We start from the raw sequence: 112,764 nt of genomic DNA, 5'->3' as shown, positions 1-112,764 counted from the left end.
GACCCTGATGCAGGGCGACCTGCGCTTCCTCATCGGCCCCAACGGCGCGGGCAAGACCACCCTGGTCGACGCGATCACCGGCCTGGTGCCCGCGACCGGCTCGGTCGCCAAGTCGGGCGTGGAACTGATCGGCAAGAAGGTACACAAGATCGCTCGGCTCGGCGTCGGCCGAACCTTCCAGACGGCAAGCGTTTTCGAGCAGCTCAGCGTCCTGCAGAACCTCGACATCGCGGCCGGTGCGGGTCGCTCCGCGCTGACGCTGCTCCGTCGCCGCGGCTCCGTCAGCCCGCAGATCGAGGAGGCGCTCGAGATCACCGGCCTCGGCCACCTGCGCGACAAGCCGGCAGGCATCCTCGCGCACGGGCAGAAGCAGTGGCTCGAGATCGGCATGCTCCTGGTGCAGAACGCCGACGTGCTGCTGCTCGACGAACCGGTCGCGGGCATGAGTCACGACGAACGCGAAGAGACCGGAAACCTTTTGCGGCGCATCGGTGGTGAGCGAACGGTCGTCGTCGTCGAGCACGACATGGACTTCATGCGCGCGTTCGCCACCTCCGTCACCGTGCTGCACGCGGGCAAGGTCCTCGCCGAGGGCACGGTGGAGGAGGTCCAGGCCGACCCGAAGGTCCAGCAGGTCTACCTCGGCACCGCCTCCGCCGCCGAGCCCGAGCCCACCGCCACGAAGGAGACCGAGAATGCTTGAGCTGAGGGACGTTCGCGCCGGCTACGGGCGCACCGAGGTGATCCACGGCGTGACCGTCGAGGTGCCTGCAGACGGGGTGGCCGCGGTGATGGGACACAACGGGGCAGGCAAGACCACCCTGCTCCGGGCCGCGGTCGGGCTGCTGAAGATCAACTCGGGCCAGGTGCTGTTCGACGGCGAGGACGTCAGCAAGCTGCGCCCCAGCGCAAGGGTGGCCCGCGGCCTGGCCTATGTGCCGCAGGGACAGCAGTCCTTCGGGCAGCTCACCACGGCGGAGAACCTGCAGGTCGTGGCCGACGGGCGCAAGCGGGGACGGTCGCTGATCGACGAGTCGCTCGACCTGTTCCCCGCCCTCAAGGGGCTGCTCACCCGGCGGGCCGGGCTGCTCTCCGGCGGCCAGCGCCAGCAGCTCGCGATCGCCCGCGCCCTGATCACCGAGCCCCGGATGCTCATCCTGGACGAGCCGACCGAGGGCATCCAGCCGTCGGTGGTCGCCGAGATCGAGAGCACCATCGTCGAACTCACCGGCCGCGGCGGTCTCGGCGTGCTGCTGGTGGAACAGCACATCGGCTTCGCCCTGCAGGCGGCGCAGAGCTACTACGTGCTCGAATCCGGACGGATCACCTCGACCGGCGAAGGCGGCCGCGGCGTTCGTTCGCCCGGCGCGGAGTCCGCTGTCCGCGCGGCGATGGCCATCTGACCATGGCCGCGAGATCGCGGGCGCGTCAGGAACATTCACACCTGGGAGAGCAGGTGTACCGGGCGCTCCGCGATGACCTGGTCTGTGGGCGGTTCAGCCCGCTCGACCGCCTGGGCGAGGAGCGCCTCGCCGAGCTGTACGGCGTCTCCCGCACCCCCGTGCGGGAGGCCCTGGCCCGGTTGCTCTCGGAGGAGCTCGTCGCCCGCGAGGACGGCGGGCTGTTCCCGTACCGGCCGAGGTTCGAGGACCTGCACGGCCTGTACGAGCTCCGGATGACCGTCGAGCTGAGGGGCATCGACCGGGTCATCGAGGATCGCAGGCTCGAACACGCGCAGGACATACTGCGCGCCGAGCTCGAGCGCTGGATCCGGATGCGGGCGGAGCCACCGACGCCCGGCCCGGACTTCATCGCGAGCGACGAGGCCTTCCACACCGCGCTGCTGCGAGCCTCGGGCAATCACGCGCTGAGCGAGGCGCTCGACTCCGTGCACAGCAAGCTGCGCCCGGTGCGCCGGCTGGACCCGTGGACCCCGGAACGCGTCCGCGCCACCATCGACTCGCACCTGAAGATCGTGCGCGGCCTGCTCGCCGGGGACCTGGGGCCCGCGGCCGGGGAGCTGCACCTGCACCTGCTCCGGTCCAGGGACCTGGTCGTCGAGCGCACCGGCCAGGCGGTGGCCAGCTCCGCGATGGCGCGCGCGATCCGCGAGTAGCCGTCCGCCGAGTGTGCACCCACCGTCGCCCGCTCCCGGGCGATGCCCCGATAACTGCACACTCGCGGGGCCGGCCGGACCGCGAATGTCCGCCGCTCGCGGGGACGTCCGGTGTAGCGTTTTTACTACCGTTGAGTAAGGACACAGAGGGTGTGGAACGCGATGGCAAGAAGTCTCGAGGAGGGGCTGGCTGGGCGCCGCGTCCTGATCACCGGCGCGGCCAGGAGCATCGGGGCCGCCCTCGCCAAGCGGCTGCACGCCCACGGCGCGAAGGTCGGCTTGCTGGGACTCGAGCGTGAACTGCTCGAGCAGGTGGCGACGGCGTGCGGGAACGCGCCATGGCGCTACTGCGACGTGCGCGACCACACCCAGGTCGACGCGGCCGTCGCCGGGATCGTCGACGAACTGGGCGGGCTCGACGTGGTGATCGCCAACGCCGGTGTCGGGGCGCAGCTGCCGATGCTCGGCGGCGACCCGGCCGTCATGCAGCGCATCGTCGACGTCAACCTGATGGGCACCTACTACACCCTGCGCGCGGCGGGCGAACACATCGGACACCGCGACGGGTACGCGCTGATCATCACCTCCGGAGCCGTCGGGGCGCAGCTCCCCCTGCTCGGTGCGTACAGCGCGACGGCGGCCGCGGCGGAGGCGCTCGGCAACACCCTGCGGGTGGAGATGCGTCACCTCGGCACCCGAGTCGGCGTCGGGTACCTGGGTGAGATCGACACCGACATGATCTCGATCGGCTTCGACACGGCGGCCGCGGACAAGATCAAGTGGTCGGGCATGTTCACCGCGATGTCCCCGCTCGAGGTCGCGATCACCGCCTTCGAGAAGGGAATCGCGCGGCGCCGCAAGCGGATCTACGCACCGGGCTGGGTCGGCGGGCTGCTGCATTGCCGGATGGCGGCGCAGCGGATCGTCGAGCTCCGGCCGCAGCCGCACATGGCGCAGGCGCTGGCCATCGCGCGGACCGAGCACACCAGGTACACCACCGCGCAGCCCGAACTGCCGCTCCGTCTCTCGGACAGCGCCCGGTGAGCGCGCGGACCACCCCGGGCCGGCTGCGCGAGCTGGGCCCGATCAACTGGGTGCTGTGGCGCGGGCTGTCGGTCGGCGGGGGCACAAGGGACGCGCAGCTGTTCAGCACCCTCGGGCGCACCAAGGGGACCTTCCGCGGCTGGCTGCACTTCTACTCCGGGCTGTTGCCCGGCGGCCGGATCTCCCGGCACGAGACCGAGCTGATCATCCTGCGGGTCGCGCACCTGCGGGAGTCCGAGTACGAGATGGACCACCACATCAGGCTCGGACGCCGGGCCGGGGTGACCCCCGAGTTGCTCGAGCGGGTGCTGGCCGGACCGTCGGCCCCGGGCTGGAGCGAGCGGCACCGGGCGATCCTGACCGCGGTGGACGCGCTGATCGAGACCAAGGACCTCGACGACGACACCTGGTCCGCGCTGGCCGAGCACTTCGACGAGCGCGGAATGATCGAGTTCGTGCTGCTGGTCGAGCGGTACGACATGCTGGCCACCGTCATCAGCACCCTGCGAGTCGACCGGGACACTTTCCGGCGGTAGGCCCGCAGTGTTCACACGCGCGCGCCCAGGGCAAGCCGGGACGGCCCCGATGTGACGATGCCAACCCGACCAGCCGTTTTGATTGACCGTCGGTTGCGCCCGTCGGTAGCGTCCGGCCTCTTGGGCCGTGACGCGAGTCCGCGCCTCCTGACGGCAGGAATTCAGCATGTCCACTGGCACACGGGACCTCAGCGACGAGGTCGCGGGATCCGCGATCAGCGAGAACCCGAACCACGAACGGCGCTGGCTGGTGCTGTGCATCGTCGCTCTCGCGCAGCTCACCGTGGTCCTCGACGGCACCATCGTCTCGATCGCGCTGCCCGACGCCCAGGTCGAGCTGGGCATCAGCGACTCCGACCGCCAGTGGGTGGTCACGGCGTACGCACTCGCGTTCGGCGCGCTGCTGCTGCTCGGCGGCCGCGTCGCCGACTACTGGGGGCGCAAGCGCTCGTTCATGGTCGGCATGGCCGGCTTCGCGATCGCGTCCGCGATCGGCGGCTTCGCCCAGAACGGCATGCAGCTGTTCACCGCCCGCGCCCTGCAGGGCGTGTTCGCGGCGCTGCTCGCCCCGGCCGCGCTTGCCATCCTCACCACCACCTTCGTCGGAGAGAAGGAACGCGCCAAGGCCTTCGCCGTGTTCGGTGCGATCTCCGGCGGCGGCGCCGCCATCGGCCTGCTGCTCGGCGGCTTCCTCACCCAGTACGTCGACTGGCGCTGGTGCCTGCTGGTGAACATCCCCGTCGCGATCTTCGCGATCGCCGTCACCGCGCCGATCGTCCGGGAGACCAAGGCACACGGCGACACCAGCTACGACATCCCCGGCACCGTGCTCATCGCGATCGGCCTCGGCTCCCTGGTCTACGGCTTCACCCAGGCGGAGAAGCACGGCTGGGCCTCCACCCAGACCGTCGGGTTCATCGGGCTCGGGTTGGCCGCGCTTGCGGCCTTCGTGCTGGTCGAGAAGCGCTCGAAGAACCCGTTGCTGCCGCTGTCGGTGCCGTGGCACCGCGACCGCGGCGCCGCGTTCATCGGCTCGATGCTGGTGGGCTCCGCGCTGCTCGGCGGCACCCTGTACCTGACCTTCTACCTGCAGATCGTGCTCGGCTTCAGCCCGGTGGCCGCCGGCTTCGGCTCGCTGCCGATGGCGATCTTCATCGTGATGGCCGCGGGCATCTCGGCCAACCTGAGCACCAAGATCGGGCCGAAGCCGCTGATGATCGCCGGGCCGCTGATCGCGGCGATCGGGCTGACGCTGCTGACGCAGATCGGGGTGGAGACCTCCTACTGGACGCACGTCTTCCCTGGCCTGGCGACCTTCGGGTTCGGCCTGGGCCTGCTGATGGTGCCGATGCAGAACCTGTCGCTGATCGGCGTCAAGGATCACGATGCCGGGGCGGCGAGCGCGCTGGCCAACGCCACCATCCAGATCGGCGGGGCGCTCGGCACCGCGCTGTTCACCACGATCTACGTCTCCGCGAAGTCCGCGTGGAGTGCCGCCAATGCCGCCCCGACCGCGCCCGCGGGCGTCCCCGCGAGCGCGATCCCGGCGGACCTGGCCACGGCCGTGCCGCCGACCGCGGAGGAACTGGCGGCGCTGCCGGCCCCGGTGCAGGAGTTCATCGGCTCGCTCAAGGAGTACGCGTTCACCGCGGAGGTCTCCGGCTACGCGCACGTCTTCGGCTGGGCCGCCGCGCTGATCGCGGTGATCACGCCGCTGGTGGTCGTGCTGGTCCGCGCGAAGAAGGGTGATCTGCCCGACGAGGCACCGGTCGGGATGCACTAGGCGGCTGCGCCGCCTGTGCGCGGTTGACGAGTCCAGGGACTCGTCAACCGCGCACGGGCGCGGAGCGCCTCAGCACCTCGGCGACCGGGGTGGACGAGCGGCCGATCAGCATCTGCAGGTCGCCGCTGGTGGTGTCCAACGCGCCGACCTTGATGCCTGCGTCCGAGTTCGCGAGCATCCCCGCGTAGACCGCGGGCAGGCCCGCGCTCTCGAGGGCGGCACCGAACTGGTCCTCCGAGAGATCCTGGTAGACAACGGTCTTGCCTGCCGCGTCGGAGATCTTCGCGGCCAGCTCGGCGAGGGTCAGGCGCTCGTCGCCGCCGAGCTCGTACACCTTGCCTGCCTGGCCGTCCGAGAGCAGCACGACGGCCGCGGCCTCGGCGTAGTCGGCCCTGGCGGCGGCCGCGACCCGGCCGTCGCCCGCGGCTCCGGCCAGCATCCCGCGCTCGATCGTGCCCGCGAGGTCGGTGGTGTAGTTCTCCCAGTACCAGCCGTTGCGGAGGAGGGCGTGCTCGATGCCCGAGGCGGCCAGGACCTCCTCGGTGGCCTTGTGCTCCTGCGCCAGGGTCAGCACGCTGTTCGCGGCGTCGAGCACGGAGGTGTAGGCGATGAACGCCACGCCCGCGGTCGTGGCCGCCTCGATGACGTTGGTGTGCTGCGGTAGCCGCTGACCGACCTCGCTGCTCGAGATCAGCAGCAGCTTGGCGGCACCGGTAAGAGCGCTCTCGAGTGCCTCCCGGTCCGTGTAGTCGGCCGCGCGGACCTGCACACCCTTCGCCGCGAGGTCGGCGGCCTTGGCCGGGTCGCGGACCACTGCGACCAGGTCGCCCGCGTCGGCTCCGCGCGCCAGCAGGGATTCGACGACGAGGCGGCCGAGGTGTCCGGTGGCACCGGTGATGGCGATGGTCATGTGCACTCCTGGGTGTCGCGAGTCAGTTGAGTTGACGCTTCAAACAAACCGTCTGCGTCCATCATGCACTTATTTTTCGTAAGTGCAACCATTGGCGTTAGTGCTGCGGTATCGGCGGGTAGTAACCTGGCGTCCATGACCGCCCCCGACCTGCCGCGCCCGGCCGATGCGGACCCGAGCCTGGAATCCGACGTGTTCGCCCGTGGCTGCACCTCGCGCCCGGTTCTCCAGGACATCACCGGACGGTGGGGAACGCTCGCCCTGGCGGCCCTGGCCGAGGGCCCGTTCCGCTTCAGCGCGTTGCGGCGACGCGTGGACGGGGTCAGCGAGCGGATGCTCTCCCAGACGCTGCAGGCGCTCGAGCGGGACGGCCTGGTGCTCCGTGACGTCCTCGGGACCATCCCCCCGAAGGTCGAGTACAGCCTCACCGACCTCGGCGCCGAGGTCGCGGCGCAGCTGACCAGCCTGATCCACCTTGTCGAAACCCGGATGCCGACGATCACCGAGGCACAGGCGCACTACGACTCCCGCTGACGCGGCTCCGGTCGAAACGACAAAGGGGGCGTCCGGCACACGGCCGGACGCCCCCTTTGGGTCGGAGCTGGGGTCAGAAGTTGATCATGTGTCCCGCGAGGCCGTGGATGGCCTCCTGCAGGGCCTCGCTCAGCGTCGGGTGCGTGTGCACGTTGCGCGCGAGCTCGTTGACCGTCAGGTCCCACTTCTGGGCGAGGGTCAGCTCGGGCAGCAGCTCGGACACGTCCGGACCGATCAGGTGGCCGCCGAGCAGCTCGCCGTACTTGGTGTCCGCGATGAGCTTGACGAAGCCGTTCGGGTCGGCCAGGCCGTGGGCCTTGCCGTTGGCGGTGAACGGGAAGGTCGCGACCTTGATGTCGTACCCCTCCGCCTTGGCCTGCTCCTCGGTGAGCCCGAAGCTGGCCACCTGCGGCTGGCAGAACGTGGCGCGCGGCATCATCCGGTAGTCGCCCAGCTCGAGGGTCTCGGCGTTGCCGATCGTCTCGGCCGCGACCACACCCTGCGCCTCGGCGACGTGGGCGAGCTGCAGCTTCGCGGTGACGTCACCGATGGCGTAGATGCCGGGCACGTTGGTGCGCATCCGCTCGTCGATGGCGATGGCGCCGCGGTCGGTGAGCGCCACACCGGTGCTCTCGAGGCCGTAGCCGGTGACGTTCGGCGCGAAGCCGATCGCCTGCAGTACCTTGTCCACGACGACGGTCTCGACCTCGTCGCTGCCGTTCTTGGCCATGGTGACGGTGACGCCCGCCGCGCCGTTGTCGGTGACCGACTGCACGCCGGTCGAGGTCTTGATCTCGATGCCGTACTTCTTGTAGCGCTTCGCGATCTCCTTGGAGACGTCCGCGTCCTCCATCGGCAGTGCGCGGTCGAGGAACTCGACGATCGTCACCTTCACGCCGTAGTTGTGCAGGACGTAGGCGAACTCCATGCCGATCGCGCCCGCGCCGACGATGAGGATCGAGCCGGGCAGCTCGCTGGTGAGGATCTGCTCCTCGTAGGTCACCACGTTCGCGCTGACTGCGGTGCCGGGCAGCATCCGGGTGGTGGTGCCGGTCGCGATGATGACGTTGTCGAACGTGACGGTCTCGGCGGTCCCGTCGGACTTGGCCACCGAGATGGTCTTGGCGTCGGTGAAGGTGCCGCGACCGTCGTACTCGGTGATCTTGTTCTTCTTCATCAGGAAGTGCACGCCCTTGACGCGGCCGTCCGCGACCGAGCGGCTCCGCGTGAAGGCGGCCCCGAAGTCGAAGCTCACATCTCCAGAGATGCCAAAGGTCTTGGCCTCGTTGTGGAAGATGTGGGCGAGTTCCGCGTTGCGGAGCAGCGCCTTGGAGGGGATGCAGCCCACATTCAGGCAGACACCGCCCCAGTACTTCTCTTCGATGATGGCGGTTTTCAGTCCGAGTTGTGCCGCGCGGATAGCAGCGACGTACCCACCGGGACCGGCCCCGAGAACAACGACGTCATAGTGTGAGGTCACGATTGCCCAGGGTAGACCCGCGGCGATTCGCTGTCCCGCCATGGTCTGGTTACCCATCGGTAGCCGGCCGAGAATCACCCCGAGATCCGCCCTACCTGGGGATTCACTCGGCGCGGTGGCTGGCGACCTGACCCCTCGGGTAAAAATGAAGATGGCCCCGTCCGACGTGGCCAGATGAACGACGTCCGATTTACCCGAATCGCGTAACGACCGGGTTCGGTGAACCGACGAATCAACAGTGAAGGTTTCTCGCATGCGTCCTCAGACATCCCGCCGCGGCCGCCTCGTCGCGGCGGCGATCGCGCTCACCGTGTTGCCGATGCTGGTGAGCCCCGCCCTCGCGCCCGCGGCGCCGGCCACCGCGCAGTCGGAGTCCGGATCGAAGCTCGAGCGGATCGAGAAGAACTCCGACCGCAAGGTGACCGCGTACGTGTACTCGGCGGCGATGGACGAGGTGATCCCGGTCGAGGTGATCACCCCCGCCGACACCAGCGCGCCCCGCCCGACCCTGTACCTGCTCAACGGCGCGGGCGGCGGCGAGGACCGCGCCACCTGGCAGAAGCAGACCGACGTGATGAGCTTCTTCGCCGACAAGAACGTCAACGTGGTCACCCCGATCGGCGGTGCCTTCAGCTACTACACCGACTGGCAGCAGGACGACCCGACGCTGGGTCGCAACAAGTGGCAGACCTTCCTGACCAAGGAACTGCCGCCGATCATCGACACCGCTTTCGGCACGACCGGCGTCAACTCCATCGCAGGCATCTCGATGGCGGGTACCTCGGTGCTCAACCTCGCGATCGCGGCCCCGCAGCTGTACAAGAGCGTCGGTGCCTACAGCGGCTGCGCGGAGACCAGCACCGACGCGGGCAAGTTCTACGTCCGCACGGTCGTCGAGTCCCGCGGCGGCGCCGAGGCCACCAACATGTGGGGCCCGTACGACGGCCCCGGCTGGGCCGAGAACGACCCGGTCGTCAACGCCGAGAAGCTGCGCGGGATCAAGCTGTTCGTCTCCTCGTCGAGCGGCCTGCCCGGCGACCACGACAACCTGGCGAACCCCGCCGTCAACGGCAGGGTCGACACGCTGGCCAACCAGGTGATCGTCGGCGGCATGATCGAGGCCGCGGTCAACCAGTGCACCCACAACCTCCAGGGCAGGCTTGGCCAGCTGGACATCCCGGCGACCTTCGACTTCCGCCCCGCGGGCACCCACTCCTGGGGCTACTGGCAGGACGACCTGCACGAGTCGTGGCCGATGCTCGCCGAGTCCATCGGCCTGTGACGCCCCTCGCCTGACCGAGAAGGGCCCCGCACCGTGTGGTGCGGGGCCCTTTTCACGCGCTGGGCGGCGCGCAGCTGTGGGCTACGCGGGGGTGGGGACGACGCGCTCGATGATCGGCGCGAGGTCGAGGCCGGTGGGCAGGGTGCCGTAGACCGTGCCCCAGTCGCCGGCGAGGCGGGTGGCGAGGAAGGCATCGGCGACCGCCGGATTGCCCGACCGCACCAGCAGCGAGCCCTGCAGCGCCAGCGCCAGCCGGCCGACCACGACGCGGGAGCGGTACTCGAGGTCGTCGAGATCGGTGAACTGCGCCTTCAGCGCGGCGACGTAGGCGTCGTATCGGGGGTCCGCACCGGCCGCGGCGTCGAGCTCGTCGAAGAACACCCTGAGGACCTCGGGCTGCTTGGCCAGGGCGCGCAGGGTGTCCAGGGCGGCGACATTGCCGCTGCCCTCCCAGATCGACCCGAGCGGGGCCTCGCGGTAGAGCCGCGGCATCCCGGACTCCTCGATGAAACCGTTGCCGCCCAGGCATTCCAACGCCTCCGCGGCGTGGCCCGGCCCGCGCTTGCAGACGTAGTACTTCGACACCGCCAGGCCGAGGCGGCGCAGCAGTGCGGCACGCTCGTCGCCCCGGAGTGCGGCATCGGTCTGCGTGGCCAGCCACAGCGCGACCGTGGTGGACGCCTCCGCCTCGACGGCGAGGTCGGCGATCACGTTGCGCATCAACGGCTTGTCGATCAGCAGGCCGCCGAACGCGCTGCGATGCGCGGCGTGGTGGGCGGCCTGCCCCACCGCCTCACGCATCAGCGCCGCGGCGCCGAGCGTGCAGTCCAGGCGGGTCATGTTGACCATCTCGATGATGGTCCGGACCCCACGCCCCTCCTCGCCGAGCCGCCACCCGATCGCGTTGTCGTACTCGACCTCGCTGCTGGCGTTGGACCTGTTGCCCAGCTTGTCCTTGAGTCGTTGCAGCGCAATGGTGTTCATGCTGCCGTCCGGCAGCACCCGCGGCAGCACGAAGCAGGTCAGCCCGCCCGGCGCCTGCGCGAGGGTGAGCAGGATGTCCGACATCGGCGCCGAGGTGAACCACTTGTGCCCGACGATCCGGTAGCTGCCGTCCCGGTGCGGGGTGGCGGTGGTGGTGTTGGCCCGCACGTCCGAGCCGCCCTGCTTCTCGGTCATCGACATGCCGGCGATCAGGCCGCGCTTGAGCGCGGTCGGGGCGACGGACGGGTCGTACTGATCGTTGGCGAGCAGCGGCTCGAACTCGGATGACAGCTTCTCGTCCGCCCGCAGCGCCGGGACGGCGGCGTAGGTCATCGAGATGGGACAGCCGTGTCCGGCGTCGGTCACCTGCCAGGCGGTGAACTTCGCGGCCCGGATCAGGTGTGCGTTGTCGCGCTTGTCGCGCCACGGTGCGCCGTGCAGACCGAACCCGATCGCGTGCCGCATCAGGTCGTGATAGGCCGGGTCGTAGTCGACCCGATCGACCCGGTTTCCGTAGCGGTCGTGCGTGCGCAGGATCGGCGGGTGCGCCTCGGCGCGCTCCCCCAGTTCCTTGGCGTACGCGCTGCCGGCCAGCGTGCCGACCTCGTGGACCTCGGCAAGAGCGTCGGCGGCGCCCGCGGCGGTCAGGATCTCGTCGAACAGCGGGTGCCCGGCGGTGTCGTAATCCACCAGCGGCGGAACCTGGTTGGTCACCTCGTGTGTCTTCACGGCTTGCCCCTCACTTCCTCGCGCATGGCCAGCTCGGCGAACTGAGCGCGGTAATCGTCGTAGGCCCAACGCAATTCGTCGGCGGGCCAGTTCTCGGGGAGCAGTTCATCGGGCAGCGCCGGGTCGGTGCGCAGGTGCCGCACGGCCGCGGCCGCGGCCATGAACCGCTCCTGGGACTGCTCCGGCACCCTCAGGGCGCCGAGGATGAGCCCGGCCTCGACGGACCAGGCGTCGAGGTCCCACAGTTGCGCGACCAGGGCGCCGGGATCCTCGGGGACCGCGGCGAACCGGTGCACCTCGTCGAGCCGCGGCAGGTCGTGCCCGGTCAGGTTGGCCGGACGCATCCACACCCCTTCCCGCAGTTCGGCGTACCGATGGTCGGCGAGGGTGGTGCGCAGCACGCCGCGCGCCCCGGCATCGCGGCCGGACACCACGACGACCACCTGGTCCCAGCGGCCGTCGAACGGGACCCGCCGCGGGTTGACCAGCGCCTCCTGCAGGGCCTGCCGCTCCAGGTGCCTGGCCCCGAGCAGGTACATCGAGTCCTTCGTGACCAGGTCGCCCGCCGCCACCATCCGCGACAGCGCGGCGCGCATGGTCGACGGCGCGACGCCGAACAGCTCCCCGGTGCGGGTGATCTCGCGCGCCGACATCCGGGCCGGGCGCATGCCGAGGAGCAGGCTCAGCGCCACCGACCGTGCGGTCATCGGCGGCGTGAGCTCGGCGAGCGTGCGAACCGGCATGGGACCTCCTCGCTGCTGTTGCAAAATCACAACAGCTGTCTCAAATGTGTAGCACTCCGAGCGGCGGTTGGGAACCCCCTGCCGACGCGCGGTCCCCTCCTGCGCGCGGATCCGCACGTCAGGGGTATCAATGAACAATGGCTTCCGACCTGCACGACCCCTACCTCTGGCTCGAAGACGTCACCGCCGAGCCCGCGCTGGACTGGGTGCGCGAACGCAACGGCCGCACCACCGGCGAGTTCACCGAGAACGCCGGGTTCGAGGACCTGCAGACGCGGATCCGGGCGGTGTTCGACACCGATGCCCGCATCCCGTACGTCCGGCTCCGCGGCGAATACCTCTACAACTTCTGGCGCGACTCCGAGCACGTCCGCGGCCTCTGGCGACGGACGACGATGGACGAGTACCGCACCGACGCCCCGAAGTGGGACGTGCTGGTCGACGTCGACGAGCTCGCCGAACGCGACGGCGAGAACTGGGTGTGGTCCGGCGCGCAGGTGCTGCGCCCCGGCCAGGGGCGCGCACTGGTCAGCCTGTCGCGGGGCGGCGCCGACGCCACGGTGACCCGCGAGTTCGATCTGGAGCGACGCTGCTTCGTCGAACCGTCCGACGGTGGCTTCTTCCTGCCGGAGGCCAAGACCGACATCGGCTGGATCGATGTGGACACGGTGTACGTCGGCACCGACCTCGGGCCGGGCACGCTCACCGATTCCGGCTACCCGCGGATCACCAAGCGCTGGACCCGCGGCACCGACATCGCCGAGGCCGTCACCGTGTTCGAGGGCGAGCAGACCGACGTCGCGGTGTCCGCCTGGTACGACCGCACCCCCGGGTTCGAGCGCAGCTTCGTCGAGCAGTCCATCGACTTCTACAACTCCCGGCGCTTCCAGCTGCGCGGCGACGGCTCCCTGGTGCGGATCGAGACGCCAGAGGATGCGGGCCTCTCCGTGCATCGGGAATGGCTGCTGATCCGCACCAGGTCCGCCTGGTCCGTCGCCGGGCACGAGCACCCGGCCGGCACCCTGCTGGCCGCCCGGTATGGGGACTATCTCGCCGGATCTCGTGACCTGACGGTGCTTTTCGCGCCCGACGCCCACACCTCGCTCGAGCAGTACGTGTGGACCCGCAACCACCTGCTGCTGGTGACGCTGTGCGACGTGCAGACCCGGCTGCGGGTGCGGACACCGGGACCGGGCGGCTGGACGGACGTGCCGCTCGAGGGGGTCTCCGAGCTCACCACCACCGACGTCCTGGACGTGGATCCGGTCGAGGGCGACGAGTTCTTCCTCAACTCGAGCGGGTACCTCACGCCCGCGACGCTGCTGCACGGCACGGTCGGCGAGCAGATCGAGGTGCTCAAGCAGTCGCCCTCGTTCTTCGACGCGGATTCGCTCGCGGTCGCCCAGCACTTCGCGGTGTCCGAGGACGGCACCCGGATCCCCTACTTCGTGGTGCGCGGGAAGGACGCCGAACCCGGACCGACGCTGCTGTACGGCTACGGCGGTTTCGAGAACTCGATGACCCCGGCGTACAGCGGCTCGACCGGCCTGGCCTGGCTGGAGCGGGGCGGCACCTATGTGGTCGCCAACATCCGCGGCGGCGGCGAGTACGGGCCCGAGTGGCACACGCAGGCACTGAAGGCCGGACGGCACAAGGTGTTCGAGGACTTCGCCGCCGTCGCGCGGGACCTCGTCGAACGCGGGATCACCACGCCCGCCCAGCTGGGCGCCCAGGGCGGCAGCAACGGCGGGCTGCTGATGGGCGTGATGCTCACCCGGTACCCGGAACTGTTCGGTGCCATCGTCTGCCAGGTTCCGTTGCTGGACATGCGCCGCTATCACCTGCTGCTGGCGGGCGCGTCCTGGATGGCCGAATACGGCGACCCCGACGACCCCGCCGAATGGGAGTACATCTCCCGGTACTCGCCGTACCAGAACACCGACCCGGAGGCGGCGTATCCGCCGGTCCTGATCGCGACGTCGACGCGTGACGACCGGGTGCATCCCGGCCACGCCAGGAAGATGGCCGCGCGACTCGAGGAGCAAGGGCACCGCACCTGGTACTACGAGAACATCGAGGGCGGGCACGGCGGCGCCTCCGACAACGCCCAGCTGGCGTTCAAGACGGCGCTGACGTTCACGTTCCTCTGGTCACAACTGGCGCCCTGATCGTGCGCTCGTGTCGGGGCGTCTGGACGGACTCAGGGGCCTCGATCTCGGCGGCGTAGCCGCGGGTGCCTCCCAGCGACACCACCCGCGTCAGGGCCCGCAGGTCGCCCTCGACCCACCGGAACAGTTGGTACACACCGATGAACGCGATGATGCCGCCGATGCACAGCGCGCGGACGGTGGCGTTGACCGTGTTGCCGGGCTCGGCCCCGACGAAGCTGAGCCCGGCGACGCCCACCAGAGGGACCGACGCGGCCACCGCGACGTAGCGGGTGGTGCTCCGGCCGAGCGCCCGCAGGTCGCGACCGTCGGCGCTGCCGATCTCCCCGTGCGACAACAGGATCGGGTACACACAGCGCACCGCGTAGAACGTGAGGATGAAGAACGGGTACGCAACGGCCACAGCCCCGCAGACCGCGAGCGAGGCGATCAGGTGCGAATAGGCCTGCGACGGAATGCCACCCGCCGCGGCCTGCAAGACGATCGGGTAGCCGACCCCGGCGACCACCCAGAGCACGAAGGCGACCACGACGGCGCGGTGACCCAGGTTCAGGGTCGCGGTGCGCGCCCGTGCCAGGATCTCGGGGGCGTACCGCTGCCCCCGCCGTAGACCGCGCGGGACGATCAGCGCGAGCCGGCACCAGTAGAGGATGAGGAACGCGCCGAGGGGGAACGCCAGCCCGCCCACGATCAGGTGAACCTGTTCGAGATGGTCCTGGGCCTCCGGCGAGAGCTCGGAGATGATCAGCGCCTTGTTGTAGTAGTAGTTGTAGCCCGCGGCCAGCAGGTTCGGGATGCCGATCGCGGCCAGCAGGATCGGGAGCGACCACCGCGACAGCGTCGACCGCCAACTCCCGGGACGCGGATCGACGAGGTCGCGGGCGTGTGGATCCAGGCACAGCGCGAACTGGCGTGCCAGCTTGCGGCCGCTCGACCAGCGGTCCGCGGGGTCGAAGGCGAGGGACGTCATCAGCACGCGGCGCAAGGCGGCCGGGCAGTCGGCCGGGAGCCGGGCCCTGGCGTCGGGATCGACCCCGCGGCGCCGGATCGCGAGCACCTCGCCCGGCGAGGCCTGCGATCCGCCCGCGGGGGCGTCCGCGAACGGGCGGACCCCGGTCAGCAGCTCCCACAGCATCACCCCGAGCGCGTAGATGTCGCTGCGGGTGTCGATCGGCGGCGCGCTCGCGGCCGATTCCGGGGACACGGCGGCCAGCTGTTCGGGCGCCATGTACGCGACCGACCCGCCGACGAAGCCGGACCGGCCGGCCGGGTCGACGCTGTCGCTGGAGCTGACGTTGAAGTCGGCGAGCTTCGGGACGCCCTCGACGCTCAGCAGCACGTTGGCCGGCTTGATGTCGCGGTGCAGCACGCCGTGGGCGCACGCGTACTCGAGCGCGTCGGCCAGTCGCAGCCCGATCCACGCCACCGTCTCCGGCCACGAGAGCTCCGCGATCTCGGCGCGCACGCTCGACTCGCTCGGCCCGATCTCCCCCTTGCGCGCGAGGATCTGGTCGATCGAATCGAGCAGGAGCTGACCGCTCCGCCGCTCCGGCGGGGTCGCGCGGACGAGCTTGACCACGTCGAGCAGCGTGCCGCCGGACACGTACTCCATGACCAGCACCCGCACCTGCCGGTCCTCGAACAGCCTCTGGTCGAAGACCCGGACGATGTACGGGTGGTCGAGCTGGGCGAGGGTCTGCGGCTCGCTGCCGACGTTGCGGGAGATCTTCAGCGCCGCGGGGCGCAGCATCGACAGCTGCCTGGCCAGGAACACCCGGGCGAACGCACCGTGCCCGAGCTCCGCGATCAGTTCGAAGTCGTCCAGCTGCTGCCCGACCGCGAACTCGGCGTTCTCGGGCAGGTCGATCGGGCCGGGCGCACCGTGGCGTCCCGGCAGATCGTGCTCGCGCAGCCATTCGAACCGGTCGGCCTGCTGCGGGAAGCCGCGCAGGTACTCCTCCGGCTCGACGCTCGCCCCGCTGGCGCGGCGCACCCGGTACTCCTCGTACACGAGCTCGGGCGGCAGCGGCTCCGCGAGCAGTTCGGGGAACTCCCGGCAGTAGTCGGCGATTCGTTTCGGCTGGCCACCGCGCAGCCACCGGTACTCGAGATCGACCATGATCAGGTCGATCAGTGCCGCACGCCGGATCGCGGCCGCGTCCGGCAGATAGTCCGACAGGTCGGACGGCGACCGGGTCGCCTCCCAGTCGGCGACCAGGCGCCGTACGCCGGTGTCGACGACGAGCCCCGCTTCCGGGCGCGTGCCGGTCGAGTCGGAGACGGACGAACTCACGTGCACGGCGGTACGGGGGGCCACCTCGGTCAGCGGCCCGCTTGCGATCGTCGCGTCACTCGGGCGAACGGGTTCATCCATGGCGGATCGGTTCCGAGCCGACCGCACGGTGCGGGCGGGTCGTGGTGATCACATCCAGGGTATCCCCGCCGAGTGTGCAGCTACGGGTACATCGCCCGAGTGGGACGGACCGTAGGTGCACACTCGGCGGGTCAGGCACGGTCGTGCAGCCACTCCACGATGCGGCCGACGGTGCTGTCCGGGCTGCGGATCCAGCCGTTGTGGCCCAGCGGCTCCGGCTGATGCCAGGTGGTCAGGTCCGCTTTCGGCATCTTCGCTACCAGGTTCTTGATCGCCTGACGCGGCGCCAGGTCGTCGTCCTCCATGGAGATCGACAGCACCGGCAGGGTCAGCCTGCCGATCCGCTCCTCGTAGTCGATGTCGGCTCCGGTCGGCTCGATGGCGCCGGTGCGCGCGAACCTGGACCAGTCCCCGATCAGCACCTTCGACTGCCTGCCGAACCCGCCGACGTCCAACCGGTCCCCCGGCCAGAACCCGGCGACGTTCGCCGTCACCGACATCGCCGCCGACCCGGCCAGCAGCGCCGCGCCGCGTACCACCCCGTGGCCGCGGTGGTACGGCGAACCCGACGCCACCAGGATCAGCCCGCCGAGCTTTCCCCTGGCCCTGGCCGCGTACATCACCCCCAGCTGCCCGCCCATGCTGTGACCGAGCAGGTACGGGGTGCTGTCCGGGAACCGCTCCCGCACGACCTCGAAGGTGGCCGGATAGTCGACGGACGCCAGTTCCTGATACCCGTAGCTGCTGTCCACGCCGGGCCGGGGCCTGCTGTCGCCCTGCCCGCGGAGTTCACCGACCGCCGCATTGAATCCGTGTGCGACCAGCGCCTCGGCGACCGGATCGTAGAATCCGCCCGGCACGCCGAGCCCCGGGAAGATCACCACCACCGGCGCCGCCTCCCGGCCTGCGAACAGCCGTACCGCGATGGTGGTGCCGTCGGGCATCTGAATCGGAATGGTGGCCACGGTCCCATACTCTCTCGCCGCGGCGCCTGCCGATAGGGTTCGGACATGGCAACCGCTGATCCGCTGTTCCTGCCCGCAGGCACCGTGTTCGCGCCTGACGACCTGATCTTCTACGCGGACCGCGGCCACCGCAGCCTCGACCAGGCGCTCGCCGACGCCGATCTGCTTGTCAGTTGCCCACATTCGGGGTCCGCCATCCCCGAGGAGCTCGGCGAGTTCCTCGCGCCCGAGTTCACCCGCCGGTTGCAGTTCGACTTCACCGACTGCTCCACCAGCCCGGTGGTACGCCGCTGGGCGGAGATCGACCCCCGCATCGTCTACGTGGAGAACCCCCATCCCCGGATGGTGCGGGACCCGAACCGTGCACGCCCCGAGGACCTGTACGCCACCCTGCGTGAGGCGTTCGCACGGGTCCGCGCCGCGGGTCCGGGGAACAAGGCCGACCTGAGCGGGGTCGATGCCATCCGCCCGGTGACGTTCTCCTTCTACCCGCTGCTGCGCGAGCCCGCCGACGACGCGGGCCTGCACCGGCTCGCCGACACCTTCGCCGAGGTCGCCTCCCGCGGGCTCGACGTCTACGAGCGGACCCGCGACGACCTCATCGAGCGGATGGTGGCGCTCACCTTCGAGCGCGCCGAGAAGTCCACCGGGCCGGTCGAGTTCACCACGCTCTCCTTCCACGACACGATGAACCACACCACCACCAGGGACGGCGCGGTGAACGTCGAGCGCGCCGAGGCCGACCGGCTGCCCGATGTCGTGGCGCTGTCGAACCGCGGGGACGACCGCGGCGAGCCGCGCAAGGCACAGAGCGGGGAGCCGCGCGGCAACAACCCGGTGAGCATGGCCCCGCAGGCCGTCCGCGCGCTGGCCCAGTCGCACCGGGTGGGCTTCGCGGTGGCAGACCCCGGCGCCGTCATGCTGAATCAGCCGTACCTGGGCAGCCACGAGATCATCACCGCGGGTGCGCGATTCCGCGAACTCGGGCCAAAGGCCGACGCCGCTGGGGTGGCGCTCGGCGCGGTCCAGGCGGAGTTCCGGCGGGAGTTCCTGCTCGGCCCCGACCTCACCGCCGAGCTGATGCGGCCCGGCGTTGGCTGGCCGGAGCCGGACGCCGACCGGGTGGACATGCTCGCCCACGCGTGCAAGGCCAGCTGGGACGGCTACCGGTCCCGCCGATAGCCCCGACCGCGGTCAGCCCAGGAGGGCCCCGAACGCCATGCCTGCCGCGATGGTGGTGACGGCCAACACGATCGTCGGGACGAAGAACGAGTGGTCGACCAGCTTGGTGCCGAGCTTGGTGCTGCCCGACTCGTCGAAGTTGGCGGCCGCGATCTGTGATCCGTTGGTGGGCAAAAGGTAGATGCCGGCGAAGGCGCCCGCCCACATGCCGGTGAGCAGACCGGGCGCGAGTCCAGCCGCCAGGCCGATCGGCACGATGGTCCTGGTCGCCGTCGACTGGCTGGTGGTGAGCACACAGACCAGGAAGACGCCGAGGGCGAAGATCCAGGGCCAGGCGTCGACCCAGTCGCCGACGGTGCTGGTGATCAGCTCCTGGTGGGCGCTGATGAAGGTGTCGGTGAGCCAGGCCAGACCGAACAGAGCGATGGCCGAGACCATGCCTGCCTTGAACACCGTCGAGCCCGGAATCTCCGCCACGTCCGGGCGGCACACGAGCAGGATCAGCGTGCCGACCACGAACATCATCATCTCGATGATCGGGGTCATGCCCATCGGCGAGCCGTCGGCCGATTCCGGGCGAATTCCCTTGAACAGACCGAAGACCACGATGGCCGCGACACCGAGCAGGAAGATGATGGCGGCATTGCGACCCTGCGTGGTCGACTTCAGCTCGACCGCACCGGGGCCGCTCGCGGATGCGGCCGAGGGCGCGAGGAGCTCGCCGGACGCGATCCGGGCCTGGATCTCCTGATCCTCGTCGATGTCCTTGCCCAGTCGGTTCACGACGATCGAGGACAGCACGATGCCGACGATCGCGGCGGGCAGCGTGATCATGATGATGTCGATCAGCTCGAAGTTGTACGGCGCGACATCGGTGAGGGTGACCATCGCCGCCATCGCCGCCGAGACCGGGCTACAGGCCAGGGCCACACCGGTCGCCACGACGGAGAGCGAGAGCGGACGCGAGGGCCGGACACCGTTGCGGTACGACGCGTCGTAGATGACGGGCAGCAGCGGATACAGGATGTTCGACGTGCCCGCGCCCACCGCGAACAGGAACGAGACCAGCGGTGCGATCAGCGTGATCTGCTTGGGGCGCTTGGAGATCAGGTTCGCCGCGATCGTCACCATCCAGTCGATGCCGCCTGCCGCCTGCATCATCGACGACGCCAGCACCACGGACAGGATGATCAGCAGCGCGTCGACCGGCGGGCTGCCCACGTCCTCCCGGAACACGAAGACCAGCACCGCCACACCCGCGCCGCCCCACAAGCCAAGTGCCACACCGCTGGAGCGGGTGCCCATCACGATGCAGCCGAGCACGACGATCAGTTCCAGGGCGATCTTCAGCGCATCCACGCAGGTCCACCTCGTCTATCCACGGAAACGTTTGTTGTGTCAAACACTGGTTTCGGTGATGCTACGGCGTGCCCGACGGAATCGGTGAGACCTCCCGCCGAGCTCGGGCCGGTCAGTCTCCCAAGGAGTCTCGCGCCCGGCAGACGATGCGCGGATCCGGGGTTCCGACCACCTCGTCGTCCCGGTTCTCGTAGTCGAAGCGGCTGAGCACGTGCCGCATGGCGTTGATCCGGGCGCGCTTCTTGTCATTGCTCTTCACGACGGTCCACGGCGCGATGTCGGTGTCGGTGAACCTGATCATCTGCTCCTTGGCTGCCGTGTACGACTCCCACTTGTCCAGCGACGCAAGGTCCATCGGGGAGAGCTTCCACTGCCGGACCGGGTCCACCTGCCTGATCGCGAACCGGGTGCGCTGCTCGTTCCTGGACACCGAGAACCACAGCTTGATCAGGCTGATCCCCTCGTCGACGAGCATCTGCTCGAAGAGCGGGGCCTGCCGCAGGAAGCGCGCGTGCTGGTCGTCGTTGCAGAAGCCCATCACCCGCTCGACACCCGCGCGGTTGTACCAGGAGCGGTCGAAGAGGACGAGCTCCCCGGCCGCGGGCAGGTGCTCGACGTACCGCTGGAAGTACCACTGACCCTGCTCACGGGCGGAGGGCTTCTCGAGGGCCACCACCCGTGCGCCGCGCGGGTTCAGGTGCTCCGTGAACCGCTTGATGGTGCCGCCCTTGCCCGCCGCGTCCCGACCCTCGAACACGATCACGTGCCTGCGGCCGGTCGCCTTGGACCAGTTCTGCAGTTTGAGCAACTCGATCTGCAGCAGCCTCTTGGCCATCTCGTACTCGGCGCGCTCCATCCGCTCCGCGTACGGGTACCCCTCGCGCCAGGTGTCGACGGTCCGCCCATCCGCCGCGCTGACCAGGATCGGGTCGTCGTCAATCGTCGTCCCGGACCGCGAACGCGGAGGTGTCGGCGAGGTCCACTGGGTGGTCGAATTCGGTCATCCGCGGACGGTAACCGCCGTGCTCGTCGGCGCGGTGTCGCCCAGGTGAACGCTTGCACCGCACCTCGGCGCGCTCCGCGATTCCACCTGATCCAATAACGGACGCATAACGTCGATGCATCAATCAATTGAGTCGGCAACGAAAGCCCGATCGTGCCCGTCGCCGGCGCTCATCCTGGCGACATGACCACCTCGAGTCCGACCCCAACCAAGCTCTGGGTTCCCCGCATCCTGACCGCACTGGTCGCGAACGGTGTCGTGCTGTGGATCGCCGATCTGGTCCTCGGCCCGTTCCACATTTCCTATCCCCTGTGGTTCATCGTCGGCACGATCCTGTTCACCTTGGCCACGCTGTTCGTCAAGCCGATCATCACCCGCATGCTGAGCACCGTGCCGGGACTGCGCGCCTACACCTGGGTCGTCAACCTGGTCGCGACGTACCTCGTCCTGCTCATCGTGGTGCTGCTGACGAACGACTTCCAGATCCGGGGCTTCTGGACCTGGGTCTGGGCGACGCTGATCATCTGGATCGGCTCGGTGGTCTACGACGAATTCGACGACAAGCTCGAGTCGACCATGAGTTCGGGCCTACACAGGGCCTCCGGTAACCAGGCCGACTGATCGCCTCGCCGGGGGCAGACCCCGCCCCCGACGACAAGACGGCGCCGACCCCGCGTACTCCGCGGGATCGGCGCCGTCGCTGTCGCCTGAGCTGTCGGGCCTGCTACAGACCGATCGACGCGGCCAGCATCGGCCACGACTTGTGCAGGTCGTCCTGCCAGTAGCCCCACGAGTGGGTGCCGTTCGGCCGGAAGTCGACGACGGCCGGGATGCCGAGCTCACCGAGCCGCTTGGACAGGGTGTTGGTGCAGACCAGGGTCGCGCCCTCGATCAGGCCGCCGAGCAGCGCCTGGTTGGCCAGACCGGAAACGCCACCGGTCTCCTCCAGGTTGTCGTGCGCTCCGGGCAGGCCGTTGCCGGTCGAGATGTACAGCTGGGTCCCGCGCAGCTTCTCGGCGTTGATGACCGGGTCGTTCGCCACCCAGGCCGCGTCGTTCTTCGCGCCCCACATGTTCTCGACCTTGGCGCCGCCCCGCGACTCGACGACCATCTTGATGTAGGCCCGGCCCATGTCGGTACTGGTCTCGGCACAGCCGCTGTAGGAGGCGACGCTCTTGTAGAGGCCCGGGGCCGCGATCGCCAGGTTGAGCACCGAGGTGCCGGTCATGGAGAGGGCGGCGATGGAGTTCACGCCGTTGGCCTTGAACTCGGAGTCGATCAGCGGCGGCAGTTCCTTGGTCAGGAAGGTCGTCCACTTGTTGCGCCCGAGCTTCGGGTCGTCCTTCTGCCAGTCGGTGTAGTAGCTGAAGGCACCACCGATCGGGGTCACCACGTTCACATTCTTGTCCGCGAAGAACGTCGCGACATCCGTGCGGCGCTGCCAGGTGGCCGAATCCTCGCCGCCGCCCGCGCCGTTGAGCAGGTACAGGGTCGGCCGCGGCGCGCTGGTGTCCATCGGGCGCTGAACCTTGACCGGGATGGTCTTGCCCATCGACGCCGAGTACACGTACGCGGTCACCTGACGCCCGCTGCCCTCGACCCGCTCGACCTTCGAGCCGGACTGCTCGCCCGCGGGTGCGGCGGTGGCGAGTCCGCCCGCGCCGATCAGGGGAAGGATCATCAGGGCCGCAGCGGCTGCTGCCAGCCGCGCCTTGCGGGCGCCGGATCGACGAAGGTTGCTCATGTGTGCTGCACCTGACTGTCTATGGGCCGAGACCGGTGGGTGTTCGGTACTTCTCTACAGAACGGGGGTCCACGCGCAGGTACGCATGGACCCTCGGCTTGCTGCGGGTGATCTTACGCAGGCACAGCGCCTGCGTGGTCAGCGATCCCGCGCCGACAGTCTCACCCGGAAGGCGTACGACTGTCCCCGGAATCGCAAAACTGATCCCACAGCAGACGGCGGCCGGGCTCCACACGGGAGTCCGGCCGCCATCTAGGGGGATCAGCTGAACTGGCTCAGCAGCTGGTAGAGCTCGAAGAGCGAGATGATGGTGCTGATGGAACCCATGTGATCCTCCAAGAATTGACCTACCGCAGAAACTGCGTGTGACCCCTCGCCACAGGAAACGAACATAGTGGATCGAGCGTCCGTAACGGTGACCTACGTTGGTCGCTCGGGTGAACACCGTGTTTCCGTAGATGCCCGCCCACGAGCGAGGCCCGGGCCACCCTCATCGGGTGACCCGGGCCTCGCCGGGTGGAACTGGTGTGGCTGTGGACTAGAAGTCCATGCCGCCCATGCCGCCGGTCGGATCGCCAACGGGCGCTCCGGCCTTCTCCGGCTTGTCGGCGACAACGGCCTCGGTGGTGAGGAACAGAGCCGCGATCGAGGCTGCGTTCTGCAGCGCCGAGCGGGTGACCTTGACCGGGTCGTTGATGCCGGCTTCGAGCAGGTCGCCGTACTCGTTGGTCGCGGCGTTCAGGCCGTGACCGGCGGGCAGGTTGCGAACCTTCTCCGCGACGACGCCGGGCTCGAGGCCGGCGTTGAACGCGATCTGCTTGAGCGGGGCCTCGAGGGCGACGCGAACGATGTTCGCGCCGGTGGCCTCGTCGCCTTCGAGCTTCAGGTCGTCCAGCGCGGGGGCGGACTGCAGCAGGGCCACGCCACCACCGGCGACGATGCCCTCCTCGACGGCGGCCTTGGCGTTGCGCACGGCATCTTCGATGCGGTGCTTGCGCTCCTTGAGCTCGACCTCGGTCGCAGCGCCGGCCTTGATGACGGCGACGCCACCGGCCAGCTTGGCCAGGCGCTCCTGCAGCTTCTCGCGGTCGTAGTCCGAATCCGAGGACTCGATCTCGGCGCGGATCTGGTTGACGCGACCGGCGATGGCGTCGGCATCGCCTGCACCCTCGACGATGGTGGTCTCGTCCTTGCTGACGACGACCTTGCGGGCGCGGCCGAGCAGCTCGAGTCCGGCGGTCTCCAGGGAGAGGCCGACCTCTTCGCTGATGACCTCGCCACCGGTGAGGATGGCGATGTCGGCGAGCTGCGCCTTGCGACGGTCACCGAAGCCGGGGGCCTTGACGGCGACCGACTTGAAGGTGCCACGGATCTTGTTGACCACCAGGGTGGACAGGGCCTCGCCCTCGACGTCCTCGGCGATGATGACCAGCGGCTTGCCGGACTGGATGACCTTCTCCAGCAGCGGCAGCAGGTCCTTGACCGTGGAGATCTTGGAGCTCACGAGCAGGATGTAGGCGTCCTCGAGGACCGCTTCCTGACGCTCGGCGTCGGTCGCGAAGTACAGCGAGATGAAGCCCTTGTCGAAGCGCATGCCCTCGGTGAGCTCGAGCTGCAGGCCGAAGGTGTTGGACTCCTCGACCGTGATGACGCCTTCCTTGCCGACCTTGTCCATGGCCTCGGCGATGAGCTCACCGATGGACGGGTCGCCTGCCGAGATACCGGCGGTGGCAGCGATCTGCTCCTTGGTCTCGACCTCCTTGGCGGTGTCGAGCAGGCGGGCGGTGACGGCCTCGACGGCCTTCTCGATGCCGCGCTTGAGGCCGAGCGGGTTGGCGCCGGCCGCGACGTTGCGGAGGCCCTCACGAACGAGAGCCTGGGCGAGCACGGTGGCGGTGGTGGTTCCGTCGCCGGCGACGTCGTCGGTCTTCTTGGCGACCTCCTTGACCAGCTCGGCGCCGATCTTCTCGTAGGGGTCCTCGAGCTCGATCTCCTTGGCGATGGACACACCATCGTTGGTGATCGTGGGGGCGCCCCACTTCTTCTCCAGGACGACGTTGCGACCCTTGGGTCCCAGCGTCACCTTGACTGCGTCGGCGAGGCTGTTCAGGCCACGCTCGAGGCCGCGACGTGCCTCTTCGTCGAACGCGATGATCTTGGCCATTGCGAAGTGATCCTCCGGATTGGGGTGACACACCAGGCGACCGCTCGTCGGGTCGCCTCATGACGCATTTACGCCTACGGCCAGGCTCGGCGCCCGCGACGGACGACCAGGGGTGTCGATGGGATCCCGATCTCACCGTCCCGACCTGGCACTCGCATGACGCGAGTGCCAAGTGCCTTTTTAGCACTCAGGTGTGGCGAGTGCAAGGTCGGGACGGGTCGGTCAGCGCATCGCGCAGACGGCGCCGGTGTTCAGATTCACGGCGAAGGACAGCGGGCCGACACACTTGACGCCGGACGCCTCCGCGGTCGCTCCCGAGCCCCAGCCCGCCACCGAGATGGTGGTGTGGCCGTTCGAGGCGTTCGAGTGCGAGATGCCGCCGCCGATGGCGTACGCATGCGCGGCGCCCGCGTCGCGCGAGGAACTGAGCGCGACACCGAAGCCGGTCGCGACGCTGTTCGCGGATCCACCGTTGGCCACGCTCACCGCCGTCCCGCTGTCCATCGCGGTCGCCCCGGCGTTCCCGACGGTCGCGGTGGCGCCGCAGCTGGCGTCACCGACGACCCTGATGTCGTTCGCCGAGGGCGGGGAGACGCAGCCGACCTGCGCGGCGGAGGCGATGCCGGAGCCGGCGACCGCCATGCCTCCCGCGATCGCGATGCCGACCGCCAGACTCGCGCCCGCGCGGGTGATCGAAGGAATGAGGGCGTGGACGCGGGGCATGAGCTGAATCGACACGGAACTCCTCGAAAGCAGAACGAACGGATACCGACGCGACGGTACCGAAGACTTGCCCGACAACGACCGGATCGACATATCTCGATTCGGCACCGGTTTCCCGGGGCCTCGAGCCGGGTGGCGACGGCCGCGGCCCCGGCCGCCTCGATCACAACTCGGCGAGTAGCCCGGGGAGGTCCGCGACCGAGTCGAGCACATGCCCTGGAGCGGCCTCGGCCGCCTCGAGGACGGACTGGCGGAACTTGCCGGTACGGACCAGCACCCCGACGAATCCGGCGCGCTGCGCCGCCAGCACGTCGTTCTGGAGGTCGTCGCCGATCATCACCGTCCGCTCGGGCCTGCTCCCCATCAGCCCGGCGGCCGTCAGGAACCCGGTCGGAGAGGGCTTGCCGACAACGGTGATCCGCGCGTTGCCCGCCGCCTCCAGTCCCGGCAGGTAGGCCCCGGTGTCGATGCGGATGCCCTCCGCGGTGGCCCAGGTCAGTCCGCCCTGCATCGCGACCACCGGCACCCCGTCGAGCATCAGGTCCACCACCCGGCTCAGCGCGGCGTGATCGAACTCGGGCCCGGCCCCGCCGAGGACCACCACCTCCGGCCGGTCGGCGTCGAACTCGATGTCCGTCATGTCCCCGGCGATGTCGCCGTGGTTGATCAGCAGGCAGCGCTCCCCTGGATGCTCCGAGCGAAGGTGCTCGGCGGTGAGCGCGGCGGCCGTGACGATCTCGTCCGCATCCACCGCCATGCCGCAGTCACGCAGGGCCGCCGCGATCTCGGCCCGCGTCCTCGAGGTGGTGTTGGTGAGGAAGGCGCGCGCGATCCCGCGCTCGCGCACGGCGGCGAGTGCTTCCGCGGCGCCCGCGATCGGCTGCCAGGAGGTGACCAGCACCCCGTCGATGTCGAACAGCACACCCTCGACCGCGACCACGGTTCACGCCCCCGGCTTCTCCGCGACCACGAAGGTCCGGAGGAAGGGAAAGACGGTCCCGAACGGACCGCGCGGATACGCCTGCCGCAGCCGAGCCCCGTACTCCGCCTCGAAGTCCGCAGTCTCGGCGGCGGACAACCGATCGAGGACCGGCCGCAATCCGGTGCCGCGCACCCACTCCAGCACGGGATCGGGTCCCGGCAGCAGGTGCTGGTACTCGGTCCGCCAGGCCGCGACCCGCAGTCCCGCGCCCAGCAGCAACTCGAGGTACTCGGCCGGTTCGGCCACCGGGCCGTCGTGTCGCAGCACCCCACCGAGTCGGTCGCGCCACCGCGGCGACTCGGCGAGCTCGCGCATCAACCGGTGCGAGGGTGAGCCGAAGTTCGCGGGCACCTGGAAGGCGAGCCAGCCACCGGGGTCGAGTTCGGCCGCCCACCTCGCCAGCAACTCGCGGTGCGACGGCACCCACTGCAGCAGCGCGTTGCTCACCAGCACGTCGACCCCCGCGGCGGAGAAGTCCTCCGCGCCGCCCAGCGCGAACTCGACGCGTCCTTGGCGATGGGCGCCGATGGCCTCGGCGATCATCTCCGGCGACGAGTCGATGCCGAGCACCGTGGCGCCCGGCCACCGCTCGGCCAGCGTCGTGGTCAGCGTGCCCGGCCCACAGCCGAGGTCGACGACCCGGCGCGGGTCGACGGCGCCGACCTGACCGACCAGATCGAAGAACGGCCGGCGTCGCTCCGCCCCGAACAGCGAGTACTGCGCCGGATCCCACTGCACCGCACCCGCGGACCGCGGCGAGGTCCCTCGGTCCGGATCGGGTCGGCCGACGCTAATGGACGTGGTCCTGCCAGTCCGCTGGGACCCGGCCCGCCGGGCCCGGCACCGGCTGATCGACCGGGTGGTGCCGAGGCGGGGCCAACTCGGGTCCGTCGTACATCTGCTCGGTGTGGAAGTTCCAGAACCAGTCCTCGCCCGGCTCGAAGCTCTGGATGAACGGGTGCCCGGTCGCCGCCGCGTGCGCGGTCGCATGCTGCCCCGGCGAGGTGTCGCAGCACCCGACGTGCCCGCATTGGGCACATCGGCGCAGGTGCACCCACCAGCCCCCGCCAGCGTCGCAGTCGGCGCAGCCCGGCCCGCTCGGTGCGACGTCCGGATCGATCCCGGCAATCTCGGTCATCGTGATCCTCCCGTGCGTGCGACGGTTCGGTCCCTGGGGTCGAGTATGCCGCGAAGTCAGCGACGCGCGCGCCCCTTGGCGGCGAGCGCGTTGAGGACCGCCGCGGCCTGCTCGGCGCCGTCGACGGTGACGGTGAACCGCGAACCGTCACCGCGCGTGATGCGCAGCGCGGGCCCGGGCCGGACGATGAGCCCGGTGCCGTCGGGGCCCACCCGGTAGCCGAAACCACCGAACCGGTTCAGGATTCCGACAGCGGCGACGTCGGCCTCCGCGATCTCGTCCAGCGGGATGCGGGTCGGCCTGCCGGTGATCGGGGTCCGGGCCGACAGCCCGGTGGCGTCGACCGTGACCCGAACCGGCGCCAGCACCAGGGCCATCAGCGCGGCCGAGACCGCGGCGACCACCAACACCAGCACGATCGAGCTCGATCCGAACGCGACCAGCCCGAGCACCACCGCGACGGGGACCACGCCGACCACGGCGGCCAACCAGGGCGGCATCGCTGCCGACCCGGACCAGGCGACCTTCTCGCCGTCCGCAAGCGCGATGCGCGGCGCGTCCTCGCTGGGCGGCCGCTGCGCGGTGGCGGGTCCCGGCGTTGGCGACGCCGCGTACCCGATCGCGGCCGCGGCCAGGCCCGCCGCCGCGGGCAGCACCATCCACCAGCCGCTCAACGAGGCCTCGGCGGCATCCGACAGGCCGCGCTGCGGGGCGAGCAGCGCGACCGGGAGGGCCGCGACGAATGCCCCGGTGCCCGACCCCACCGCGGCGCCGACCCGAGCCGACCGCAGGTCCCGCCGGGTCAGCAGGAGCAGCAGCAGGCACAGGCCGAGCGCGAACGGGAGGCCGATCAGCGGCGACCACCGCGCGGCGCCCGGCGAGCCGAACCCGTCCGCCGCGCCACCCGGGCCGAAATGCACGGCCACCGGGTCCGGCAGCTCCGCGGACCACGCCCCGATCAGGGCAACCGCGCCCACCGCGGTGACCGCGGGCGGCAGCACGGTGGCGGCGATGGCCCGGAGCCAGCCGACCCTGGGGAATGAGTTCGAGGCGGTCATTGCATCTCCTTCGTGACGAGTGCGGTGAGTTCGGTGGCGCCCATGCCGATCCGACGGGCCTCCGCGACCAGGTCGCGGAGCGCCTCCTGCAGCCGGCCGCGGGTGGTCGCGTCGGCCGTGACCACCGCGCCGCGACCGCGCCGCAGTTCGATCAGGCCCTCGTCGCGCAGCAGCTGGTAGCCCCGCAGCACGGTGTGGACATTGAGATCGAGCGAGGCCGCCAGGTCGCGGGCAACCGGGAGTCGCTCGCCCGGTGCCGCCTCGCCGACGGCGATGGCCCTGCGCACGCTCGAGGCGACCTGTTCGTAAAGCGGTTCCGCCGCGGTCTGGTCGATTCGTATCAGCACACTTTGATTCTATTGTTCTAGTTCCAATAGAACAACTTGGTCAGGCGAGAGTGCACCTACGTGCGCGTTCCCCGGGAAGGGGCGACGGGAACTGCACGCTCGAGCCGAAGCAGTGGGTCAGAACCGACCGCGCTCGATGTCTTGGATCTCGCCGTCGGTCAGCAATCGCTCGAGCTGTTCACCCGGCCAGGACTTGGGACGACCCTTCATCCGGGCCGATTCGAGGATCGGGACGGCTTCGTGTCGCACATGCTGGAGAACGACTGGGATCTTCACGACGGATCACTCCGGTGTCTGCGTGGGTCAAGTACTGCGTGGATACCAATTTCATCGTCAATCATCCACCCGGCATTACAACGAAATCCACCCCTGAGGGGCACTCATTTGCACGCAGTGCCCCCGCAACGACCCGTGGAGCGGTTCGCCGGTGGCGATACCCTGGAAACAGCTCGTGCACCGGAAGATCCGGAGGTGGCCCGTGCGCGATCGATTTGCCGCGCTTGCCCTCGTGCTGCTCGTCGCCGGCTGCGCGACCGCCACCGACACAACCTCTCCCGAGACCACACCCGGGATCTCCGACGGGGCCACCTCCGCCGCACGCAGCGCGGTCGCGGCCGCCCCGCCCACCGTCGAGGTGACCGAGCTCCTGACCGGCCTGAACAAGCCATGGGATGTCGCGGTCGCGCCGGACGGCACCCTCCTCACCGGGCAGCGCGGCGGCGGATTCGTGGCTCGGCGGCCCGACGGCTCGGTCACCACGCCGGCCGCCGACCTGTCCGACCTCTACGTCTCCGGGGAGACCGGCCTGATGGGCATCGCGCTCGATCCCGGGTTCGCGAGCAACCGCCGGGTGTTCACCTGCCAGGGACACCGGAGCGACGGGCCGATCGACGTCCGACTGCTGTCCTGGACGGTGGACCCGGAGTGGACAGCACTGACGCGGACGGGCGTGGTGCTCTCCGGCCTGCCCAGCACGGGCGGGCGGCATGCCGGTTGCCGGATCCTCCCCGCACCCGACGGCACCCTGTTCGTCGGCACCGGCGACGCCACCATCCCCACGGCCCCGCAGGACCCGCACTCGCTGGGCGGCAAGGTGCTGCATATCGACACCGACGGGTCCCCCGCGGCCGGGAACCCCGATCCGGCCAGCCCCGTCTACACACTCGGCCACCGCAACGTGCAGGGGCTCAGCTTCCGCCCCGGCAGCGGGCAGCTGTACTCGGTGGAGCAGGGAACCCACCGCGACGACGAGGTGAACGCGCTTGTGCCCGCGGGCAACTACGGCTGGCGGCCCGACCTCGAACCCGGCCGGTACATCGAGGCCGTGCCGATGACCGACACCGACCGGGTCCCCGGCGCCCGCGAGGCGGTGTGGAGCTCGGGCACCCCCACCCTCGCCACAGCCAGCGGATCGTTTCTCCTCGGCCCCGACTGGGGCGAGTGGTCGGGCGCACTCGCCGTCGGGACGCAGCAGGGCGAGAAGGTCATGCTATTGGGTCTCACCCCGGACGGCCTCGGGGTCGAGCGGCAGGCCTCCCTGCTCGACGGTCGGTACGGCCGGATCCGCACGGTCAGCGGACAGCCCGACGGGACGCTGCTCGTCACCACCGACAACGGCGACGACGACGTCGTGCTCCGGCTGACTCCGCGCCCCTGACAAAAGAGCCGTGCCAAGATCGGGCCTTGACGAACGGCCGCGATCGGGCAAGATATCCGTAACGGTGCGTAGCACTAATCCCTCAGAACCGGAGAAGCCCAGTGACGAACACCCTCGAAGCGAGCATCGACATCGCCGCTCCCCCCGCCGCGGTGTGGGCCGTGGTCTCGGACCTCAAGCGGATGGGCGAGTGGAGCCCGCAGTGTCGGCGGATGCACGTCTTCGGCGAGGTCACCCACGGCACCAAGACGTTCAACCTGAACAAGAAGGGCCTGCTGGTCTGGCCGACCACCGCGAAGGTGGTCCGCTTCGAGCCGAACAAGGCGATCGCCTGGCGGGTCGTGGAGAACCACACCATCTGGACCTATGCGCTCGAGGCCACCGATACCGGCACCCGCCTCACCGAGCGTCGCGAGGCGCCGACCGGCACCACCAAGATCTCGTCGTTCCTCATCGACAAGATGATGGGCGGCACCGCTGACTTCGAGATCGACATGATCGCCGGCATGAACACCACCCTCGCCAAGATCAAGTCGACAGTGGAAGCGGCGGCCACCGCACGCGCCTGACCGTCAGCGCTCGTCCCCGAGCAGCGCCGCGACCGCTCGTTGGTCGCGGCGTTTCGCGTTCTCCAGTGCGGTCCGGCCGTCCGAGTCCTCGATCGCGGGGTCGGCGCCCGCCGCGAGCAGCTGCCCGATCACGTCGACATAGCGGGCCGATCCGTCGCCGTAGACGACCGCCTCCTGAAGCGCGGTCCAGCCCGGTTCATTGACGTGATTCACCGGCACGCCCGCCCCGATCAGCATCCGCACCGTCGAGACGTGCCCGTGCTCGGCCGCCGGGATCAGCGCGGTGCCGCCGAACCGGTTGGTTGCGGCCACATCCGCGCCGTGCGCCAGCGTCGACGCCAGGATCTCGTCGTACCCCTCGGCCCCGGCGTACAGGAACGCCGAGTCCTCCATCTCGTCCTTCGCGTTCACGTCGGCGCCCGCCGCCATGAGCACCCGGGCCGCGTCCACCGAGTTCGACTTCGCCGCGGCCACCAGCGGGGTCCGGCCGCCGGCCCCGCGGGCCTCCAACGCCGCGCCGCCCGCCAGCGCCGCGCGGACCGCGTCGGCATCATCGGCCCGGACCGCCGCGAACAACGACCGCTCGAGCTCCGGGGTCGAGGCGGGGACGGTCTCGGGCGACGGCGCGGGCGCGGGTTCCGACGCGGAGACCTGGGTGGTGGCAGGCGGGGCGCCGACCGCCTGCTCCTGGCCGCCGCAGGCGGCACCCGCGGCCACCGCTGCGGCCAGGACGACGACGGCCGATGCGCGCCTCAGGTTGGCGTTCACCGTTACCCCAGCGACCCGGCGATGGCCGCGAGACCGGCCGCGGCGCAGGCCTGATCGGCCATGCCGTCGGGGGCCCCGCCCACGCCGATGCCCGCGATGGACGCGTTGCCCGCCTTCACGGAGACGCCGCCCGGCAGGAACAGGGTGCCGTCCAGGTCCGCGACGGTGGCGCCGTCGCCCTTGGCGCGACCGGCCAGATCGCTGGTGTTGGCGCCGAAAGCCGCTGCCGTGTAGCCCTTCTGCCGGGCCGCCTCGACGGTGTGCTGGGCCGCGTTGTCGCCGCGCAGCATCGCCTGCACGTTGCCGTTGCGATCCACCACGGCCACGGTGACGAAGCCGAGCCCGTCGGCCTGGCACTTCGCGAGCGCGGCCTGCGCGGCCGCGCCTGCGGTCCCGACGGTCAACCGGTTCGCGGTCGCCGTGCCCTTCGCGGCCTGGTCGCCTGCGGCAGGCGCCGCGACCGCGGCGGTGGTGACCGGGGCGGCCGACGCCGCCTTCTCGTCGATCCCGCTACCGCAGGCGGCGGTGGCGAGGACCGCAGCCAGCGGGACGGTGACGGCGAGGGCCTTGGGCAGTCGGCGGGAGCGGTTCATCGTGGTTGGCCTTTCGGTGGCGAGGTGACCGACCGTGCGCGTGTCTCACCCCGATGGGGGGGGTACCGATCGCGCACAGTCGGGCTGACGGATTCCAGCCTCGCGGCCGGGTCCCCTCACCCGCATCGGGCCGATGTCTGCCTCCCGATCAGCCTTCCGGGGGCGCCGAGATCATCCGAATGGCCGATCCGGCGGCGGCGCCCGCTCCGTAGGATCGTGGCGATGTCCAGTCCCACCACTGCCCGCGGTGACCAGGTCCCGGCCGACCGGGACTCCCGCGGACCGCTCGACGTCGCGATCCACGTCTCGTTCTACGTGCTGCTGGCGACCTCGACCGCCCGATACCTGACCTATCACGGGGTCAGCGGCCGGTTCGTCATCGTCGCTGCCCTGATCGTCGCGCTGGCCGCGCTCTACGCCGTGACCGTGATCCTGTCCCGCCGGGCGAGCGCCTGGCAGCCCTGGGTGTGGCCGGTGCTCACGACCTGGGCGGTGCTGGTCTGGCTGGCGCCGAGCTTCGCGTGGTGCGCGTTCCCGATGTTCTTCCTCTGCACCCGCGCGTTCTCGAACAGGACGGCGTACCTGATCGTCGCGGGGCTCGCCGTGGTCACCAGCGTCGCCTTCTTCAACTTCAGCGGCCGCACCGAGTGGGCCGTGCTGATCGGCCCGATCTGCACAGGCGCCCTCGTGGTGATCGCGTACGGCCAGATCGAACGGGACAGCCGGGAACGGGTTCGTCTGCTCGAACAGGTCGCCGAGGCGAAGTCGCGGCTCGCCGAGACCGAGCGCGCGGCGGGCGTGCTGTCCGAGCGTGAACGGCTCGCCCGCGAGATCCACGACACCGTCACCCAGGGCCTGACCAGCAGCCTGCTGCACCTCGAGGCCGCGGACCTGGCCTGGGACCAGCCGCACTCACCCGCGCGGGAGGAGGTACGGACCGCGACCGCGTCGCTGCGCGAGAACCTCGCCGAGACCAGGAACCTGGTGCACTACCTGGCCTCCCCCAATCTCGAGACGCAGAGCCTGGACGCGGCCCTGCTCAGCGCCGCGCGCGGGCACTTCCCTGCCGCGCAGCTGCGGGTGATCGGGGCGCCGGCCGCGCTGCCTGCCGAGGTCGGCCACGCGCTGCTGCGGATCACCCAGAGCGCGGTGTCGAACGTGTCCAGGCACGCGGACGCGCAGACTCTGGGGGTGACCCTGACCTACCTGCCCGGCGCCGTCGCCCTCGATGTGTTCGACGACGGCCGCGGCTTCGAGGCCGACGCCGTCGGCGAGCATTCCCCGACCGGCGGGTTCGGGCTCCGCGCGATGCGGCAGCGGGTGCAGGCGCTCGGCGGCACGCTCACCGTCGAGAGCGCCCCCGGTGAGGGCACCGTCGTCGCCGCCCAGATCCCTTACGGAGGCGAGCGATGACCGCGACGACAGTGATGCTGGTCGACGACCACCTGGTGGTGCGGGCGGGGCTGAAGGCCCTGCTTGACTCGCAGCCCGACATCGAGGTGATCGGCGAGGCCGATTCCGGCGAGCAGGCCGTGGACATGGCCGTGGAGCTCGGCCCGCGGCTGGTGATGATGGACCTTGCGCTCGGCGCGGGCATCGACGGTGTCGAGGCGATCCGCCGGATCCGCGCCGCCTGCCCCACGCTGCCCGTGTTGGTGTTCACCACCTACGACACCGACGCCGACGTGGTCAGGGCCATCGACGCCGGCGCCATCGGCTACCTGCTCAAGGACTCGGCGCCGCAGGAGATCTTCGCCGCCATCCGTGGGGCGGTCGCGGGTCAGAGCGTGCTGTCGCCCCCGGTGGCATCGCGGTTGCTGCAGCAGATGCGACGCCCCGACGAGGCGCTCACCGCACGCGAGGCCGAACTGCTCACCCTGCTCGCCGAGGGCCTGACCAACAAGGAACTCGGCAAGCGGCTGTTCATCAGCGAGGCCACCGTCAAGACGCACCTCGCGCACATCTACGCCAAGCTCGGGGTGGACACCAGAGCAGCGGCGGTCTCGGTCGCGTTGCGCCGCGACGGGATTCGCTGACGGCCCGCTGTCGGTGGCCCGGCCTACGGTCGTGCTCCCACCCGACGGAAGGCAGACGATGAGCGAAGCGGACCCGATCATGACCGGCATCATGGCCGCGCAGGAACTGGCGAACGGCGGCGATCGGGCGGGCGCCCGAGAGGCGTTCGCGAGGTTGTGGGAACGGACCGGGCCCGACGGGGATCCGCTGCACGCCGTCACGATCGCCCACTACATGGCCGACGTGCAGGACGAGCCGGCGGACGAGCTCGACTGGGACCTGCGCGCGCTGGAGGCGGCGGACTCCCTCACCGACGAGCGCGCCCAGCGGCACCACTCGTCGCTGCAGGTGGCGGGCTTCTATCCGTCGCTGCACCTGAACCTCGCCGCCGACTACGCCAAGCTCGGCCAGGACGACCGGGCGCGGGCGCACCTCGAGCGCGCGGAGGCGTGCGTGTCCACGCTGTCGGACGACGGCTACGGCGCGACCGTCCGCGGCGGCATCGCCCGGCTGCGGGAACGGCTCTCGCAGGCCGGATGAGACAACCGGGGGCGGACCCGTTCACCCAGCTCAGCGGCGGCCGGGTCCCCCTTCCTGGCCCGTCTCGGCTAGCCTGTGGGTGCCCGAGCCCGGCCTCGAAGCCGTCCGGGCGCACGTTCTCGCCGGACAGCAAGACGAAACAGTAAGAGGAGCCCGTGGCCCGCCGCCCCATCCCGATTGGCACCCCGCAAACCACCGGTATCGCGCACGTCGCGGAACTGGTCCGCAACACGGTTCCGCCGCTGCATCCGGCGGGGATCCCCTTCGTCGTGGCGCCGCTGACGGTCGCGCTGCTCGGGCGCAACCGCAAGTGGGTCCGCCGCGCGGGCCTCGCAGCGGCGGGCGCCAGCGCCGCGTTCTTCCGCCACCCGCACCGGGTGCCGCCGAACCGCGCGAACGTCGTGGTCTCCCCCGCCGACGGCGAGGTCGCCCTCGTCGACACCGCCGTCCCGCCCGCCGAGCTGAACATGGGCGACGCCCCGGTCCCCCGGGTGAGCATCTTCCTGTCGGTGCTGGACGTGCACGTGCAGCGCAGCCCCGTCGCGGGCGAGGTGCTCGCCGTGGTCCACAAGCCCGGCAAGTTCCTCTCCGCGGACCTCGCCGAGGCCAGCGATGCCAACGAGCGCAACTCGATGTTGCTGCGCACCGAGGCCGGTCACGAGATCGCCGTCGTGCAGATCGCCGGACTGCTGGCCCGGCGCATCGTGTGCGATGCCAACGTCGGCGACCGGCTCCCGATCGGCGACACCTACGGCCTGATCCGATTCGGGTCCCGGGTGGACACCTACTTCCCTCAGGGCACCACCTTGATGGTGGAGCGGGGTCAGCGCGCCATCGGCGCCGAAACCGTCCTCGCCCAGCTCCCGTGAACACGCCGAAGCGCACCGTCGCCGCGGCGGTCACGGCCAGGAGAACGGCCGCGTCCGGGCTGTTCCTGCTGCCGAGCACCATCACGATCCTGGCGTTGTGCGGCGGCCTGTCCGCGGTCAAGTTCGCCCTCGACGGCAAGCTCGGCATCGCCCTCGCCATGATCGGTGCGGCCGCGGTGCTGGACTCGCTGGACGGCCGGATCGCGCGACTGCTCGACGCCACCAGCAAGATCGGTGCCGAGCTCGACTCGCTGTCCGACGCCATCTCGTTCGGCGTCGCCCCGGCCCTGGTGCTGTACGTGACGCTGCTCGACGCAGGCAGCGCCGGCTGGATCATCGCGCTGGTCTACGCGGTGAGCATCGTGCTGCGGCTGGCCCGCTTCAACACCCTGCTCGACGACGACTCGGCGCCCGCCTACGCGAGCGAGTTCTTCGTCGGTGTGCCCGCCCCTGCGGGCGCGCTGATCGCGCTGACCCCGCTCGCCGCCTTCGTGCAGTGGGGCGAGGGCTGGTGGTCGTCCTTCTACGTGGTCGCCATCTGGACCATCCTGTCCGCCGCGCTGATCGTCAGCCGGGTGCCCACCCTCGCGATGAAGACCTTCGCCGTGCCGAAGCGGATGGCCGCGGCGCTGCTGGTGGTCGTCGCACTGGTCGCGGCCGCCCTGGTCACCTACCCGTTCGTCCTGATGATCGTGCTGGTCTTCGCGTACCTCGTGCACATCCCGTTCGCCGTCCGCTCCAAGCGCTGGGTCGCCGCGCGCCCCGAGGTGTGGGACGTCAAACCGGCCGAGCGACGGGCGATCCGGCGGGCACCAACGGGCGACGGCGGCCGGGTCTCGGCCGCCCGTCTCGGACTGCGCCGCCCCCGGTAGCCCGGCCGCGTCGTCGGCGTCACCATCGCCGACGACGCACCCTTTTCGCCAGATCGCACAGCCGTTGTACACCCAACCGCTGTGCGATCTCGTCATTTCCGGTGCGAATCGGTCGGTACCGCGCGGAGTCCGGCAGACCCGGCCGCGCACTAGGCTGGTCCACGTGAACTCTCCGGAACTCGCGCTCACCGCCCGGTTGAACACCTCCGCCTCCGATGCCCGCCGCGGCGTGGTGCGGCTGCACCCCGAGGCGCTGGCCGCGCTGGGGCTGCGCGAGTGGGACGGCATCGCCGTGATCGGCGCCAGGCGCACCGCCGCCGTGGTCGCGCTGGCGCCCGCATCCACCCCGACGGGCACCGCGCTGTTCGACGACGTCACCCTCTCCAACGCCGGGCTCAAAGAGAATGCGCGCGTGGTGCTCTCACCCGTGACGGTGTACGGCGCCAGGTCCGTCACCGTCAACGGGTCGGCCCTCGCGGCTGCGTCGATCCCCGACACCACGCTGCGGCAGGCTCTGCTCGGCAAGGTGCTCACCGTCGGCGACACGGTCTCGCTGCTCCCCCGCGACCTCGGCCCCGGCACCAGCACCGCGGGCGCGACGCAATCGCTGGCGCGCACCTTCGGTGTCGCCTGGACCTCGGAATTGCTCACCGTGACGTCCGTCGACCCAACGGGACCGGTGAGCGTGCAACCCAATTCGGCGGTCAGCTGGGGCATCGGTGGCGCCGCACCTGGTGACGGCGCGGCGCCGTCCGTCAAGACGCCCGCCGCATTGGCCCCCGCAACAGCGCCCGCACCCGTGGCGGTGGCCGACCTGGTCGGCGTCGGTGCCCAGGCTGCCAAGCTCAGTGAGTGGCTGAAGCTGGCACTGGACGAGCCGGAGTTGCTGCACACGCTCGGGGCGTCGCCGCATCTCGGCGTGCTCATCACCGGGCCCGGCGGGGTGGGCAAGGCGACACTGGCGCGGGCGGTACTCGCCGAGCGCACCGTGGTCGCGCTGGACGGCCCCGGTATCGGCGCGCTCGATTCGGCCACCCGGCTGCAGCGGGTGTCGGACGCGGTGGCCCGCCTCATCGGCGCCGCGGCCGGGGAGCCGCACGAGCGCGGGGTGCTGCTCATCACCGACATCGACGCGCTGCTGCCCGCCGAGCCGGAACCGGTCTCCACGCTGATCCTCGACGAACTGCGGCGCGCGGTGGACACCCCGGGGTGCGCGTTCGTCGCGACCACCGCGCATCCCGATTCGCTCGACGACCGGGTCCGCGGCCAGGACCTGTGCGACCGCGAACTCACGGTGGCGCTGCCCGACGGCCGGCTGCGCAGGGCGCTGCTGGAGCTGATGCTGCGCAAGGTCCCCACCACCGACCTCAAGCTCGACGAGATCGCCGCGCGGGCACCGGGTTTCGTCGCATCCGACCTCGCCGCCCTGGTCCGGGAGGCGGCGCTGCGGGCCGCGGCGCGGGCCAGCAGCAGCGGGGAGGACCCGAACCTGCTGCAGGAGGACCTGGTCGGCGCCCTCGACGTGATCCGCCCGCTGTCGCGGTCGGGGACCGAGGAGTTGGCGATCGGCAGCGTCACCCTCGACGACGTCGGGGACATGGTCGAGACCAAGCAGGCCCTCACCGAGGCGGTGTTGTGGCCGCTGCAGCACCCGGATTCCTTTGCCCGCCTTGGAGTGGACCCGCCGCGCGGGGTGCTGCTGTACGGCCCGCCCGGATGCGGCAAGACCTTCGTGGTCCGTGCCCTCGCCAGCTCCGGCCAGCTCAGCGTGCACGCGGTCAAGGGCGCCGAGCTGATGGACAAGTGGGTGGGATCGTCGGAGAAGGCGGTCCGCGAGCTGTTCCAGCGGGCCCGCGACTCGGCGCCCTCGCTGATCTTCCTCGACGAGGTGGACGCGCTTGCCCCGCGCCGCGGACAGAGCTCCGACTCCGGCGTCACCGACCGGGTGGTGGCGTCGCTGCTGACCGAACTCGACGGGGTCGAACCGCTGCGCGACGTGGTGGTGCTCGCCGCGACCAACCGGCCGGACCTGATCGACCCGGCGCTGCTGCGCCCCGGCCGGATCGAGCGGCTGGTCTTCGTGCCGCCGCCGGACGCCGAGGCGCGCAAGCAGATTCTGCAGACCGCCGGGAAGTCGATACCGCTCCAGGCGGACGTCGACCTCGACGCGCTGGCCGAGGATCTCGACGGGTACTCGGCGGCGGACTGCGCGGCGCTGCTGCGGGAGGCGGCGCTGGCCGCCATGCGCCGCAGCGTGGACGCGGCGGACGTGACCGCGGCCGACGTCGCCGCGGCCAGGAAGGCGGTCCGCCCGTCCCTGGACCCCGAGCAGGTGGCGCACCTCGCGGCGTACGCCGAGAAACGCTGAGGCTACCGGCCGGGTCGCCACGGGACTAGCATCCGTGAGCATGCCGAGCCGCCACCCGTTCCGCCCGCTCGCTCGCGCCTGCACCACCCTGCTCGTGCTCGTCGGAGCCGTCGCGATCGCGGCTCCGCACGCCTCGGCCGCACCGCCGCAGGAGTCGGAGACCACCTGGCTGTGCAGGCCCGGCCAGACCGACGACCCGTGCGGCGGACGATCCGGCGCACCGATCGACTGCTTCTACGTGTATCCCACCGCGTCGCTGCAGCAGTCCGTGAACGCGAACCTCGACGCCTCACCCGAGCTGCGCACGGTCGCCCGCATGCAGGCGGAGCCGTTCGGTGAGAAGTGCAACGTGTGGGCTCCGGTGTACCGGCAGGTCACCCTGCGCGCGCTGTTCACCGGGACGGCCCAGGAGCGCAGCGCCGCGCTCGATCTCGCGTACGACGACGTCGAGCGCGCGTGGGCCGACTACCTGGCCCATCACAACAACGGCCGCGGGGTGGTGCTGATCGGCCATTCGCAGGGCACCCGGATGCTGCGGACGCTGATCCACAGTCGCATCGACGGGAAACCCGTCCAGTCACAGCTGGTCTCGGCACTGCTGCTCGGCGGTGACGTGCTCGTCCGCAAGGGCGCGACCCTCGGCGGCGACTTCGACTCGGTGCCCGCCTGCACCGACCCCGCCCAGACCGGGTGCGTCATCGCCTATTCGACGTTCTCGCGGACGCCGCCGCCCGACACCCGCTACGGCCTCTCGCCGCGCAACGCCGGGACGTCGGGCACCCGCGCGGATCTGCCGTTCGGGCCCGAATACGAGGTGCTGTGCACCAACCCGGCCTCGCTGCACGACAACGCCGATGCCCCGATCCGCGGCGCCCTCGCCGGCCGCGAGGTGGAGGCCTTCCGCGCCCGGTGCACCGGGGGCGACGGACCACACGTGCTGATGGTCGAGGGCCGAGGGGCCGCCCTGCTGCCCGCGCTCCCGACGGAGAACTGGGGTCTGCACCTGCTCGACGTGAACCTCGCGCAGCGGGACCTGGTCGAACTCGTCGGCGCCCAGAGCGCTGTCTACTTGCGCTGACGCGTTGCGCGTCGCGATGCACTCGCGGTGGTCCGCGTGGATACTCGAGTGACCGGCGAGCGACACCAACCATGTAGAGAGCGAATGGCACCCATGGAGAATCCGTCTCAGCTGATAGATGCGAGGATCGAGGAGCTCGGTGACTGGCGGGGCGAGATGCTCGCTCACATCCGAACTCTCATCAAGAAGGCAGACCCGGATGTGGTCGAGGAATGGAAGTGGCGAGGGGTTCCGGTCTGGTACCACGCCGGAATGATCTGCACCGGTGAGACATACAAGAAGTTCGTCAAGGTGACCTTCGCCAAGGGAGCCTCACTGGACGACCCGTCGGGCCTGTTCAACACCGGCCTCGACGGCAACACCAGGCGGGCCATCGACATCCATGAGGGCGACACGATCGACGACAAGGCGTTCATGGCGCTCATTCACGAGGCCGTGGCACTGAACACGGCCTAGGCCGGCAAACACCGGGCGGCGGGCAGGCACTCACGTGCCGGTCCGACGCCCGGTGTCGTTGACGGGATACCCCGCGGAGGAGACGTGCGCTAGATCCAGCGGGCGAGGAGCTGGTTGGCACGCACCGCCAGCGCGGCCTGCAGCAGCGGGCCGAAGCTGACCCGGCCGACCCCGAGGGAGGCGTAGCTCGCCTTCTCGCCGCGCACCGGATCGGCGATCGCGTTGACCGGCAACGGCAGCTCCGAGGTCAGCCGCTGGTACACCTCGTCGCTGTGGAATCCGACCGGGTACAGCGAGTCCGCGCCCGCCTCCGCGGCCAGCTTCAGCCGCGCGATCGCGCGCTCGACACGATCGGACTCGTCGCCGACCTGCTTGATGAACAGATCGGTGCGGGCGTTCACCACGATGTGCACCCCGGCGGCGTCCGCCGCCCGGCGCAGCCCACCGACGAAGTCCGCGTGCTCCTGCGCCTCGCGCAGCCTGCCACCCTCGCTGTGCACGGTGTCCTCGATGTTGAGCCCGACCGCGCCCACCTCGATCAGCCCGCCGATCAACCGCTCGGGGGTCTGCCCGTACCCGGATTCGATGTCGACCGAGACCGGAACGTCGACGGCGGCGGTGATCTGCGCGACGCGGGTCAGCAACTCCTCGAAGCTCATGCCCTCGTTGTCGGGCTTGCCGATCGAGTCCGCCACCGGGTGGCTGCCCACCGTCAGCGCCGCAAACCCGCCCTCTGCGGCCAGGTTTGCCGACCAGGCGTCCCACACCGTAGGCAGGATCACCGGATTGCCGGGCTGATGCAGCTGCAGCAGGGTGGTCGCCTTGTCGTTGATCGAAGTCATGCGCGCTCCTCGCGTCGTAGTCGGTCGTCACGATCCTGGCATGCGGGGACCACGATCGCCCGGTTGCCGCCGCGGCGGGGCGTGGTCGGTTAGCGTCGAAAAATGCCCGTCGAACCCCGTGAAGTCATCTCGGCCCTGACCGCCCTGTTCGGCGGGGTGCTGGCCGCCTTCGTGCTGACCAATCCGCCGGGCGGCGGCTGGGCGGTCTACACGTCCGATCGCGAGCTGAGCCGCTGGATCTCCAGCCAGCCGACGGGGGTCGCGGTGGGAGCCGTCGTCGCGGTGCTCGCGTACGCCCTGCTGCAGCGCAGGGGATCCCGTCGGATCGCCTGGATCGCCATGGCCGGTGCCGCGGCCGTGATCCTCGGAATGCGGCTCGCTGTTCCGGGAGTCGGCGGCATCGACGCGCTGATCGCCGTGCACTACGTCAAGACCGTGGCCGCGGGGGTGATCCTCGGCGCGGCGGTGGCGACGGTGTGGGGACGGCGGGCCGGGCAGCTCGCGCTGACCCTCGGCGTGCTCGCCACCTTCCTCACCGCCCACGCCTTCGAGCTGGTGTTCCCGGCGCAGACCACCTCGACGATCGGCGAACCGTCCTGGTGGCTGCTCGGACCGATGCTGGTGCTGGCCGTGGTGGCCGCGGCAGTTGCCGACGGCTCCACCGGGATCCAGCGCGCCACCGGGCGCGAACTGCGCCTCGCGATCACGACCGCGGCATCGATCGCGCTGGCCAACCGGGCCCTGCTGTATTGGATCGACCGGCAGGACTACACGTCTCGGGTCAGCTCGTGGATCGTCATCGGGCTCTCCATGGTGCTGGTCCTGGTGCTCACCTGGTTCGCCGCGCGGACGATCGACTCGACCGGCGGCCGATTCCTGTTGGCGGCGACGGGCGTTGCGGCGGCCTCGATGCCGGTGCTGGTGGATATCGGCGGGCCGTTCCCCGGCATCGAGCACTGGCAGGCGGTGCTCGTCGGCGCGGTCGCGGTCGCTATCGGCCTGCGGGTGGCGATGACGTGGCGGTCGACGATCGGCGGCCTGTTCGTGGTCGCCCTGATCCCGATGGTCGGCGCGATCTGGCCGAATCTCGGTCAGGACGGCTCGATGCTGCTGGTGCGGTTGGCCGTGCTCGGCGTGGGCGCGGGACTGGCGTTCGGGTCGTCGCTGCCCGGCACCGCGGCCTTCGCCGCGGTGGGGCTGGGGATCCCGTTCGTGTCCATGGTCTTTCACTCGGCGGCCACCGTCTTCACCGGCGTGGTCGCGTATGGCGGTTCATTTGATGGTGCGTATGCGCCCCTCACCAGTGCCTCGCAGAGGGGGCCATACGAGGCCATGCTTGGGATAAGACGAGAGCCGACGTTCACCGGCGGCAGTTTCGCCGATATCTTTGACATCCCGGCCTACGACGACCGGGTCGCGGGCATCGCCCTGCTGATCGCGGTGCTGGCCTGCGCCGTCGGCGTCCGCGCGCTGGCCAGGCCGACGGCCACCCCCGAGCCGGATTCAGCGTGAGCAGGCGCTGGGTCGCCGTCCTCGACTCCGCCGCAGCGTTTCTCGTTGCCGCGACCGCAGGGTGGGCCCTGACCGCGCCGGTGGCCGAGCAGATCGGCATCGCCGGGACCGACAGCGAGCTCCGGCTGCTCATGACAAGTCGCCCCCTCGCCGCCGCGATCGGTGTGGTGCTGGCGGTTGCCGTCGCGGGGGCGTTGGCGCGGTGGGATTCCCGGGCCGCCGCCCACCTGGTCGCGGGCTCCGGGCTGGCGGTGCTGGGCCTTGTCGCCCTCGTGAATACCCAGGCGCACCAACTCGAGTGGTTGATCGCGCTGAGCTACCTGGCCGGGATCGGGGCAGGCCTGGCGCTGGGCGGCGCGGCCGCGTGCGCGGCCGATCGGTACGCGGCGGTCGCGCTCGCCGCCGGGGCTTTCGCAGTCTTCCTCCTGGCCGACCTCGTCGCGAATCCGATCCCGACCACCGAGACCTCCGACTACCAGGGCTGGACCGCGTACAGCCTCCCCACCACCGAGGGAACCATGGTCACCGACCCGCCGTGGTGGCTGCTGCTGCCCGCACTCGGGTGCTGCGTGGCGGGCGCCGTGCTCGCGAGGGGTTCCGCGACGGCACCGGCGGGTTCGTCGCGGCGTCCGCTCTACGCCGTCGCGATCGTCGTCGTCACCGGGCTGGTGAGCAACGCCGTCCTCGGCGGGCACCGCGGCGACTGGTCCGTCGCGGCTCCGGCGCTCGCGCTGCTGGTGGTGGCGATCGTCATCGCCGCGTTTCTACTCGACGGCCGGGACGGCGTGTTCCTGCTGACCGCCACCGCGGTACTCGCAGCGGCCGCACCGGTCATCGTGGCGGTCGGCGGCGAGTGGACGGGGATCGCGATCCTGCTGGCGCTACTCGTCGCCGGCGCCGCCGTCGGAAGTCGTTGGGCGAATCCGACTCTCGGGCTCATGCTGCTCGCGGTCGACGCCGCGGCGGGACTGGCCGGACTCAACGACGCCTGGGCGATCGAGGGGATCCGATATCTCGCACTGGCACCGATCGCCGGCTACGCGCTCGCCTCGGCCGTGCCGCGGCGCGCGGTTTCGGTCCCGGTCGGTCTGTCCGTGCTGTTCATCCCGAGCGCGCTGACCATCGCAGGACAGGGCACCGGGACCTGGCTCCGGGACCAGATGTCTCTCTTCGATCAGCTACCGCGCGGGCTGGCCTCGCCCACGCCGCCCGATCCCTTCGCACTCAGCCTCGCGATGACGCTGGTGATCCTCGCCTGCGTCGAGGCCGCCCACCGGCTGCGGCAGCGGGACCAATCCACCTAGCGGGGGCCATGCAACGACTTCCGCCTGTCCGCGCCCGTCCGACGATCGAAAGCCGTTGTCGTGCCGCCGCATGCTCCCCGCCGATGGCGGGGAGCATGCGGCGAACTCACTCCGTCAGACCTTCATCCAGCCTTTGCTCCGCATCACGAAGTACAGGGTGGTGCAGATGATCGCCAGCACGCCGACGAAGATGGGCCATCCGTACAGCCACCTGGTTTCCGGCATGCCGCCGAAGTCGCTGAAGTTCGCGGCGTAGATCCCGCCGAACGAGATGGGCACGAGGCCAACCGCGAGCCACCCGGAGACCACCCGCTGGCGCCTGGTCTCCTTGACCAGGTCCACCGATTTACGGTGCAGCCGCGAGAGCCCCGCCCGGTAATCGCGGACACCCGCGAGAAAAGCGTGCAGCTCCTCGGTCCTGAGGTGTTCCAGGTCGCGCGCGGTCAGCCCGCGCAGATTGGCTGGAATGTGTTGCGTGGTCATGTGTTTCCTCCCTTCCGAGCTCGACAACCGGCTTACAGCCAGCCCTTGCGGCGCATCCCGAAGTAGGTGGCCAGCGCGCTGGTCGCCAGCACGCAGAGGAAGATCGGCCAGCCGTAGTAGAACTTGAGCTCGGGCATGTGCTCGAAGTTCGAGCCGTACAGCGACCCGAGGGCGCCGGGCACCACAGCGACCGCCGTCCACGCGGTCACCCGGCGGGTCTGCTCGGTGACCTTCAGCTGGTCCTGCGTGATCTCGCAGATTTCTTCCATCTCCGTGTTCAGTCCGCGCAACTCAGTGCTGATGTTGCGTAGCAGCTCCACGTTCTGGGCGCTCGGCGCCATCGGGTCGGCAGTCGTCTGCGCGTAGTCGTTGGTCGGCATCGTGCTGCTCATGGGTAAATCCTTAATTTCTCGGCATGCCGAGGAGCTACGCGGTGCACAGCAGGCGCAGCGCGCGCGGGCATCCTCGGCGCATGCCTCGATGGGAACGTATTCGCTGGGAGATCAAGCGGTACGGCACGCGTCAAGGCCGCACCGCCCGGCGGTCGAGGGTGAGCGAAAGCCCAGGCACGACCGCGTGGCGGTGTTGAGTGGAGCGTGGTCTAGAAAAAACAGGGAGGCGCGAGCACCGCGCAACCGATCGGCGAAGGCACAAGGTCCTGAGGACGGGCCTGTACACGCGAGTCGCCACGCCGCGGGGCGTCCGACGGTGCCGTCATGGGCACCGGGGCGTTACTACCGGGCGTCGAGCGGGATCGGTAACGGAACCGGTGACGTCTGCGCCTCGGATCTGAGACCAGGCACGCCTACCACCTCCCGCAAGTTCGGGCACGGGCTCGGCACGCGCCGCAGACAGGTTAAACGAATAGCAAAGCAATACCAAAATCAGTATTTCGCATAGCGATTCCAATTCACGATCATCACAGCTCAGCAGGCCCTCAGGGCCGCAGCGCGTCCCATCGACAAGCGAGCCAGAGTGCCGGGTGAGGCAGTCGACGGCCGGGCCGCCTCACTCAGCCGCGGGCGCGGGCAGTCTTGGCCACCTCGACCTGCTCGTCGGTCAGCGGCGCCAGCGGCAGCGGGTCGCGCGTGGCCCCCTCGGCGCGCATGCCGTCGAGCACCAGCGAGAGGTAGCGGCGCCAGGTGTCGGGCGAGACCGGCCTGCCGAAGTCGATGACCGCGTCGAGCATGCAGCTGACCGCAAACAGGTCATTTACCTGGATCTCGGGGCGCAGCGTACCCGCCTCCTTCGCCCGGTCGACGAGCTGCTGAATCGCCGGCGTGATCCGCTGTCGCGCGCACGCGACCTGCTCGCGACCCTCGTCGTTGGTGAAGAAGACGTCGCCGAGGCCCCTGCTCAGCGACATCCATTCGCTGGTGAGCCCGATGAAGTCGACCAGCGCGGCCCAGGGGTCCTCGCGCCGCAGCGCCGCCTCGGCCGCCTCGGCGATCTGGTCCATGCTCTGCTCGAAGACGCCGTCGACCAGTTCCTGCTTGCAGGTGAAGCGCCGATAGACGGTGCCGACACCGACCTTGGCGTGCCGCGCGACGTCGTCGAGGGTGATGTCGAGGCCGCGGCTCGCGAACAGGTCCATCGCCGCGTCGAGGATCTTGCGTCGGTTGCGTTCGGCGTCGGCGCGAAGGGGACGTGCTGCTGGGGCGGTACTCACAATCGTCGATTCTGCCATTCCCGAAATCTGCCATCAGGGGATTTGCCGTAGCCATCAAATTAAGTGGAGACAACTCCTCCGCTTAGTGCTACCGTTCCCTAAGTGGAGAATACTCCTCCACTTCAACCTCCACCACTCCACGAGGCGAGGCTCGCTCATGACCACGACCACGACCGATCGCCCGCAGACCGGGCCAGGAGATACGACACGGGAGCACCGACTGCGCTGGCTGATCCTGGGCGTCATCGGTCTGGCCCAGCTGATGGTGGTTCTCGACGCGACCATCGTGAACATTGCCCTGCCCGCGGCGCAGCAGGACCTCGGCTTCTCCGACGCGGACCGGCAGTGGGTCGTCACGGCCTACGCACTCGCATTCGGCAGCCTGCTGCTACTCGGCGGCCGGCTCAGCGACCTCTTCGGACGCAGGAACACCTTCATCATCGGCCTCGTCGGCTTCGCGGGCATGTCCGCGCTCGGCGGCGCCGCGGTGAACTTCCCGATGCTGGTGGCCGCGCGCGCCGGTCAGGGCGTCTTCGCTGCCCTGCTCGCGCCCGCTGCGCTGTCGCTGCTGGCAACCACCTTCACCAAGCCGGACGAGCGAGCCAAGGCGTTCGGCGTCTTCGGCGCGGTCGCGGGCGCGGGCGGCGCGGTCGGGTTGCTGCTCGGCGGGATCCTCACCGAGTGGACGTCGTGGCGCTGGAGCCTGTACGTCAACCTGATCTTCGCGGCCGTGGCGCTGGTCGGCGCGGTCCTCATGATCGCCCCGCACCGGTCGGAGCACCGGCCCAAGCTCGACATCCCGGGCACCATCACGGTCTCGGCCGCGCTCTTCGGCATCGTCTACGGGTTCTCGCACGCCGAGTCCCACGGCTGGTCCGACCCGATGACGATCACCTGGCTGGTCGCGGGCACCCTCCTGCTCGCTGCGTTCGTGGTCATCGAGACTCGTGTCGCCCACCCGCTGCTCCCGCTCCGGATCGTCCTCGACCGCACCCGCGGCGGGTCTTACCTGGCGATGTTCGTCACCGGCTCCGGCATGTTCGCGGTGTTCCTGTTCCTCACCTTCTACATGCAGACGGTGCTGCAGTACACGCCGATCATCACCGGCGTGGCCTTCCTGCCGATGGTCGCAGGCATGGTGGTCTCCGCGACCACCGCGACCGCGGTGCTGCTGCCGAGGGTCGGGCCGCGGGTGCTGATCACCACCGGCCTGGTCGTCGCCGCCGTCGGGCTGGCGGTGCTCGCCCAGATCGAGGTCGACAGCTCCTACGTGACGATCATCCTGCCCGGGCTGGTGCTGCTCGGCCTCGGCATGGGCATGGTGTTCGCGCCCGGCATGCAGGGCGCCATCACGGGCGTCGACCCCGACGACGCGGGCGTCGCCTCCGCGACGGTGAACACCATGCAGCAGGTCGGCGGATCGATCGGCACCGCGTTGCTGAGCACCGTTGCCGCGACCGCTGCCACGAGCTTCATGACCGGGCGCGTGCCGTCCCCGGAGAACGCGGCCCTCGCCGCCGTGCAGAGCTACACGACGACCTTCTGGTGGGCCGCAGCGATTTTCGTGATCGGCGCGGCGATCTCGGCGTTCCTGCTACCCCGCGGTCTGCTGCCCGCCCCGGCCGAGGGGCAGCCGGCCATGGCGCACTGAACCGGATCGCAGCCACGGGCCGTGCTCGAGCGTTACGCTCCGACACGGCCCGTGGCCACCCAGGCGACAAGGAGCACAGATGCCGAAAACCGTTGTGGTCACCGGAGCCAACTCCGGGATCGGCCTCGCGATGGCGCACGAACTGGCGGCCCGCGGGGCCACGGTGTGCCTGGCCTGCCGCAATCAGGCGAAGGCGGAGGCCGCCCGCGAGGAGATCGCGCGCCGGACCCCTGGCGCAAAGGTCGACGTGCTCTCCCTCGACCTGAGCTCGTTCGAGCACATCCACCGATTCGCGACGGACCTCGCCGCGCGCCACGAGCGCGTCGACGCGCTGATCAACAACGCCGGCGCCTCCCCGCTCAAGCAGCAGTTCACCGCCGAGGGTTTCGAGCTGCAGTTCGGCGCGAACTACCTCGGCCCCTTCCTGCTCACCCACCTGCTGCTGCCGCAACTGCGGCTCGCGGCCGAGCAGACCGGCGACGCGCGGATCGTGCACGTGGCGTCCGTCGCCCACAACATCGGCCGCATCGACGCCGACACGTTCCGCGGACGCTCGAAGTACCGGCCGTTCCCCGCGTACGCGCAGTCCAAGCTGGCCAACCTGATGTTCAACTACGCCCTCGCCCGGCGACTGCCCGACGGACTGAGCACCCACGCCATGCACCCGGGGGGCGTCGACTCCGACATCTACCGGGAACTGCCGCGGGCCGTGCACGCCGCGCTCCGCCCGTTCCTCATCTCCGCCGACCGGGCCGGTCGGCTGGGCGCCGAACTGGCGCTCTCCCCCGAATACCGGGAACGCTCGGGCGAGTACCTCACCGCGCAGCGGCCGAACCCGGTCAGCCGACGAGCCCGCGATGTCGCGGCGCAGGAGGCCCTGTACGCCGAGAGCGCGGTGCTCGCAGGCGTGGAGCCGCTCCCCCGACGCTGATCACCCCGTGGCGCATTGGCCCCGATGCGAATCGGCCACGGCGCCTTGACCTCAGCCACGGTTGAGGTAGCAAGATCTTTCTCATGAAACGTGCACTCGTACTCGGTCCCGGTGGAGTCGTCGGAACGGCCTGGCTGGCCGGACTTGCCGTCGGTCTTCGCCGTACGGGCGTGGACCTGGCCGCCGCCGACCTCATCATCGGCACGTCGGCGGGCGCGATCGTCGCCGCCCTCCTCGCCACCGGTCAGGACCCGGACCGCCTGGCCACCCTCACCAGATCCGGGAACAGCGCCGCCGACCCTCGCACGCTGACCGAGGTGCTCGCGACGCTCCAGGATCCCGCCCTGGAGCAGGGCGAGAAGCTGCATCGGGTCGGGCGGATGGCCCTCACCGCCGACGTGCCCTCCGAACAGACCCATCTCGAGCGGACCGCAGCCCTGATCACCGCCCGCGACTGGCCCGAACAGCGCCTCCTGATCACCGCGGTCGACACGGAATCGGGAGAACCCGCGCTCTGGGATCGGCACGGGGATGCCTCGCTACAGCAGGCCGTCGCCTCCAGTTACGCGGTGCCCGGCCTCTACCCGCCCATCACGATCAACGGCCGCCGCTACATGGACGGCGCCTTCCGCGCCGGATCCGACGCGGACCTGGCGGCCGACATGGAAACGGTGGTCGTCATCGAGCCGCTGGGCCACCTCTACCCCAGCGGCGCCCCTCTCGCCATCGCCCCCGACCGGGCGAGCTTGGATGCCTTCGGACCCCACCTGCACGACATGTCGGCCTGGGAGAAGTGCTTCGAGGCCGGACTACGGCAGGCGACGGCGGCCGCCGACCGCATCGAGGGGCCGTGGAACGGCACCGACTGAGGAGCCGCTCCCGCAGGCGCCCTACCCCTGGTACTCGGACTCGAGCACCAGGTCCCTGAGCACCCGCTGGTACTCGACATGGGTGGGGTGTTCCGTCGTCCGCCACCGCCCGCCCTCCTCCGAGCGCATGTAGGCCAGGTAGTCGGGGGCACCGGGGAACTTGACGTTGTCCGCGACCACCCGGCTTCCTGGGTGCAGCCAGCCCTCGTCCACGATGCGGAGCAGGTCCGGCAGGTAGGCACTCTTGAGGTGGTCGACGAACACGAAATCGACTGTGCCGGAATCGATACCGTATTCATTCCGCAGTCGCTTCACGGTCTCGCCACCGTCTCCGATCGACCCGACCACCGAGGTGATGCGCTCGCCGACTCCCGCGTGCTCGAAGATCCGCCGGGCGATCGCCTCGTTCGCCGGGTTGATCTCGACGGTGCAGATCGTGGCGTCCGGGGGCATCACCCGCGCCATCCGCAGCGCGCTGTACCCGCAGTACGTCCCGAGCTCGAGCAGCAGCGCGGGCCGGGCGCTCCGCACCGCCGCGTCCAGGATCTCGCCCTTCTCGTCGCCGACGTTCATCAGGAAACTCCGGGTGTGCGCGAAGTCGTCGATGGCGCGGATCACGTCGTCGATGTCCCCGCGACGTGCCGTGGCCACCACGTGCGCGGCCAGCGCCTCCTCCCGGCCGTCACCGACCTGCCCCTCGCCGAGCAGGCGCCTGGCACCGAGCGCGAACCGGATCACCGACCACCGCAGGAACGGCACGGGCTTGCCTGCCAGCCTGTTGGCGATCACCGCCGCGCCGACGAAGGCGGCGGCGAACGTCGCAACCACCACCGGTCTCGAGGTCATCTCATCCCCTTCGCCGCTCCCCGCTCAATCGTCGACCCCCCGCCGCCACACGGCAACCGCGCACGCCTCAGCCGTTGGCGGCCAGGAAATGATCCATGCACCGCTCCGCGACCGCGGTGATCGTCAGCGACGGATTCACCAGCGCGGTGGAACCGGGGATCAGCGAGCCGTCGACGACGTACATGTTCTCGTAGCCGTCGACCCGGCCCTCGTAGTTGCACGCCTGGCCCATCACCATGCCGCCGAGGCCATGGAAGGTCGCCGCGCTGCCGAACCCGGCGAGCCGCGGGTAGACCGGGATACCGTTCGCCGGATACCCGTGCGCCACGTCCGCGCGTTCGTGAAACCGGCCGGCAAACCGACGCCCGCGGGCGTCGACATCGCTGTCGGCCTCGCCGTGCGGGTAGTTGAGTTCGGCCCGGCCGAGCGCCGGGTTGTAGTCGATGGAACCCCGCTCGCTCGTGATCAGCTGGATCAGGTTGGTGCTGGTGTTGCCGCCCGCGATCTCCGGGAACGGCGCCGCCTGCCACGACATCGCCACCGTCCCGTCGGGTGTGTCGTCGTCGTAGAGGGCCGCGACGCCCGGCCCCGCCTGCTTGGCGCCGTACTCGCGGTGCGTCAGGGTGCGCGAGATGAGGAAGTCGCCGTTGTTGCCGAAGCCCTTGCCGACGTGCTCGTTCAGCCTCGGCAGCGCGCCCTTCGCCTTCGCGGTCACCAGCAATGCGCTGGTGTAGAACGAACCGGCCGCCATGAACAGGTAGTCGGCGACCAGCCGTTTGTGCTCGAGGACGAGCCCGTACTCGTCAATGCGCTTGACGGTGACCTCGAACCCGCTCTGCCCCTGCGCCTCCCGGATCTCGACGACCTCGTGCAGCGGCAGCACCGTGACGTTGCCGGTCGCCTCGGCCCTCGGCAGGTAGTTGTGATCGACGCTGTTCTTCGCCCCGGAGTTGATGCCGTACGGGCCCTCGCCGACGGTCACCGACGGGCGCCGCGTCCCGGCCAGCTCTTCGCGCACCAGATCCCAGTCGACGCAGAAGTCGTGGAAGGACGGCTGACCACCGTAGTCCGCGACATCGGCGAGCCACGCCCGCGCGCCCTTGTAGGCGGGGTGGGCGAGCAGGTCGGCGGGCAGCGGCGAGGTGCCGAGCGACGCCCGTGCCCGCGGGTAGTACACCCGGTCCAGCTCGCCGTAGTCGATCTGCCGCGGGAAGACCTGCTCGAAGTCGCGCCGCCGCGGCTGCGGGGTATAGGTGCCGAACACCAGCGAACCGCCGCCGACGCCCGCGCCGTAGACCGAGTTGATGCCGTTGCCCCTGACCTCGTCGACGACGCCGACGTAGCGTTGGATCGGCTGCAACTGGGTCAGCGGGTTGATGTACGGCCGGTCGTGCAGCCAGGACGCGCGGCCGTCCGGCGCATCCAGGGTGGCGAACGTGTTGCCCGCCGGATCGATCGGCCAGCGCCTGCCGCGCTCGAGGACCGTGGTCTCGATGCCCGCCATGCCCAGCCGCAGGGCAGCCACCGCACCGCCGAATCCGCTGCCGACCACGATCGCGGTCTTTCCGCCCGGCGGCGCAGCCTGTGCCGCGGCGGTGTGGGTGGCGAGCGGGCCGAACGCCGCGGCGCCAAGGCCGAGCGCGGCACCGCGCAGAACGGTACGACGGGACAAGCGAGGCGAGTCCATCTTCGGAATCTAGTCCTCGCGGCCGCAGGCGGGAGGGGGAATCGTCAGGTGCCGGCGCCGTCGGCGAAGACGGTGTCGAGCACCCGCCTGCCCCGCGGGCTCAGCCGGTAGCCGACCTCAAGGCTCTCGGTGAGCCAAGAAGAGACGTGTTGTTGGAAGACAAACTGCCCTGGCAGCTCGGCTCTCCGCCGCCGGTAACGACATCGAGCTCCGGGTCTAATCCATTCCGTAGCAGAAGCCGCCGGGATTGCGGTGACAGCTGTTCGGACTGAGCGCGAGTTCGATAGCCAAAAGGAGATCGTTGGCGATGTCGCTGGATCCGGCCGCCGCGTTGGATCCGGCCACGGAAGTGACGCCAAGGGAACCGGCCGTCGGGGTGGATTCGGCGAGGGTGGCGCCCGCAACGCCAGATCCGGCAGCGAGGCCACCGGCGAGCACGGCCGACGCGACGACCATGGATGCGATACGACCGATCGTTGGACCGCGCATGTATCAAGCTCCGTTCAGCAGGTGATCAGATGGGGACGCGTCGCAAGCGTCGGCTTTCGCCGATCCTGAATACGCTGCGCGTCACCCTACTGCCCACAAGCCGGTCCGATACACGAATCCATATACTCTGCGGCACTGAATAATTCGTTATACACAATGAACAGCGCGGTGCCCGGCACGGCGTGGACCCAAGGGGAAATCGTCAGGCGCCCGCGCCGTCCGCGAAGACGGTGTCGAGCACCCGCCTGCCCCGCGGGCTCAGCCGGTAGCCGACCTCCAGGCTCTCGGTGAGTCCGAGTTCCTTGAGCCGGCGCACCCGGATCTTGAACGGCTGCCGCTCCATCGACATCGCCTCCGCCAGCTCGGTCGAGACCACCGCGGGGCGTTCGCCGATCAGGCGCAGGGTGGCCTCGGTCCAGTCCCCGTTCGCGTCCATCCGCGCCAGCCGCCGCCGCAGCTTCTCGAGTTCGGCGTCCGACAGCTCGGCGTTCTCCCGCAGCGCCTGGCGTGGATCGGCACCGCCGTAGCGCAACGCGATCCGATACAGGATCGGACCGTGCGCCTTCCTGTCGACGAAGGCCAGCAGCTTCTCGGCCGACGGGAACCCGGCCGCCTCGGCGTCGGCGTCCGTCACCTCCGCGGGCGAGATCTCCTCGACCGCGTCGAACGCGATCACCCCCGCCGCCGTCCGCTGGCTCGACCCCGCCCGCACCCGGGCCCGGTCCCACCGCCGGAACGCGAGCGTCACCGCGCCGGACCTGATGCCCTCGAGGTGCGCCGCGGTGAAGATCACGGGTCAGTCCACCAGACCCAGCGCCTGCAGCCGCTCGAACACCAGCCGCGAGCCGGGTGCGGTCTCCGGCATCGCGGCGTACTCGTCGACGGTGAAGTACCGGAGCTCGGCGATCTCGCTCGTCGCGGTCGGCTCATCCGTCAGGTCCGCGAGGAAACACGTCATGTGCAGTCGGGTCCCGGCCGGGTGCCCGAAGGCCTCCGCCTCGAAAACACCGAGCGTGCTGAGCGTGCCCTCGACGACGCCCGCGTCGAGCTCCTCACGAATCTCCCTGTGCAGGGCCTCTTCCGGGGTTTCGCCCGGGTCGATCTTGCCGCCGGCCATGTAGAAGGCGGACTTACCGGCGGAGCGGGCCTGCAGCATGCGGCGGTCGCGGATGTGGGCGAGGGCGACGGTCCTGATCTCGGCCATGCGGACACGGTATGCGCATGCGCGCCCGTGCGCACATAGCAAGTCCTGGGACTCGCCAACCGCGCACGGGTCGCGAAGCGGCCAACGGCGTCCACTAAACTCGGACATCGAGCCCCGGATACCTCCGGGGCGTATTGACACCCCGCCGCCGCACACGACAAACGACGGAGTGCCCATTGCTTGCTGTCCTGCTCGCCCACGCGATCGCCGCCGTCCTGGCGCCGCTTGTGGTGCGAGCGATGGGCCGCAATGCGTTCCTCCCGCTGGCCCTGGTGCCGCTGGCGAGCCTCGGCTGGGTGATCAAGAACTGGGGCACCCAGCAGAGCCTGCACATCCAGTGGGCGCCCGGGCTGTCGATGGACATCGACATGCGGTTCGACGCCCTCGCCGCGATCATGTCCGCGCTGATCCTCGGGATCGGCAGCCTCGTGCTGGTCTACTGCTCGCGGTACTTCACCGACGACGAGCCCCGCCTCGGCATCTTCGCCGCCGAGATGGTCGCGTTCGCCGGCGCCATGTTCGGCCTGGTCACCAGCGACAACATGCTCATCCTCTACACCTTCTGGGAACTGACCACGGTGCTCTCGTTCCTGTTGGTCGGGCACTACGCGGAGCGGGCGTCGAGCCGCCGCGCCGCCACCCAGGCGCTGCTGGTGACCACCGCGGGCGGCCTCGCGATGCTGGTCGGCTTCCTCATCCTGGGCCAGGTCGGCGGCAGCTACCTGATCTCCGACCTGCTCGCCGACCCGCCCGGCGGCTGGCTCGCCGGCGTCGCTGTTGTGCTGGTGCTCATCGGCGCGCTGTCGAAGTCCGCGATCGTGCCGATGCACTTCTGGCTGCCGGGCGCGATGGCCGCCCCGACACCGGTCAGCGCCTACCTGCACGCGGCGGCGATGGTGAAGGCGGGCATCTACCTCGTCGCCCGGCTCGCGCCCGGGTTCGCCGACTCCGCGCCGTGGCGGGTCACGGTGATCACGCTCGGGCTGGCGTCGATGCTGCTCGCGGGCTGGCGGTCGCTGCGGGCCTTCGACCTCAAGCTGATCCTCGCCTTCGGCACCGTCAGCCAGCTCGGCTTCCTCATCACCCTGGTCGGCATCGGCGACCGGAACGCCGCGCTGGCAGGCATCACCATGGTGGTCGCACACGCGATGTTCAAGGCCGCGCTGTTCATGGTGGTCGGCATCATCGACCACACCACCGGCACCCGCGACATCCGCAAGCTGGCCCACCTGGGCAAGCGCGCCCCCGCGCTGTGCATCATCGCGGTCCTCGCCGCCGCCAGCATGGCTGGGCTACCGCCGTTCCTCGGCTTCGTCGGCAAGGAGGGCGCCCTCGAGGCGATCGCCACCACCAACGCGCTGAGCCCGCCCGTGCGGACCCTTGTGCTCGCCACCGTCGTCGCCGGCTCGATCCTGACCGTGACGTACAGCATCCGGTTCATCTGGGGCGCGTTCGGCCGCAAGCAGCTCAAGCGGCCGAGCCCGGCCGTCCAGAGCATGCACGCCGCCGGGCCGCTGTTCCTGTTCGTCCCCGGCCTGCTCGCCGTCGGCGGACTGGCCGCAGGCCTGGCGGCCCCGGTGATGGACCGCCTGCTCAGCCCGTACGCCCAGACGCTGCCCGCCGACGGGAACGCCGACTACCACCTCGCGCTGTGGCACGGTTTCGGCCTGCCGCTGTACCTGACCATCCTGGTGATCGGCTGCGGCGCCGTGCTGTTCGTCGCGCACCGCTGGGTCAGCAGGCTGCGCTTCGAGCATCCGCCGCTCGGCAACGCCGACCGCGTGTACGACGCCACCCTGCGGGCCATGGACACCATCTCGATCAAGCTGACCGGCACCACCCAGCGCGGTTCACTGCCGCTGACGCAGGCGTCGATCCTCGTCACCCTGGTGCTGCTGCCGACGATCCTGCTGGTGTTGAACACCGACACCGGGGTCAATCTCCGGCTGTGGGAGTCCCCGATCCAGTTCGCGGTCGGACTGATCATGATCGCCGCCGCGCTCGCCGCGACGGTGATGCGCAACCGCCTGGCCAGCGTCATCCTGGTCGGCGTCGGCGGCTACGGCTGCGGCGTCATCTTCGCCCTCGACGGCGCGCCGGACCTGGCCCTGACCCAGTTCCTGGTGGAGACCCTGACCCTGGTGATCTTCGTGCTGGTGCTGCGCAAGCTGCCCGCCGAGACCGACGAGCGGCAGTCGGTCGGCTTCAAGGTCCCGCGCGCCCTGCTCGGCGCCGCGGTCGGCGCCACCGTCACGGCGCTCGGTGCCTACGCGATGAACGCCCGCAACACCGCGCCGATCTCGCTGCAGCTGCCCGAGGCCGCCTACACCATCGGCAACGGCAAGAACGTGGTGAACGTGCTGCTTGTCGACATCCGCGCCTGGGACACCCTCGGCGAGATCTCGGTGCTGCTGGTCGCCGCGACCGGCGTCGCCTCGCTGGTGTTCCGGACCCGTCGGTTCGGCACCGCGCCGCGCGTGTCCGACGCGCCGGGGGCCGAGGAAGCCGCGTCGAGCTCGGAGACCACCTGGCTGCGCGGCGGCGACCTGATCGACCCCCGGCACCGGTCGCTGGTCCTGGAGATCACCACCCGGATGATCTTCCCGACGATGATGGTGCTGTCCGTCTACTTCTTCTTCTCCGGCCACAACGCGCCGGGCGGCGGCTTCGCGGGCGGGCTCACCGCGGGCCTGGCGCTGGTGCTCCGGTACCTGGCGGGCGGCCGCTACGAGCTGGGCGAGGCGGTCCCCATCGACGCGGGCAAGATCCTCGGGCTCGGCCTGATGTTCTCCGCGGGCACCGCGATGGCGTCGCTGTTCCTCGGCGCCCCCGCGCTCTCGTCCGCGACCCTGGAGGTCACGCTGCCGCTGCTCGGCGACATCAAGATGGTGACCGCGATCTTCTTCGACCTCGGCGTGTACCTGATCGTCGTCGGACTCGTGCTCGACGTGCTGCGCAGCCTCGGCGCGCGCCTGGACGCGGAGGTCGAGGTGAACGCCCGATGAGCGCGAACTTCGGCATCCTCATCGTGGTCGGCGTGCTGATCGCCTGCGGGGTGTACCTGCTGCTCGAGCGCAGCATCACCAAGATGCTGCTGGGGCTGCTGCTGTTCGGCAACGGCGTGAACCTGCTCATCCTCACCGTCGGCGGGCCCCCGGGCAGCGCGCCCATCGTCGGGCGGACGAACGCGGTGTACGACACCATGGCCGATCCGCTGGCGCAGGCGATGATCCTGACCGCGATCGTGATCACCATGGGCATCGCGGCGTTCGTGATGGCGCTGGCCTACCGGTCGTACAAGATCAACACCAAGGACGCGGTCGAGAACGACCCCGAGGACACCAAGGTCATCCGCCGTCGCAGCCCAGCCGAGGCACCGGATCACGACCGCTCCGACGACCCGATCACCGGCGACTCCACCTTCGGCGGCGACGCCTTCGACGACAAGGGCAATCCGATCCCGCTCGAACAGCTCAAGAACCTCGAGGACCTCGAGTGCTACGAGGACCTGCGGGAGGGCGACTTCGACGAGTTCGACCCGGACGGCGACGGACCGATCCGGGTTCCTGGCGGTGATCGCGAATGACCCTGTCCCCCGACCTGATCCACACCCTGATCCCGCTGCCCGTGCTGGTGCCCATGCTCGCCGCGGCGGTCACCCTCATCGGCGGCCGCAGGCCGCGGTTCCAGCGCGCGGTCACCATGTCCGCGCTCGTGGTCGGCCTGGTCGTCGCCTGCCTGCTGCTGTACCTCACCGACCGGGACGGCATCGCCACGCTGCAGGTCGGCGGCTGGGACTCGCCGATCGGCATCACCCTGGTGGTGGACCAGTTGTCGGCGGTGATGCTGGTGGTCTCGAGCATCGTGCTGCTCGCCGTCATGGGGTTCGCGGTCGGGCAGGGCATCCACGACGGCACCGAACGCCAGCCGGTGTCGATCTTCCTGCCCACCTACCTGGCGCTGACCGCGGGCATCTCCAACGCGTTCCTGGCGGGCGACCTGTTCAACCTGTACGTCGGGTTCGAGGTGCTGCTGGCCGCGTCGTTCGTGCTGCTGACCCTCGGCGCCAGCGCCGACCGGGTGCGCGCCGGCGTCTCCTACGTGATGGTCTCGATGGTGTCCTCGCTGATCTTCCTGGTCGGCATCGCCCTCGCCTACGCGGCCACCGGCACCCTGAACCTGGCCCAGATGGCCACCCGGCTCGACGGCATCCCGGTCGGCACCAGGACCGCGGTCTTCGGCGTGCTGCTTGTCGCGTTCGGCATCAAGGCCGCGGTGTTCCCGCTCTCGACCTGGCTGCCCGACTCGTACCCGACCGCGCCCGCCCCGGTCACGGCCGTGTTCGCGGGCCTGCTCACCAAGGTCGGCGTGTACGCGATCATCCGCGCGCACACCCTGCTGTTCCCGCAAGGCGAGCTCGACAACGTGCTGATGATCTGCGGCCTGCTCACCATGCTGGTCGGCATCTTCGGCGCCATCGCGCAGACCGACATCAAACGGCTGCTCTCGTTCACCCTGGTCAGCCACATCGGCTACATGGTGTTCGGCATCGCGCTGTCCACCCAGCAGGGCCTGTCCGGCGCCATCTACTACGTCGCGCACCACATCATCGTGCAGACCGCGCTGTTCCTGGTGGTAGGCCTGATCGAGCGGCAGGCCGGGTCGTCCTCGCTGCGCCGGCTCGGCGGCCTCGCCGCGGCCAGCCCGGTGCTGGCGCTGGTGTTCCTGGTGCCCGCGCTGAACCTGGCAGGAATCCCGCCGTTCTCCGGCTTCATCGGGAAGGTCGCCCTGCTGCAGGCAGGCGTCGCCCACCCGAGCGCGCTGTCCTGGGTGCTGGTCGCGGGCGGCACCGTCACGAGCCTGCTCACCCTCTACGTGGTGGCCCGGGTCTGGACGAAGGCGTTCTGGCGCTCGCGCGCCGACGCCCCCGAGGGCGACCTCGCCGACGTCAGCCCGTCCGCCCTGATCGACGAGTCCGAGGAGGACATCGCCTTCGACGACCGAGCCGACGTCGGCCGGATGCCCGCCCTGATGCTGATCCCCACGATCGGCGTGGTGGTGGTCGGCCTGGCCCTGACCGTGTTCGCCGGCCAGTTCATCGCGATCACCGATCGTGCGGCCGGGGACCTGCGGGACCGCTCTATCTACATCGACGCCGTCCTCGGGCCCGGGTACGCCGAGCAGGCGGCCGCGACGGGGGGTACGCGATGAACCGCGAACGGGTGCTCCGCGCCGGGGTCCTGGTGTGGCTGACCACGGTGTGGATCCTGCTGTGGGGCAACATCAGCGTCGCGAACATCCTCGGCGGCCTGGTCGTCGGGGTGCTGATCATGGTCCTGCTCCCACTGCCGCGGGTACCGGTCGAGGGCCGGATCCACCTGTGGTCGATCGCCAAGCTGGTCGGCCTCTGCACCGTGTACGCGGCGCAGTCGAGCGCGCAGGTTGCCTGGCTGGCGGTGCGCCCCGGTCCGCCCCCGGTGACCGGAGTGCTGCGCGCCCGGTTGGCCATCAAGTCCGATCTGGTGCTGACCCTGTGCATCGACGTGCTCAACCTGATCCCCGGCACCATGGTGCTGGAGGTCGACCAGGTCAAGCGGATGGTGTACGTGCACGTACTCGACGTGGGCACCGACAAGGCCGTCGACCAGTTCTACCGGACCGTGCGGCAGCTGGAGCGGCTGTTCATCGCCTCGTTCGAGCGCGACGAGGAGTGGAAGCCCTCGCCGTGGCACGTGGACAACCCCGTCTTCGACCCGTCCGTGCTCAAGCCCACCGACCGAGAGGATCTGCCGTGACGACAGTGCTCGTGATCGCCGGGGTGATGCTCTCGGTGGCCGCCGTGATGACCTCGTATCGACTGCTCGACGGGCCGTCCACGCTGGACCGTCTGGTCGCGATGGACACCCTGGTCGCGGTGGCCATCTGCGGGCTCGCAGTGTGGGCCGCCTACAGCCTCGACACCACGCTGGTGCCCGCCATCGTCGCGCTCTCCCTCGTCGGCTTCGTCGGCTCGGTCAGCGTGGCACGGTTCCGGGTGCGTGACGACCAGTGAACACCGTGCTCGAGGTCGTCGCCGCCGTTCTCATCCTGCTGGGCGCGCTGCTCGCCATGACCGCTGCCATCGGGATCGTGCGCTTCCCGGACACCCTCTCCCGCATGCACGCCGCGACCAAGCCCCAGGTGATCGGCCTGGTGCTGGTGTTGATCGGGGCGGTGATCCGGCTGCGCGGCAACGTCGACATCTGGATGCTGGTGCTGGTCGGGCTGTTCACCCTGCTGACCGCACCGGTCATCGCGCACACGGTCGGCCGGGTGGCCTACCGCGAACAGCGCAGCCGCGACGGGCTCGGCATCGTCGGGGACCTCGACCGCCGGGACGGGCCGGAGTAGCTCAGTCGCCGGAGCCGCGCGGCCGGTCGAGCCGGACCGTGCCGCCGCCCAGGTCGATCCGCATCCGGGTGCCGTCGCCGCTCGACGCGTCGTGCCGCAGCGACTTCTGCGTCCGCTGCTCGTCGAGGACGTGCCGGTGCGAGGGCGACAGCAGCGACTGGATCTCCCCGAACGCGCCGGTGACCGCACCGCCGTCGACCGGCGGTCTGCGTTTGCGCCAATAGATCCACCCGCGCCGCTCTGCCCACAACCCGACCTGGTCCAGGGCGACACAGGCCGCCATCAGGGCTGCGATCGCCACCAGAGCGTGCATCGGCGTCTCCCTTCTCCCCCGCAACCGAGGCTACCGAGGCTACCGAGGCTACCGAGGACCGTTCCCCGCCGGCAGGTACGTCGCGCCGCCTGCCCGTAGCGCCGAGGCGACCCGCTCGAGCAGTTCGTCCGGGTGCCGCAGGACCATCTCCTTCGTGGCCACCACGACATCCCACCCGAGACGACGAATACTGTTCGTGCGGCGGACGTCCCGCGCGTAGCGGTCCCGTTCCCGGTGATGATCTCCGTCGTACTCGAGCACTACCCGGTACGTCGGCCAGGCCATGTCCACCTGCGCGACGAGTCGGCCGTCTCCGTCGACCAACAGCACCTGGGTCTCGGGCTTCTCGAATCCCGCGCGCACCACCAGCAGTCGGGTCCGCGTCTCCCACGGGGACTCCGCGCCGCCGTCGGCCAGTTCGACAACCCGACGCAACTGCTTGAGCCCTCGGTCTCCGCGATGCCGCTCGATCAGCGCGTGCAGCCCATCGGGGTCGCATCGGCCGATGTTGCAGAGCCCGTCGACGGCCTCGACGGCCCGGTCGAGCGGCAGCCGGCGACCCAGGTCGTACGCGGTCCGCAAGTGTGAGGTCAGCTCGTACCCGTAGACGTCCTCGTGCTCGTCGACGGCCAGCGCGCCGTATCCGAACCGCACGCCCGCCCGACGTCTCGCCGGGCGCAGCAGGATCAGCTCGGGTTCGGCCCGCTCCGGGACGTACCGGTATCCATGCAGCGCGGCGGCCGACCACCCGGACAGCACCCCGTCCGGGAACGCGACGCCCAGCGCCCGCGACCGCTGCGCGTAGTCGACGGGCTGGTCGGCCCGCACGTACACCCCGTTCAGCACGGGCGTGTAATCGCGCGAAATCTGCCACGCCGTCATCGTCTGCAGCAGCGTCGCGCGACGGATCGGCCCGGCGGGGAGCTTCGGTACGCGGCCCATCCGCAGGAACTTATCCGCGAGCTAGTTGTTCTCGAGTGGTTTTTCGGAGCTGTCGCCACTAAAACAACTAGCTCGCGGCGCGATTCATGCGGTTACGCCACGAGCGCGAGCAACGCCGGCGACGCCACGACCGGAACAAAACCATCGACGAGGACCCGGCGGCAACCGTCGAGCTCGATCAGTACGGGAACCGGCGCGGTGTACTCGGGACCCGACAGGGACAGACTGGTTCCGGCGGCAACGCTCGCCGTCGATGTGCAGGGCGGAGCCGGTTCGAGCGCCTCGAAGTACGGGTCGAGGCTGTCCAGGCTCTCCGCCCCGCCGAACACGACACCGGCGGCGTCGAATCGGTACCGACACACCGAACTCCGCACCGAGTAGCCGCCGTGGACCGGAACGCCAGCTCCAGCCACAGGCAGGGCGGGAACCGTGCCGCACCCCATCAGCTGCTCCACCCCATCGGGCCACAGCTGGACGCGGTGCTCGATCCGTCCGACGTCCTCGAGCGCCTCGACCGCCCTCAATCCGCCGATACGCTGAAACTTGCATTCATCGACCGGATACGACGGCCGAATCGCCCGGCCCGCGGCGTCGATCAGCCACAGATCCGGAATAGCCACCATGCTGGCGATCCCGCAGGTGTCCTGGTCGATGCGACTTCCCTCGGACCGCGCGTTCAGCTTCGCGACCGCCTCGGAAAAGTCACCCTCCCACCGGTGCTCGACAAATCCGGCCGTCAGATCGGCGTTCACGGTTCGGTCTGCGGTCGGGTCGCAGGTGATGGCCGCCACTGGCTCGAAGTCGTCGGGGACTGTGCCCGGTCGCGGCTGCATCGCCACGAGATCTGGCGGTGTCACCGCTATGCCATCAAGGTCCGTCGGCATTCGGCACGTTGCCGCGCTCACGATCTCCGCGGGCTCCCGTACGGGTGCGGGTCCGTGGATGTACCCGCACCCCGCCAGCACAGTGGCCAATGCCAGAAACACCGCAACGCGCCGACTCATCACCGATGCATGGTTGCGCGAGCTAGTTGTTCTCGGGTGGTTTTCGGCGCTGACGCGACCAGAACGACTAGCTCGCGGTGGATGTCATGCGTCAACGTCCACACGGGTCGGCGGGCGAGGTCCCCGACGTTCCCGGCGAACCCGGCGATCCCGGCACACCTGACGGTCCCGGCGAACCCGACGGCCCTGTGGCACCCGGCGCACCGGAAGCACCCGGCGTGCCCGACACTCGCGGCTTGTGCGGCGCGGGCAGGTCGGCCGGGTCGGGCTGTGACGGGTCGGGGTCGCTCACCAACCGCACCGAATAGCTGAGCTCGCCCGCGCGCCAGGTGGCCGGCTCGATGGTGGGCCCGGGTACGCCGACGTGCGCGCACGGGTCGACGGGGAGACCGGGCGATTTCAACTCGGAGACATCGCTGCGCTCGGGAGTGGTCGGCGCGATCGGTCCCTGCGTCGACGTGGGGGACGGAGCAGGCGCCACCAGTACGGCCGTGAGACCGGCGAGCAGGACCGCGACGACCGCGGCCGCACCGGCGAGCACCTTCCCCTTGGGAAGCGCCTTCGCCTCCCCCGGCGCCGTCGCCGCGAACGCGGCAGGCACGGACGTCTGGACTTCCGCGGCGCTGATCGCGGCGCCGGTCGCCAGATGCCACCGGCCGGCATAGGGGACAACGGCGGCCAGGCCGAGCGCACCGGCCGCGGAACGGATCACGCTCGTCTCGGACGGCCGGATTCCGAGCACGACGACGGCGACCTTGCCGCGCGGGGCACCCGACAGCATGTCCTCCAGCAGCGCGGTGGTGAAGGACACCTCGCTGAACGTCCCCGCTGTCACCCGCTGGACGCCTGCCTGCGCCGCACCGGACCGAAGGTCGACCGCGTGGGCGAGCACCTCGCCCGGCCACTCGGCCAGGACGAGAGCGGTACGGGCGCCTGCCAACTCGGGTATCGAGCGCAGGAAGGCCAGCCGGGCCTCGGCCGCACCGACCACCGTGACGGCGGGCACGCCGTCGCCGCCCAGCTTCGCCTTGATCGCGTCCGCCGCCGCCGGGTCGGCGGCGACGATCCCCACCGCCGTCGGGTTCAGTCCGATCCGCCTGGCCCGGTCCATCATCTGTTCGGTGGCCCAGACCGCCTGCCCGACATCGTCTCCGGCCCGGTCCTCGAAGCGGCTGTCCACCGGCCCGAGACCGGGCACGTCGGTATCGATGAGGACCGCTCGCACGCCCTCCTTGCCGAGCGTCACTCCCACTGACTCCCGCACGCGTCCTCCACCGTTTCCCGTCGACAGTGGCTCGCGGGTAACCGGAAGGGACGCCTGTGGTTGCGGCCCGCCGAATTCCTCACTCAGTCCGTCGAATCGAGGTCACCGTAGCGGACCGACCCCGAGGCGTGCAGCCGTACCCCGCCCGCGGCGCGGTTCGGACCCGCCGAGCGGCTTCGTCCGCTAGCTCGCGGCGCGCACCGGAACCGGGTCTGCCTCGACCCGTCCGCCCCACCGACCGAGCGCGGTCCCCGGTGCGGCGAAGAAGCTGGCATAGAACCCGAGCACCACGGCACCCATGACGCCGAGGATCAGCGGGCCGAAGAACAGCGGGTACTCCGCGATCTCGACCGCCAGGTACCGGTAGCCGAGCAGCAGCGCCGCGAACGCCACCGCCCCGCCGACCACGAGCCGCACGCGGAACCGCCCCCAGCCCCGCTCGGGATCGCGCAGCGCGGACTCCAGGGTCAGGCACAACACGACGCCCGCGACCAGGTCGACGCCGTAGTGGTAGCCGAATCCGAGGGTCGCCATCAGCGTGCACACCAACCAGAAGGTGCCGCCCCAGCGCAGCCACCGGGGACCGCCCCTGGAGTGGATGAAGATCGCCAGCGCCCAGGCAGTGTGCAGGCTGGGCATGCAGTTGCGCGGCGCCGGGCTGTCGAACGGGATCGCCGCCGGGTCGACGACATTCGGCACCACGGCGGGCCAGTAGTTGCCGAGCTGGGAGCCCGCGCCCGCGGTGCCGAACGCGAAGTCCGGGCCGACCACAGGGAAGAGCACGTAGAACAGCGGACCGATCAGCCCGATGAGCAGGAAGGTGCGCACCAGGTAGTGCGACGGCCAGCCGTTGCGGAGCTGGTACAGGGCGACGACGATCGCCGCGACCGGCAGCTCGATGTACACCCAGTGCAGCACCCCGTAGCCGACGCTGCCGAGCGCATCGACCACGCCGCCCATCACCCAGGACGGATTGCCCAGCGCCCGGTCGGCGAGCTGCACGTATTCGTCGAGCACCAGCGGGCGGGTCAACACGGTGATCTGCAACCAGACGTCGCCGACCTTGGTGGCCAGGATCAGCAGCGCGCCGAGCCCGACGCCGCGCAGCGCGCTACGACGCTGTTCGCCGGTCCAGGCCACCGCCGCATAGAGCCCGATCCCGGTCAGTACGAGGGTGGGTCCGTTCCCGATGGCGACGGGCCCGTCGAACAACAACCGACCCGCCGCGAACAGCAGGTCGAGGACCACCGCGGCGGCCAGCGCGCGGATCCGCTGCGGGTTCGTGAGCCCCACCAGCGCGAGCGCGAATCCCGCCCACGGCAGCGACATCGACTTGGGGGTGCCGACGAAATCCTTGGCCAGGCTGTGCAGCGGTCCCTCGAAGCCGTAGTGCATCGCGACCAGTTGCAGCGCGACCAGGGCCGCGACCAGGACCACGCCCGCCGAGATGAGGATTGGGTGCGACCGCAACGAGAGCCGACCGGTCCCGGAGACCGGTGAGTCGTTGATCAGCACCGGTACATAGTAAACGGAGCATGAACGCGGCCTTACGTGTCGAGCTCGTTCACCAGGGAATCGACGACGAGTGTCAGGTCACCGCCGGAGGCCGCGGCGACCTCGCGCTGACGGAGGTAGGACGCGCCACGCCGCGGGATGTCGGCCACCCGCGCCAGTTCGTCGGCGCAGCCGAGCGACCTCGCCACCGGCATCAGCTGTTCCAGCAGATCGTCCAGGTCGTCGGTGACCAGCCGCTCGTTGCTGTCGGCGTCGAGGATGATCTCCGCGTCGAGCCCGTACCGCGCGGCCCGCCACTTGTTCTCCTGCACGTGCCACGGCGGCATGCCGGGCAGCTCCTCGCCCGCATCGAGCTTGCGGTCGAAATACACGACCAGGCAGTGGATGAGGGCGACGATCGCGCCCAGCTCGGTCCGGGTGGAGATGCCGTCGCAGACGCGCACCTCGATGGTCCCCCACTGCGGTGCGGGCCGGATGTCCCAGTGCAGCCCACCGAGCTTGTCGATGACGCCGGTCTTGATCTGGTCGTGGGCGAATCCCTCGAACTGCGACCAGGTTTCGAACTGGAACGGAAGACCGGCCGTCGGCAGTTGCTGAAACATCAAGGCCCGGTTGCTGGCGTACCCCGTGTCCACGCCGGTCCACATCGGCGATGAGGCCGAAAGCGCAAGCAGGTGAGGGTACTTCACGAGCAACGCGTTGAGGATAGGGAAGACCCGGTCGGCCGAGGAGATCCCGACGTGCACGTGCACACCCCAGATCAGCATCTGGCGTCCCCACCACTGGGTGCGCTCGATCATCTCGTCGTAGTGCGGGCTGCGGGTCAGCTGCTGGGTGGACCATTCCGCGAACGGATGGGTGCCTGCGCAGAACAGGTCGACGCCGATCGGGTCGGCGACCCGGCGCACCAGGTGCAGGGTCTCGCTCAGGTCGTCGATCGCCTCGCCGACCGTGTCGCAGATCCCGGTGACCAGCTCGACGGTGTTGCGGAGCAGTTCCTTGTGCAGGCGCGGCGACTCACCACCCGCGAGGGAGTGCGCCGCGTCGAAGATCTGTCCCGCGGTGTTCGAGAGATCGCGGGTGGCCTTGTCGACCAGGGCGATCTCCCACTCGACGCCGATTGTCGGCCGGGGCGAACCGGCGAAGTGGACTCCCACACTGCGAATCCAACCACAGCGATCCGGCTGCCGCCGCCACCGGGACCGGCACCGGCCAACACCAGAACGACCCCCCACCGTGGCGGTGAGGGGTCGTCCATGGCGATCAGTGTCTACTCGATGACGCCGCAGGCGACGCGGCCGCCGGCATCACCGGTGGCCAGCGTGGCCTGGTCCGGCACCGGAGCGTTCTCCGGGAGGGTGTACCGCGTCGGGATGTTGGCGAAGTTGTCCGCGCCCGCATGCACGACGATCGCGGTGCCCTTGCCGTGGTTGCGCAGGTCCTCGAGGGTCACGGTGTCGGTGGTGGTGACCAGCTCCGCGGTGCCGTCTTCGCGCACCTGCAGCGAGGTCAGGTCGCCGCTCGCGGGATGTCCGGTGTGACCCTCCGCCTGGAAATGTCCGCCGGCGGAAAGGAAGTCGCCAGGCGCGCCGCCGGACGGCGCCACCGAGTTCGCCTCACACTTGGCGACCTCGTGGATGTGCAGTCCGTGGAAGCCGGGGGTGAGGTTCTCGGCCTCGACCGAGACCTGGACGAACCCGTCACCCTCGGTGAAGTGGACGGTACCGACCTCGGCACCCTTCGCATCCTTGAGCTCGACGGAGATCGCGCCCTCTTCGGCCGCCGATCCGTGGCCACCCGCTGCCGCGCCGTGGCCCGGCGCGGACTCTCCCGTCCACACCGGAGGGGTGGTGCCGGGGACGTCGCTCGGCTCCTGGCCGTTGGAGCACGCGGTGAGGCCAACGGCCGCGATCGCGACCATCGGGGCGACGACGCGCCAGGACGCGCGGGCGGGACGGCGTGCATTCTCGGCACCGCCGAGGTGCGAGTCGCGTCGGGTAAGCAGGGCCATCAAACCGCTCCTTCTAGATGGGCTGGAAGTGAACTGATCATAGACAGGCGCGCGGAACGGTCGTCCGCTGGTGCGTCCACCTAGGGCGCGGTGACGATCACGATGACGCCGGGCGACGCGCTCGCGATGCCGGGGAACCGCGGCTCGGCGGACACTCCGAGCGTCGCGGCGATCTCCGTCGCGGCCGCCTTCTCCGCGGGCGACGACGCCGAGTAGTAGACGGTGGTCGAGCTCACGGAACCGTCGCTGTAGTTGCCGGTCTCGCCGACCGTCCAGCCATCGGACTCGATGGTCCTGGCGGTCTGCGCGGCCAGGCCGCTGACCGTGCTGTTGTTGAGCACCCGGACCGACACCGCCGACTTGTCCAGGACCGGCGAGGTCGTGGTGGTGGCGGCAGCCGTGGTCGAGGTGATCGCCGCGGGCGGCCGGGCCGAGGTGACCGCGGCAGGCGGCTTGGCGGAGGTGACCGAGGCGGCCCCGTTGCCCGCCGCCCGCGCCACGCTCGAGGTGGTCTCGGGCTGCTCCGAGTCGGAATCGTTTCCGGAGAGTGCCATGGCGCCGATGCCTGCGAAGGCGATCGCGAGCGCAATCAGGACCATCGCGAACGCACGCAGCGGCGGTCCGCTCGGTGGCTGCTCAGGAGTGCTCACTCGAATGACCTTAGAGGCCGCGCCGCGTCCGCCGACACCTAGGTGATGTCGAATCCGAGGCGACGTGCGGCGCGCGCCTTCTGTCTACTCGCCCTCAGCCGGCGCAGTCGCTTGACCAACATCGGGTCGGCTGCGAGGGCCTCGGGGCGGTCGACCAGCGCGTTCAGCACCTGGTAATAGCGGGTGGCGGACATGTCGAAGAGTTCCTTGATGGCCTCTTCCTTGGCGCCCGCGTACTTCCACCACTGGCGCTCGAAGGACAGGATGTCGTGGTCGCGGCGGGTCAGTCCGTCCTCGCCGATCGCGTTCGCGTCCTGCGGGTCGGTCTGCTCGGAATTTCGGTTACGCGCCGCTGCCCCGTCCATCTCACTCCCTCAACTTCGAGCTCTCGCCCAACGCCACTGCTCTCGCGTGATGCATCGAAACCAAAGTTCCCCGACGACCCGGCTGGCTTCACGATTACCGGGCAACGAATTACATGTCTGTTCTTCCGGGGATTATTCAACCATGATCCGCACGGGCGCGGCCTGGTTGCGGTGCTGGCGCGTCGCGTCCGGGCGCCCCACTATCCTTGCTCAAATGGCAATACTTCCGATCCGGATCGTGGGCGATCCGGTGCTCCACGAGCCCACGCGGCCCGTCACCGAATCGCCGGCGGAAATCGCCGAGCTGATCGCTGACATGTACGAGACGATGGACGTCGCAAATGGTGTCGGCCTGGCGGCAAACCAGGTCGGCGTCCCGATGCGACTGTTCGTCTACGACTGCCCCGACGTCGACGGCGACGGGAACTCGATCCGCCGTCGCGGTGCCGTGGTCAACCCGGTGCTCGAGACCTCGGAGATCCCCGAGACCATGCCGGACCCCGACGACGACGAGGAGGGCTGCCTCTCCGTTCCCGGCGAGCAGTTCCCGACCGGCCGCGCCGACTGGGCCAAGGTGACCGGCACCGAGGCCGACGGTTCGCCGGTGGAGATCGAGGGCACGGGGTTCTTCGCCCGGATGCTCCAGCACGAGGTCGGACACCTCGACGGATTCCTCTACGTCGACGTGCTGATCGGCCGCAACGCCAGGGCCGCGAAGAAGATCATCAAGCGCTCCGGTTGGGGCGTCCCGGGCAAGAGCTGGGTGCCGGGCACGGTCGAGGATCCCTTCGGCCACGATGACTGACATCGTGCTCGGTAGCCGGGTGGTGTTGCGATACGAATTGCCGCCCGGCTACCCGCAGCCCCTGACCGACATCATCGGGGAGTTGGTGTCGCTCACACCGGCCGTCGTGGTCCGCGCCCCGGACGGACGGGTGGTGCAGGTCGTCCCCGACAAGGTCGTCGCGCTCAAGTCGATCGGTGCCCGACCGATCCTGAGCCGGGAGATCCGCGCGCTCGAACTGGCCGCCGCCGATGGCTGGCCCGGCCTCGAGCAGAGCTGGATCAACGGTTGGCTCGCCCGCTCCGGTGGCGGGTTCACCGGCCGCGCCAACTCGGCGTCTCCCCTCGGGAAGGCCGACCGGATCGGCGACCTCTACAGCGGCGACACCCTCGAGCGCCTGCAGAAGTGGTACGCCGACCGCGATCAGCCGCTGCGACTGTTGCTGCCGGACCGCCTCGGTAACGCCCCCGCCGACTGGGAGACCTCGGACGAGGTGCTGGTGATGGCCGCGGAGATCGCGAACCTCACGCTGCCCGAAGGCGATTCGCTGGTGACCGTGTCCGGCGAACCCGACGATCAGTGGCTGCCGCTGTACGACCACAACGGGGCAAAGCTGCCGGACTGCGCCCCGGAGGTGCTCGGGTCGGTCCGCGACGGCGAGCTCGGCTTCGGCCGGCTCGGCAGCCCGAGCACCGAACTGCTCGCCATCGCGCGGGCCGCCGTGACCGAGGCGCCCGACGGCCGACGCTGGGTCGGGCTGAGCGCGGTCGAGGTGGCGCCCGCCCACCGCAGGCGCGGGCTCGGGATGCTGATCTGCGCGGAGATGATCCGCTGGGGCCGCGACCGGGGCGCAACGCACGCGTACATCCAGGTGGTGGCCGACAACGAGGCGGCGATCGCCCTGTACCGCACGATGGGGATGCTCGACCATCACCGGTACCGCTACGCGGCGGCGCCCGGCACCGCCTGGTAGCCGCACGAGTGCCCACGAACGACGGCGCCCTCCGGACCCACCGGGGTGCGCCGTCGCCGTCTCCGTCGCACTAGGCTGCCTCGAATGCGATTGGCGACGTGGAATGTGAACTCGGTCCGGGCCCGCACCGATCGGGTCGTTGACTGGCTGGTGCGCACCGACACCGACGTGCTGGCGATCCAGGAGACCAAGTGCCGTGACGACCAGTTCCCGACGGAACGGTTCACCGAGCTCGGCTACGAGGTCGCCCACGTCGGCCTGAGCCAGTGGAACGGCGTCGCGATCGTCTCCCGCGTCGGGCTCGAGGACGTGCAGGTCGGCTTCGAGGGGCAGCCGGGCTTCGCCAAGCCCGCAGCGGACAGCCTGGACATCGTGACCCCGGTCGTCGAGGCCAGGGCCATCGGCGCCACCTGCGGCGGGGTCCGGGTGTGGAGCCTGTACGTACCGAACGGGCGCGAGCTCAGCGACCCGCACTACGAGTACAAGCTGGACTGGCTGGCCACCCTGCGCGACGACGCCGCGAAGTGGTTGGCGCAGGACCCGAGCGCCCAGATCGCGCTGGTCGGCGACTGGAACGTGGCACCGACCGACGAGGACGTCTGGGACCCGGCGCTCTTCGAGGGCAAGACGCACACCTCGCAGCCGGAACGCGACGCCTTCGACGCCTTCCAGGATGCGGGCTTCGTCGACGTCGCCCGCCCGTTCACCCCCGGTCCCGGCGTCTACACGTACTGGGACTACACGCAGCTCCGGTTCCCGAAGCGTCAGGGCATGCGGATCGACTTCGTCCTCGGCTCCCCTTCGCTGGCCGAACGGGTCTCCGGCGCGTCCATCGACCGCGAGGAGCGCAAGGGCAAGGGCGCCAGCGACCACGCCCCGGTCGTGGTCGAGCTGGCCTAGCGGGCGACGCGGCGAGCGCGCAGCAGTTCGGCTGCCAGCCACAGCGCGCCCGCCGCCACGAGCACCCCGTGCGCGACGCGCATCCACGGGCTGCCGAAGAACTGCGGGATGAACAGGGCGAACCCGACCGCGAGCGGGACCCCGCTCCATCGCGCCAGCGCCCCGGACCGCCAGATCCCCACCGCCGCGGCGATCGCGCCCGCCGCGACCAGCAGCAGCCCGACCGTGAACATGGTCATCTGGGTGCCGCCGCCGCGCACGCCGTCGACCAGGTCGAGCAGCTCCGGCGTCCCGTCCGCGACCGCGCGGCCGCCGATCGTGTGCAGGCCGAAGTCCTCGGCGCCGTAGTAGGGCAGGGTAAGACCGACCCCGACCCAGGTCAGCACGGTCGCGGTGATGCCGGCACGGTCCCCGTCGGTGCCGCGGAGGATCTCCCGTAGTGCCTGCACGGCGAGGCCGAGCAGCAGGAACCCGATCATCCCGAAGAAGTGCGCCGCGACCCACGCGCCGGACGCGTAGGCCCGCGCGCCGTCCATGGTGGTCTGGTTCAGGTAGTCCGAGTAGGGCCGGACCGCGGGGTAGAGCAGGAACAGCACCCCCGCCACCCCGAACAACACCGCCGCCGCGACTCGTGCGCGATCGGTGCCCACCCGCTGTGCCGTGTCGATCATGCTTACCTCCTCGATAACGAGAGCAGCGCTCTCTCTTACGAGCAGTGTTCACCACCGCTTCGCAGAAAACAAGAGCACTGCTCTCAAATTTCGGGCGCTCCTCCCCCCGGTCTACGATTCATCCACCGTGTCCGCCCGGTCCGGGCGTGCTTCGCAGGCGTCGCGCCGCCCCCATCGCAAGGAGTCCGCCGTGGAGACCCCGCGCGATCAGCCAGACCGCACCGAGGTCGAATGGTTCGAGGCCGGCGAGCGCCACGCGGCGCCGTGGCGGTCCAACAGCAGCGTCAAGCCGCCGAAGAAGGTCGAGACCTTCGGCGACGAACTCCGCGCCGACGATGCGATGCGACTCGCGTCCGAGGGCACCGCGATCCTCTGGCGCGGCGACTTCCTCGGCGCCCGGCAGCTGCTCGACGCGCTCAAGCGCAGGCTCGACCGGCAACAGGTCAAGCCCGATCCCGACCTCGCCGTGACCTTTCACCGACATCGGCAGGCCAGGGCGCACCGTACCCGCATCCTGAGCATGGTCCTGATCGAGCTCGGCGCGGACTTCGGCATCGACCTCCGCCGCGCTCCCGACATCAGGGAGGCGTGCCGGGAGGCGTACGGCGAGGCGACCGAGCCGAGCGTGGCCTGCCTACAGGAGCTGCTCGGGGCGGTGGGCGCGCACGAGTGGCGGCGGCGCGGCGTCCTGGTCCCCGCCCTCGGGGCGCGGATCCATCCGCACTACGGCGTGTTCGCCCCCACCAGGAACGAGTACGTCGACCTGGTCGCGGAGGCGCAGTTGCCCACCGCAGGAACGGCGTTCGACCTCGGCACCGGGACCGGCGTGCTGGCCGCCGTGCTGGCACGTCGTGGCGTCGGACGGGTGGTGGCCACGGATATCGAACCCCGCGCGGTGGCCTGCGCGACCGACAATCTGCAGCGGCTCGGGCTCGCCGACCTGGTGGAGGTGGTCCGCACCGACGTGTACCCGGCCGGCACCGCCGACCTGGTGGTGTGCAATCCGCCCTGGGTGCCCGCCGCCCCGACGTCCTCGATCGAGCTGGGCGTGTTCGACCGCAAGGGGCACATGCTCACCGAGTTCATCCGGGGCCTGCCGGATCACCTCAACCCCGGCGGCGAGGGCTGGCTGGTGCTCTCCGACCTGGCCGAGCGCCTCGGCCTGCGCACGCGAGCACAGCTGACGGACCAGTTCGAGCAAGCGGGCCTGACGGTGCTGGGCCGCACCGATACCCGGCCGAGGCACCCGCGCGCGAGTGGCGCCCGCCCCGAGGGACGCGGCACGGGCGGACGCGACCCGTTGGCCGCCGTCCGTGCTGCCGAGGTCGTCTCGCTCTGGCGTCTCGCGGTCCGCGCGCACTGACACGCGGACCGGCGATCATCTAGCGGACGAGCTCCCTGACCAGGCCGTCCGCGCAGCCGCCCGCGAAGCCGGTCACCGCGCCCGAGGCGGCACCCACGGCCACCCCACCGACCAGCCCGGCCGGACCCGCGGCCACGCCCGCGGCGGACGCCGCGGTCACGGCGCCGGACAGTGCTCCCGCGATCGCGGGCTTCACCCCGGACTTCACGCACTCCTCGGCGAAGGCACCGGCCTGATTGACTACCTCAGCGGCCACCACTCCCCCGGCATCGATCGCGGTGTCGACGACCGCCGACACGACCTTGCCGCCCTCGGCAATGGAGTAGGTGATGCCCGCGGCCGCGCCGTCGACCTCGATGCGCAGCGGAAGGTTCTCCAGCACCCGGCCCGCCTCGTTCACCGCGGCGATGGCGTTCGTCTGGGTGTCCCGGACGAACCGTCCGGACTCGAGCTTGATCTGCGCGGTGCTCGCCTCGACCTGGGTCGCGACGAACTTGGCGAACTCCCGGATCGGGCCGGCCTGCGCGGGCGGCGCGACGGCCACCGAGGCGAGCGCGAATCCCGCGACGCCGAGCGCGACGGCCAGCGAGGCCGTCCCCGCCCTGACATCGGCCGAGATCCCGGCCACTCCAGCCGACCCGCCCTTGGCGCCCTCGAGCACGGCAGCAACGATCGTCATTCTTCCCCCAGTTACACGGCGTGTCGATACGCGAAGCGATGAGATGACGCCCGCCACGCGGTGCCGGGGGAAGCCGAAATCTGTTTCGGATCCACGTTTTCCAGCCCCGACCGCGACGGGTCAGGGGAAGCATAGGGTCAGTGCCGCTCTCCGTGTCGGACTACGGCGAATTCGGGGTCGAGCTGACGCCCTCGTCGAGGATCAGGTCCAGTTCCTCGGGGTGGCTGCCCAGGTAACGCTTCACATACGTGCAGACCGGCCGCAGCCGCCAGCCGCGTTCCCTCGACAGCGCCAGCACGTCGCCGACCAGCACGGCGGCCCAGCCGCGACCGCCGTACTCCTCTTTCACGACCGTGTGCATGAGCGCGACCACCTCCCCGCGGCCACCCGTGAACTCGGTCGACTCTCCCCCGCCGCGATAGCCGAGGATGCCGATCAGTTCGTCACCGACCCAGAGGTCGAAGCGGGCGTGCGAGGGGTTGTCCACGACGCGCGCGAGCGCCGGGTTCGCGAAGACAGGGGCGGGCGCAGTCACCACCGCTGCCGGGACGGGAGGTCGCTTGAAGATGTGAGACACCTCACCATGGAAGCAGTCCCGCCCCGCCCCGGTCGCCCGATTTGGGGCCGATGGTGCGATTTGTTGCCCAGTCACCATCGAATCGTGGCCGAATCGGCACCCGAAGTTCTCACACGGGGACGATGAGGTCCCGGTACTCGGGGTTGTCCGCGACGAATCGCTGGAGATAGGTGCAGACCGGCCGGATCTTCCAGCCGTAGCCCCGCGCCGCGTCGAGGGCCCGGCGCACCATCACCGCGGCGAGTCCCCGGTGACCGAAGTCCTCGACGATCACGGTGTGCATGAACGAGACCACCGGCGTCGCAGCCGTGGACCGCTTTGCACTCCGTGTGTCCAAGTCGTAATAACCGAGAATGCCGACGAGGTCCCCGTTGAGCCTTAGCTCAAACCGGTTCTGACCTGCGTTGTTCGTCACCTCTGCCGTCGGCGATTCCGTGATCATGTGCCCGTCTCCTTGCCCGATCCGTAATCACAATGTGATTTCCGCCACTATAGGCACGCCGGCCACCCCGGCGTCGGCGATTCGCGCCAAGAAGTCTCCACGGCCCGCCCGCGCTCGCCCGCTCACGCGCCGTGCCCTAGGGTCGTGCCCGACAACTACACAACCCACGGGGGCTCGCACCAGCGGGCTGAGAGGACGGCTAGCTCTTCGGAGCGATCAGGGCCGTCGACCGTTGAACCTGACCGGGTAATGCCGGCGTAGGGAGAGCACGCATGAGGGACACCTCTGTTTCCGGAACCACCGTCACCACCGGCCCCATCGAGGGCAGCAGCAAGCAGTACCTGACCGTCGACGGCCTGTCCGTGCCGGTCCGTCGGGTCCACCTGACCAACGGCGAACACCTCGACCTGTACGACACCTCCGGCCCGTACACCGACGCGCGGGCGAATATCGACCTCGAGGCCGGTCTCGCGAAGACCCGCGACGACTGGGCGAAACCCAACCCCGTCGATCTCGGCGGCACCAGCCGCAGCGGCGGACCCAATCTCGCGCGCACCCAGCTGGCCTGGGCCCGGGCCGGGATCATCACTGCAGAGATGCGCTATTGTGCTGCGCGCGAAGGTGTTTCGGCAGAGGTCGTGCGCGAGGAGGTGGCCGCAGGACGGGCCGTCATCCCCGCGAACCACAAGCATCCCGAGTCCGAACCGATGATCATCGGCAAGCGGTTCCTGGTGAAGATCAACGCGAACATCGGGAACTCCGCGGTCACCTCCTCCATCGCCGAAGAGGTCGAGAAGATGGTCTGGGCCACCCGATGGGGCGCGGACAACATCATGGACCTGTCCACCGGCAAGGACATCCACCAGACCCGCGAATGGATCCTGCGCAACTCTCCGGTGCCGGTGGGCACCGTGCCGATCTACCAGGCACTGGAAAAGGTCAACGGCGACCCGACCGCGCTGACGTGGGAGATATACCGCGACACCGTGATCGAGCAGTGCGAACAGGGCGTGGACTACATGACCGTGCACGCCGGGGTGCTGCTGCGGTATGTGCCGCTGACCGCCAAGCGGGTCACCGGGATCGTCTCGCGCGGCGGCTCCATCATGGCGGCCTGGTGCCTGGCCCACCACCGAGAGTCGTTCCTGTACACACACTTCGGGGAACTCTGCGAGATCCTGCGCGAGTACGACGTGACCTTCTCGCTCGGCGACGGGCTGCGCCCCGGGTCCATCGCGGACGCCAACGACGAGGCCCAGTTCGCCGAGCTGCGGACCCTCGGCGAACTGACCAAGATCGCGAAATCGCATGGCGTGCAGGTGATGATCGAGGGCCCGGGCCACGTCCCGATGCACAAGATCGTGGAGAACGTCCGGCTCGAGGAGGAGCTGTGCGAGGAGGCGCCGTTCTACACCCTCGGCCCGCTCGCCACCGACATCGCGCCCGCCTACGACCACATCACCTCGGCGATCGGCGCGGCCATGATCGCGCAGGCGGGTACCGCGATGCTCTGCTACGTGACGCCGAAGGAACACCTCGGCCTGCCCAACCGGGACGACGTGAAGGTCGGCGTCATCACCTACAAGATCGCCGCGCATGCCGCCGATCTCGCCAAGCAGCACCCGCGGGCCCAGGAGCGCGACGACGCGCTGTCGAGGGCGCGCTTCGAGTTCCGCTGGCGCGACCAGTTCGCGCTGTCGCTGGACCCGGACACCGCCCGCGAGTACCACGACGAGACCCTGCCCGCGGAGCCGGCGAAGACCGCGCACTTCTGCTCGATGTGCGGGCCGAAGTTCTGCTCGATGCGGATCTCCGCGGACGTACGCGAGTACGCCGAGCAGAACGGGCTCGAAACGCAGGAGGACATCGACCGGATGATCGCCAACGGCATGGCGGAGAAATCCTCGGAGTTCGCGGACCGCGGCAACAAGGTCTACCTGCCCGTCGTTCCGGTCGGTGGATAGGCTCTCACGCGTGAAGTTGCTGCCCCTGACCCCGGACGGACAGACCCCGATCCGCGTCCTCACCATCGCCGGAACCGACTCCGGCGGCGGTGCGGGCATCCAGGCCGACTCCCGCACGATGGCCATGTGCGGCGTGCACGCCTGCGTCGCCGTCGCCGCGGTGACGGTGCAGAACTCGGTAGGGGTCAGTGGCTTCCACGAGATCCCGCCGCAGATCGTCGCCGACCAGGTGCGGTCGGTGGTCGGCGACATCGGGGTCGGGGCGGCCAAGACCGGGATGCTCGCGTCCACCGCGATCATCGAGGCCGTCGCGGAGGTCTGCGGTGAGGTGGGTATCGGGCGCGGGCAGGCGGTGCCGCTGGTCGTCGACCCGGTGTGCGCGTCCATGCACGGCGACCCCCTGCTGCACGCCGAGGCGCTCGACGCGGTCCGGCACACCCTGATCCCGATCGCCTCGCTGGTGACCCCGAACCTGGACGAGGTCCGGCTCATCACCGGGATCGACGTGGTCGACGACGCCTCCGCCCGTCGGGCCGCCGAGGCGCTGCACGGGCTCGGGGCGCAGTGGTCACTGGTCAAGGGCGGGCACCTGCGTACCTCGACCTCGAGCACCGACCTGCTCTTCGACGGCGACGTCTTCCACGAGTTCACCAGCCCGCGGATCGACACCGGGAACGATCACGGCGGCGGGGACACCCTGGCCGCGGCGATCGCGTGCGCGCTGGCGAACGGGTACCCGATGCCCGATGCCGTCGCGTTCGGCAAGGAGTGGGTGACCCGGTGCCTGGCCGCGTCGTACGACCTGGGCGCGGGCCACGGTCCGGTCTCCCCGCTCTGGCGCCTGCACTGACGCGTCTGTGCGCGTCGCCCCTCCCGAACCGGGGCGACGCGCACAGCACGCGCAACGTCAGCGCGAATAGTCCCTGAAGGTCATGACGCCACCGACCAGGACCACCAACACCGCGAGGATGTAGACCGTGACGCGGAACCAAGCCGGCCCGTAGTAACTGACCGCCATCGAGGCACCGAGCGCCGCGAGAATCATCACCACCCCGTAAAAGGGTGTGCGTTGCTCCCTGTCAACCATTCATCCAGTGTCCGCCGACGGCGCCACGGGTGGCAATGCCCGACCTCATCGCGCCTGGACGGTGAAGACGCGCAGGCCGTCCGGGACCCCGCGCATCGGGGCGGCGAACAGCCCCCGCCGGTAGGGCTTGGCCGCGGCGCCCAGGTCCGCGAGGAATCCCGGCTGGAGCGCCGCCAGCGTGGTCTCGGAGACGATGACGTTGCCGTCCCCGCCGAGTTCCATCATGCGGGCGGCCACGTTCACGTCCACGCCGAGCCAGTCGGACGCCATCTGCCGGGGCGACCCGGTGTGCACACCGATCCGCATCCGCGGCCGGTAGCCCTCGACCTCCACCTGCGCGAGCTGGGCACGGGCGGCGAACATCGCCTCGACGGCGCGGTCCGGCCGGGCGAAGACCGCCATCAGCCCGTCGCCCATCCGCTTGACCACCTGGCCGCCGCGGTCGACGATCGGCGTCTCGACCGCCTTCGCGACCTCCCGCAGCAGCTCGAGGGTCACCTCGTCCCCCGCACCGAGCGACCAGCTCGAGAATCCGATCAGGTCGGTGAAGACAATGGTCACCTCGCGGGGGCCGCGACCGCGGCCGGTCCGCTCGAGCAGTGCCTGCCAGACCTGGAGCGCGCCGAGGCTCACCTCGCGGGAGGCACCGGGGCTGTCGTCGAGGAACCGGTCCGCCGCCCTGGCCATCGCCCGCACGCCGCCGGGTCCCGCCGTGGACAGCGGATCGCCGAAGGACGGGTCGCCCGGCAGTGCCCGGCGGATCTTGCGGAACGCGTCGACCACCTGCGGTCGGGTGTTGATCCCGCGGACCCACCGGGCGACGGTCTCGGGCCTGCTGCGCCCAGACGCACGCTCGCTCGCGTCGGTGGGGTCGACGCCCGAGGTCGAGGGGTCCTCAGTCACAGGCCAAAGTGTAACTCAGAGTCACAGATACTACCGGGGTCATTGTCCGGCGCCTTCCCGCGCCTTCTCCCGGTCCGCCCGGGCGGGAACCCCGTCCGGGCCATCGATGGAGTTCGCGTAGGTACCGACGCCGAATGCCACCGCCGCCGCGTTCTGCGCCAGCGCCGCCCGGTCCACGTTCGCCAGGGTGTCCTCCGGCGAGTGGTAGCCGGGATCGAAGGTCTCGCCCGCGGTGCCGCCCCACTTCACCGCCTGCTCCTCGGACTTGCGCTCGTCCGCCCCGCTGTCCACCCCGCCCGACGGTATCCCCATCTCGATGAACGGGCCGTAGTCGGATCGACCGTCGAAATCGGTTCCGTCCGCAACGATCCCGCGCCAGGCGAGGTAGCCGCTCAGGGTTCGCTCGATCGCGTCGGAACCCTGCGGTCCCGGTCCGGCGCCGTCCCGGTCGGAATCGTCGCCGTCGAGGGTGAAGTACCCCGCGTTCCGCGAGCCGAGCATGTCGAAGTTCAGGTACAGCGCGATGTCCTCACGATCGCCCCCGTCGAGCCCTTCGGCGTACCGCTCCGATCCGACCAGGCCCAGTTCCTCCGCGCCCCACCAGGCGAAGCGCACCGCATTCGTCACGTTCGGCGCGCTGCCCAGCCGCAGTGCGGTCTCGAGCACCGCAGCCGACCCTGAGCCGTTGTCGTTGATCCCCGGGCCCTTCTCGACGCTGTCCAGGTGCGCGCCGACCAGCACCACGTTCTCCGTCGACCCGGTCGTGGTCTGCGCGATCACGTTTCGGCTCGTGGCGGCCTCGGTGGCCGCCTCCAGCTTCAGCGACAGCTCCGGTGCGGCCGCGACCGCCTGCCCCTCGGAGCCAGGCACGCTCACGGCGGGGATCCGCGGGTCCGTGTCCTCCCCCAGCGTGCCGCCTGCCAGCGGGCCGTCCTCGTTGTTGAACACGACGATGGCGACGGCGCCCCGATCGGCGGCCATCTGCTCCTTCGCCGAGAAGGGGCAGACCCCGCGCCGGACCACCACGATGGCGCCCGCGGCATCGAGCCCGTCGTAGTCGGTCGCCTCGCAGCCGGGGCTGCCGTCGTCCGGCAGGGCGAGGGTCCGCGCCGTGATCCCCTCCGGCGGCGTCGCGGGCGAGTACTCCAGGGTGCTGGCGGTGAACTGGCGGTCACCCGCCCGCAGTTCCACCGGCCCGGCGATGAAGCGGTCCACGTCGAACTCGGGGGTGGACACCTCGAAGCCCGCATCCCGGAGTCGGTCGGCGACGTAGTCGACGCTGGCGTCGTAGCCCGCGGTCCCCGCGGCCCGGTTGCCCCCGTTGTCCGTGGCGATCCGCTCGAGCGCCTCCATGTGCGCGGCGACCGCGTCGCCGCCGACGGCCGCCGCCAGCGACTGGCCGTCGACCGGCGGTGCGGGCGGCGACTCCTCCTCGTCCCGTCCGCACCCGGACACCAGCGCGATCCCGGCCAGCAGTGCGGCGGTAGATGCTCCGACCCGTGCCCGAATGGACTGTCGCATTTGCCGAGCGTACTGCGCGCGGGCGGCGGATCGGCCCTAAAAACACACGTGCGCGCCCGGTACCCGAAATCGGGTACCGGGCGCGCACGCTCGAGGTGTGGCCGCGGGTCAGGCGTCGCGGCGGTTCACGGTGAACAGGGCGAATCCGAAGACCACCGCGGCGAAGGCCGCGAAGTACGCCAGGCTGCCCCACGGTCCCCAGTGGAAATCGACGCCCTGCGGTGCGCCGAGGAAGTTGTTCGCGTTCATGAAGGGAAGGAACGGCTTGATGTTCTCGCCGAACCGCCCGAACAGGCCGAACAGGTTCTCGATCAGCAGCGGCCAGAGCAGCAGCAGTGCGATCGCACCCGCCGACTGCCGGAGCAGGGTGCCGACCGCGACGGCGAGCACCACGCACAGGAAGGCGTAGATCGGCACGCCGTAGATCGCCCGCCAGGCCTCGCCGCCGGACAGCTTCAGCGCCGCACCCGCATCGGCTCCCGCCGTCGCCTTGGCGATCGCGTACGCACCGAAGGTGAGCACGAAGGTGAGCAGCGCACCGAAGCCGCCGATCAGGCCGGCCTTGGTGATCAGCACCGAATCGCGCTTCGGCACGGCCTGGAAGGTGGTGCGGATGATGCCGAACCGGTACTCGCTCGTCACCGCGAGGGCCGCGAGGATCATCAGGATCAGCACGCCGAACCCGGACACCCCACCGACCGCGTCCGCGAGCGTGGGCAGGAAGGGCTCGAAGTCGGGCTTCTCGCCCTTTGCGACGTCGTCTACGAAGGCGTTGTAGCTGGCCTTGGCGCTCAGCCCGATCACCGCGGCCAGGCCGAGGCCGAGCGCGATGATCCCGACGGTGCACCACCACGGCGACCGGGTCGAGGTGAGCTTGATCCGTTCTGCGTTCACGACACCCATCAGAGCGCCCCTCCCATCACTTCGTCGATGCCTGCGGCGTGGTACTGCACATCGTCCCCCGTCAGTTTCATGAAGGCGTCCTCCAGGGACCCCTGCTGGGCGGCCAACTCGTGCAGGACGATGCCCTGGCCGCCTGCGATCTGGCCGACGACGTCGGTGGTCGCCTCGAGCACGATGAGCGCGCCACCGAGCTCCGAGGTGCCGTCCTCGCGGACCGTGAGCCCCTGCGAGGTCAGCGCGCTCCGCAGCGCATCCAGCTGGGGGCTACGCACCCGCACTGTCGATTCGGACGACCGGTCGACGAACTGCTTGACGGTCGTATCGGCGATCAGGCGTCCCCGGCCGATCACCACGAGATGCTCGGCGGTGAGCGCCATCTCGGAGAGCAGGTGGCTGGACACCAGCACCGTGCGCCCCTCGGCCGCCAAGCGCTGCATGAACTTTCGGATCCAGACGATGCCCTCGGGGTCGAGTCCGTTGACCGGCTCGTCGAACAGCAGGACCTTCGGGTCACCCAGCAGGGTGGCAGCCAGTCCGAGCCGCTGGGACATGCCGAGCGAGAACCCGCCCGCCTTCTTTCCCGCGACCTCGGTCAGGCCCACCAGCCGCAGCACCTCGTCGACCCGGGACATCGGGATCCCGTTGGACGCCGCCATCCACTGCAGGTGCGCCCTCGCGGACCTGTTGGGGTGCACCCACTTCGCGTCCAGCAGCGCGCCGACGGTCCGGAGCGGCTGCTTCAGGTCGTGGTACGGCTTGCCGTCGATCAGCGCGGTTCCGGCGGTCGGCCGGTCCAGGCCGAGGATCATCCGCATCGTCGTGGACTTGCCGGCACCGTTCGGTCCAAGGAATCCGGTCACCATGCCGGGCTGAACCGTGAAGGTCAGGTCTTCGACCGCCTTCGTGGGCCCGAACTCTTTCGTCAAACCCCTCACTTCAATCATGACGTGAAGGATTCCGCAGTCCCGGCCCGCGCACATCGCCCGCAGGTCGCGTCCCGTGTCATCCCTAGGGATGACACGACCCTGAGAGGGCGTGGGGGTTCGGGGTCAGAGGTCGGGTGAGGACGCCTGTGCCCAGAACCGCTTCGGGATCCGTCCGGCGCGCCGGGCCTGGTAACCGGCGGTCACCGCGGATGCCATCGCCGATGCCATCAGCGCCGGGTTCTTGGCCCTGGTCACCGCGGTCGCGAGGAGAACGGCGTCGCACCCGAGTTCCATGGCCAGCGCCGCGTCGCTCGCGGTGCCGATGCCCGCGTCGAGGATCACCGGGACCCCGGCGGCCGCCACGATCATCTCGATGTTGTGCGGGTTCGAGATGCCGAGGCCGGTGCCGATCGGCGCGCCGAGCGGCATCACCGCCGCGCACCCGACATCCTCGAGGCGCCGGGCCAGCACCGGATCGTCTGTCGTGTACGGCAGCACGGTGAAGCCGTCGTCGACGAGTTGTTCTGCGGCGGAGACCAGTTCGATGGCATCGGGCAGGAGGGTGCGCTCATCGGCGATGACCTCCAGCTTCACCCAGTCCGTTTCCAGCGCCTCCCTGCCGAGCTGTGCGGTGAGCACCGCCTCGGCGGCGCCGCGGCAGCCGGCGGTGTTGGGCAGCGGGGCGATGTCCAGCTTGCGGAGCAGGTCGAGCACCCCGGTGCCGCCGGCCGCGTCGACGCGGCGCATCGCCACGGTGGTCAGCTCCGTGCCGGACGCGACGAGCGCCTCCTCCAGCACCGCGAGGTTCGCCGCGCCGCCGGTGCCCATGATCAGCCGGGAGCCGAAGCTTCGGCCTGCGATGGTCAGACGGTCTGTGGCCAGCAGCTCAGCCACCCTGCACCGCCGTCAGGATCTCGATCTCCCAGCCCTTGCCGACCGGTGTGTCCCAGGACGCCCGCGGGAACACCGCGCCGTCGACCGCGACAGCGATGCCCTTGCTGGGCAGGCCGAGGTGTTCGAGCAGCTGGGCCACGGTCAGCGGCTCGGACAGCTGATGGTCCTCGCCGTTGACGGTGATCCCGATGTTCACCGGTGTGTTCGTCATCGAGTCCTCACTCATCGTTGAAGGTGAAACGTTCCGGGGAGGCGCTCTTGGCCTCCGCCAATGGTGCGCCGTCGAGCTCGGCGACCACCGCGTCCGCGGTCAGCGGGGTCAGCAGCACGCCGTTGCGCCCGTGCCCGGTGGCCAGCACCACCCGGTCCGACACCCGGCCGATGATCGGCAGGTTGTCGGGGCTCATCGGACGAAGTCCGGCGGCGCACTCGTGCAGCTCGTACTCCCCGATGCTCGGCATCAGCGTCTGCGCGTCGGCGATCAGGTCTCGGACCCCGGCGACGGTGACCTGGGTGTCCTCCCCCGACTCGTGCTGGGTCGCGCCGACCACCAGGCCGTCGCCGCGCGGCACCAGGTACACCGGACGCCCGTGCACGCTGCCGCGGATGGTCATGGTCGGGGCTGGCGCCACCCCGGGCCTGCGGTGCAGCCGCAGGATCTCGCCCTTGACCGGACGCACCGGCAGCCCTGGCCACAGCCGCGCGGACGCGGTACCGGCGGACACCACCACCTGGTCGGCGGCCACGGCGAAGGGATCGGTGACCGCCTCGGCCACGAACTCCACCCCCGACGCGACACAGGCCGATCGCAGCGCCGCGATCAGCGCGCGGTTGTCGACGGCGGACTCGGTGGCGGCGAGCAGGGCCAGCCGGATGTTCGGGGCCAGCGACGGCTGGGCGGCCCGGATCTGCGCGCGCGAGAGCAGTTCCAGCTCGTAGCCCTGGCCGGCGATCCACTCGGCCACGGTCCGCAGGTCCGCGGCATCGGCCGCGTCCAGCGCGACGGTGAGCGAGCCATGGGAGGTGAAGAGCGTCTCGCCGGACAGGGTCTCGAGCTCGGCGCCGAAGTCGGGCCAGCGGGCCAGCGAGGCGGCCCCGACCTGCAGGACCGCGTCCTCGCCAGGCCAGCCCTCCGACAGCGGTGCCAGCATCCCACCCGCCACCCACGACGCCCCCGATGCGGGCGCCGGATCGTGGACGGTGACGCTCCAGCCTGCCTGGGCGGCACGCCACGCGATCGACAGACCGATCGCGCCGCCACCGATCACCGCGACGGTTCTGCTCACTACTCCACCTCACTCCCTGCGCCGGCATGATCCGGGTCAGGTATGACGGTCGGGGCTCGCGGCCCCCTCTCAGCCCCGCGTTCGCCGGGACTCCCGTGTCACTTCTCTCTGCGTAGAGACTACCGTTGAGAGCGTGCACCCCTCGCATTCCGGCAGGCACCTCACCCCTCGAGAACGCCTTGCCACCGCCCGTCTGTATCTCTGTACCGACGCCCGACGTGACAAGGGCGACCTCGCGAAGTTCGCCGAGGCCGCGCTGTCCGGTGGCGTCGACATCATCCAGCTGCGCGACAAGGGGTCGGCGGGTGAGCGGAAGCTCGGCCCGATGGAGACCCAGGAGGAACTGGGCGCGCTGGCCGAGCTCGGCGCGGCCGCCCGCAGGCACGGCGCGCTGCTCGCCGTGAACGACCGTGCCGACCTGGCGCTGGCCGCAGGCGCCGACGTCCTGCACCTCGGCCAGGGCGACCTGCCGGTGCACTACGCCCGCCGGATCCTCGGCCCGAACGTGGTGATCGGCCGCTCGACGCACAGCCGCGCGCAGGCACAGCTCGCCTCCATCGAGGACGACGTCGACTACTTCTGCACCGGGCCGGTGTGGGCCACCCCGACCAAGCCGGGCCGGACTGCCTCGGGCATCGATCTGGTCCGCTCGACCGCCGGCTCGCACCCGACCCGCCCGTGGTTCGCGATCGGCGGCATCGACGAGGAGCGGCTCCCCGAGATCCTCGACGCCGGGGCCGAACGCATCGTGGTGGTGCGGGCGATCACCGAGGCGCGCGACCCACAGGCGGCGGCCCGTTCGCTGGCCGACGCCCTGGCCCGCAACGCCGTCCGCCGCTAGTCGGCCCGCGGCGCGGACTCAGTCCATCCACCCCAGCACGGTCGAGGGCGAGAGCTGCACGACCGTCTCCGGCAGGCGCTCGCGCAGCCCACGGTCCGCGGTGACCACGACGGTCAGGTGCTCGTCGGCGCCCCCGAAGGCCGGGTGTCCGACGCCGCCACCCGCGGCCATCGCCAGCTCAGTGCCCGCGCCCGCCAGCAGGGCCAGTTCGTCGTCCCCGCTGCCCGCGGCCACGTGCACGGGCACCCGGGCGTCCACCGCGGTGACGGTGCGCGCCTGACCCTCCAGGACGGCCTCGATCCGCGGCAGCCAGCCGAATCCGCCATCCGGCAGCTCGATGGTCCTCGGCAGCGTCGCGGCCAGCGCGGCGAGCAGTTCGCCGGTCGCCCCCGCCCGGTCCCGCCACCAGCCGTTCGGCCGCGAACCCAGCACGTTCGCGGTGTCCAGCAGCAGCCGGACCGGGGTGCTCCGCAACTGCGGCCAGCTCGCCGCGAAACCCGGGTGCAGCAGCAACCCCGACACCTCGTCCTCGGGCACCCAGCGCAGTTCCGTGCTCTCACCGTTCGGCACCGTCGTCAGCGGACCGGCCGCGTCGGCGATCACCGTCGTGTAGCTCCACCCGCTGCTGGCGCGGGAGGTCACCCGTTCCGCACGAACCCGCAGTTCGCAGCCGGGGATGCCGGCCTCCTCCTCAGCCTCGCGGATGGCGGCGTGGACGGTCGACTCGTGGCTGTCGCGGGCACCGCCGGGCAGCGCCCAGGTGCCACCCTGATGACTCCACTGGGCGCGGTGCTGCAGGAGCACGGTCGGGGTTCCGTCGGCCGCGGGAGCGCGGAGCAGCAGCCCCGCCGCGCCGAATTTGCCCCAATGCCGAATTCCGTCATCGCTCCTGGCCCAGCCGTCCCCGTCACCACGCATCGACTTCGTTCACCTGCCCCACATCCGGCCACGTCGCACCCCACGCGGTCCCTCGCGCCTCGTCAACTCGTTCACGACCGAACTTAGGCCAGTCACGCACAACAAAGCTCAGTTACTGCTTATATGCTCCCCCTTGACTGGCATCCGGGCCAGCTGGGAAGGGTGCGTGGTGGCCGTTCGGGAATCACCGTCGACGGAACCGCTCGGCGATGATCTCGCGCCGCGGTCCGTCGGGTCTGCCGATCCCCAGGGCCGATACACCCGGCTGTCCGAGTTCCTCAGGACGACCCCCGCCAAGCTGCTCGCGCTCGGGACCGCGCTGATCGTGGTGGCACTCGTCGCGGGCACCGTCGCCGCTATCCAGGTCGCGGACCGGCAGCGCACCCTCGACACGCTGCTCAACCAGGTCGAGCCCCAGGCGAACGCCACCCAGAACCTCTACAGCTCCCTCTCGATCGCGGACGCCGCGGCCACCACCGCGTTCATCTTCGGCGGCATCGAACCGGCCGTGGTCCGCGACCGGTACACGCAGTCGATCGGTGAGGCGGCCGCCGACCTGATCGGGGCTTCGAGCGGCATCATCGAGACGAACGCGTCGGGTCAGCGTCTGCTCACCGAGTTGTCCACCGGGCTCCCGGTCTACACCGGCCTGATCGAGACGGCCCGGTCCTACAACCGCAGCGGCTACCCCGTCGGCACGGCGTACCTGCGCGAGGCCTCGTCCATGATGCAGTCGACCCTGCTCCCGATCGCCGAGGAACTGCACGGCCAGCAGGCGGAGGCCGTCGTGCAGAACCAGGACGAGTTCGCCACCCCGCCCTGGCTGGCGATCGGCCTGCTCCTGCTGTCGCTGATCGCCCTCGTTGTCGGCCTGGTCCTGCTCGCCGGATGGACCCGGCGGATGCTGAACCCGGGACTGATCCTGTCCGCCGTCGCGATCGCCGCGCTGCTCGGGTGGCTGCTGATCGCCGGGCTGATCTCCTCGACGTCCACCGGACGGGCCCTGGAGCAGGGCGCCCGGCCGCTGATGCAGCTGACCACCGGGCGCATCCTCGCGCAGCAGGCCAGGGCCGACGAGACCCTCGGCCTCGTCCGCCGCGACGTGAAGGGCGGCTACGCGCAGGCGTTCGGCACGCACCTGGCACGCCTCGAAGAGATCCTGACCGAGTACCCGAACGACGGCCGCGTGAAGGTGGCCACCGAACTGGTCAACCGAGCCGCCGAGGCAGGGAAGGACTGGTCCGCCGCGCACGAGCGGGTGCAGCGCCTGCTCGACAACGGCGACTGGGCCGGGGCCGCTGCCGTGGTCACCGGCCCCGGCGAGGACGACTCGACGGCACACTTCGCCAGGGCCGACGCCGCGCTCGACGACGCCATCATGACGACCCGCAGCGAGCTGCGCGCCGATATCGACCGCGCCCACTCGACCCTGTACGGCCTCGGAACCGGTGCGCTCGTGCTCTCCGCGGTGGCCGCGGCCGGGGTCGGGGTCGGACTGTGGCCACGGCTTCGGGAGTACCAGTGACGAGACCTGCATCCGGATCGGCCGGGCGGCGCCCGACGCGATCGGGGTTGCGGACCGCTGGGGCCGTCCTGCTCGTCGCCGCGTCGCTGATGACGGCCGGCTGCACGCAGGCCGCGACGGGCATCGTCGCGGACACCGGCGGCTACACCGAACCTCCCCTGCCCGAGGGGGCCACGATCGCACCGCGTCCGACGGGACCCCCGACGAACAAGGCGAACTGCGGGGACCCCACGGCGAGCCTGCGTCCCTTCCCCGGCGTCCCACCCGAGCCGCCGCCGCCGAGCGCCTCCCTCGCCGAGATCCAGGCAAGGGGCAGGCTCATCGTCGGTCTCGACACCGGCAGCAACCTCTTCAGCTTCCGCGATCCGGCGACGGGCGCCATCGAGGGCTTCGACGCCGACATCGCCCGCGAACTGGCGCGCGACCTGGTCGGTGACCCGAACCGGGTGGAGTTCCGGATCCTGCCCTCCGCAGGCCGCATCCCGGCGCTGATGAACAGCACGGTCGACGCGGTGGTCAAGACGATGACGATCACCTGCGAGCGCCGCGAGAAGGTCGACTTCTCCACGGTGTACTTCGAGGCACAGCAGCGGGTGCTGGCGGTCAAGGGGTCGGGCATCACCGGCGCCGTCGATCTGGCGGGCAAGCGGGTCTGCGCGGCCGAAGGCACCACCTCCGTCGATCGCATCCAGCTGGTTCAACCCGGGGCGACCGTGGTGACGGTCCCGAACTGGGGCGACTGCCTGGTGGTGTTGCAGCAGCGTCAGGTCGACGCGGTGAGCACCGACGACTCGATCCTGGCCGGCCTGGCGGCACAGGACCCGTACCTGGAGATCGTGGGCGAGAGCCTGAGTTCGGAACCGTACGGGATCGGGATCAACAAGTCGGACGCCGACCTGGTGCGGATGGTCAACGGCAGCCTGGAGCGGATGCGCCGGGACGGCACCTGGAATCGGATCTACGATCGGTGGCTGAGAGTACTCGGGCCGTCGCCGGGCCCACCGGTCCCGCACTACCTGGACTGAAAGCGGAGACAATGGCTGGAACGCAGGGAGATCCGGGACCGGAGCCGCCGGTCCCGGAGCCGCCGATCGCCTCGACCGAGCGGTCGATGCGGACCCAGGCGTCGATGCCGGAGCCGTCGGTCCGCACCCAGGCCTCCACACCGGATGTCTCCGGCCGGACCCAGGCCTCCGCTCCGGAAGCGTCCGGCCGCACCCAGGCGACCGCACCGGAATCGACCGCGCCCGCCCGCACCACCGGACGCGGGAGTCGCTCGCAACGGTCGCGGACGAGCGTGCGCCGCCGCCTCGGCGCCGGGCTGGTCGAGGTCCCGCCGGTCAGCGCCGTCGAGCCCGCCGACGCGGTGATGGTCGACCCCGTCGTGCCAGAGAAAAAGCGGTTCTGTTGGAAGTGCGGAAAGCCGGTCGGCCGCAAGGGCCACTCCGAACCCGCGGCGTCCGCGGGCATCTGCCCCTCCTGCGGCACCATCTTCGACTTCACCCCGCTGCTCGGTCCGGGCGATCTGGTCGCCGGTCAGTACGAGGTGCAGGGCTGCATCGCGCACGGCGGGCTCGGCTGGATCTACCTCGCGATCGACCGCAACGTCAGCGATCGCTGGGTGGTGCTCAAGGGCCTGCTGCACTTCGGGGATGCCGAGGCGCAGGCCGTCGCGCTCGCCGAGCGGCAGTTCCTGGCGGAGGTGACGCACCCGAGCATCGTGAAGATCTACAACTTCGTCGAGCATCCTCGGCCCGATGGCAGCCCGATGGGGTACATCGTCATGGAGTACGTCGCCGGGCATTCGCTCCGCGACGTACTCAGCACTCACCAACGGCCGGAACGGATTCCGGTCGAACAGGCGATGGCCTACGTGCTCGAGATCCTGCCCGCACTCGGCTACCTCCATTCGGTTGGCCTGGTCTACAACGACCTCAAGCCGGAGAACATCATGATCACCGACGATCAGCTCAAGCTGATCGACCTGGGCGCGGTCGCAGGCATCGAGGACTACGGCTACCTCTACGGCACTCCGGGGTACCAGGCGCCGGAGATCCTCAGGACCGGTCCGACCGTCGCCTCCGACATCTACACAGTCGGCCGGACCCTCGCCGTGCTCAGCCTCCAGATGCCTTCCGCCAAAGGCAAATACCTCGACGGACTGCCCGATCCCGAGCAGGCACCACTGATCGCCGAGTACGAGTCCTTCCATCGGCTGTTGCTGCGGGCGACCGCCCCCGATCCCGACCACCGGTTCAGCTCCGCGGAGGAGATGGCCAGCCAGCTCACCGGGGTGCTCCGTGAGACCCTGGCCCAGCAGACCAACGAGGAGCGTCCGGGGCTCTCCGAACTGTTCAGCCCACAACGCACCACCTTCGGCACCGAGGAGGCTGTGCGGCAGACAGATGTCTATGTCGACGGCCGCAAGCACGAGCCGACCATGTCGGGACGCGACATCACGGCCGCGCTCGCCGTTCCGCTGATCAACCCGTCCGACCCGAGCGCCGCCCTGCTCGCGGCCGCGGTGCACGCCGAGCCGGATCAGACCCTGGACGCCATCCGCCACGCCAGGGCGAACGGGCTCGAGCGAACGGTGGACGGCAGCGCGGGGTTCACCGCCGAGATCGCGCTGGCCGAGGCGAAGGCGCACCTCGACCTCGGCGACGGGACCGAGGCGTCTCGGGTGCTCGGTTCACTCAGCGCGGCAAAGGGATCGAACTGGCGGGTCGACTGGTACGGCGGCATGGCCTCCCTGCTCGGCGCCGAGTACGAGCAGGCGATGAGCCAATTCGAGTCCGTGCTCGAGGCGCTCCCCGGCGAGTTGGCCCCGAAGCTGGCATTGGCCGCCACCGCGGAACTCATTCTGCAGCACTGGGACACCGACCAACCCGAGCAGTGGCGCAGGTTCGCCGAGAAGTACTACCGAACGGTCTGGCGCACGGACCGCAGCATGGTCAGCGCCGCCTTCGGGCTAGGCAGGCAGCTGGCCGACAAGTGCGACATCACCGGTGCGATCGCGGCCCTCGATCAGGTGCCGCCGAGCTCACGGCATTTCAACGTCGCCCGGATGACCTCGGTGCTCACCCTCCTCTCCAGCGGGCCGATCGAGGAGATCCGCGAGACCGCGATCCGGGAGGCCGCCCGCCGGGTGAACGCGTTGCCGCCCAACGAGGGCCGGGCCCTGCAGATGCGCACGCTGGTGCTCGGCACCGCGCTGGACTGGGTGCTGCTCGGCAATGTCGCGAAATCCGAACACGAACCGATCCTCGGTGTCGCGTTCACCGAGCGGGGACTGCGCGCGGGCACCGAGGCCGGGCTACGCGCCCTCGCGCGCAACGCCGAACACCGCAGGCACCGGTACGCACTCGTGGACCTCGCCAACTCGATCCGGCCCAAGAGCCTGATCTGAGCGGACATCGCGCGGTCCCCGCCCGATCGGACGGGGACCACCGCGCATCTAGCCCTCCGTGACCGGCCGGTAGGTGCAGACGTGCACACCCGCGGGGCTGATGGCGGTGGAGACCAACTCGAGGCTGTTCAGCTTGCCGCCGTCGGGGAAGATCGTCTTCCCGCCGCCGAGCAGCACCGGCATCACCATGAGTCGGAGCTCGTCGACAAGGCCCTCCTGCAGGAGGGTTCGCACCAGGGTGGGGCTGCCCATGACCACCAGGTCGCCGCCCTCGGTCGCGCGCAGCTCCCGGATACGGGCAACGGCCTCGTCGCCGGTGATCCGCGTAGTGTTCTCCCACGTCAGCTCGTCCTCGCCCAGGGAGTCGGACACGACGTACTTCGCGATCGCGTTCATCTTGTCGGCGAACGGGTCACCGGCCCGCTCGGGCCACGCCCCCGCCATCGTCTGCCACGTCCGGCGTCCGAACAGCAGCGCCTCGGCCTTGCTCAACGCATCATCGAACGCACCGCCGACCACCTCCGGGTCGAAGAACGGGTGCGACCAGCCGCCGTGGGCGAATCCACCGTCGGTGTCCTCCTCGGGTCCACCCGGTGCCTGCACGACGCCGTCCAAGCTGATGAACTCGCTGATAACGATGCGCATGGGACTCGCTCCTCTTCGGTTGTTGTTCGTCTCTGGTGGGCTTCAGGGGTATAGACCCGCGAGCCGGCCGAAAATCATCGCTGCCCTTGCTCGACCGCGCCATCCGGGGCGAAGCTACGCGCGGCCCTGGCGATGGCCAACTCCTCGTTTGTCGGCACCACCAGCACCGTGACCCGCGACGAGTCCGTCGAGATCACCCGGGCGGAACGGTCTTTCGCCACATTGCGCTCGAGGTCGATCTCGATTCCGAGCGACTCGAGACCGGCGAGCGCGTCGGCGCGGACCTCGACCGCGTTCTCGCCCACCCCGGCGGTGAATGTGATGGTGTCGACCCTGCCCAGGGTCACCAGGTATGCGCCGATGTACTTGCGCAGCCGGTGGATGTAGACGTCGTAGGCGAGCCGGGCCGCCTCGTCGCCGTCGGCGATGAGGCGGCGGAGCTCGCGAAAGTCGTTGACCCCACACAGGCCCTTGAGCCCGGACCCGCGGTTGAGCAGGTCGTCGATGGCGTCCACGTCCAGGTCCGCGCTGCGCCGCAGGTGCATCACGATGCCCGGGTCGATGTCGCCGCTGCGGGTGCCCATCACCAGCCCCTCGAGCGGGGTCAGCCCCATCGAGGTATCCATCGCCCTGCCGCCCGCGATGGCCGAGGCCGAGGCCCCGTTGCCCAGGTGCAGCACGATCTGGTTGAGCTCGGCATTGTCCCGGCCGAGCACCTCGGCCACCCGGCCGGAGACGTACTCGTGCGAGGTGCCGTGGAATCCGTAGCGGCGCACCCCGTGTGCCGCCGCCACCTGGGCGTCGATGGCGTAGGTCCGGGCCTCCGCGGGCAGCGTGTGAAAAAAGGCGGTGTCGAAGACCGCGACGTGCGGGACGTCGGGGAACACCCGCATCGCGCTCTCGATACCGACCACGTTCGCCGGATTGTGCAGCGGGGCAAGGGCGGACAGCCGGGAGATCTCGGCGATGACGTCCGCGGTGATCCGGGTCGGCCGGTAGAACACCTCGCCGCCGTGCACCACGCGGTGACCGACGGCGGCGATGCCCGCCGTCGTCAGATCCATGCCCGCCTCCGCGAACATCGCGAAGGCCAGCCGCAGGCCCTCCGCGTGGTCGGCGATCGGACCGCGATGCTCGCTGTCGATGCCGCCCTGCCGGTGCCCGATGACCCCGTCCGGCTCGCCGATCCGTTCGACCAGCCCCGAGGCGATGGCCTCGCCGCCGTCGGGGTCGATCAGCTGGTATTTGATCGAGGACGAGCCCGAATTGATCACCAGCACCGGACCGTTCACCGCTGACCCCCTTCTTCGACGCCCTGCGCCTGGATCGCCGTGATGGCGACCGTGTTGACGATGTCCTGGATCAGCGCGCCGCGGGACAGGTCGTTGACCGGTTTCCTCAGGCCCTGCAGGACCGGGCCGACCGCGACGGCCCCCGCGCTGCGCTGCACCGCCTTGTACGTGTTGTTCCCGGTGTTCAGATCGGGGAACACGAACACCGTCGCCCGGCCAGCCACCTTCGAATCGGGCAGTTTCGTGCTCGCCACCGTCGGCTCGATGGCCGCGTCGTACTGGATCGGCCCCTCCACCAACAGGTCCGGCCGCCGCTCGCGGACCAGGACCGTTGCCTCCCGGACCTTGTCCACCTCCGCGCCGGAGCCCGAGTCGCCGGTCGAATACGACAGCATCGCGATCAGCGGGTCGATGCCGAACTGGGCCGCGGTCTGCGACGAGGAGATCGCGATGTCCGCCAGCTGCTCCGACGTCGGGTCCGGCACGACCGCGCAGTCGCCGTAGGCCAGCACCCGGTCGGCCAGGCACATCAGGAAGATGCTCGAGACGGTCGAGACACCTGGCGCGGTCTTGATGATCTCGAACGACGGCCGGATCGTGTGCGCTGTGGTGTGCGCGGCACCGGAAACCATGCCGTCCGCGATCCCCAACTGCACCATCATCGTTCCGAAGTAGGAGATGTCGGCCATCACCTCGCGGGCACGTTCGACGGTCATCCCCTTGTGCGCCCGCAGCCGGGCGTACTCCTGGGCGAACTGATCGGTGTACTCGCAGTTCGTCGGGTCGAGCACCGTGGCCGCGCTCAGGTCGACGCCGAGCTCAGCGGCGCGCCTGCGCACCGGGCCCTCCTCCCCGAGGATGGTCAGGTCGGCGACCTTGCGCTGCAACAACCGTCCGGCCGCCCGCAGGATCCGGTCGTCGTCCCCCTCCGGCAGCACGATGTGCTTGCGGTCCGCCCTGGCCCGCTCGATCAACTGGTACTCGAACATCTGCGGGGTCACCACCTCGGGCCTGGCGACCTCGAGTCGGGCCAGCAGGTCGGCCGCGTTCACACGCTGCTCCATCAGGCTCAGCGCGGTGTCCACCTTGCGCTGCGAGCCGACCCCGACACGTCCCCTGGCCTGCGCGGCCGCGCTGGCGGTGTCGAATGTCCCGAGGTCGGTGGTGAGGATCGGCAACCGCGGCTTGAGGCCGGCGACGAGCTTCGCGATGGCGGGGTGCGGCGCGATGCCGCCGTTCATGATGATCCCGGCGAGCGACGGAAAACCTTCCGCCTCATGGGCATTGACCATCGCGAGCAGCACGTCGGACCGATCGCCCGGGGCGATCACCACCACGCCCTCCGACAGCCGCTCGAGGATGTGCTCGGCGGTCATCCCGCCGACCATCACCCGCAGCGCTTCCCGCTGCAGCAGCTCGGGATCCCCGCTGTACAGCTCGCCGTCGACCGCGGTCAGCAGCTCACCCATGGTCGGCGCGACCAGCAGCGGGATCTCGGGCAGGGTCCATGCGGGCACCGCCATCGGCTCCAGTGCCGTCGTCACCTCGCCGAGCCGGGCGGGGTCGCAGCGGTTCGCGACGATGCCAACCAGGTGGGCGTGCTGGGCGCGCAGCTCGGCCGCGCAGATCTGCGCCAGCTGCAACACCTCGTCGGGGGTCCGACCCGACCCGCGGAGCGCGAGCAGCACCGGTGCATCCAGGTTCACCGCGATCCGGGCGTTGTAGCTCAGCTCGCTCGGGCTGGCGACGTCCGTGTAGTCGCTGCCGATGATCACCACGGCATCGCACTGTTCCGCGACATCGTGGTAGCGCGAGACGATCTCGCTGAGCGCCAGCTCCGGATCGGCGTGCACCTGCTCGTAGGTGACGCCGAGGCACTGCTCATAGCTGAGATCCGCGGACGTGTGGTCGAGCAGCAACTCCAGGATGTAGTCCGGCTCGTCGGTGGAACGCGCGATCGGCCGGAACACCCCCACCCGGGCGGCCGAGCCGCTGAGCATCTGCAGCACGCCGAGCGCGATGGTCGATTTCCCGGTATCGCCCTCTGGGGAGGCGATGTAGATGCTCGAGACTGCCGACTCCGCGGATGCCATGGCGTCCACCCTAATGGTGCGGATCGCGGTCCGCCGTCGGCCACAGCCACTCGCCACGGCCGCGCCGGACTCGGGTAGTCGACTACGCGTGCCCGGTCCGGAACCCGGTGGCAATGTCTTACTCAGGCCCGATCATGTGATCTGGCCCCAGGGGATGAGTATCGATGCGAACTACATCCTGGTCGATGGCGTCCGTGCTGGCTGTCGCCGTTGTCACACTGGCGCTCGGCCTGTTCTCGCCAGAGTCCGAGGCTGCGCCGCAACAGCGGTCCGCCGCGCTGCCGGTGCGAGCCCTCCCCGAATTGCCCGATGTGCCGGGGCCAGGCGACCTCGAGTTCCCCCCGCTGCCGCCGATCCCACCCGTGCCCGAACCACTTCCGGTGCCGCCGGTCCCACCCGTACCCGAACCACCCCCGGTCCCACCCGCACCCGAACCACCGCCGGTCCCACCCGCACCCGAACCACCCCCGGTGGCACCCGTCCCGCCCGCGCCGGGACGGCCGGGCCCCGCATCGACAGATGTCACCGGCACCGCCGAGATGACGCCGAACACCGGCGCCCGCGGCTCGCAGCACGATGCGTCGACGCCGGCGCCGGGCCCGACCGGTGCGCCCGCGGGAGGAACCGTGACAGGGGGACAGTCCGAACCGGGTCCGACTCTCACGCCCGGTCGTGGTCCGTCGACCACCGACGAGAACGGCACGCCCGGCTCGGCCGACTCCCCGCAGGTCGCCATGATCGCCGCGGTCGGATTGACCTCCGTCGCCGCGGCCGCGGGTGCCGGGGTCGCGGTGCGGGCCCGGAGAGTCCGGCGGTGGCCGACCGAACACGTCGACACCCAACCGAAGCCTGCGCCTCCCGTCGTCGCGGTCGAGCCGCCGCCGGGGCAGATGCACGGCCATGCCGTGCGTCTCGAGCCCAGGGAGGACGCCGGCCACCAGTTCATCGAGGAGAACGGCCGTGACCAGAACTGAGATCGTGACCAGATCGACCCTGCGCGCCACGGTGTTCGGGCAGCAGTCCGACGACGCCCTGACCTCGCGCATGAAGCCCCACCTGCCGCCGACCGGGATGACCCCGGACCGGGTGTCCACCACCCGGGCGGTGCCGCGCTCGGCGCTACGGCTGATCGACAGCCGCATCCTGTCCACCGCGTTGCGCTTCCTCGATCAGGACCCCTGCCCCCTGCTGCTGGCCGGGCTGAAGAAGTACCGGGCCCTCGCCGAGGCCGCGCGCGTCACAGCGGCCGCGCCCGGCCGCGAGGAGGTGGTGATGCTGGTCGATCCCTACCGCGTCATCTCCGAGCACCGGCCGGAGGTCGCGCTGCTCATCGACGGCACCGAGGTCGCCCGGATCGGGTTCGACCTGCGGATCGCCTTCGGCATGTGTGAGACGGCGGTCGCGGTGCGGCTCGGGGCCATCGACTCCGTCGACTGCGAGGCCGGTGCGGTGTCCGTGGACCTGTCCGTTCCCGGCGGCGAGAAACTGCTGCACGGGGAGGCGGAGTACTCGGTGCGGCGCGAGCTGCGGCCGCCGATCGTGATTCCGGTCGATCCGCGGCCTGAACGTCGTCTGTGAGCGACTCAGCCGCGGGCCTCCGGGCGGTCCATGACCCGCAGCCAACTCCCGTCCGGCTGACGACGCACCACCTGCACCCGACCACCGGTGTCGTCCGCCGGCCGGGTGGAGGTCATCGCGAGGTCCCCGCTGCGCACCGTCGGCATCGGCTCCTCGACCTCGAAGTGCGGCCGGTTCGCCAGGAGCTGCTCGATGACGGCACGGATCGCCTCCCGCCCCACGGTCTCACTGCCAGGAGGGAAGGCCAGCACGGCATCGGGCTCGTACAGCTCGGCGATCCCGGCCGCGTCGCCTGCATTGGCTCGTTCGACGAACATCCTGGCCAGATCCTCTGGGGTGGTTGCCTTTTCGCGTACTGCGGTCATCGCGGTCTCCCTCGTTCTCGCTCCGCGCGGAGCTGATGTGCCTGACCACTCCATCCTGCGAGGACCGCAGCGATAAGTCCAAGAACTGGTTTGTCTCGTAGCTAGAATCTCTGGTTATGGAACTTCGCCAACTGGAGTACTTCGTCGCGGTCGTCGAGGAGTCGAATTTCACCCGGGCCGCCGAGCGGGTGCACGTCGCCCAGCCGGGCGTCAGCGCGCAGATCCGCCGGCTCGAACGGGAACTCGGACAGGAACTGCTGGACCGCTCGGGCCGTACCGTCCGGCCGACCGCCGCGGGAGAAGCGGTGCTCCCCCACGCCAGGGCCGCCCTCGCCGCGGTGGCTGGGGCGCGGGCCGCCGTCGACGAGCTGGCCGGACTGATTCGTGGGCACGTGTCGGTCGGAATGGTCACCGCAGGCCCGACGGTCACCGTGGCGGACATGCTGGCCGGCTTCCACGCCGAGCACCCCGGCGTGGGCATCTCGCTCTCGGAGGACACCTCCGCGCGGCTACTCGGCGCGCTGCGCGAGGGCAGGCTCGACGTCGCGCTCGTCGGGCTGGCCGGACCGCCACCACCGGGGGTGTCCGTTCACGTCCTCGTGGACGAGCCGTTCGTCGCCGCGGCCCCGCCGGGCGACCCACTGGCCGCCCGCGACACCATCACTCTCGAGGCGCTGTGCGACCGCGAACTGATCGCCTTGCCCCGCGGCACCGGCCTCCGCACGGCCCTCGACAACGCCTGCGCCCGAGCCGGATTCACACCCCGCGTCGCGTTCGAGGCGAGCGACCCGAACATCCTGGCACGGCTGGCGGCGCGTGGGCTCGGGGTGGCCATCCTGCCGACGACGGTCGCGGACACGCACGCGAGTGCGCTGCGGGCCGTCACCATCACCCGACCCGGATTACGCGGCCGCATCGCGCTTGCCTGGCGCTCGGACGGCCCGGCCAGTTCGGCGGCCGCGGCGCTGGTCGCGCACGCCCGGCTGAGCCTGCCCGCGCGTCAGAACACCGGCGCGCGATCGATGTCCGACACGTCCGCGCCTGCCTCCTCGAGCCGCCGGAAAAGCTGATCGGTCCCGTTGGCGGCCGAGAACTCGAGCTCGCTGTCGCTGATCGGCACCGCCTGCAGCCAGGTGTCGACGCTCTCCTCGGTGTCGACCAGGATCTCCAGGTCCGGCCAGATGAACGGCACCACCAGGAGCAGGTGCTTCATCGACCGCGCCGGGTCCACCTCGCGGATCGCGTTCGGGATGATGCAGTTCGGCGTCAGGTGGAACGAGCCGGACCCCACCGCGAAGGCGCACTGCGCGAGCACGTCGGCCAGCGCCCGGTAGTCGGCGCGCCCCACCGTGACCAACTCGGTGCGGATCGGACGGCCGTCGTCGGTGGTGACATTCGTCGGGAAGCGGGACATGTCCAGCGTCGCGTACGAGGCGTAACCCGGACCCGGGCAACCGTCCCCGACGGCGATCGACACCTCGTCCGGGGTCTCGCCGTCGGAGTCTTCGTCGACCGCGGCCCGGAATCGCAGCACCTGCGGCAACCCGCCGAACACCGCCCCGATCCGGCGTGCTGCTTCCATGACCTCGTCGCTGGCATCCATGACCGGCAAGCCTAGTGCGCCCGCCCGCCGGTCCGGCCCGCGCTATCCGAGCTTGCGCAGCCGCGGTGCCAGGTCGCGCTCGAACAGCTCCAGGAACCGGCGCTGGTCGTGACCGGGGGCGTGGAAGACCAGGTGGTTCAGGCCCGCGTCGGTGTACTGCTTGACCTGCTCGACAGCCTCGTCGGGGTCGGAGGCGACGATCCACCGCTTGGCGACCTGCTCGATCGGCAGCGCGTCCGCGGCCGCCTCCATCTCGATCGGGTCCTCGATGGAGTGCTTCTGCTCGGGCGTCAGCGACAGCGGCGCCCAGAACCGCGTGTTCTCCAGAGCCAGTTCGGGGTCGGTGTCGTAGGAGATCTTGATCTCGATCATCTTGTCGATCTCGGCGACGTCGCGCCCGACCTTCTCCGCGCCCTCGGCCACGGCGGGCATCAGCTTCTCGGTGTAGAGGTCCATGCCCTTGCCGGAGGTGCAGATGAAGCCGTCTCCCGCTCGACCCGCGTACCGCGCGACGACCGGTCCGCCTGCCGCAATGTAAACCGGGATGCCGCCCTCGGGCACGTCGTAGATCGAGGCGCCGGTGGTGCGGTAGTACTCGCCCTCGAAGTCGGTGCGCTCGCCGGTCCACAGCGCGCGCATCAGCTGCACCGACTCGCGCAGCCGCGCGAACCGCTCCTTGAACTCCGGCCACTCGCCCTGGTAGCCGGTGGCGATCTCGTTGAGGGCCTCACCGGTGCCGACGCCGAGCATGATGCGTCCCGGGTACAGGCAGCCCATGGTCGCGAACGCCTGGGCCACGACGGCCGGGTTGTAGCGGAAGGTCGGGGTCATCACCGAGGTGCCCAGCTGCAGGGTGGTGGTGCGCTCGCCGACCGCGGTCATCCAGGAGAGGGAGAACGGCGCGTGCCCGCCATTGTGCCGCCACGGCTGGAAGTGATCGCTCACCGTCGCGCTGTCGAGGCCGTGCGCCTCGGCCAGGACGGCGAGTTCCACCAACTCGCGCGGCCCGAACTGCTCCGCAGAAGCCTTGTACCCGAGCTTGAGAGCCACCGTTCCTCCTAGCGAGTGCTACCCGTCACAACCGAGACTCACTATGCACGGGACATTCTCGGCCCGCCACGGGGGGTCGGGTTCGCCTCGGCGCCGCCCGCTCATAGCGCGCCGATCACTGTCACCACCACGGTGAACCCCGCGACCAGCGACACGGCGACCGCGAACAGCCACAACTCCCTGGCCTCGGGCATCGGCGCGCCGCGCTCGAGCGCATGCCGGACCTGCAGCCAGCGCCGCATCCCGACCAGCGAGGCGGCCACGGACAGCAGGATCAGGATGAGCCCGAGCAGGGTGCGCACCCACCCGGTGCTGAAGTCGGGCACCAGGTGGACCATCGCGATACCACCGGCCAGGAACCCGAGCGAGGTCCGCATCCACGCCAGGAACGTCCGCTCGCTCGCCAGGGTGAACCGCTCATCGGGCCGCTCGATTTCCGCCACGGGGTGATCTTCGCACCGGCCGGCGCACTGGTGTCGAATCCGCGCCGGTTCGCCCCCGGACTGTTGCGCTGTGGGCCACACTGTGCAGTGACCTGTAACACTCCGCGACTGTTCTGTGATCCAAGGTGTCAGAGATCCATTCCCAGGTGCCCCACCGAGGAGGACATTTCCGTGACCCCATCGACAACGAACGGCAGATCCGGGAAGTACCTACGCAGGGCACTCGCCGGGACAGCGCTGGCGGCCTGCCTCGTGACATTGCCCGTCGCACCGGCCCTGGCCCAGCCCGGCAGCTCCGGGAGCGCGGGCAGCTCCGAGTTCGCCCTGCCCGTCCCGAGCCCCGCTGGTCTCATCGCGCTGGCGGCGGCCACCACCCAGACCGGGAAGCCCTACCTCTGGGGCGGCACCGGCCCCAACGCCTGGGACTGCTCCGGCCTGACCCAGTGGGCGTTCCGACAGGCCGGGGTGCAGCTGCCGCGAGTCAGCCAGCAGCAGGCGTGGGCAGGCAACTCCGTCCCCGCATGGGCGATGGCGCCCGGCGACATCATCACCTTCCGCACCGTGAACGACCACGTCGGCATCTACGCCGGCTTCGGGCAGGTCTTCAATGCCTACGGAGCAGGCGTGCCCATCGGGCTGACCCCGCTGTCCGAACTACCCCCGATCAACCAGGTCCGCCGATTCTGACGACCGTCCGGACTCGGCGACAAACACGGGAGGGGCGCGCACGGGTCACAATTGACCCGTGACCACCGACGAGCAGACCACCGGCTGGACCTACCTCATGGACATGGACGGCGTCCTCGTCCACGAGGACCACCTGATCCCGGGGGCCGACGAGTTCCTGGCCGAGCTGCAGGCGGCAGGCACCCCGTTCGTGGTGCTGACCAACAACTCGATCCGCACTCCCCGCGACCTGCGCGCCCGCCTGGTGCAGACCGGTCTCGACATCCCCGAGAAGGCGATCTGGACCTCGGCGCTGGCCACGGCGACCTTCCTGCGCACCCAGCGCCCGAACGGCAGCGCCTACGTCGTCGGCGAGTCCGGGCTCACGACCGCCCTGCACGACATCGGGTACGTGCTAACGGATCGGGATCCGGACTACGTGGTGCTGGGCGAGACCCGCACCTACTCCTTCGAGGCGATCACCACCGCCATCCGACTGATCGAGCGCGGCGCCCGGTTCCTCGCCACCAACCCGGACGCGACCGGACCGTCGCGAGAGGGTTCGCTGCCCGCGACCGGGTCGGTGGCGGCGCTGATCACCAGGGCCACCGGGCGGGAGCCGTACTACGTGGGCAAGCCGAACCCGTTGATGATGCGCTCGGCGCTGCGGGCGATCGGCGCGCACTCCGAACATACCCTGATGATCGGCGACCGGATGGACACCGACGTCGTCTCCGGCCTCGAGGCCGGGCTGCAGACCATCCTCGTGCTCACCGGCATCTCCACCCGCGCGTCGGTCGAGATGTTCCCGTACCGGCCGACACGGGTCATCGAGTCGGTGGCCGACCTGGTCGGGCGGACGGCAAACCCCTTCTGACGCCGCGGCTCAGAGCCGCGACCTATCGCGAAGCCGGCTCCCCACCGCGACGAGCACCACTGGAATCCACGCAAAACCGTAGGCGGTCCGCAGTACCTCGTTGTCGCCGACAATCGAGCCAACCGAGACAAGGGCGATCGCCCACAGGGTGGCTGCGGCAACGCTCACCATAGTGAAATCGCTTCGGCGAAGACGTGTTCCGGCCAGGACGCGAGGCGCAAGCGTCCGCACGCCGCCGATCATGTGACCGCAAACGGCGATCGAACGCGGTCTCGAATCCGACTGCTCGTGCAGCCACCGCTGCCAGGCCGCGACCCGGTCAGGCAGTGGGCGGCCGAGTACTTCGGGGAGGACGCATGTCCCGTGCCGACGCGCCCGAGCAAAAGCCAGCTGGGCGCCCGCGCACGACGACACCGCCACCACGACCACCGCGTGGACCGTGTGGAGAGCGCCACTCGCCACCAGCATTCCGAGGGTCAGCGGGATGCTGTTTCCAGGCAACACGAGTCCGATCAGGTAACCCGACTCGACCACCAACAACACCGCCACGACCACGAACAGCAGCGGCGCGGGCGCCAACGTCAGGTTGTCCACGTCGAGCATGCGGCCGAGACCGGTCACCATCGACGGCAGGTCGGGAATGTCCATGGAACCAGCCTGTCCGAGCGCCGCCCCCGAATCTGCCTGGAACGCCCACGAACTCCTGGTATGGATTTCCCTACCAGGGCTCGTGGGCCCGCCCGCCAGACCCCGGTCGTGCGCGGCCCTATGGTGGGATCGAAGCATCGAACCGACCGCGAGAGGCAGCACTGTGACCGCACCCGGTTCGTTGCCGATCCGCCGCAACCCGCTGCGCGCCTGGCTCAGCGTCGACTGGTGGCTGGCCGTGCTCTCACTGTTGTCCGCCGTGCTCTCCGGAATCGTCGGCCTGCTGTTGATCACCCTCCTCGCCGCCGTCGCACTCACCCTGCCGATGGCCTTGCTCGGGGTCCTCGTGTTCGCCTGCACCATTCCGGCGGTCCGGGGCGCCGACGCGGCCCAACGGGCCGCGGTCCGATTCCTCGGCGGCGGTCGAATCGCCGAGCCCGAACGTCCCGGCGGTCCCACCCGGCGGGCCCGGTTCGTCGCGACAGCCCGCGACCCGGCACTGTGGCGTTCGCTCGCCTACTGGTTCCTGCGAATCCCACTGGGAGTCCTGCTTCCGATCGTGGTCGCCGCCCTGTTCACCGCACCCCTGACCCTGACGCTGGCTCCCGTCGCATGGCTGCTCACCGACCCTCGGGATTCCGAGCTGCGAGAGCACTTTGTTGGACTGCCGGCAATGTTGGCCGTCGGCGCTGTCGGCGCTGTCGGCGCGGTATGGCTGATGCTGCTCACCCCGCTGCTCGTGTCCTCCCTTGCTCGGGCCGATTGGTGGTGCACCCGAATGCTGTTGGGCGCCTCGACCACCCAGGAACGCATGGCGCAGCTGACCGAGTCCCGCGCCAGGGTGATCGATGCCGCTGAGGCAGACCGACGGCGCATCGAGCGCGACCTGCACGACGGCGCACAGCAGCGATTGGTATCGGTGTCGATCTCCCTGGGGCAGGCGCGATCCCGCGTGGCGGCTTCCGAGGACGAGACGCTTCGCACGCTGCTCGACGACGCCCACCGGGAAACGAAGAACGCCATCGGCGAGATCCGCGCACTGACTCGTGGACTGCATCCGCCGATCCTCACCGACAGGGGACTCGATGCTGCGCTGTCCTCGGTGGCGACGCTGTGTGCGGTTCCCGTCGACATCGACGTCGCCGCGGAGCTGGCCGGAGTGGGAAGACCGTCGGCCGCACTCGAGTCCAACATCTACTTTCTCGTCTCGGAGGCCCTGACCAACGTGAGCAAACACGCCAACGCCACCCGCGCGACCGTCGCCGTCAAACGTGTCGGGTCCGCGATCCGGGTCACCGTCGACGACAACGGCGACGGCGGCGCGCAGATCCTGCCCAGCGGCGGACTCGCGGGCCTGGCCGACCGGCTCAGCGGGGTGGACGGCACCCTGCGGGTGGAGAGTCCGGCCGGTGGGCCGACCCGACTCCTCGTGGAGGTCCCATGCGGGTGATGCTGGCCGATGATTCGGTGTTGCTGCGCGAGGGCATCGGCCGTCTCCTCGCCGACAGCGGCGCGACGATCACCGCGAGCGTCGGCGACGCCGAGGCCCTGCTGCGCGCCGTCGGCGACGCCGAGGCGCCACCGGAGGTGTGCGTCGTGGACGTGCGGATGCCGCCGACTTTCCTCGACGAGGGGCTGCGAGCGGCGTTGGTGATCCGCGAGCGGTGGCCGCGGGTCGGGGTCCTGGTGCTCTCGCAGTACGTCGAGGAACGCTATGCGTCCGAGCTCCTCCGTGACCGCATCGACGGTGTCGGCTATCTGCTGAAGGATCGGGTTGCCGACGTGGCGGACTTCATCGACGCCGTCGAGAGGGTGGCGGCGGGCGGCACCGTGATCGACCCCGATGTGGTTCAACAACTCCTGGCACGCACGCCGCGTAACGACACGCTCGACACACTGACCCCGCGCGAACGCGAGGTGCTCACCGCGATGGCGCAGGGGCAGTCGAACGCCGGAATCGCCGCCACGCTCGTGATCGGGCACGCCGCTGTCGAAAAGCACATCGGCAATATCTTCGGCAAGCTCGGCCTCCACCACGACGCCGCCGACCATCGGCGCGTCCTGGCCGTCCTGCGCTACCTAGGAGCGACATGAACAGGCTCGCGACCTCCCGCCGGATCGCCGCGATCGCCTGCGCGACCGCCGTCGCGGTCGGGGCAGGCGGCGCGGCGTCCGCAACCCTTGCGTACTCATTCGGGGTGCCAAGCCAGCACGAGTTCTCCCACACCGCGTCCGGCGATGCCTCCGGCACACTGACGGTCCGGGCACCAGTCGGTGGGGTCGACCTCACCATCTCACCCAGCCCCGATGACCGCCTGTACGTGACGGCCTCGGGCACCTATCGCGGTGGTCCGCCGGTGGTCACGGTCGGCGAATCCGGTGCCGCGGTGGACATCGTGTGCCCCGAGGGCCAGTTCTGGAGATGCTCGCTCGACGTCACCGTAGCGGTCCCGTCACGGGCCGACGTGACGGCGGAGGGCGTCGCCGGATCGATCACGATGACGGACCTGCACGGTGCCGTGACGGCAACCACCACCACCGGTGACGTCACAATACGGCGGCACCACGGTCCCGTCCGGGCGCAGACCGCCGAGGGGGCAGTCGAGATCGGGGCGATTGCGGCACCCGAACTGTCGGCCCGCACCACCTACGGCAGCATTCGAATCGACGTGGATACCCCACCCGATTCCGTCGATGTGCGAAACACCATCGGCGACATCGAGATCGGGTTGCCCGGTGGTGTCGCTTACCACCTGGAGACGACCGTCCGCGACGCAGCCGCGGTGACCACCGCCGTTGCCGAGGACCCCACCAGCCCGCACCTGGTCCGGATCGAGTCCTCAGCCGGGGCAGTGGCGGTGTTCCCCAACGACTAGCGGGCGCCGCTCAGCCCAGAGCCTGTTCCAGGTCCGACAGCAGGTCGGCCGTGTCCTCGAGCCCGACGGACAACCGGACCACGCCGTCGGTGAGCCCCACGGCCGCACGGCCTTCCGGGCCCATCGCACGGTGTGTGGTGGTGGCCGGGTGGGTGATCAGCGACTTGGCGTCACCGAGGTTGTTCGAGATGTCGATCACCCGCAGCGCGTCGAGCACCTCGAAGGCCCGCTTCTTGGCCTCGCCGTCCGGCGCGTCGAGCTCGAAGGTGACGACGGTGCCGCCGCCGCTCATCTGCCGCTTGGCCAGATCGTGCTGCGGATGCGACTCCAGATACGGGTACTTCACCCAGCGCACCGACTTGTGGCCCTCGAGGAACCGGGCGATCTGGAGCGCCGAGTCGACCGAGTGCCGCACCCGCACCGGCATCGTCTCGAGCCCCTTGAGCAGCGTCCACGCGTTGAACGGGCTCAGCGCGGGACCGGTGTGCCGCATCAGGTTCTGGACCGGACCCTCGATGTAGTCCTTGGGCCCGAGGATCGCGCCGCCGAGCACCCGACCCTGGCCGTCGATGTGCTTGGTTCCGGAGTACACCACGATGTCCGCGCCCAGATCGAGGCTGCGCTGCAGCAATGGGGTGGCGAAGACGTTGTCCAGCACCACTTTTGCGCCTGCCGCGTGCGCGAGCTCCGAGACCCGCGGGACGTCGACGAGCGACTGCATCGGGTTCGACGGGGTCTCGAAGAACACCGCGGTGGTCGGCACCGACAGCGCCTGCTCCCACTGCTCGAGGTCCTCACCGTCGACGAAGACCGTCTCCACGCCCCAGCGCGGCAGGATCTCGTTGCACACCACGAAGCAGGAGCCGAACAGGCTGCGCGCCGCGACCAGCCGGTCGCCCGCGCCGAGCAGCGCGCCGAGCGCCGTGAACACCGCGGACATGCCGCTCGAGGTGGCGAAGCAGGCCTCCGCGCCCTCGATCAGGCGCAGTCGCTCCTCGAACATCTTCACGGTCGGGTTGCCGTACCGGGAGTAGACGAAGTGGTCGACCTCCCCGGTGAACGCCTGCTCGGCCGCGCCCGCCGACTCGTAGACGAAGCCGGAGTTGAGGAACAACGCCTCGGAGGTCTCCTCGAACCCGGTACGCATGATGCCGCCGCGCACGCCGAGGGTGCCGAGCCCGACATCCGGCGGGAGCTCGCGGTGGAAGGCCCCGCCCTGCGGGATGCCACTCACGACTGCCGCCACGGGAGTCCGAGCGCACGCCAGCCGGCCGCCCCGCGGTGGCCGTCCGCGTCGATGCCGCCCTCGAAGCCGTCGAGGACGTTGTACGACGGCTCGATGCCGGCTGCGGTCGCGGCCTGGGCCGCACCGATGGAGCGCTGGCCGGATCGGCACAGGAAGACCGCAGGTCCGCCGGAGATCCCGGCCTCCTTGAGCTGGTCCACGAAGTTGTCGTTCCTGGACCCGGTGACGCTCACCCACTCGATGAGCACCGGCTGCCTGCCCAGTTCGGTGGTGTCGGGAACACCCACGAACCGCCATTCCGCGTCGGTGCGAACATCGACGAGAACCGCCTCGGGATGCTCGCGCAGCAGGTCCCATGCCTGCTGCGGGGTGATGTCGCCTGCGTAGGTCATGGCATCAGTTTTTCACAGGCCGAGAATCCGTTCACGCTGCGGCAGCCAGCTTGACGGCGCGGCCCACCTCGGTCCGCAGCGCCGCGTACTCGGCGGAACCCCTCAACTCGTCCGCGGACACCCCGGAGCGGGGCAGATCCACCGTCAGGTCGAGCGCGATGCGGCCCGGCCTGTGGGTCAGCACGACGATCCGCGAACCCAGGAAGACGGCCTCCTCGGCACTGTGGGTGACGAACACGCTGGTGCGTGCCGTGGCCGCGCTCACCGCCCGCAGATCCTCCTGCAGCCGTTCACGGGTCAGCGCGTCCAGCGCGGCGAACGGCTCGTCGAGCAGCAGTAGTGGGGTCGGCGCGGCGAGGGCACGGGCGATCGCCACCCGCTGTTGCTGGCCGCCGGAGATCTCCCAGATCTGGCGGTCCGCCATCCCGTCCAGGCCGACCCGTGCCAGCAGTTCCTCCCGGCGGGCCGCCCGGTCCTGCCGCGGCACCCGCGCGTACTTGAGCGCGACGTCGATGTTGCCGCCGACGCTCTTCCACGGGAACAACCGCGGCTGCTGGAACACCACGCTCGAGGTCACCCCGGGCGAGGGATCGGCCCCCGCGACCCGGACCGCACCCGCCGTTGCCGCCTCGAAGCCGGCGATCAGCCGCAGCAGTGTGCTCTTCCCGCACCCCGAGGCCCCCACGAGCACCAGGAACTCCCCCGCCGGGACGTCCAGCGAGACCGGGCCGACCGCGGTGACTGCCGCAGCCCCTGCGCCGTAGACGTGGGTGACCTCTCGCAGCCGGATGGCCGGCTCGTCACTGGATGGCACCGGGAAGGCCCTTCACGTACAGCGCCCGCTGGAAGGTCGCGAGGTCGGGCGCACTCGCGATCTGCTTCTGCTCGGCTAGGAACTGCGCCGCGCTGTGCAGGTTGTTCGCCAGGTTGCCCGGCGCGCCCTCGGCGCCCAGCCATTCCGGCGAGGACAACGCCGCGGGCCGCAGGAACACGCCTTGACGGAGTTGGCCCGCCGCGTCCTGCTCGCTGATGCCGATCTCCGCTGCCACGGCCTTCGCCGCGGTGGCTGGGTCGTCGGCGATGGTGGTCAGCGCGCGGGCCTGGGCGGTGCGCCAGGCGTCCACGACCTCCGGGTGCTCGGCCGCGAACGAGGCGGACACGACGCCGAGGTCGAGAGTCGGCTTGCCCGCCGTGGCCAGCTCCCTGCTGGTGATCAGCGTCTTGCCGTCCTTCCTCAGCTCGTCGAGGGTCGGCAGCCAGGTGTAGACGGCGTCGATGTCGCCGCGCTGCCACGCCGCGAGCGAGGCCTGCGGCTGCAGATCCACCAGCTGCACGTCGGATGCGGACAGCCCGGCCTGGTTCAGCGCGGCCAGGAGGCTGTAGTGCGCGGTGGACGCGAATGCGGTGCCGACCTTCTTGCCGCGCAGGTCCGCGACGGTCTCGATGCCGGTGCCGTTGCGCGCGACCAGTGCCTCGTTGTCGCCTGCCACGTCCAGCACGAACGCCACCTGATACGGGATGTTCAGCGGCGCCGACAGTCCCCGCGCCACCGGGCTCGATCCGAGCGCACCGAAGTCGAGTTCGCCGGCGACGAAGGCGGTGTTCACGTCCGCGCCGGAGTCGAACTTGGTCCACTTCACGTTGTAGTCCGGCAGCGCCTCCTCCAGCCATCCCTGGTTCTTGACGACCAGGTCGCCGCTCGGAAAGGTCTGGTAGGCAACGCGAATGGTGGGCTTGCTGTCATCCTGTCCCGCCGCATCGACCGAGCAGGCGGCCGCGGTCAGCGCGAGGGCTCCGGCCGCGAGGGCCGTCAGCAGCGCCCGCACGGGACGTCGGGTGTGCTTCATATCTTTCCTCTCCAGGGGACCGCGCGCCGTTCGACGGCGCGCAGCAGGGCGTCGATGACCAATCCGGAAAACCCGATCGCGAAGATGCCAACGAGCACGACGGGGGTGTTGTTGTAGTTCGAGGCGTCCTTGACCATCCCGCCGATACCGGGGATGCCGTTGAAGAGTTCGGCCGCAACCACGGAGGAGTAGGCGATCCCGACCGCCAGCCGGACACCGGTGAAGGTCTCGGGCAACGCCGCGGGCACCACGACGTCGCGGATCACCTGGGCTCGGCCGGCACCGAGCGCCCGCGCCGCTTCGATCAGCGTGACCGGTGCCGCGAGCACTGCCGTCGTGGTCGCGACGGCCGCAGGAGGCAGCGCCGCCAGTGCCAGCAGCGCGATCTTGGGCGCCTCGTCGATGCCCAGCCAGATCACCAGCAGGAAGAAGTAGGCCAGCGGCGGCAACGCCCGCAGGAACGTCAGCCACGGCTCGAGAACGTGCCGCACCCATCCCACGGTGCCCATCGCCAGCCCCAGAGCGACGCCCGCGGCGACACCGATCACGACGCCCGCAAAGACGCGGCGCAGCGTCATGTACAGGTGCTCCACCAGCAGGTAACCCTGGTAGCCGCGGACCCCGTCGTGGGTGGTGGAGGCGTCGACGGCGGCGTTCCACACGGTGCGCGGGTAGGGGACGAAGATCTCGTTCCAGATCCCGCTGGCCGCGGCGAGCTGCCAGAGCCCGAGGAAGACCAGCACCGAGAGCACCGGCAGGCCGAATCGACTCGCCCGGTCCCGGCGACCGGCGCGGGCGGCCGGGACGGTCGGGACGACCGGGGCTGTGACATCGGGGTCGACGTCGATCACTGCAGACACGAGCGCAATTTCTAGCCGCGAGCACTGGATCCGGACAATGGTTTCACTCAGCGTGATCGGCAGGATTGCGCACACGCCGCCCGATCCCGTAGTGAGGGACACAAGCAACAGTTGTGACCCCCCAACCGGGGGCTGCCTAGCGGTGGGGCGCCGGAGGGCGCAGGATTGACAGTTGCGGTTCGGGGCTCCCGCCTCGGACGACCGGTCGGAGTGTGCTTAGCCTAAGCTGGAAGCCGACCGGCGGGCCCGAGAACGGCCTGACCACCGCTCGAAACCGCTAGCGACTGCTTGCAGGTCGCTCGAAAATGACCGCTAGCGACTGCTTGCAGGTCGCTCGAAAATGACCGACTGTCCGCACATCGAAAAGGTAGTTCGCTCCCGATGACTCAGACCCGTCCTCTGCGCGTGGCCATCGTTGGTGCCGGCCCTGCCGGTATCTACGCCGCTGACGCCCTCATGAAGTCCGATACTGCCTCCGGACGCGGCGTGTCGATCGACCTGTTCGAGCGGATGCCCGCACCGTTCGGCCTGATCCGCTACGGCGTCGCCCCCGACCACCCGCGAATCAAGGGCATCATCACCGCCCTGCACAAGGTGCTCGACAAGCCGCAGGTCCGCCTGCTCGGCAACATCGACTACGGCACCGACATCACCCTCGACGACCTGCGCACCTTCTATGACGCGGTCATCTTCTCCACCGGCGCCAACGCCGACCGGGCGCTCAACATCCCGGGCATCGAGCTCGACGGCAGCTACGGCGCCGCCGACTTCGTCTCCTGGTACGACGGCCACCCCGATGTCCCCCGCGCCTGGCCGCTGGAGGCCGAGAAGGTCGCCGTGCTCGGCGTCGGCAATGTCGCCCTCGACATCGCGCGCGTGCTCGCCAAGACCGGCGACGAGCTGCTGCCGACCGAGATCCCCGCGAACGTCTACGAGGGCCTGAAGAACAACAAGGCCGTCGAGGTCCACGTCTTCGGCCGACGCGGCCCGGCGCAGGCCAAGTTCACGCCGCTGGAGCTGCGCGAGCTCGACCACTCGCCCACCATCGAGGTCATCGTCGACCCCGAGGACATCGACTACGACGAGGGCTCCGAGGCCGCGCGCCGCGGCTCGAAGCAGGTCGACATGGTCGCCAACACCCTGCAGGACTGGGCCATCCGCGACCAGGGCAACCGCCCGCACAAGCTGTTCCTGCACTTCTTCGAGTCGCCCACCGAGGTGCTCGGCGAGGACGGCAAGGTCGTCGGCCTGCGCACCGAGCGCACCGAACTGGACGGCACCGGCAACGTCCGCGGCACCGGCAAGTTCAACGACTGGGACGTCCAGGCTGTCTACCGCGCCGTCGGCTACCTGTCGCAGAACATCGCGAAGCTGCCGTTCGACGACCAGGCCGGGACCGTCCCCAACGAGGCGGGCCGGGTCATCGGCGAGGACGGCAACCACATCGCGGGCACCTACGTCACCGGCTGGATCAAGCGCGGCCCGGTCGGCCTGATCGGCCACACCAAGGGCGACGCCAACGAGACCATCGCCTGCCTGCTCGAGGACGCCCCCGGCTTCGAGGGCGCAGCGCAGCCAGAGGAGGACGCGGTCGTGACGTTCCTCGAGGGCAAGCAGGTCCCGTTCACCACCTGGGACGGCTGGTACCGCCTCGACGCCCACGAGCGTTCCCTCGGCGAGCCCGAGGGCCGCGAGCGCATCAAGGTCGTCGAGCGCGAGGACATGCTGCGCGCGTCGCAGCAGTAGGCTTCTTCAGATCGAGGTGGCGTTCGGCCCGCTGAGCGGGCCGGACGCCACACTTTTGTCACCGACAAGGCATGCTCTTACAGTGTTTGACGCCCACGTACACATCATCGATCCCCGGTTCCCGCTGGTGGAGAACGACGGCTACCTGCCGGAACCGTTCACCATCGCCGACTATCGCAAGCGGGTCGACGGCTTCGGCGTGGACGGCGGCGCGGTGGTGACCGCGTCGTATCAGGGCACCGACCAGGCCTACCTGGTCGCCGCGCTGCAAGAGCTCGGCCCCGGCTGGGTGGGCGTGACCCAGCTCGCCGAGGACGCCACCGACGAGGACATCGTCGCGCTCGACAAGGCAGGCGTCCGGGCCCTGCGTTTCAATCTGCGCCGCAGCGCCACCGACCTCAAACTGCTGGCCACGCAGGCGCAGCGGGCGTGGGACCTGGTGGGCTGGCACGCGGAGTTCTATGTGGACGCGGCGCTGCTGCTGTCCCTGGAGCCGGTGTTCAAGAAGCTGCCCGCCGTGAGCATCGACCATCTCGGCATGTCCACCAGGGGCCTGCCCTACCTGCTCAACCTGGTCGACCGCGGCGTCAAGGTGAAGGCCACCGGCTTCGGCCGGGCCACCATCGACGACGTCGGCGACGCGTTGCGGCGCATCCACGCCGTGAACCCCGAGTCGTTGATGTTCGGCACCGACCTGCCCGGGACCAGGGCCAGGCGGGCCTTCGAGGCCGCGGACCTCGACATCGTCGCGGACGCGGTGGGCGACGACCTCGAGGCGGTCCTCGGCGGCAACGCCCGCGCCTGGTACCGGCTCACCTGACCGGGCGACAAACGGATCGGGCCTCTGCCGCCACTTCTAGGTGGCAGCAGAGGCCCGTTCGCCCCACGGGGAGGCG

General features: G+C 70.2%; 114 protein-coding genes, 1 pseudogene and 1 riboswitch (1 of these 116 cut by a window edge). Of the genes and pseudogenes, 52 read left to right on the top strand and 63 right to left on the bottom strand.

Going from position 1 to position 112,764, the window contains the following annotated elements; genetic code table 11:
- The 6 genes from urtD to FCG67_RS07270 all read left to right on the top strand — a co-directional run.
- Positions 1 to 703: the 3' portion of an urea ABC transporter ATP-binding protein UrtD gene (gene urtD, locus FCG67_RS07295; RefSeq protein ID WP_097210189.1), read on the top strand. It extends 119 nt beyond the left edge of the window; only the last 703 of its 822 coding nucleotides appear in the window; its start codon lies off the left edge, out of view; its stop codon occupies positions 701 to 703.
- Entirely contained in the window at positions 696 to 1,403 is a 708-nt protein-coding gene (urtE, locus tag FCG67_RS07290) for an urea ABC transporter ATP-binding subunit UrtE (protein WP_136908527.1), read from the top strand. Before urtD ends, urtE begins: the two co-directional genes overlap by 8 nt.
- A gap of 2 nt (positions 1,404 to 1,405) precedes the next feature.
- A complete protein-coding gene (locus FCG67_RS07285; protein WP_136908525.1) occupies positions 1,406 to 2,116 on the top strand; it encodes a GntR family transcriptional regulator in 711 nt (236 codons plus the stop codon).
- A gap of 162 nt (positions 2,117 to 2,278) precedes the next feature.
- Positions 2,279 to 3,160 carry an SDR family NAD(P)-dependent oxidoreductase gene (locus FCG67_RS07280; protein ID WP_097210342.1) on the top strand — a complete coding sequence of 294 codons (882 nt, stop codon included), beginning with the start codon at positions 2,279 to 2,281 and terminating at the stop codon, positions 3,158 to 3,160.
- The gene (locus FCG67_RS07275) at positions 3,157 to 3,696 is read left to right on the top strand and encodes a carboxymuconolactone decarboxylase family protein (protein WP_136908523.1); all 540 of its coding nucleotides are present in this window, start codon (positions 3,157 to 3,159) and stop codon (positions 3,694 to 3,696) included. Before FCG67_RS07280 ends, FCG67_RS07275 begins: the two co-directional genes overlap by 4 nt.
- A 166-nt stretch (positions 3,697 to 3,862) precedes the next feature.
- Positions 3,863 to 5,479 carry an MFS transporter gene (locus FCG67_RS07270; protein ID WP_136908521.1) on the top strand — a complete coding sequence of 539 codons (1,617 nt, stop codon included), beginning with the start codon at positions 3,863 to 3,865 and terminating at the stop codon, positions 5,477 to 5,479.
- Between the two features lie 43 nt (positions 5,480 to 5,522).
- Here FCG67_RS07270 and FCG67_RS07265 read toward each other — a convergent pair whose 3' ends face one another.
- Positions 5,523 to 6,389 carry an SDR family oxidoreductase gene (locus FCG67_RS07265; protein WP_136908519.1) on the bottom strand — a complete coding sequence of 289 codons (867 nt, stop codon included), beginning with the start codon at positions 6,387 to 6,389 and terminating at the stop codon, positions 5,523 to 5,525.
- A 135-nt stretch (positions 6,390 to 6,524) separates the two neighbouring features.
- Here FCG67_RS07265 and FCG67_RS07260 point away from each other — a divergent pair, with 135 nt between their 5' ends.
- Positions 6,525 to 6,923 (top strand): winged helix-turn-helix transcriptional regulator, encoded by a 399-nt coding sequence (locus FCG67_RS07260; protein ID WP_136908517.1) that lies wholly within the window; start codon positions 6,525 to 6,527, stop codon positions 6,921 to 6,923.
- A 73-nt stretch (positions 6,924 to 6,996) separates the two neighbouring features.
- Here the strand turns inward: FCG67_RS07260 and lpdA are convergent, their stop codons facing one another.
- The gene (gene lpdA / locus FCG67_RS07255; protein WP_136908515.1) at positions 6,997 to 8,403 is read right to left on the bottom strand and encodes a dihydrolipoyl dehydrogenase; all 1,407 of its coding nucleotides are present in this window, start codon (positions 8,401 to 8,403) and stop codon (positions 6,997 to 6,999) included.
- A 253-nt stretch (positions 8,404 to 8,656) separates the two neighbouring features.
- Here lpdA and FCG67_RS07250 point away from each other — a divergent pair, with 253 nt between their 5' ends.
- The gene (locus tag FCG67_RS07250; protein ID WP_136908514.1) at positions 8,657 to 9,685 is read left to right on the top strand and encodes an alpha/beta hydrolase; all 1,029 of its coding nucleotides are present in this window, start codon (positions 8,657 to 8,659) and stop codon (positions 9,683 to 9,685) included.
- Between the two features lie 81 nt (positions 9,686 to 9,766).
- Here FCG67_RS07250 and FCG67_RS07245 read toward each other — a convergent pair whose 3' ends face one another.
- Both FCG67_RS07245 and FCG67_RS07240 read right to left on the bottom strand, forming a co-directional pair.
- Positions 9,767 to 11,398 (bottom strand): acyl-CoA dehydrogenase family protein, encoded by a 1,632-nt coding sequence (locus FCG67_RS07245; protein WP_136908512.1) that lies wholly within the window; start codon positions 11,396 to 11,398, stop codon positions 9,767 to 9,769.
- A complete protein-coding gene (locus tag FCG67_RS07240) occupies positions 11,395 to 12,141 on the bottom strand; it encodes a PaaX family transcriptional regulator C-terminal domain-containing protein (protein ID WP_246044915.1) in 747 nt (248 codons plus the stop codon). The genes FCG67_RS07245 and FCG67_RS07240 overlap by 4 nt, the downstream gene beginning before the upstream one ends.
- A gap of 137 nt (positions 12,142 to 12,278) precedes the next feature.
- Here FCG67_RS07240 and FCG67_RS07235 point away from each other — a divergent pair, with 137 nt between their 5' ends.
- Positions 12,279 to 14,309: a prolyl oligopeptidase family serine peptidase gene (locus FCG67_RS07235; RefSeq protein WP_136908510.1), complete on the top strand. Its 2,031-nt coding sequence runs from the start codon at positions 12,279 to 12,281 to the stop codon at positions 14,307 to 14,309.
- Here FCG67_RS07235 and FCG67_RS07230 read toward each other — a convergent pair.
- Positions 14,278 to 16,683, bottom strand: coding sequence for a serine/threonine-protein kinase (locus tag FCG67_RS07230; RefSeq protein WP_136908508.1), 2,406 nt, complete (start codon positions 16,681 to 16,683; stop codon positions 14,278 to 14,280). The genes FCG67_RS07235 and FCG67_RS07230 overlap by 32 nt on opposite strands.
- A 131-nt stretch (positions 16,684 to 16,814) precedes the next feature.
- Positions 16,815 to 17,648, bottom strand: coding sequence for an alpha/beta hydrolase family protein (locus FCG67_RS07225; protein ID WP_136908506.1), 834 nt, complete (start codon positions 17,646 to 17,648; stop codon positions 16,815 to 16,817).
- A 45-nt stretch (positions 17,649 to 17,693) separates the two neighbouring features.
- Here FCG67_RS07225 and FCG67_RS07220 point away from each other — a divergent pair, with 45 nt between their 5' ends.
- Entirely contained in the window at positions 17,694 to 18,830 is a 1,137-nt protein-coding gene (locus FCG67_RS07220) for an N-formylglutamate amidohydrolase (RefSeq protein WP_136908504.1), read from the top strand.
- Between the two features lie 12 nt (positions 18,831 to 18,842).
- Here FCG67_RS07220 and FCG67_RS07215 read toward each other — a convergent pair whose 3' ends face one another.
- Complete coding sequence (locus tag FCG67_RS07215) at positions 18,843 to 20,189, bottom strand: anaerobic C4-dicarboxylate transporter (protein WP_136908502.1); 1,347 nt, start codon at positions 20,187 to 20,189, stop codon at positions 18,843 to 18,845.
- A gap of 112 nt (positions 20,190 to 20,301) precedes the next feature.
- A pseudogene (ppk2, locus tag FCG67_RS07210) lies at positions 20,302 to 21,193 on the bottom strand (polyphosphate kinase 2).
- Positions 21,194 to 21,375: 182 nt separating this feature from the next.
- Between ppk2 and FCG67_RS07205 the strand changes: the two are divergent.
- Positions 21,376 to 21,813, top strand: coding sequence for a phage holin family protein (locus FCG67_RS07205; RefSeq protein WP_136908498.1), 438 nt, complete (start codon positions 21,376 to 21,378; stop codon positions 21,811 to 21,813).
- Between the two features lie 103 nt (positions 21,814 to 21,916).
- Here FCG67_RS07205 and FCG67_RS07200 read toward each other — a convergent pair whose 3' ends face one another.
- The 9 genes from FCG67_RS07200 to FCG67_RS24905 all read right to left on the bottom strand — a co-directional run bounded on the left by FCG67_RS07200 (position 21,917) and on the right by FCG67_RS24905 (position 29,624).
- Positions 21,917 to 22,936: an alpha/beta hydrolase gene (locus tag FCG67_RS07200; protein ID WP_136908496.1), complete on the bottom strand. Its 1,020-nt coding sequence runs from the start codon at positions 22,934 to 22,936 to the stop codon at positions 21,917 to 21,919.
- Between the two features lie 538 nt (positions 22,937 to 23,474).
- Positions 23,475 to 25,100, bottom strand: coding sequence for a chaperonin GroEL (groL, locus tag FCG67_RS07195; RefSeq protein ID WP_077040567.1), 1,626 nt, complete (start codon positions 25,098 to 25,100; stop codon positions 23,475 to 23,477).
- A 222-nt stretch (positions 25,101 to 25,322) separates the two neighbouring features.
- Positions 25,323 to 25,823, bottom strand: coding sequence for a DUF6764 family protein (locus FCG67_RS07190; RefSeq protein WP_136909036.1), 501 nt, complete (start codon positions 25,821 to 25,823; stop codon positions 25,323 to 25,325).
- A gap of 163 nt (positions 25,824 to 25,986) precedes the next feature.
- Positions 25,987 to 26,763 (bottom strand): HAD-IIA family hydrolase, encoded by a 777-nt coding sequence (locus tag FCG67_RS07185; protein ID WP_136908493.1) that lies wholly within the window; start codon positions 26,761 to 26,763, stop codon positions 25,987 to 25,989.
- A 3-nt stretch (positions 26,764 to 26,766) separates the two neighbouring features.
- Positions 26,767 to 27,543, bottom strand: a complete 777-nt coding sequence (locus tag FCG67_RS07180) for a methyltransferase domain-containing protein (RefSeq protein WP_211243139.1) — start codon at positions 27,541 to 27,543, stop codon at positions 26,767 to 26,769.
- Positions 27,544 to 27,595: 52 nt separating this feature from the next.
- The gene (locus FCG67_RS25165) at positions 27,596 to 27,943 is read right to left on the bottom strand and encodes a UBP-type zinc finger domain-containing protein (protein WP_136908489.1); all 348 of its coding nucleotides are present in this window, start codon (positions 27,941 to 27,943) and stop codon (positions 27,596 to 27,598) included.
- Positions 27,944 to 27,999: 56 nt separating this feature from the next.
- Positions 28,000 to 29,001: a DUF1648 domain-containing protein gene (locus FCG67_RS07170; RefSeq protein ID WP_136908487.1), complete on the bottom strand. Its 1,002-nt coding sequence runs from the start codon at positions 28,999 to 29,001 to the stop codon at positions 28,000 to 28,002.
- The gene (locus FCG67_RS07165) at positions 28,998 to 29,348 is read right to left on the bottom strand and encodes a GntR family transcriptional regulator (RefSeq protein ID WP_136908485.1); all 351 of its coding nucleotides are present in this window, start codon (positions 29,346 to 29,348) and stop codon (positions 28,998 to 29,000) included. Before FCG67_RS07165 ends, FCG67_RS07170 begins: the two co-directional genes overlap by 4 nt.
- Positions 29,349 to 29,465: 117 nt before the next feature.
- On the bottom strand, positions 29,466 to 29,624 hold the full coding sequence (locus FCG67_RS24905; RefSeq protein ID WP_169310456.1) for a hypothetical protein: 159 nt from the start codon (positions 29,622 to 29,624) through the stop codon (positions 29,466 to 29,468).
- A gap of 202 nt (positions 29,625 to 29,826) precedes the next feature.
- On the opposite strand from FCG67_RS24905, the gene FCG67_RS07160 reads away from it, so the two are divergent.
- Together FCG67_RS07160 and FCG67_RS07155 are read left to right on the top strand one after the other, a co-directional pair.
- On the top strand, positions 29,827 to 31,005 hold the full coding sequence (locus tag FCG67_RS07160; protein WP_425467805.1) for a PQQ-dependent sugar dehydrogenase: 1,179 nt from the start codon (positions 29,827 to 29,829) through the stop codon (positions 31,003 to 31,005).
- A gap of 101 nt (positions 31,006 to 31,106) precedes the next feature.
- Complete coding sequence (locus FCG67_RS07155) at positions 31,107 to 31,574, top strand: SRPBCC family protein (protein ID WP_136908483.1); 468 nt, start codon at positions 31,107 to 31,109, stop codon at positions 31,572 to 31,574.
- Positions 31,575 to 31,577: 3 nt separating this feature from the next.
- Here FCG67_RS07155 and FCG67_RS07150 read toward each other — a convergent pair whose 3' ends face one another.
- Together FCG67_RS07150 and FCG67_RS07145 are read right to left on the bottom strand one after the other, a co-directional pair.
- Entirely contained in the window at positions 31,578 to 32,342 is a 765-nt protein-coding gene (locus FCG67_RS07150; protein ID WP_246044914.1) for an ankyrin repeat domain-containing protein, read from the bottom strand.
- 2 nt (positions 32,343 to 32,344) lie between these two features.
- Positions 32,345 to 32,935 carry a GlcG/HbpS family heme-binding protein gene (locus tag FCG67_RS07145; RefSeq protein ID WP_136908481.1) on the bottom strand — a complete coding sequence of 197 codons (591 nt, stop codon included), beginning with the start codon at positions 32,933 to 32,935 and terminating at the stop codon, positions 32,345 to 32,347.
- A gap of 222 nt (positions 32,936 to 33,157) precedes the next feature.
- On the opposite strand from FCG67_RS07145, the gene FCG67_RS07140 reads away from it, so the two are divergent.
- The 8 genes from FCG67_RS07140 (at position 33,158) to FCG67_RS07105 (ending at position 41,134) form a co-directional block, all read left to right on the top strand.
- Entirely contained in the window at positions 33,158 to 34,348 is a 1,191-nt protein-coding gene (locus FCG67_RS07140) for a sensor histidine kinase (RefSeq protein ID WP_136908479.1), read from the top strand.
- Entirely contained in the window at positions 34,345 to 34,971 is a 627-nt protein-coding gene (locus FCG67_RS07135; RefSeq protein WP_136908477.1) for a response regulator, read from the top strand. The genes FCG67_RS07140 and FCG67_RS07135 overlap by 4 nt, the downstream gene beginning before the upstream one ends.
- A 58-nt stretch (positions 34,972 to 35,029) precedes the next feature.
- Positions 35,030 to 35,491 carry a hypothetical protein gene (locus FCG67_RS07130; protein ID WP_136908476.1) on the top strand — a complete coding sequence of 154 codons (462 nt, stop codon included), beginning with the start codon at positions 35,030 to 35,032 and terminating at the stop codon, positions 35,489 to 35,491.
- 155 nt (positions 35,492 to 35,646) lie between these two features.
- The gene (locus FCG67_RS07125) at positions 35,647 to 36,360 is read left to right on the top strand and encodes a phosphatidylserine decarboxylase (protein WP_136908474.1); all 714 of its coding nucleotides are present in this window, start codon (positions 35,647 to 35,649) and stop codon (positions 36,358 to 36,360) included.
- A gap of 59 nt (positions 36,361 to 36,419) precedes the next feature.
- Entirely contained in the window at positions 36,420 to 37,232 is an 813-nt protein-coding gene (locus FCG67_RS07120; RefSeq protein WP_097210335.1) for a CDP-alcohol phosphatidyltransferase family protein, read from the top strand.
- A gap of 163 nt (positions 37,233 to 37,395) precedes the next feature.
- The gene (locus FCG67_RS07115) at positions 37,396 to 39,600 is read left to right on the top strand and encodes an AAA family ATPase (RefSeq protein WP_136908472.1); all 2,205 of its coding nucleotides are present in this window, start codon (positions 37,396 to 37,398) and stop codon (positions 39,598 to 39,600) included.
- A 40-nt stretch (positions 39,601 to 39,640) separates the two neighbouring features.
- A complete protein-coding gene (locus FCG67_RS07110) occupies positions 39,641 to 40,678 on the top strand; it encodes a DUF3089 domain-containing protein (protein ID WP_136908470.1) in 1,038 nt (345 codons plus the stop codon).
- A gap of 84 nt (positions 40,679 to 40,762) precedes the next feature.
- Positions 40,763 to 41,134, top strand: coding sequence for a DUF1801 domain-containing protein (locus FCG67_RS07105; RefSeq protein WP_136908468.1), 372 nt, complete (start codon positions 40,763 to 40,765; stop codon positions 41,132 to 41,134).
- A gap of 89 nt (positions 41,135 to 41,223) precedes the next feature.
- Here FCG67_RS07105 and FCG67_RS07100 read toward each other — a convergent pair whose 3' ends face one another.
- The gene (locus FCG67_RS07100) at positions 41,224 to 41,976 is read right to left on the bottom strand and encodes an isocitrate lyase/PEP mutase family protein (protein ID WP_136908465.1); all 753 of its coding nucleotides are present in this window, start codon (positions 41,974 to 41,976) and stop codon (positions 41,224 to 41,226) included.
- A gap of 102 nt (positions 41,977 to 42,078) precedes the next feature.
- On the opposite strand from FCG67_RS07100, the gene FCG67_RS07095 reads away from it, so the two are divergent.
- Together FCG67_RS07095 and FCG67_RS07090 are read left to right on the top strand one after the other, a co-directional pair.
- Positions 42,079 to 43,488, top strand: coding sequence for a hypothetical protein (locus FCG67_RS07095; protein WP_136908463.1), 1,410 nt, complete (start codon positions 42,079 to 42,081; stop codon positions 43,486 to 43,488).
- Positions 43,485 to 44,792 carry a hypothetical protein gene (locus tag FCG67_RS07090; RefSeq protein WP_136908461.1) on the top strand — a complete coding sequence of 436 codons (1,308 nt, stop codon included), beginning with the start codon at positions 43,485 to 43,487 and terminating at the stop codon, positions 44,790 to 44,792. Before FCG67_RS07095 ends, FCG67_RS07090 begins: the two co-directional genes overlap by 4 nt.
- Positions 44,793 to 44,906: 114 nt before the next feature.
- On the opposite strand, the gene FCG67_RS07085 is transcribed toward FCG67_RS07090, so the two are convergent.
- The 3 genes from FCG67_RS07085 to FCG67_RS07075 form a co-directional block, all read right to left on the bottom strand.
- On the bottom strand, positions 44,907 to 45,275 hold the full coding sequence (locus FCG67_RS07085; protein ID WP_136908459.1) for a magnesium transporter CorA family protein: 369 nt from the start codon (positions 45,273 to 45,275) through the stop codon (positions 44,907 to 44,909).
- Positions 45,276 to 45,307: 32 nt separating this feature from the next.
- Positions 45,308 to 45,667 carry a CorA family divalent cation transporter gene (locus FCG67_RS07080; RefSeq protein ID WP_136908457.1) on the bottom strand — a complete coding sequence of 120 codons (360 nt, stop codon included), beginning with the start codon at positions 45,665 to 45,667 and terminating at the stop codon, positions 45,308 to 45,310.
- A 620-nt stretch (positions 45,668 to 46,287) separates the two neighbouring features.
- Complete coding sequence (locus FCG67_RS07075) at positions 46,288 to 46,944, bottom strand: TetR/AcrR family transcriptional regulator (protein ID WP_246044913.1); 657 nt, start codon at positions 46,942 to 46,944, stop codon at positions 46,288 to 46,290.
- Between the two features lie 157 nt (positions 46,945 to 47,101).
- Between FCG67_RS07075 and FCG67_RS07070 the strand changes: the two genes are divergently transcribed.
- The 3 genes from FCG67_RS07070 to FCG67_RS07060 all read left to right on the top strand — a co-directional run bounded on the left by FCG67_RS07070 (position 47,102) and on the right by FCG67_RS07060 (position 50,395).
- Positions 47,102 to 48,595 (top strand): MFS transporter, encoded by a 1,494-nt coding sequence (locus tag FCG67_RS07070; RefSeq protein ID WP_136908453.1) that lies wholly within the window; start codon positions 47,102 to 47,104, stop codon positions 48,593 to 48,595.
- 79 nt (positions 48,596 to 48,674) lie between these two features.
- Complete coding sequence (locus FCG67_RS07065) at positions 48,675 to 49,526, top strand: SDR family NAD(P)-dependent oxidoreductase (protein ID WP_136908451.1); 852 nt, start codon at positions 48,675 to 48,677, stop codon at positions 49,524 to 49,526.
- Positions 49,527 to 49,609: 83 nt separating this feature from the next.
- Entirely contained in the window at positions 49,610 to 50,395 is a 786-nt protein-coding gene (locus tag FCG67_RS07060) for a patatin-like phospholipase family protein (RefSeq protein WP_136908450.1), read from the top strand.
- A 21-nt stretch (positions 50,396 to 50,416) separates the two neighbouring features.
- Here the strand turns inward: FCG67_RS07060 and FCG67_RS07055 are convergent, their stop codons facing one another.
- The 5 genes from FCG67_RS07055 to FCG67_RS07035 form a co-directional block, all read right to left on the bottom strand.
- Positions 50,417 to 51,241 carry an O-methyltransferase gene (locus FCG67_RS07055; protein ID WP_136908448.1) on the bottom strand — a complete coding sequence of 275 codons (825 nt, stop codon included), beginning with the start codon at positions 51,239 to 51,241 and terminating at the stop codon, positions 50,417 to 50,419.
- Between the two features lie 67 nt (positions 51,242 to 51,308).
- The gene (locus FCG67_RS07050) at positions 51,309 to 52,928 is read right to left on the bottom strand and encodes a GMC oxidoreductase (protein WP_136908446.1); all 1,620 of its coding nucleotides are present in this window, start codon (positions 52,926 to 52,928) and stop codon (positions 51,309 to 51,311) included.
- A gap of 216 nt (positions 52,929 to 53,144) precedes the next feature.
- A complete protein-coding gene (locus FCG67_RS07045; protein WP_136908444.1) occupies positions 53,145 to 53,417 on the bottom strand; it encodes a hypothetical protein in 273 nt (90 codons plus the stop codon).
- 202 nt (positions 53,418 to 53,619) lie between these two features.
- A complete protein-coding gene (locus tag FCG67_RS07040; protein WP_136908442.1) occupies positions 53,620 to 54,210 on the bottom strand; it encodes an ASCH domain-containing protein in 591 nt (196 codons plus the stop codon).
- 3 nt (positions 54,211 to 54,213) lie between these two features.
- Positions 54,214 to 54,621 (bottom strand): NUDIX hydrolase, encoded by a 408-nt coding sequence (locus FCG67_RS07035; RefSeq protein WP_027501263.1) that lies wholly within the window; start codon positions 54,619 to 54,621, stop codon positions 54,214 to 54,216.
- A gap of 176 nt (positions 54,622 to 54,797) precedes the next feature.
- Here FCG67_RS07035 and FCG67_RS07030 point away from each other — a divergent pair, with 176 nt between their 5' ends.
- The 6 genes from FCG67_RS07030 to mnhG are packed head-to-tail and all read left to right on the top strand — an operon-like array spanning position 54,798 to position 61,011.
- Positions 54,798 to 57,626, top strand: a complete 2,829-nt coding sequence (locus FCG67_RS07030) for a Na+/H+ antiporter subunit A (protein WP_136908440.1) — start codon at positions 54,798 to 54,800, stop codon at positions 57,624 to 57,626.
- Positions 57,623 to 58,207, top strand: coding sequence for a Na(+)/H(+) antiporter subunit C (locus tag FCG67_RS07025; protein WP_077040541.1), 585 nt, complete (start codon positions 57,623 to 57,625; stop codon positions 58,205 to 58,207). The genes FCG67_RS07030 and FCG67_RS07025 overlap by 4 nt, the downstream gene beginning before the upstream one ends.
- The gene (locus FCG67_RS07020) at positions 58,204 to 59,832 is read left to right on the top strand and encodes a Na+/H+ antiporter subunit D (protein WP_136908438.1); all 1,629 of its coding nucleotides are present in this window, start codon (positions 58,204 to 58,206) and stop codon (positions 59,830 to 59,832) included. Before FCG67_RS07025 ends, FCG67_RS07020 begins: the two co-directional genes overlap by 4 nt.
- On the top strand, positions 59,829 to 60,416 hold the full coding sequence (locus FCG67_RS07015) for a Na+/H+ antiporter subunit E (RefSeq protein ID WP_136908436.1): 588 nt from the start codon (positions 59,829 to 59,831) through the stop codon (positions 60,414 to 60,416). The genes FCG67_RS07020 and FCG67_RS07015 overlap by 4 nt, the downstream gene beginning before the upstream one ends.
- Complete coding sequence (locus FCG67_RS07010) at positions 60,413 to 60,673, top strand: monovalent cation/H+ antiporter complex subunit F (RefSeq protein ID WP_027501268.1); 261 nt, start codon at positions 60,413 to 60,415, stop codon at positions 60,671 to 60,673. The genes FCG67_RS07015 and FCG67_RS07010 overlap by 4 nt, the downstream gene beginning before the upstream one ends.
- Positions 60,670 to 61,011 carry a monovalent cation/H(+) antiporter subunit G gene (gene mnhG / locus FCG67_RS07005; RefSeq protein WP_136908434.1) on the top strand — a complete coding sequence of 114 codons (342 nt, stop codon included), beginning with the start codon at positions 60,670 to 60,672 and terminating at the stop codon, positions 61,009 to 61,011. Before FCG67_RS07010 ends, mnhG begins: the two co-directional genes overlap by 4 nt.
- A 1-nt stretch (position 61,012) precedes the next feature.
- Here mnhG and FCG67_RS07000 read toward each other — a convergent pair whose 3' ends face one another.
- From FCG67_RS07000 to napA, 9 genes are all read right to left on the bottom strand, one after another.
- Positions 61,013 to 61,324 carry a DUF6191 domain-containing protein gene (locus tag FCG67_RS07000; RefSeq protein ID WP_136908432.1) on the bottom strand — a complete coding sequence of 104 codons (312 nt, stop codon included), beginning with the start codon at positions 61,322 to 61,324 and terminating at the stop codon, positions 61,013 to 61,015.
- A gap of 48 nt (positions 61,325 to 61,372) precedes the next feature.
- Complete coding sequence (locus FCG67_RS06995; RefSeq protein ID WP_136908430.1) at positions 61,373 to 62,266, bottom strand: DUF559 domain-containing protein; 894 nt, start codon at positions 62,264 to 62,266, stop codon at positions 61,373 to 61,375.
- A 92-nt stretch (positions 62,267 to 62,358) separates the two neighbouring features.
- Entirely contained in the window at positions 62,359 to 63,123 is a 765-nt protein-coding gene (locus tag FCG67_RS06990) for a hypothetical protein (RefSeq protein ID WP_136908428.1), read from the bottom strand.
- A 238-nt stretch (positions 63,124 to 63,361) separates the two neighbouring features.
- Positions 63,362 to 64,534 (bottom strand): DUF7159 family protein, encoded by a 1,173-nt coding sequence (locus FCG67_RS06985; protein ID WP_136908426.1) that lies wholly within the window; start codon positions 64,532 to 64,534, stop codon positions 63,362 to 63,364.
- Positions 64,535 to 64,717: 183 nt separating this feature from the next.
- Positions 64,718 to 65,989 carry a phosphatase PAP2 family protein gene (locus tag FCG67_RS06980; protein WP_281282327.1) on the bottom strand — a complete coding sequence of 424 codons (1,272 nt, stop codon included), beginning with the start codon at positions 65,987 to 65,989 and terminating at the stop codon, positions 64,718 to 64,720.
- Between the two features lie 92 nt (positions 65,990 to 66,081).
- Entirely contained in the window at positions 66,082 to 67,206 is a 1,125-nt protein-coding gene (locus tag FCG67_RS06975; protein WP_136908424.1) for a glutamate--cysteine ligase, read from the bottom strand.
- A 113-nt stretch (positions 67,207 to 67,319) separates the two neighbouring features.
- On the bottom strand, positions 67,320 to 68,060 hold the full coding sequence (gene sodC, locus FCG67_RS06970; RefSeq protein WP_136908422.1) for a superoxide dismutase[Cu-Zn]: 741 nt from the start codon (positions 68,058 to 68,060) through the stop codon (positions 67,320 to 67,322).
- A gap of 80 nt (positions 68,061 to 68,140) precedes the next feature.
- Positions 68,141 to 68,710, bottom strand: a complete 570-nt coding sequence (locus tag FCG67_RS06965) for a LytR C-terminal domain-containing protein (RefSeq protein ID WP_136908420.1) — start codon at positions 68,708 to 68,710, stop codon at positions 68,141 to 68,143.
- Between the two features lie 38 nt (positions 68,711 to 68,748).
- The gene (napA, locus tag FCG67_RS06960; protein WP_027501275.1) at positions 68,749 to 69,075 is read right to left on the bottom strand and encodes a nucleoid-associated protein NapA; all 327 of its coding nucleotides are present in this window, start codon (positions 69,073 to 69,075) and stop codon (positions 68,749 to 68,751) included.
- A gap of 214 nt (positions 69,076 to 69,289) precedes the next feature.
- Here napA and FCG67_RS06955 point away from each other — a divergent pair, with 214 nt between their 5' ends.
- From FCG67_RS06955 to FCG67_RS06945, 3 genes are all read left to right on the top strand, one after another.
- Entirely contained in the window at positions 69,290 to 69,880 is a 591-nt protein-coding gene (locus tag FCG67_RS06955) for a peptide deformylase (RefSeq protein ID WP_077040530.1), read from the top strand.
- Positions 69,873 to 70,832, top strand: coding sequence for an N-acetylglutamate synthase, CG3035 family (locus tag FCG67_RS06950; RefSeq protein WP_136908418.1), 960 nt, complete (start codon positions 69,873 to 69,875; stop codon positions 70,830 to 70,832). The genes FCG67_RS06955 and FCG67_RS06950 overlap by 8 nt, the downstream gene beginning before the upstream one ends.
- A gap of 84 nt (positions 70,833 to 70,916) precedes the next feature.
- Positions 70,917 to 71,732, top strand: coding sequence for an exodeoxyribonuclease III (locus tag FCG67_RS06945; protein WP_136908416.1), 816 nt, complete (start codon positions 70,917 to 70,919; stop codon positions 71,730 to 71,732).
- Here the strand turns inward: FCG67_RS06945 and FCG67_RS06940 are convergent.
- On the bottom strand, positions 71,729 to 72,403 hold the full coding sequence (locus FCG67_RS06940; protein WP_246044912.1) for a hypothetical protein: 675 nt from the start codon (positions 72,401 to 72,403) through the stop codon (positions 71,729 to 71,731). The genes FCG67_RS06945 and FCG67_RS06940 overlap by 4 nt on opposite strands.
- 190 nt (positions 72,404 to 72,593) lie before the next feature.
- Here FCG67_RS06940 and FCG67_RS06935 point away from each other — a divergent pair, with 190 nt between their 5' ends.
- A complete protein-coding gene (locus FCG67_RS06935) occupies positions 72,594 to 73,766 on the top strand; it encodes a methyltransferase (protein WP_246044911.1) in 1,173 nt (390 codons plus the stop codon).
- Between the two features lie 19 nt (positions 73,767 to 73,785).
- Here FCG67_RS06935 and FCG67_RS06930 read toward each other — a convergent pair whose 3' ends face one another.
- The 3 genes from FCG67_RS06930 to FCG67_RS06920 form a co-directional block, all read right to left on the bottom strand.
- Positions 73,786 to 74,445 (bottom strand): DUF8020 domain-containing protein, encoded by a 660-nt coding sequence (locus tag FCG67_RS06930; RefSeq protein ID WP_136908414.1) that lies wholly within the window; start codon positions 74,443 to 74,445, stop codon positions 73,786 to 73,788.
- Positions 74,446 to 74,605: 160 nt separating this feature from the next.
- On the bottom strand, positions 74,606 to 75,022 hold the full coding sequence (locus FCG67_RS06925) for a GNAT family N-acetyltransferase (RefSeq protein WP_425467804.1): 417 nt from the start codon (positions 75,020 to 75,022) through the stop codon (positions 74,606 to 74,608).
- Positions 75,023 to 75,131: 109 nt separating this feature from the next.
- Positions 75,132 to 75,464: a GNAT family N-acetyltransferase gene (locus FCG67_RS06920; RefSeq protein WP_136908410.1), complete on the bottom strand. Its 333-nt coding sequence runs from the start codon at positions 75,462 to 75,464 to the stop codon at positions 75,132 to 75,134.
- A 272-nt stretch (positions 75,465 to 75,736) separates the two neighbouring features.
- Here FCG67_RS06920 and thiC point away from each other — a divergent pair, with 272 nt between their 5' ends.
- Together thiC and thiD are read left to right on the top strand one after the other, a co-directional pair.
- Positions 75,737 to 77,428 (top strand): phosphomethylpyrimidine synthase ThiC, encoded by a 1,692-nt coding sequence (gene thiC / locus FCG67_RS06915; RefSeq protein WP_136908408.1) that lies wholly within the window; start codon positions 75,737 to 75,739, stop codon positions 77,426 to 77,428.
- Positions 77,429 to 77,438: 10 nt separating this feature from the next.
- The gene (gene thiD / locus FCG67_RS06910) at positions 77,439 to 78,278 is read left to right on the top strand and encodes a bifunctional hydroxymethylpyrimidine kinase/phosphomethylpyrimidine kinase (RefSeq protein WP_136908406.1); all 840 of its coding nucleotides are present in this window, start codon (positions 77,439 to 77,441) and stop codon (positions 78,276 to 78,278) included.
- Positions 78,279 to 78,335: 57 nt separating this feature from the next.
- Here the strand turns inward: thiD and FCG67_RS06905 are convergent, their stop codons facing one another.
- The 8 genes from FCG67_RS06905 to thiO all read right to left on the bottom strand — a co-directional run bounded on the left by FCG67_RS06905 (position 78,336) and on the right by thiO (position 84,948).
- Entirely contained in the window at positions 78,336 to 78,515 is a 180-nt protein-coding gene (locus FCG67_RS06905) for a hypothetical protein (RefSeq protein WP_077040521.1), read from the bottom strand.
- A gap of 45 nt (positions 78,516 to 78,560) precedes the next feature.
- Positions 78,561 to 79,316 (bottom strand): adenylate/guanylate cyclase domain-containing protein, encoded by a 756-nt coding sequence (locus FCG67_RS06900; protein WP_425467808.1) that lies wholly within the window; start codon positions 79,314 to 79,316, stop codon positions 78,561 to 78,563.
- A 141-nt stretch (positions 79,317 to 79,457) separates the two neighbouring features.
- Positions 79,458 to 80,939: a M28 family peptidase gene (locus tag FCG67_RS06895; protein WP_136908402.1), complete on the bottom strand. Its 1,482-nt coding sequence runs from the start codon at positions 80,937 to 80,939 to the stop codon at positions 79,458 to 79,460.
- Positions 80,940 to 81,047: 108 nt separating this feature from the next.
- Positions 81,048 to 81,842, bottom strand: coding sequence for an ABC transporter permease (locus tag FCG67_RS06890; protein WP_136908400.1), 795 nt, complete (start codon positions 81,840 to 81,842; stop codon positions 81,048 to 81,050).
- Positions 81,842 to 82,786, bottom strand: coding sequence for an ABC transporter ATP-binding protein (locus FCG67_RS06885; protein ID WP_136908398.1), 945 nt, complete (start codon positions 82,784 to 82,786; stop codon positions 81,842 to 81,844). Before FCG67_RS06885 ends, FCG67_RS06890 begins: the two co-directional genes overlap by 1 nt.
- A gap of 105 nt (positions 82,787 to 82,891) precedes the next feature.
- Positions 82,892 to 83,650 (bottom strand): thiazole synthase, encoded by a 759-nt coding sequence (gene thiG / locus FCG67_RS06880; RefSeq protein WP_169310476.1) that lies wholly within the window; start codon positions 83,648 to 83,650, stop codon positions 82,892 to 82,894.
- A gap of 4 nt (positions 83,651 to 83,654) precedes the next feature.
- Positions 83,655 to 83,873, bottom strand: a complete 219-nt coding sequence (gene thiS / locus FCG67_RS06875) for a sulfur carrier protein ThiS (protein ID WP_027501293.1) — start codon at positions 83,871 to 83,873, stop codon at positions 83,655 to 83,657.
- Positions 83,874 to 83,880: 7 nt separating this feature from the next.
- A complete protein-coding gene (thiO, locus tag FCG67_RS06870) occupies positions 83,881 to 84,948 on the bottom strand; it encodes a glycine oxidase ThiO (protein WP_136908394.1) in 1,068 nt (355 codons plus the stop codon).
- Positions 84,945 to 85,055: riboswitch (TPP riboswitch) on the bottom strand. (Overlaps the previous gene by 4 nt.)
- Positions 85,056 to 85,081: 26 nt before the next feature.
- Between thiO and thiE the strand changes: the two genes are divergently transcribed.
- Positions 85,082 to 85,789 (top strand): thiamine phosphate synthase, encoded by a 708-nt coding sequence (gene thiE / locus FCG67_RS06865; protein ID WP_136908392.1) that lies wholly within the window; start codon positions 85,082 to 85,084, stop codon positions 85,787 to 85,789.
- 18 nt (positions 85,790 to 85,807) lie between these two features.
- Here the strand turns inward: thiE and FCG67_RS06860 are convergent, their stop codons facing one another.
- Positions 85,808 to 86,707: an NUDIX hydrolase gene (locus tag FCG67_RS06860; RefSeq protein WP_136908390.1), complete on the bottom strand. Its 900-nt coding sequence runs from the start codon at positions 86,705 to 86,707 to the stop codon at positions 85,808 to 85,810.
- Positions 86,708 to 86,876: 169 nt separating this feature from the next.
- Between FCG67_RS06860 and FCG67_RS06855 the strand changes: the two genes are divergently transcribed.
- From FCG67_RS06855 to FCG67_RS06845, 3 genes are all read left to right on the top strand, one after another.
- Positions 86,877 to 88,232 carry a hypothetical protein gene (locus tag FCG67_RS06855; protein ID WP_246044910.1) on the top strand — a complete coding sequence of 452 codons (1,356 nt, stop codon included), beginning with the start codon at positions 86,877 to 86,879 and terminating at the stop codon, positions 88,230 to 88,232.
- Between the two features lie 89 nt (positions 88,233 to 88,321).
- Positions 88,322 to 89,257 carry a glutamate ABC transporter substrate-binding protein gene (locus FCG67_RS06850; RefSeq protein ID WP_136909022.1) on the top strand — a complete coding sequence of 312 codons (936 nt, stop codon included), beginning with the start codon at positions 88,322 to 88,324 and terminating at the stop codon, positions 89,255 to 89,257.
- Positions 89,258 to 89,361: 104 nt separating this feature from the next.
- The gene (locus tag FCG67_RS06845; RefSeq protein ID WP_425467807.1) at positions 89,362 to 91,641 is read left to right on the top strand and encodes a serine/threonine-protein kinase; all 2,280 of its coding nucleotides are present in this window, start codon (positions 89,362 to 89,364) and stop codon (positions 91,639 to 91,641) included.
- Between the two features lie 48 nt (positions 91,642 to 91,689).
- Here the strand turns inward: FCG67_RS06845 and FCG67_RS06840 are convergent, their stop codons facing one another.
- From FCG67_RS06840 to pta, 3 genes are all read right to left on the bottom strand, one after another.
- Complete coding sequence (locus FCG67_RS06840; RefSeq protein WP_136908388.1) at positions 91,690 to 92,286, bottom strand: dihydrofolate reductase family protein; 597 nt, start codon at positions 92,284 to 92,286, stop codon at positions 91,690 to 91,692.
- Between the two features lie 74 nt (positions 92,287 to 92,360).
- A complete protein-coding gene (locus FCG67_RS06835; protein ID WP_136908386.1) occupies positions 92,361 to 93,578 on the bottom strand; it encodes an acetate kinase in 1,218 nt (405 codons plus the stop codon).
- Positions 93,575 to 95,671, bottom strand: a complete 2,097-nt coding sequence (gene pta, locus FCG67_RS06830; protein WP_136908384.1) for a phosphate acetyltransferase — start codon at positions 95,669 to 95,671, stop codon at positions 93,575 to 93,577. Before pta ends, FCG67_RS06835 begins: the two co-directional genes overlap by 4 nt.
- Before the next feature lie 164 nt (positions 95,672 to 95,835).
- Between pta and FCG67_RS24900 the strand changes: the two genes are divergently transcribed.
- On the top strand, positions 95,836 to 96,645 hold the full coding sequence (locus FCG67_RS24900) for a hypothetical protein (protein WP_169310464.1): 810 nt from the start codon (positions 95,836 to 95,838) through the stop codon (positions 96,643 to 96,645).
- Positions 96,632 to 97,249 (top strand): hypothetical protein, encoded by a 618-nt coding sequence (locus FCG67_RS06815; protein ID WP_136908377.1) that lies wholly within the window; start codon positions 96,632 to 96,634, stop codon positions 97,247 to 97,249. Before FCG67_RS24900 ends, FCG67_RS06815 begins: the two co-directional genes overlap by 14 nt.
- Before the next feature lie 5 nt (positions 97,250 to 97,254).
- Here the strand turns inward: FCG67_RS06815 and FCG67_RS06810 are convergent, their stop codons facing one another.
- Positions 97,255 to 97,614 carry a YybH family protein gene (locus FCG67_RS06810; protein WP_136908375.1) on the bottom strand — a complete coding sequence of 120 codons (360 nt, stop codon included), beginning with the start codon at positions 97,612 to 97,614 and terminating at the stop codon, positions 97,255 to 97,257.
- Positions 97,615 to 97,730: 116 nt separating this feature from the next.
- Here FCG67_RS06810 and FCG67_RS06805 point away from each other — a divergent pair, with 116 nt between their 5' ends.
- Positions 97,731 to 98,684 (top strand): LysR family transcriptional regulator, encoded by a 954-nt coding sequence (locus tag FCG67_RS06805; protein WP_136908374.1) that lies wholly within the window; start codon positions 97,731 to 97,733, stop codon positions 98,682 to 98,684.
- Here the strand turns inward: FCG67_RS06805 and FCG67_RS06800 are convergent.
- The 3 genes from FCG67_RS06800 to FCG67_RS06790 all read right to left on the bottom strand — a co-directional run bounded on the left by FCG67_RS06800 (position 98,615) and on the right by FCG67_RS06790 (position 100,710).
- The gene (locus tag FCG67_RS06800; RefSeq protein ID WP_136908372.1) at positions 98,615 to 99,217 is read right to left on the bottom strand and encodes a suppressor of fused domain protein; all 603 of its coding nucleotides are present in this window, start codon (positions 99,215 to 99,217) and stop codon (positions 98,615 to 98,617) included. The two genes, FCG67_RS06805 and FCG67_RS06800, sit on opposite strands and share 70 nt — an antisense overlap.
- A gap of 42 nt (positions 99,218 to 99,259) precedes the next feature.
- Positions 99,260 to 100,267, bottom strand: coding sequence for a glucose-6-phosphate dehydrogenase (coenzyme-F420) (gene fgd / locus FCG67_RS06795; protein ID WP_136908370.1), 1,008 nt, complete (start codon positions 100,265 to 100,267; stop codon positions 99,260 to 99,262).
- Positions 100,268 to 100,368: 101 nt separating this feature from the next.
- A complete protein-coding gene (locus FCG67_RS06790; RefSeq protein WP_136908368.1) occupies positions 100,369 to 100,710 on the bottom strand; it encodes a YidH family protein in 342 nt (113 codons plus the stop codon).
- A gap of 171 nt (positions 100,711 to 100,881) precedes the next feature.
- On the opposite strand from FCG67_RS06790, the gene FCG67_RS06785 reads away from it, so the two are divergent.
- Entirely contained in the window at positions 100,882 to 101,397 is a 516-nt protein-coding gene (locus FCG67_RS06785; protein ID WP_425467803.1) for a C40 family peptidase, read from the top strand.
- 97 nt (positions 101,398 to 101,494) lie between these two features.
- Complete coding sequence (locus FCG67_RS06780) at positions 101,495 to 102,253, top strand: HAD-IIA family hydrolase (protein WP_136909016.1); 759 nt, start codon at positions 101,495 to 101,497, stop codon at positions 102,251 to 102,253.
- 9 nt (positions 102,254 to 102,262) lie between these two features.
- Here the strand turns inward: FCG67_RS06780 and FCG67_RS06775 are convergent, their stop codons facing one another.
- The gene (locus FCG67_RS06775; protein WP_169310463.1) at positions 102,263 to 102,901 is read right to left on the bottom strand and encodes a DedA family protein; all 639 of its coding nucleotides are present in this window, start codon (positions 102,899 to 102,901) and stop codon (positions 102,263 to 102,265) included.
- 163 nt (positions 102,902 to 103,064) lie between these two features.
- Here FCG67_RS06775 and FCG67_RS06770 point away from each other — a divergent pair, with 163 nt between their 5' ends.
- Genes FCG67_RS06770 through FCG67_RS06760 form a run of 3 tightly spaced genes read left to right on the top strand, consistent with a single transcriptional unit; the run spans position 103,065 to position 105,777 of the window.
- Positions 103,065 to 104,351 carry a sensor histidine kinase gene (locus FCG67_RS06770; RefSeq protein WP_169310462.1) on the top strand — a complete coding sequence of 429 codons (1,287 nt, stop codon included), beginning with the start codon at positions 103,065 to 103,067 and terminating at the stop codon, positions 104,349 to 104,351.
- A complete protein-coding gene (locus tag FCG67_RS06765; RefSeq protein ID WP_136908361.1) occupies positions 104,342 to 104,995 on the top strand; it encodes a LuxR C-terminal-related transcriptional regulator in 654 nt (217 codons plus the stop codon). The genes FCG67_RS06770 and FCG67_RS06765 overlap by 10 nt, the downstream gene beginning before the upstream one ends.
- Entirely contained in the window at positions 104,992 to 105,777 is a 786-nt protein-coding gene (locus FCG67_RS06760) for a DUF4097 family beta strand repeat-containing protein (protein ID WP_136908359.1), read from the top strand. The genes FCG67_RS06765 and FCG67_RS06760 overlap by 4 nt, the downstream gene beginning before the upstream one ends.
- Before the next feature lie 10 nt (positions 105,778 to 105,787).
- On the opposite strand, the gene FCG67_RS06755 is transcribed toward FCG67_RS06760, so the two are convergent.
- From FCG67_RS06755 to FCG67_RS06735, 5 genes are read right to left on the bottom strand one after another with little or no spacing between them, the layout of a single operon-like run.
- A complete protein-coding gene (locus FCG67_RS06755; RefSeq protein ID WP_136908357.1) occupies positions 105,788 to 107,011 on the bottom strand; it encodes an O-succinylhomoserine sulfhydrylase in 1,224 nt (407 codons plus the stop codon).
- Complete coding sequence (locus FCG67_RS06750) at positions 107,008 to 107,415, bottom strand: rhodanese-like domain-containing protein (protein ID WP_136908355.1); 408 nt, start codon at positions 107,413 to 107,415, stop codon at positions 107,008 to 107,010. The genes FCG67_RS06755 and FCG67_RS06750 overlap by 4 nt, the downstream gene beginning before the upstream one ends.
- Before the next feature lie 31 nt (positions 107,416 to 107,446).
- Positions 107,447 to 108,229, bottom strand: a complete 783-nt coding sequence (locus FCG67_RS06745) for an ABC transporter ATP-binding protein (RefSeq protein ID WP_136908353.1) — start codon at positions 108,227 to 108,229, stop codon at positions 107,447 to 107,449.
- Positions 108,216 to 109,262 (bottom strand): taurine ABC transporter substrate-binding protein, encoded by a 1,047-nt coding sequence (locus tag FCG67_RS06740; protein WP_136908351.1) that lies wholly within the window; start codon positions 109,260 to 109,262, stop codon positions 108,216 to 108,218. The genes FCG67_RS06745 and FCG67_RS06740 overlap by 14 nt, the downstream gene beginning before the upstream one ends.
- Complete coding sequence (locus tag FCG67_RS06735; RefSeq protein WP_246044949.1) at positions 109,259 to 110,020, bottom strand: ABC transporter permease; 762 nt, start codon at positions 110,018 to 110,020, stop codon at positions 109,259 to 109,261. The genes FCG67_RS06740 and FCG67_RS06735 overlap by 4 nt, the downstream gene beginning before the upstream one ends.
- Positions 110,021 to 110,503: 483 nt before the next feature.
- Between FCG67_RS06735 and FCG67_RS06730 the strand changes: the two genes are divergently transcribed.
- Positions 110,504 to 111,868, top strand: coding sequence for an FAD-dependent oxidoreductase (locus tag FCG67_RS06730; protein WP_097210093.1), 1,365 nt, complete (start codon positions 110,504 to 110,506; stop codon positions 111,866 to 111,868).
- A gap of 82 nt (positions 111,869 to 111,950) precedes the next feature.
- Positions 111,951 to 112,688: an amidohydrolase family protein gene (locus FCG67_RS06725; protein WP_097210092.1), complete on the top strand. Its 738-nt coding sequence runs from the start codon at positions 111,951 to 111,953 to the stop codon at positions 112,686 to 112,688.
- The last annotated feature ends 76 nt before the right edge of the window (positions 112,689 to 112,764 follow it).

The organism is Rhodococcus oryzae (assembly GCF_005049235.1).
Classification (GTDB): Bacteria; Actinomycetota; Actinomycetes; order Mycobacteriales; family Mycobacteriaceae; genus Rhodococcus_G; species Rhodococcus_G oryzae.
Note: the sequence above shows the minus strand (reverse complement) of the source record. Positions and strands in the feature narration are given on the sequence as shown.

Coding starts and splice junctions, on each gene's coding strand:
- FCG67_RS06810 (WP_136908375.1), bottom strand. CDS start 97,614: ATGACCGCAGTACGCGAAAAGGCAACCACCCCAGAGGATCTGGCCAGG.
- thiS (WP_027501293.1), bottom strand. CDS start 83,873: ATGACGAACACACCGGTGAACATCGGGATCACCGTCAACGGCGAGGAC.
- napA (WP_027501275.1), bottom strand. CDS start 69,075: ATGGACGGGGCAGCGGCGCGTAACCGAAATTCCGAGCAGACCGACCCG.
- FCG67_RS07280 (WP_097210342.1), top strand. CDS start 2,279: ATGGCAAGAAGTCTCGAGGAGGGGCTGGCTGGGCGCCGCGTCCTGATC.
- FCG67_RS06760 (WP_136908359.1), top strand. CDS start 104,992: ATGAACAGGCTCGCGACCTCCCGCCGGATCGCCGCGATCGCCTGCGCG.
- FCG67_RS07145 (WP_136908481.1), bottom strand. CDS start 32,935: ATGAACCGCTCCCGCCGACTGCCCAAGGCCCTCGCCGTCACCGTCCCG.
- FCG67_RS06905 (WP_077040521.1), bottom strand. CDS start 78,515: ATGGTTGACAGGGAGCAACGCACACCCTTTTACGGGGTGGTGATGATT.
- FCG67_RS07035 (WP_027501263.1), bottom strand. CDS start 54,621: ATGGCCGAGATCAGGACCGTCGCCCTCGCCCACATCCGCGACCGCCGC.
- FCG67_RS06950 (WP_136908418.1), top strand. CDS start 69,873: ATGACTGACATCGTGCTCGGTAGCCGGGTGGTGTTGCGATACGAATTG.
- FCG67_RS06850 (WP_136909022.1), top strand. CDS start 88,322: ATGACGGCCGGCTGCACGCAGGCCGCGACGGGCATCGTCGCGGACACC.
- FCG67_RS07050 (WP_136908446.1), bottom strand. CDS start 52,928: ATGGACTCGCCTCGCTTGTCCCGTCGTACCGTTCTGCGCGGTGCCGCG.
- FCG67_RS25165 (WP_136908489.1), bottom strand. CDS start 27,943: ATGACCGAGATTGCCGGGATCGATCCGGACGTCGCACCGAGCGGGCCG.
- FCG67_RS07200 (WP_136908496.1), bottom strand. CDS start 22,936: ATGAGCAACCTTCGTCGATCCGGCGCCCGCAAGGCGCGGCTGGCAGCA.
- FCG67_RS07285 (WP_136908525.1), top strand. CDS start 1,406: ATGGCCGCGAGATCGCGGGCGCGTCAGGAACATTCACACCTGGGAGAG.
- FCG67_RS06885 (WP_136908398.1), bottom strand. CDS start 82,786: ATGATTGAAGTGAGGGGTTTGACGAAAGAGTTCGGGCCCACGAAGGCG.
- FCG67_RS06730 (WP_097210093.1), top strand. CDS start 110,504: ATGACTCAGACCCGTCCTCTGCGCGTGGCCATCGTTGGTGCCGGCCCT.
- FCG67_RS07140 (WP_136908479.1), top strand. CDS start 33,158: ATGTCCAGTCCCACCACTGCCCGCGGTGACCAGGTCCCGGCCGACCGG.
- FCG67_RS07230 (WP_136908508.1), bottom strand. CDS start 16,683: ATGGATGAACCCGTTCGCCCGAGTGACGCGACGATCGCAAGCGGGCCG.
- FCG67_RS07080 (WP_136908457.1), bottom strand. CDS start 45,667: ATGAGCAGCACGATGCCGACCAACGACTACGCGCAGACGACTGCCGAC.
- FCG67_RS07240 (WP_246044915.1), bottom strand. CDS start 12,141: ATGCCGGTTCGCACGCTCGCCGAGCTCACGCCGCCGATGACCGCACGG.
- FCG67_RS07135 (WP_136908477.1), top strand. CDS start 34,345: ATGACCGCGACGACAGTGATGCTGGTCGACGACCACCTGGTGGTGCGG.
- FCG67_RS07105 (WP_136908468.1), top strand. CDS start 40,763: ATGGCACCCATGGAGAATCCGTCTCAGCTGATAGATGCGAGGATCGAG.
- groL (WP_077040567.1), bottom strand. CDS start 25,100: ATGGCCAAGATCATCGCGTTCGACGAAGAGGCACGTCGCGGCCTCGAG.
- FCG67_RS07015 (WP_136908436.1), top strand. CDS start 59,829: ATGAACCGCGAACGGGTGCTCCGCGCCGGGGTCCTGGTGTGGCTGACC.
- FCG67_RS06780 (WP_136909016.1), top strand. CDS start 101,495: ATGGACATGGACGGCGTCCTCGTCCACGAGGACCACCTGATCCCGGGG.
- FCG67_RS07085 (WP_136908459.1), bottom strand. CDS start 45,275: ATGACCACGCAACACATTCCAGCCAATCTGCGCGGGCTGACCGCGCGC.
- FCG67_RS07095 (WP_136908463.1), top strand. CDS start 42,079: ATGCCCGTCGAACCCCGTGAAGTCATCTCGGCCCTGACCGCCCTGTTC.
- FCG67_RS07250 (WP_136908514.1), top strand. CDS start 8,657: ATGCGTCCTCAGACATCCCGCCGCGGCCGCCTCGTCGCGGCGGCGATC.
- FCG67_RS24900 (WP_169310464.1), top strand. CDS start 95,836: ATGCGAACTACATCCTGGTCGATGGCGTCCGTGCTGGCTGTCGCCGTT.
- FCG67_RS06920 (WP_136908410.1), bottom strand. CDS start 75,464: ATGATCACGGAATCGCCGACGGCAGAGGTGACGAACAACGCAGGTCAG.
- FCG67_RS07220 (WP_136908504.1), top strand. CDS start 17,694: ATGGCAACCGCTGATCCGCTGTTCCTGCCCGCAGGCACCGTGTTCGCG.
- FCG67_RS06955 (WP_077040530.1), top strand. CDS start 69,290: ATGGCAATACTTCCGATCCGGATCGTGGGCGATCCGGTGCTCCACGAG.
- FCG67_RS07070 (WP_136908453.1), top strand. CDS start 47,102: ATGACCACGACCACGACCGATCGCCCGCAGACCGGGCCAGGAGATACG.
- FCG67_RS06775 (WP_169310463.1), bottom strand. CDS start 102,901: ATGGACATTCCCGACCTGCCGTCGATGGTGACCGGTCTCGGCCGCATG.
- FCG67_RS07100 (WP_136908465.1), bottom strand. CDS start 41,976: ATGACTTCGATCAACGACAAGGCGACCACCCTGCTGCAGCTGCATCAG.
- FCG67_RS06750 (WP_136908355.1), bottom strand. CDS start 107,415: ATGACCTACGCAGGCGACATCACCCCGCAGCAGGCATGGGACCTGCTG.
- FCG67_RS07190 (WP_136909036.1), bottom strand. CDS start 25,823: ATGCCCCGCGTCCACGCCCTCATTCCTTCGATCACCCGCGCGGGCGCG.
- urtE (WP_136908527.1), top strand. CDS start 696: ATGCTTGAGCTGAGGGACGTTCGCGCCGGCTACGGGCGCACCGAGGTG.
- FCG67_RS07205 (WP_136908498.1), top strand. CDS start 21,376: ATGACCACCTCGAGTCCGACCCCAACCAAGCTCTGGGTTCCCCGCATC.
- FCG67_RS07060 (WP_136908450.1), top strand. CDS start 49,610: ATGAAACGTGCACTCGTACTCGGTCCCGGTGGAGTCGTCGGAACGGCC.
- FCG67_RS06805 (WP_136908374.1), top strand. CDS start 97,731: ATGGAACTTCGCCAACTGGAGTACTTCGTCGCGGTCGTCGAGGAGTCG.
- FCG67_RS07020 (WP_136908438.1), top strand. CDS start 58,204: ATGACCCTGTCCCCCGACCTGATCCACACCCTGATCCCGCTGCCCGTG.
- FCG67_RS07270 (WP_136908521.1), top strand. CDS start 3,863: ATGTCCACTGGCACACGGGACCTCAGCGACGAGGTCGCGGGATCCGCG.
- FCG67_RS06890 (WP_136908400.1), bottom strand. CDS start 81,842: ATGGGTGTCGTGAACGCAGAACGGATCAAGCTCACCTCGACCCGGTCG.
- FCG67_RS06860 (WP_136908390.1), bottom strand. CDS start 86,707: ATGCGTGGTGACGGGGACGGCTGGGCCAGGAGCGATGACGGAATTCGG.
- FCG67_RS07235 (WP_136908510.1), top strand. CDS start 12,279: ATGGCTTCCGACCTGCACGACCCCTACCTCTGGCTCGAAGACGTCACC.
- FCG67_RS06740 (WP_136908351.1), bottom strand. CDS start 109,262: ATGAAGCACACCCGACGTCCCGTGCGGGCGCTGCTGACGGCCCTCGCG.
- FCG67_RS06930 (WP_136908414.1), bottom strand. CDS start 74,445: ATGACGATCGTTGCTGCCGTGCTCGAGGGCGCCAAGGGCGGGTCGGCT.
- FCG67_RS07055 (WP_136908448.1), bottom strand. CDS start 51,241: ATGACCTCGAGACCGGTGGTGGTTGCGACGTTCGCCGCCGCCTTCGTC.
- FCG67_RS07260 (WP_136908517.1), top strand. CDS start 6,525: ATGACCGCCCCCGACCTGCCGCGCCCGGCCGATGCGGACCCGAGCCTG.
- FCG67_RS07170 (WP_136908487.1), bottom strand. CDS start 29,001: ATGACCGCCTCGAACTCATTCCCCAGGGTCGGCTGGCTCCGGGCCATC.
- FCG67_RS07000 (WP_136908432.1), bottom strand. CDS start 61,324: ATGCACGCTCTGGTGGCGATCGCAGCCCTGATGGCGGCCTGTGTCGCC.
- FCG67_RS06895 (WP_136908402.1), bottom strand. CDS start 80,939: ATGCGACAGTCCATTCGGGCACGGGTCGGAGCATCTACCGCCGCACTG.
- FCG67_RS06995 (WP_136908430.1), bottom strand. CDS start 62,266: ATGGGCCGCGTACCGAAGCTCCCCGCCGGGCCGATCCGTCGCGCGACG.
- FCG67_RS06940 (WP_246044912.1), bottom strand. CDS start 72,403: ATGATCGACACGGCACAGCGGGTGGGCACCGATCGCGCACGAGTCGCG.
- FCG67_RS06840 (WP_136908388.1), bottom strand. CDS start 92,286: ATGCGCATCGTTATCAGCGAGTTCATCAGCTTGGACGGCGTCGTGCAG.
- FCG67_RS07265 (WP_136908519.1), bottom strand. CDS start 6,389: ATGACCATCGCCATCACCGGTGCCACCGGACACCTCGGCCGCCTCGTC.
- FCG67_RS06845 (WP_425467807.1), top strand. CDS start 89,362: ATGCCGGAGCCGTCGGTCCGCACCCAGGCCTCCACACCGGATGTCTCC.
- FCG67_RS06945 (WP_136908416.1), top strand. CDS start 70,917: ATGCGATTGGCGACGTGGAATGTGAACTCGGTCCGGGCCCGCACCGAT.
- sodC (WP_136908422.1), bottom strand. CDS start 68,060: ATGGCCCTGCTTACCCGACGCGACTCGCACCTCGGCGGTGCCGAGAAT.
- FCG67_RS06765 (WP_136908361.1), top strand. CDS start 104,342: ATGCGGGTGATGCTGGCCGATGATTCGGTGTTGCTGCGCGAGGGCATC.
- FCG67_RS07025 (WP_077040541.1), top strand. CDS start 57,623: ATGAGCGCGAACTTCGGCATCCTCATCGTGGTCGGCGTGCTGATCGCC.
- FCG67_RS07110 (WP_136908470.1), top strand. CDS start 39,641: ATGCCGAGCCGCCACCCGTTCCGCCCGCTCGCTCGCGCCTGCACCACC.
- FCG67_RS06800 (WP_136908372.1), bottom strand. CDS start 99,217: ATGGATGCCAGCGACGAGGTCATGGAAGCAGCACGCCGGATCGGGGCG.
- thiC (WP_136908408.1), top strand. CDS start 75,737: ATGAGGGACACCTCTGTTTCCGGAACCACCGTCACCACCGGCCCCATC.
- FCG67_RS07045 (WP_136908444.1), bottom strand. CDS start 53,417: ATGCGCGGTCCAACGATCGGTCGTATCGCATCCATGGTCGTCGCGTCG.
- pta (WP_136908384.1), bottom strand. CDS start 95,671: ATGGCATCCGCGGAGTCGGCAGTCTCGAGCATCTACATCGCCTCCCCA.
- FCG67_RS07130 (WP_136908476.1), top strand. CDS start 35,030: ATGAGCGAAGCGGACCCGATCATGACCGGCATCATGGCCGCGCAGGAA.
- FCG67_RS07065 (WP_136908451.1), top strand. CDS start 48,675: ATGCCGAAAACCGTTGTGGTCACCGGAGCCAACTCCGGGATCGGCCTC.